The organism is Acidovorax sp. FG48 (genome assembly GCF_057809085.1).
On sequence record NZ_JBMDJH010000018.1, the window covers coordinates 1 to 104,391 of the forward strand.

The window sequence follows — 104,391 nt, forward strand, 5'->3', positions numbered from 1 at the left end:
AAAGTGACCCCACTTACACTGGGGACTGGCGCACTTCGTTGTTGAAACCGCCCACTATAAATTGGCTGCGGCAGCGGCCTTGCGCCCCCGGCCTCGGCCTGCGCCGGTTTTGGCCGCAGGTGCGCCCATAGCGCGCTGGGCCTGCAGGCGGCGCAGCAGCTCTGCGGCGGGCTCATCGTTCGGGTGTTGCGGCACCAGCTCGCCACGAAACGCCTTGGCCAACAGCGCGGGGGTCAGGCGCGTGGCGGCGGTCTGCGCCTGGGCCAGGCGGGCTTCGAGCCGGTCGGCAAAGGCGAAAAGGGTTTCTACGCGGCGGACGATTTCGGTTTGTTCTTCGGTGGGAGGAACAGGTACAGGGATCGTATTGAGATTTTTTTGATTCAGCTTGGGCTGGGCTGAGCCAGACACATAGGGAGTCAGATCGATTGAGTTGATGTAATAAGCAAGGTACTCGTCCGACGCACCGTCCTTGCATTTAAGGACATGGGCGTGGTTATTGACCCAGATTTTTCCGGTAGCTATGAAGGCGATGGGCTTGCTGCGTGTCACTAGGTTAGCGCCATCCTCGCCAATCAAAACAAACTTCCCCTCATGGGTAAAGCCATCAATGGTGTCGATAACGCCTGATGCACCGTAGTACGGATAAGCACCCCTGCGTTCGGTACGCAAAGTCTCGGAGATTGGCACGCGAGCACCATCGTGGTTTTCAACGTACTTTCCAAGCGGAATGACACGCCAAGTTTCATTAACGGCACGCCCACCTCTCCAATCCTCCGTCAACCGCCCCGAGGTGGCGGCGGCGAGGACAGATTGGCGGAAGCGTTTGAGCAGGGGGGTAACGCGGGCCAGGCGGGTGTTGACGGCGTCTACGCGGGTGAGGACGGTGTCGAGTTTGTCGGCGATGCGTTTTTGTTCGGCAGCTGGTGCGAGCGGAAACCGGAGTTCTTCCACATCCCCTTTTCGTAGTGATGGGACTGTTGTTGAACGAGCGCTTTCACCGAAATCGACCGTTCGCAGAAACTGATGAACGTATCGGTCGCTTACGCCCTCCATTGCCTTCACTGCCATGACGTTGTTATCGATCAAGCAGGGAGCTACCACAGTAGCACGCCTATTCAATCGAACCGCCTCACCAATCTTCGCAAAGACGGTGGAGCCGGGCACTAGAGGCTTACCTTTCAGCTTCTCGGCAATTTCATAAGTCACGTAGTGATTTGCAGTTTCTAGCTCACCTCGGTTGGCAAGCACGGCATGGGAAATATCTGAGACCTTGAAAAAGGGCAGATCGCCAGAAGTGTGCCCCTGGTACTCGTTTGGAAAACCGACACCAGAAGTGACTTGCGCGACCTCTGACAACTTGATGTCAACCCAGCTGGTTGGAAGAGCGCTCATTCAGCCACCTCCCCCAACTCCGCCAATATCGCTTCCAGCTCTGCCACGGCGGCATTCAACTCCTCCACCGCCTCCCGCGCCAGCACGGCGGGTTCGGGCAAATCTGCCGCGTCTTCGGCGCTGTCGTCTTTGAGCCAGGCAATGTCCAGGCTGTCGCCGCGCTCAGATGCAATCCACTCGCGGCTGAAGCGGCGAAAGCGGCCTTGTTCGCCCTGGTCTTGCCTGGCTGCCTTGCCATTGGGGTCGGTGCCGTAGGCGGCCACAAAGTCGGCAAAGTGGGCGTTGGTGAGGGGGGTGCGTTTGCCAAACTTGGGGGCGTTGGCGCGCATGTCGTACACCCACACTTCCTGTGTGCTGCCGGTGGCGGCCTGGCTCACTTTCTCAAAAAACAGCACGTTGGTTTTGACGCCCTGGGCGTAGAAGATGCCGGTGGGCAGCCGCAGGATGGTGTGCAGGCGGCATTTGTCCATGAGGTCGCGGCGCACGTCGGCACCTACGCCGGCTTCAAACAGCACGTTGTCGGGCAGCACCACGGCGGCGCGGCCGCCGTCTTTGAGGTGGCGCACGATGTGCTGCAAAAAGGCCAGTTGCTTGTTGCTGGTGGCAAAGGTCAGGTCGTCGCGCGTGGGGCCGCCGCCGCCTTTGGCGGTGCCAAAGGGCGGGTTGCTCAGCATCACGTCGCTGCGGGGCAGGCTGCTGCCTGCGCTGGCCAGGGTGTTGCCCAGGTGCACCACGCCCTGGTCGTCGCCTTCCATGCCGTGCAGCAGGCAGTTCATCAGCGCCAGGCGGCGGGTGCTGGTGACCAGCTCCATGCCAATGAAGGCGTGGTTGCGCTGGAACTGGCGCTCGCGCTCGGTCAGGTCGTACAGGTTGTCGGTGCGTTCTTTGATGGCGCGGTCGGCCGCTATCAAAAAGCCGCCGGTGCCTGCGGCGGGGTCTTGCACCGTTTCGCCCGCCTGGGGCTGGATGACCTGGATGATGGTGTCGATGAGCGGGCGCGGGGTGAAGTACTGGCCTGCGCCGCTTTTGGTTTCGCTGGCGTTCTTCTCCAGCAGGCCTTCGTACAAATCGCCCAGGCCGTCGCGCTCGGCGCTGAACCAGTCAATGCCGTCGAGGCTTTTGACGAGCTGCTCCAGGTGGCGCGGTTCCTTCAGGCTGGTTTGCGCGTCGGCATAGATGGCGGCAATGAGGGGGTCGGTGCTTTGGCTGAGCTTGAGCAGCGCTTCTTTGTAGTACAGCAGCAAGTCCATGCCACTGCGCCGCGTGAACTCGCCCCAGCGGGCGTAGTCGGGCAGCTTGTGCTTTTGCAGCACGCCGCTTTCGGTGCTTTCGTGCTCCATTTTGATGAAGAGCAGCAGCACCAGCTCGGTGACGTAGTCGCTGTAGTTGATGCCGTCGTCGCGCAGCACGTCGCACAGGTTCCAGAGTTTCTGGACGATGTCTTGGGTGGTCATGGTTTTTTAGAGTGCAGAGAGGGGAATGGCCCAGAGGCCGTTGCCAAATGGCAGGGCATGGGTGCCGTCGTACAGCACGATGCCGGTGATGAAGTCGCTGCCCGCCAGCGCTTGCAAGCGTTTGAGGCCTTTGAAGTCTTGTGGGTTGACCTGAGCGGCAGCCTTGACTTCGATGCCGATGACTTGGCGCAGCGAGTCTTCCAGCACAAAGTCCACCTCCACCTGGTCTTTGTCGCGGTAATGTGAGAGGAACCACATGTCGGCACTGAGGGCGATGGCTTTGCGCAACTCGGCATACACCCACGTTTCGAGGGTTGCGCCCCAGCGATCGCGCTGCGTGAGCAAAAGATCTGGGGAAAGGCGTTGCAGCGTTGCCTGGAGCCCGGCATCCAGAAAGTGCAGTTTGGGCGTTTTGATGAGGCGGTTGCCTTCGTGGCGGCTCCACGCGGGCAGACGCTGAATCAGAAACAGGCGTTCAAGGATGGTGATGTATTTGTCCAGCGTGCGCGTGTTGAGCCCGAGTTGCGCGCCAGTTTGTGTGGCATTCAGGAGTTGACCGCATTGGGTGGCCAGAACGCTCAGCAGGCGAGGCATTTGGCTCAGGTGCTCAATCTGTGCGATGTCGCGCACGTCGCGCTCCACCAAGGTGGTGATGTAGTCCCGCGCCCAGGACTGGCGCCTTGCGCTGGTGGCCCGGCGCCGCATTTCCGGGTAGCCGCCCGCGAGTGCATGCTCCACCATGTTGGCTTTGCCAGCAACGGGGGGGATGGCCCAGTCGGTATGGGTGATTGGCCAGTCTTGCTGTTGTGCGCGTTGCAAAAAGTCGTTGGGGCGCCGCTGCAGTTCTGCCTGCGACAGGGGCAGCAGGGTGTGGACTTCCATGCGCCCCGCCAAGCTGTCGGCCATTTGCGGCAAGGCCAGTACGTTGGCAGACCCTGTCAGCAGAAAGCGACCGGGGCGCTGGTCTTCATCGACGGCCATTTTTAAAGCCAGCATGAGCTGCGGTGCTCGCTGCACCTCATCGATGATGGCCCTATCCAGCTGGCGAATCAGCCCCACCGGGTCTTGCTGCGCAAGAGCGGCCATGTTGGGGTCGTCCAGCGTGATGTAGCGCATGTCGCCCCCGAGCTGGCGTACCAGTGTGGTCTTGCCACATTGGCGTGGGCCATTGACCAGCACCACCCGCGTGTCCAGCAAGGATTCCTGAACGTTGTGGGTGAGGTGGCGCGGTATCCAGTCAGCCGAAGGGGATAAAGGGCTGTTCATGGGGGCTGGTTGCTGGGTATTGGTGCTCGTCCAATTGCGCATTGGAGTAGCGTCCAATCTTGTATTTCATTTGCGTCCAATTATGCAGTATGTATGCATCCAACCTTGTACTTAGGCCGCCTGCGGCCACAAACACGGCGTGATTTCAGTCAGCACCGGGTCCAGCGGGCGTAGTTGGGCATGGGGTTTGCAGAAGTTCACGCGTCCAGCCGGTGGTGGTTCAGAGTCCAGGTGTCCAAGGCCAGGTCGAGCAAGGCTTGCTGGCGCTGTGCGATGGCAGAGCCGTCCCACTGGGCGGTGCGGAAGTTGACCGCAGGCAGAGCAGCTAAACGGTTGACGGCCGTGTTCACTCCGATGGCAAAGGTGTGATCCAGCAGCTGGGTACTGAGCAAGCCTGACTTGGCGTATTCGGCCTGCTTGTCGGTGAACCAGGTGCCGTGCAGGTCGTTGTGCTTGTTGACGGCCTGGTTGATCACGCTCTCTAGCAAGGTGACGTTGCCCAGCCGGTACACATGGCCTTCATAGTCTGCACGGCTGGCGGCCAAAGCCGATGGAATGGCGCCATCGCGCGGCGTCTGGGGCAGGATGTGCTCGATCTGCAAGCCATCGATGTAGCGCAGGCCTTTCTGCGGGGTGTTGCACAGGGCGAGCAACTGGTTCTCCATACGACCGAGCACGTAGCGCAGGCGGTACAGGGGGTGGTAGTCGTTGTCGCGCAGGGCCAGGAAGCGCTGGCGAAACTCGCCCAGCTTGTCTTTCAGGTACGGCACGAGCGTGGCTTCGATGACGGGGGCGATCTCCGCCTCGGATTTCAGGCCGCGCAACTTGGCAGCCCATTGCACAAACAACCGCTCGTTGTTCTTGGCCTGTATGCCCAGGGTGTTGCTGTAGAAGAAAAAGCTTTCAATCTGCTGGGCAAGGTAGTTGATGGCTTCTGCGGTGCTGGTGTGGTCCAGCGCCAGCAGCAAGATCAGGTGCTGGCGCGACTTGACCTTGTTCATGAACCCGATGCGGGTGACGGAGGGGTAATCGCCGCCATCGTTCATCAGTTCGGTGGCGCGCACCAGATCGGCATAGCGACGCGCGCCCTTTTCCAGCTCCACGGCCAATTCATAAGGCGCCTGCTCGTAGCGCAGGCGCTGCTTGCCTTCAGCCGAAATGATCCATTTGTAAATCTCGTCCTCGCGCAAGATGCCGTCGTAGTAGCGCGCCATGAGGAAGTAGCGCAGGAACCGCAGCGGGCTGTCGCCTTCGCGGGCACGCTCCAGGTGGCCCGTGAGTTCTTTCCACTTGCCTTTGATGCGGTCGAAATCGTTGCCTTTGGCCTCTTTGAAAAGCAGGTTCTTGACCAGATCCATCGCGTTGAGGCCCGCGCCCCGCTGGTTGATGGTTTCAAAGATTTTCAGGGCACTGCTCAGGTTTTCAGACTCGATGACAACGAGGTCAATCTTGGTGAGGAAGTAGTACGCGTACTCTGCCAACACCCCCAGGCCCGCATCCAGATACTTTTGCAGATGCTGCTTGATGCGCTCGTAAGCAGCATGCATGCGTTCGATGGAAAGGGTGCTGCTGGGCGGGAGCGGCTTGCCCAGGATCAATTGCAGCAGGAAGTCTTTGCTTTCCTCGTACTGCAATTCCAAGCGCACTTGTACTTGCTTGGATTGCATGTCAAAGCTGGACAACCAGGCCTGGATGGTCTTGAGGTAATGCTCCTGGACTGCATCCAGCGGCTGACCGGTCAGCAGGTCACGCAGCGCGCACATGGTGATGACGGTGGTAGTGAGCCGTTGCTGGCCATCAATCACGTCATGTTTACTGCCGTTTTTGACAATGATGATGGAGCCGATGAAGTAGCTGCTGGGCGCTTTGGCGTCTGGGTCGAATTCATTGGCAATGTCTGCCAGAAACTGCTCTACCTGATCCTCAACTTCCCATACGTATTCCCGTTGGTAGTCGGGCACTAGAAAGTGGTAGTCCTTGAGCTTTTCGATGGTGTGAACCTGTGCTTTTACTTCCATGAAGCTTTACTCGATTGAATGGGAAAGAGGGCCAGACCGAGGGAATGTGCCTGGCGAATAAAACGCGGAGGTGTTGTTTACCCAAGCCTAGCCGGGCATGGCTGCGGATGGGTGAATCTCTACCGTCAAGCCCATGCGAAAGGCAGCCACGATGGACGGTGGCGTCAACACTCGTACGCGGGTGTTTGCTGGCAACGCTGGCGCTGGACTGTACCCATGAAATGACCAACGCCACAGCCCACCTGTGCCCAACAACAACGTGCGATCACCTTCTTGCACCATCGTCCCCACGGGTAGCTCGCCTATACAAGCGTCATAGGTGCGCTTGGCTTTGTCAGGGCCCACGCGCTCTGTGTGCAAGGCTGCATCGATTTGGGCGATGGGCAGGCGAGCCTGCGCGGTTGCCACCACCTGCTCGGGGCGGTTGGCAGCAGTCCAGATGCGATTGAACGCATCGTGCTTTTCACGCTGGCACACACGGCACGGGCGGTGACCTGCGGCATAGGCAGTGGCCTCGTCCAAAAAGAACAGTTCGGAATAAGTGCCCTGAGTGAAAGGTGAGCGCTTTTGAAAGCTGGCGCCCAAACAGCAAGTCACCCAGCTTTTGTTGGCCCAGCGGCGCACGATCTGGTCGCGCTCGTCGTGCAGGATGCCCCGATTGCCCATGAGGGTGCCGCGCGCGCGCACTGCGTGCAAAGCCCCGGTGGGGTCTACCTTGTTCTGGAGGGGCGCCGAGCGGGTCGAAGAAGTTGTCATTTTGAATACTGAATAAGCGGACTCAACGGAGACCAGCAATCAACACGATCACTTGCTGCGATCCATCAAGCTGAAAAGAACGTGCAATAAACAAAGTGAAGCGTAGAAAAATGCCGTGCGAACTCACTGCGGGCACGCGTCCAATCTGGAATAAGCACTATTCAAACAGCCTCTCACGCCGCCCTCGGCCACAACGATTCGGCCAGCTGGTCCATCACCCCATCGAGCTGGCCGCCCAGCAGTTTGTCGAGCTGCTTGGCGCCGCCGTCGGTGGCGAAGGCGTCGTTGACGAAGGCGTGGTCTAGCACCAGCTCGTGGCGCAGTTGTTTGCCCAGGCGGTCTAGCCACCGCAGTTGCACGGGCGTCCAAGCGCGGGACTGGCGGATGGTTTGCATGGCGGCCTGCACGCGCTGGTCAAACGGCACCAGCGCCTCGCCCAGGGCGGCCTGGCGGATGTAGGCCATGATGCCAGCGGCAATATCTTGGTTGCTTTGGTTGCGCCAGGCGGCTTTGAGTTTGGCTTCGGTGTAGCCCGCTTCGTCCAGCAGCAGGCGCACTTCTTTGAGCTGTGCGCGGGTGAGGTCTTTGGGGCGGTTGACGACCACCGACAGCGCGGCCGACTGGTTGAGCTGCTGGCGCACAAAGGCGGTGAAGCTGTCCAGGTAATCCGCTGGCTTGATGTAGCTGCCCCAGCTTTGCTCGCGCACCACCAGTTCATCGGTGTGGCCTGACAGCACGGGCATGTAGGCGGTGCCCAGCAGTTGGCGCACTTCGGCCAGTTGCTGCACCAGGCGGGTGTTGCGGCGCAAAAAGTCTGCCGCTGCGGCGGTGCCTTGTTCTTTGCCCAGCTGGTGCAGGTGGCGGTGCAGTTGCGCGGGGGGCACGCCCCATTGCTCTTGCAGTTGGGCCAGGCGCTCGCGCAGGGCGGGTTTCTTGTCGGCCTTGTGTTCGGCGTCGCGCAGCACGCGCATCACTTTTTGGCCGAGCTGGTCGAGCACGTCGTCGGCATGGGTGCGGCCTGGGCCGCTGCCGGGGGTGGTGTAGGCGGTGGGGTGGTTCAGCTCGTCCAGCAGCTGCTCCACCGTGACCTTGGGGTCTTTGACCAGGGGCTGCATGGTGTTGACGGCCTGCAGCGTGGCATACAAGTCCACAGGGTCGTAAATTTTGAACACGGTTTTGCCGATGGCGTCGCAGCGGCGGGTGGCGCGGCCAATCATTTGCTCGTACAGGATGCGCGACTTGACGCGGCGCATGAACACGAGGTGGCTGATGGCGGGCACGTCGATGCCGGTGGTGAGCAGATCGACGGTGATGGCGATGCTGGGAAAGCGCTCGTTTTTGTAGCGACGGATGAGCTGGTCGACCTTGTCCGAAGCGCCGGTGATTTTTTCGACCGCCGCCTGGTTGTAGCTCTCGCCGTACAGGTCGGCAAAGGCCTGGCCCAGCAGGCGTTTGACCATGTCGGCGTGGGCGTCGGTGGCGCAAAAAATCAGGGTTTTTTCCTCGCCCATCGGGTCCAGCTCTTGCGCGAGCTGCTGGCAGATGACGCGGTTGAAGTCTTCGTTGATGACGCGGCGGTTGAAGGATTCGAGCTCGAAATGCAGCTCGTCTTCCAGCTCGGCGGATTCGATTTCGCCGGTGGAGAGGTTCAGCGCCTCAACCTGCTGGCCTTTGTCGAAATGGATGCCGTGGCGGCTGAGCAGGGTTTCGTAGCGAATGGGCGGCTCGTGGTCGATGAGCCAGTCGTCGGCTACGGCTTCGCGGTAGCTGTAGGTGTAGACGGGTTTGCCAAAGATGTCGGTAGTGTGCTTGGCGGGCGTGGCCGTGAGGCCGATTTTGGCGGCGTCGAAGTAGTCGAGCACGCGGCGGTAGCTGCTGAGGTATTGGGCCGGGTCGCGCAGGGCCTGCTCGCCTTCGGTCATGTCCTGGTCCAGCGTGTAGCCCCGGTGGGCTTCGTCCACGATGATGCAGTCGAACGCATCGAGCGGGGGCGGTGCATCGCTGGCAAAAATGCGGCGCACCATGGCCTGCACGGTGGCCACCTGCACGCGGGTTTCGGCCTCGGCGGCCATGTCGCCCAGCTCGGCCACGTTGTAGATTTTGGACAGGGGCATGCCGCCTTCGAGCGGGGCTTCGTTGAAGGCGTCTTGCGCCTGGTCGCCCAGCGCGGTGCGGTCTACCAAAAACAGGATGCGGCGAAAGCGCTCAGCCTTCAATAACCGGTACATCAAGCCAATGATGGTGCGCGTTTTGCCGGTGCCGGTGGCCATGGCCAGCAGGCATTGCGACTGGCCTGCGGCCAGGGCGTGCTCCACAGCGGCAATCGCGTGCTGCTGGTAGTCACGCAGGCGCAGGTAGGCATAGCCTTCTTGCTGCAACTTGGCCTCGGCCGTGGCACGGCTGCGCCTCAGTAGGTCGAGCAGGCCATCGGGCGTGTGAAAGCCTTGCAGCGGGCGCGCCAGTTGCGCGGGGTGGCGCAGGTCACGAAACCAGGTGCCGCTGGCCTCGGGGCTTTGCTTGACGAGCGGGCGGCCATTGCACGAGTAGGCAAACGGCAGAGCAAAGTGCTGGCCCGCGCCATCGGGCCAGGGCTCGGCGCGGCCTTCGGTGGCCCAGGGGGCGGCCCATTCAGCATCCATGGGCAGGCCGCGTGCGTAGCGTTCGGCCTGGGCCATCTTGCCCGCCACGTTCACGTTCAGGCGCTTGGCCTCTACCGCGGCCACGGGTGTGAGGCCCGCAAACAGCACGTAGTCGGCGCTTTGGCGGCCCTGGGTGGGCCACTCGGCAATGGCGAGGTGGCGGTGGCGCTCGGGGCGCGTGCCCTGGGCGTGGGTCAGGCGGGCGCTGTCGGCCTCCCAGCCGGCGTCGCGCAGCATTTGGTCGATGAGCAATCGGGTGGAGGCTTCGTCCATGGCCACCTGCTGCGCGGCCTGGGCCGAGCGCTCGGCCCACAGGCGCAGGGCGGCGGCGTCGCCCTTGGCAGGGTCGGCATCGGGCGGGGTGCGCGGGCGCTCGTCCAGCGCTTTTTGCAACTCGGCCAGGCGCTGGCTGGCGTCTTCGGCCAGTTGCTCGTAAATGGCGCGCTCTTCCTGCGCGCGCAGGGCCATGTCGCGCTCTTGGGCGGCCTGTGCTTCGAGCAGTTGGGTCAGTTCTGCCTGCGCAGCCTGGGCGGTTTGGGTTTGCTGCAACTGGCCTTGCAGCGCAGCGATTTGCTGCTGCAGGGTGACGAGCTTTTGGCTGGGGTCGTCGGGCAAAACAAACGGGCCGGGCTTGAACTGCGGCGCACTGCCGAAAGTGCGGTGGAACCACAGGGCCAGTTCGCGGGCCAGCTTGATGGATTCAAGCCCTTCGCGGTAGCCAATGCGGTGGTTGACCTGGTGCGCCGCCTCGTTGCCGCGCTGGCGCAGCGCGTGCAGTATTTGGCGCACCTGCGGGTCCAGGCCCAGGCGCTGATCCACAGCGCGCAGCAGCTCGGCCTGGGTGCTTTGGCCGACGCTGAGGCCAATGCGCTCTGCTACTTCTTGGGTGAGGCTTTCGGCCAGCAGGCGGAGTTTGAGGACGCAACTGGCGGGGTCGTAGGGGTAGAGGCGTTCGGCGGTGGCGCCCAGTTCGGCCAGCAATGGCGAATGAGAAACCAGAAAGCTGAAGTTGCTTGCACTCATGAAGGCTGGGGGGAGTCGCACGTTGAGACGAGTGGGCAGCATACCCGCCCCCTTCACACGCCGCCTCACACTTTTTGCGCAAAGCCCCCAAACCCTCGCTTATTCGACCACCGTCAGCTTGGCCACCGACAGCGCCAGCCACTTGGTGCCGTGGCGCGGAAAGTTGACCTGCGCACGCGCGTCGTCGCCGGTGCCTTCAATGGCCAGCACCTTGCCCTCGCCAAACTTGGTGTGAAACACGGCAATGCCCACGCGCAGGCCGTGCGATGGCGCAGCCTTCTGCGCAGGCACTGGGGGGCTGGCAAATGTCTCAGACTTGAAGCCAAAGTGGCCTCTAGCGCTAGATCTGTATGCGCTACCAGCTCCTGAATTAGTAGCAAAACTGGGCGCATACGAGCCAAAGCCCTGCTGCTTGGGCGTGATCCACTTGAGGGCCGCTTCGGGCAGCTCGTCAAAAAACCGGCTCTTGATGTTGTAGCGCGTCTGCCCGTGCAGCATGCGCGTCTGCGAGTGGCTCAGGTACAGGCGCTTGCGGGCGCGGGTGATGGCCACGTACATCAGGCGGCGCTCTTCCTCCAGGCCGTCGCGGTCGCTGGCCGAGTTCTCGTGGGGGAACAGGCCCTCTTCCATGCCGCCGATGAACACGCAATCGAACTCCAGGCCCTTGCTGGCGTGCACCGTCATGAGCTGCACCGCGTCTTGCCCGGCCTGGGCCTGGTTGTCGCCCGCCTCTAGCGCGGCGTGGGTCAGGAAGGCCGCCAGGGGCGAGAGGGTTTCGCCGGTGTCGGCGTCCACGATGCCGGGCACGGCGGGTTTCAGAGGTTCGTCCAGCACCGGAGCGTTGGGGTCCAGCCCTTGGCTCACGGCGCTTTGGGTGAGCGGCGTGCCGTGCTCGTCCAGCGGCAGCGCCACCGCGTCACGGCCAAAGCCCTCTTGCGTGACAAAGCTCTCGGCGGCGTTGACCAGTTCCTCCAAGTTCTCGATGCGGTCGGCGCCTTCCTTCTCGGTGCGAAAGTGCTCCACCAGCCCCGTGGATTCGAGCATCTGCTCGATGATGCCGCGCAGGTTCAGCCCTTGGGTCTGCTCGCGCAGCACATCGACCATGGCGACAAACGCGCCCAGGTTGGCGCCCGCCTTGCCGGGCACAGCGCTCACCGCGTCGTGCAGCGAGCAACCTGCGGCGCGGGCAGCGTCCTGTAGCACCTCGATGCTGCGCGCGCCAATGCCGCGCGGCGGGAAGTTGACGACGCGGGTAAAGCTGGTGTCGTCGTGCGGGTTCTCCAAGAGGCGCAGGTAGGCCAGCGCGTGCTTGATTTCGGCACGCTCAAAAAACCGCAGTCCGCCGTATACGCGGTAGGGCACGCTGGCATTGAACAGTGCCGATTCGATCACCCGGCTTTGCGCGTTGCTGCGGTAGAGCACGGCGATTTCCTTGCGCTCAAAGCCGTCGCTCCGCACCAGCTGCTTGATCTCGTCCACCATCCACTGCGCCTCGGCCAGGTCAGAGCTGGCCTCGTACACGCGCACCGGCTCGCCAGCGCCCTGCGTGGTGCGCAGGTTCTTGCCCAGGCGGCGGCTGTTGTGGCTGATGAGGTGGTTGGCCGAGTCGAGGATGTTGCTGTAGCTGCGGTAGTTCTGCTCCAGCTTGATCTGGCGCTGCACATCAAACTCGCGCACAAAGTCGGTCATGTTGCCCACGCGGGCGCCACGGAAGGCGTAGATGCTCTGGTCGTCGTCGCCCACGGCGATCACGCTGCCACGTGCTTCGTAGCGCCCGTCCACCTCGTTGCCCGCCAGTTGTTTGAGCCAGGCGTACTGCAGCTTGTTGGTGTCCTGGAACTCGTCCACCAGGATGTGCTGGAACCGGCGCTGGTAGTGCTCACGGATCGGGTCGTTGTCGCGCAGCAGCTCGTAAGACCGCAGCATCAGCTCGCCAAAGTCCACCACGCCTTCGCGCTGGCATTGTTCTTCGTACAACTGGTAGATCTCGACCTTCTTGCGGCTGTCGCTGTCGTGCGTAGGCACATCGCCAGGCCGCATGCCCTCTTCCTTGCAGCTGGCGATGAAGTACGACAGCTGCTTGGGCGGAAAGCGCTCCTCGTCCACGTTGTGCTGCTTGCACAGGCGCTTGATGGCAGAGAGCTGGTCTTGCGTGTCGAGAATCTGGAACGACTGCGGCAGCCCCGCAGCCTTGTGGTGCGCGCGCAGCAGCCGGTTGCACAGGCCGTGGAAGGTGCCGATCCACATGCCCCGCACGTTCACCGGCAGCATGGCCGACAGGCGAGCCACCATCTCCTTGGCGGCCTTGTTGGTAAAAGTGACGGCCAGAATACCGCCGGGCGTGGCATAGCCGTTTTGCAGCAGCCAGGCGATGCGGGTGGTCAGCACACGGGTCTTGCCCGACCCGGCCCCCGCCAGGATGAGCGCATGGCCCGCGGGCAAGGTCACCGCAGCCAGTTGCTCGTCGTTCAGGTGGGCGAGAAGGGGGGATGCGGCCGACGGCGCACCGGAGTGTGGGGGCACCAGGGCGTCTGGCGCACCCGAAAACGGGTCTTGTGGGAACATCCGGCCATTGTAGAAAGCACCCCGCCCCACGCTGCCCCGCACCATGAAAAACATTGCCCTCACCTTGGCCAGTCTGTCGTTGGCACTGGCGCATGCCCCGCAGGCGCTGGCCCAGACCCATTGCAGCAGCGACGGCACGCCCAAGCCCGTGGCGCTCTTCGAACGCTTCATCAGCGCCGACTGCGAGGCCTGCTGGGGCGATGCAGCCACCCCGGCACCGTCGGCCAAGGCAGGCGCCGTGGTGCTGGACTGGATCGTGCCAAGTGCGGCGGGCGACGATGCCCCCTTGTCGGCAGCCGGCACCACCGACGCCCTGCCCCGCCTGCAAGCCCTGGGGCGCAAGCCTCCCACCTCCACTGACGTACACATCAGTACCGTCGATGTGGACGCACGTGGGCGGCTGCGCGTGGCCCACGGGGTGGCGTTCAACGACTATGTGGGTGTGGGCATCAACTTCGCGCCTTCCGCTGCTAAGCCACAGCGCAAGGTGGCCGCAGCCCCCTTTGCCTTTCACCTGCTGCTGGTGGAAGCCATCGCCGCCGGCACGGACGGCACGGTGGTGCCCCGCCATGTCGTGCGCAACGCGTTCGAGGGCGAGTGGCTCCCCGCCCAGCGGCAAGCTCGCACCCCAGGTAAACCGTGGGCCTGGATGGAGACCCGGTCCATGCGCATTCCCGAAGGCGCGCGGGCCGAACGGCTGCACCTGGTCGGCTGGGTGCAAGATGCATCGGGCCAGATCGTGGCGGCTGCGCAATCCGTATGCAGGTAATACCGGGGCCGTTATGACGGCCATTTGTCAGGCGGGTAGAATCAATCACCGGGCCCAAGTTTCTTGACGCCCGGTTTTTTGTGCCTGCGCTCAGCAGGGTTCGGAGTGACTGTCACGTTCACTCCCGCAAAGCCGGTCTGACAGCCAAGCGCCCACCGCCGTCGAAATAGTTTGGCGGCGTCCCTTTATGGAGCTTGGAATCTCATGGAAATCTTCGACTACGACAACATCCTGCTGCTCCCCCGCAAGTGCCGCGTGGAAAGCCGCTCGGAATGCGACGCCAGCGTGGAGCTGGGCGGCCGCCGCTTCCGCCTGCCGGTGGTGCCGGCCAACATGAAGACCGTGGTGGACGAAACCATCTGCACCTGGATGGCACAGAACGGCTATTTCTACGTCATGCACCGCTTTGACCTGGACAACGTCCAGTTCGTCAAAGACATGCATGCCAAGGGCTGCTACGCGTCGATCTCGCTGGGCGTGAAGCAACCCGACTACGCCACCGTGGACCAGCTGGTGGCACAGGGCATCACGCCCGAGTACATCACCATCGACATTGCCCACGGCCATGCCGACAGCGTGAAGAACATGATCGGCTACCTGAAAAAGCACCTGCCGCAGTCGTTTGTGATTGCCGGCAACGTGGCCACCCCCGAAGCCATCATCGACCTGGAGAACTGGGGCGCCGACGCCACCAAGGTCGGCGTGGGCCCGGGCAAGGTGTGCATCACCAAGCTCAAGACAGGTTTTGGCACGGGCGGCTGGCAGCTGAGCGCGCTCAAGTGGTGTGCCCGCGTGGCCACCAAGCCCATCATTGCCGACGGCGGCATCCGCAGCCATGGCGACATTGCCAAGAGCATCCGCTTTGGCGCCAGCATGGTGATGATTGGCTCGCTGTTTGCAGGCCATGAGGAATCACCGGGCAAGACGGTGGAAGTGGACGGCGCGCTGTTTAAGGAGTACTACGGCTCGGCCAGCGATTTCAACAAGGGCGAATACAAGCACGTCGAAGGCAAGCGCATCCTGGAGCCCATCAAGGGCAAGCTGGCCGAAACACTCATCGAGATGGAACAGGACGTGCAAAGCTCCATCAGCTATGCGGGTGGCACCAGGCTGATGGATGTGCGCAAGGTCAACTACGTGATCCTGGGCGGCGACAACGCAGGCGAGCACCTGCTGATGTAACCCACCCACCGGGCACGAGCCGCCCCCCCGGTAGGAGAACCTGTTCTCAAGCCCGCAGCAGGTTCTGCGCCATGTGGTGCAGGTCATGCCCCGGCTTGGCCAGGGCATCGACGATGCTGAAGTGGTTCAACCCCGGCAAGGCCACGCTGCGGGGCACAAAATGGCTGCCCCAGGCGTCCTGCATGAGCTGGTTCTGGCGCAGGAATTCGGGGCTTTCATCGGCCCCCACGGCGCAATACAGCGTGCCCGTGGGCGGCTCCAGCAAACGGGCGGGGCTGCACTGCAGCACCTGCTGCTCAGTCAAGTGCAACACCGACTGGTACATGGGCGTGTGCATGATGGGCTCCAGGTCGTGCACCCCCGAGATCGACAGCGCATTGCGCACCAGGCCATCGGGCAAGCCCTTGCCGATCAGGGGCCACACGCTGGTGAGCAGCAGGGCCGCCAGCTGCCCGCCCGCCGAGTGCCCCGCCACGGTGATCCGCCGGGGGTCGCCACCATGGGCGGCGATCTGGTGCCACACCCAGCCCAGCGCCTTTTCCATCTGCCGCGCAATGTGGGGAATGTTCACCGGTGCATCGGGGGTGCCCGGACACAGCGCGTAGTTCACCACCACCACACAAAACCCGGCCTGGGTGAAGGGTGGCGCGATGAAAGAGTGGTCGGATTTGTCGAGCGACCGCCAGTAGCCTCCATGGATGAACACTAGCACCGGCACCGGTCCACCGGTGTTGCGGGCGGAGGGGAACACGTCCAGGGTCTCACCCACACCGGTTCCATAAGCGACATCGAGCGCACAGGGAATGTTGGCGCGCACCTGGGCGGAGTCCCGGGCCCAGCGCTCAAAGTAGTCCATGTGGTCGGGGACCAGGGCGCGGTTGTTGTACATGCGCTCCAGCCAGGCAGGGTCGTACAGGGGCAAGGTCATGGGCAAGGGTCTCCGGTTGGTGTGAGCGGCCTTCGGTGCCATACCGCGGCCCGGCCCACAGGCTCGGCAGACGCAGGAACGGCGCTGGCGCTGCAGAATCATCTGGCCAATCGCTGTGCGCTGCAAGCTCCGTGACAGACTGCAGCGCCAAAAAGGCACATGATGGCAACAGAGACGCTCTTGAACTCCTTTCCCAAGAAGAACAACGCCATGACTACCACTCCGCTTCGTATCGCCGTTCTTGGCATTGGCATGATGGGGCTGCCCATGGCCCGACGCCTCAGCGAAGCAGGCCACCAGGTACACGCATGGAACCGCACCCGCGCCAAGGCAGAACCGCTGACGCAATGGGGTGTCACCGTGCACAGCAGCCCTGCCGATGCCGTCAAGGATGCCGACGTGGCCATCAGCTTGCTCGAAAACGGCCCGGTCGTAGGCCAGGTCCTGTTTGAGCAAGGCACAGCCCAGGCCATGCGCCCGGGCGCTCTTTTCATCGACATGGCCTCCATACAGCCCAGCGAGGCGCGCGACCATGCGGCCCGCCTGGGCGAGCTGGGCGTGGCCCACCTGGACGCACCGGTATCCGGAGGCACCGTCGGGGCCGAGGCCGGTACCCTGGCCATCATGGCCGGGGGCCGCCCCGAGGACTTTGCGCGCGCCCAGCCCGTATTCGCCTGCCTGGGCCGCTCCACCCATGTCGGGCCGCACGGTGCGGGTCAGCTGGCCAAGCTGGCCAACCAGATGATTGTGGGCATCACCATCGGCGCCGTGGCCGAAGCCCTGCTGTTTGCCGCCAAGGGAGGCGCCGACATGGCCAAGGTCCGCGAGGCCATCAGCGGTGGTTTTGCCGACAGCCGCATCCTGCAGCTGCATGGCCAGCGCATGGTGGAACGCGACTTTGCCCCCAGGGGCCGCATGGCCGTTCAGTTGAAGGACATGCGCAATGCGTTGGCCACTGCCCGAGAGACCGGCTTCGATGCACCCATCACGACCCTGTTTGAGGCGCTGTATGCCGAGGGCGTGGACCACGGCCTGGGCGAACTGGACCACAGCGGCCTCTTTGTGGAACTGGCCAGCCGCAACGCAATGCAATAATTTTTGGGTGCGAGTTGCAAAGGTCGCAAAAACTAGTGCATAATTCGAGGCTCTGCAGCGATGCAGACAAAATTTAAAGATTTGGGTTCTTAGCTCAGTTGGTAGAGCAGCGGACTCTTAATCCGTAGGTCGAGTGTTCGAGTCACTCAGGACCCACCAAATCAAGCCGCAAGGCACAAAAAGCCTGCTACCCATAAGTAGCAGGCTTTTTTGTTTTCAGACCGATTGCTTCCCCGTCAGCGGCAGCCCGGCCCTCCAGGGTCAGGAGTCATCCGCCGGCAGCATCATCGTCTGGCCGCCTGGGGCCTACGGCCCCGGTGTCCGCCCTCCACGGGCGGCAACGGATGTGTCTTTGCAAGAACCACCGCGTGGGCTGCTTGCTGTTCGCTGGCCATAGACGTACAACACACCATGTCACGGGCCCCGAACAGTGCAACAGTCGCGCACCGTTTTTTCGAACCATGAATCCAGGCAACCACTCTTCGCGTATTTGCTGCTGTGAAGCAGCAACGCTATCGGCCCCGCAATTGCAAACAACTGTCTTGCGAAGCCGCCGCGCACTGCCTCCTCGATACACTTTGTCATACAAGTGACACCGCCCCGGCATGGGTCCAACGCGTCCCATCCACCAGGTACGAGCCAGCAAAAAGAACACTGTGAAATCCACTTCCGCTACCCGCGCACTCCCCCTTTTGATTGCGCTGATCACTGCCGGGCTGATCTCCGCCCCCACCCCTGAAGCCAAGGCCCAGACCAGCAAGGCCCGCAACGCCGCAGCCAAGGAGAAGACGACGGCCCGCCAGGAGCGCGAGGCAGACCGCGCAGCGCAGGCCGCTGACGGCACGAGCGGGGCAAGTCCGTCCGCCCCCAACGCGGCGTTGCCTGCGCGGCAATGGAAGGTCAGCCTCAAGGAGCTGGGCGTAGGGCGCCCCATTGCGCTGCGCGGCGTGGAGAGCGAAGCCAGCGTGGGGGTGGGTGTACGGCGCGACGAAATCGTCGAAGCTGCCAAGCTGCGCCTGACCTTCACGCTGTCACCCGCGCTGATTCCGTCGCTGTCGCATCTCAAGCTGATGCTCAACGACGAAACCTTGCAGACGGTGGTGCTGGACAAGGAGCGCCTGGGCACCCCACAAACGGTCGAGCTGAACATCGACCCCCGCTATTTCACGGACTACAACCGGTTCCGCTTCCAGTTCATCGGCCACTACACGATGGAATGTGAAACGCCCACCCATTCCAGCCTGTGGGCCACCATCAGCAACGATAGCCAGTTGGAGCTTTCTCTGCGGCAGATCCCTCTGCGCAACGACCTCGCGCTGCTGCCGGCACCGTTCTTCGACCCCCGGGACAACCGCCCCGTCAAGCTGCCGTTTGTGTTCGGTAGCCAGCCCAGCACCGGCACGCTCAAGGCGTCTGGCTCCATCGCCAGCTGGATCGGCATGCTCGCAGGCTACCGAGGCAACCAGTTCCCGGTGCTGGAAAACCAGCTCCCCCGCTCGCACGCCGTGGTGCTGGCCACCAACAGCCAACGTCCCGCCTTCCTGCAGGACATGGCACCCGTGACCGAACCCACGATCTCGGTGGTCAACCACCCCGAAGTACCAGGCGCCAAACTGCTGCTGGTGCTGGGCAAGGACGACGCCCAGCTGCAGATGGCGGCCGACGCCCTGGCCCTGGGGAAAGCGGTTTTGTCCGGGCAAACCATTGCCGTGAAATCGCTGGACTATCCCGCGTTGACCAAGCCCTATGACGCCCCCCGCTGGATCACCACCCAGCGGCCCGTGAAGCTGGCCGAGCTGGTGGGCAGTCCTTCGGATCTTCAACTGCGCGGCTCGGTGCTCAATGACACGGTGAACATCTACACCCGCATGGCCCCAGACCTGTTCACCTGGAACGCCAAGGGCGTGCCGCTGGACCTCGCCTACCGCTACACCCCCAGCAGCGTCTCGGACCATGGCAGCCTGAACATCTCCATCAACAACCAGTTCATCCAGTCCTATCCGCTGCAGTCGCGAGACGACCGCACCAGCGGCAAGAACACGGTGATGCTGCCCCTGTTCGACGATGGGAATGCCCAGAACCGTTCGGACCTCAAGATTCCGGCTTTCATGATCGGTGGCGACAACCAGCTGCAGTTCGCGTTCCAGATCCCGCCCAACGACCTGGGCCGTTGCAAGTCCGCGCCACCGACCGAACTGTTTGCGGCCATCGATCCACAGTCCACCATCGACCTCACAGGTTTTCGCCACTACCTGGCCATGCCCAATCTGGCGGCCTATGCCAACAGCGGTTTCCCGTTTACCCGGGTGCCGGACTTGGCCCAGACCTCCATCATCCTTCCCAACCAGCCCAGCACCGCAGACATCGAGGTCTTCCTGACCTCCGTGGGCCGCATGAGTGCATCGACCGGCTATCCCGGTACCCGCTTTCAGCTGCTGCGCGCCGCAGATGCCAACAAGGCTGGCGACACAGACATCCTGATCGTGTCGCAGGCTGACGCCGATGGTTTGCTGGAGCAATGGAAGAACCATCTGCCAGCGCTGCTGGCCGCCGGGGCACGGTCCGTCCAGCCCCTGGAGCGGGCCCTGGGATCATTCATTGAACTGTTCAACCTGGAGTCCGAACACCGCCTCTCCGCGTCCGGCGGGCAAGCCGTGTTGCAAGGCACAGGGCCGCTGGCCGCCGTCACCGGCTTTGAATCGCCTTTGCACAGCGGGCGCAGTGTGGTGGCCCTCACTGCCACGGACAAGGAAGCCATGGGACTGCTGAGCCAGAGCCTGAACGACGCGGGCAAGATCAAGAGCCTGCGCGGCGATCTGGGCCTGATGCGCGGCGACGCGATCGAAAGCTTCCGCATCAAGCCGGTGTACTACGTGGGCGACCTGCCGTGGTGGCAGCGCCTGTGGTTCCATCTGCACAGCCACCCCTTGCTGCTGGCGCTGGCGGGCATCGCCACCGGACTTCTGCTGACCTTCATCGTTTATGGCGCCTTGCGCACCATGGCGCGCCGCCGACTGGCATCCCAGCATGACTGATTCCCTCCGTCGGCGTACGGCCCTGCAGGCTGGCAGCGGTGCCGCGCTGCTGTCCTGGCTGCCAAGCCTTCGGGCGCAACCCCAATCCGCAGCAGAACGCCCCGGATGGCCCGCCTGGGAGGCCTTCAAGGCCCAGTTCATCAACGAAGGCGGCCGCGTCATCTCGGACGAGGCGGGGGGAGGGCAGACCTACTCCGAGGGCCAGGCTTATGCCTTGTTTTTTGCCCTGGTAGCCAACGACCGCGCCACATTCGACAAGCTGCTGCGCTGGACGGAAAACAACCTGTGCGACGGCGATATGACCGCCCGCCTCCCGGCCTGGCTGTGGGGCAAACGCCCCGATGGCTCCTGGGGGGTCATCGACAGCAACGCCGCTTCTGATGCCGACCTCTGGATCGCCTACGCACTGGGCGAGGCAGGCCGCCTGTGGAACGTGCGCAGCTACCGGGCACTCTCGGCCTTGCTGGCAGCCCGCATCCTGCGTGAAGAAACCGCGCAACTGCCCGGCCTGGGACTGACCCTTCTGCCAGCACCCCAAGGTTTTGCGCAGGGGGACGGGCGCTGGCGCCTGAACCCCAGCTACATGCCCATGCACCTGATGCACTGGCTGGCATCGGTGGACCCGCAGCCCGAATGGAAGCAACTGGTGGACAGTTCGCTCAAGGTCATCCAGGGCGCCTCGCCCAAGGGTTTCACGCCGGACTGGACCGTGTACGACGCCAAGCAGGGCTTTCTGGTGGACGAAAAGGGCAAGGAAAAAGGCCAGGGCAGCTACAACGCCATCCGCGTCTATCTGTGGGCGGGCACACTGCACGCCAACGCCCCTGGGCGCAAGGCCCTGCTGGAGACCCTGCAGCCCATGGCCCGCTTTGTGCGCGAGCGGGGATACCCGCCGGAGTCCATCGATATCCTGACAGCGCAGGCCTCGGGCCCCGCTCCATCCGGGTTCTCGGCGGCAGTCCTGCCGTTTTTGCGAGCGGTGGGGGATGATCGCGCCCTGCAATCGCAGCGCATGCGCCTGGAGGCCCGCCCCCTGCGCCCCACGGCCTACTACGAGCAGGTTCTCGGCCTGTTTGGGCTGGGCGCCATGGACGGGCACTATCGCTTCACGGCCAACGGCCAACTCACTGTGCGATGGAAACCGTGAAACGCCGTACACGCCGCTGGCTGCCCTCACTGACCCTGCTTGCCGCCGCCTGCCTGCCCGGGCAGCACGGCGTGCATGCCAGCACCCCACCCGCTATCGAAGCGGAGCTGCTCAGCGGCGCCCGCCTATGGGCCAGCAAGAACCGGCCGGACATGGCCCGCCAGCTGGTGGACAAACTGCTGGCCATGGACCCGAACTCTCCTGAGGGGCTGGCAACGCTGGGCGACCTGGCTCTGCGCGAAAAGAAAACCGATGAGGCCCAACGCGCTCTGGCCACCTTGCGTGCCCGCCACCCCAGACATGTGCTGACCCAGGAACTCGAAACTCTGGTGCGCGTGTATGGCCCCGACCGCGAAAAACTTGCCCAGATGCGCCTGATGGCACGCGCAGGCCGCAAGGCCGAGGCCGCCGACCTGGCGCGCGAGCTGTTCCCGCAAGGCCCGCCCACGCTCGGTGGACTGGCGCTGGAATACCACCAGATCATGGGCTCCACCGCCAAGCAGAGCACCGAATCCCAGCGCCAGCTGGCCAAGCTGTACCAGCAGACCGGGGAGTCCCGCTACCGGCTGGCACAGCTGGAGCTGCGGATGTACCAGGGTGGCAACCCAATGGCCGTGGTGCAGGAGATCGAGACCCTGGCAAAGCAGCCCGATACCAATGCCCAGCAACTGCAAGACCTCTGGCGCCGTGCCCTGGACCGGCTGGCCAACACACCCGCCAACCTGCCCCGCGTGCGCGCATTTCTGCAGCGCTACCCGGCTGACAGCGCCATGGTGGAGCGACTGGCCGCCATGCAACAGGCGGTCGAACGCGCAGAGCGCGCGGCCCGCGACCCGGCCAACATCGCCCGGCAGGCAGCGCGCACGGCACTGGACCAGGGCGATATGGAGCTGGCGGAGGAGCAGATCCAGGCGACGCTGGCTTTACGTCCCCAGGACGGAGAAAGCCTGGGGAACTTGGGGTTGATCCGCCTGCGCCAGGGCCAGCATGCCCAGGCGCAGGACCTCTTCAGCCAGGCCTATGCACTCACACGCCAGAGCCGCTGGAAAGACCTGCAGGCCACCGCCAGATTCTGGGGACTGCTGCGACAGGCCGACAGAGCTGTCGAACAGAACGAACTCATCACCGCTGCCAGCTTGGCCGAACGCGCACTGCAGATGCAGCCCCAAAGTGCTGACGCATTGACCACCCTGGCGAGCATTCGTGACCTGCAGGGTGACCATGCGCTGGCAGAGAATTTCTACCAACAGGCCCTCCAACAGGAGCCCAACAGCACCTCCGCCATCAAAGGCCTGGCAAGTCTCTATGCCCGCACCGGGCGGGTGACCAAAGCGCAGTCCCTGCTGGCAGAGGCCGCTGCACGTGACACCACACTCGCCGAAAAACTCGCCAGTGCCCAGGCGGACGTGCTGGTGGCCCAGGCAGAGGACGACTTGCAGGCCCAGCGCCTGGGCCCCGCACTGCGTGCGCTGGAGTCTGCCGTGGTACTGACCCCTGACGATGCGTGGTTACGGCACCGCCTCGCACGTGTTTACTTGCGCCTGGGCCGCCCCCAGGAAGCACTGCACGCCATGGATGAGGGCGTGGCACGTATTCCGTCCGGCACCGTCGGTGCCGAGATGTTGTATGCCCGCGCCCTGATACGTTCGGCCTTGGACGATGACAGCGCTGCCCTTGCAGACATGCAGCGGATACCCTCCACCGATCAGACGGACGCCATGCGCGCGCTGGTGCGGCGCTCCCAGGTCAAGTCGCTCGTCACGCAGGCCCTGAAACCCCTGCCGGCAGCTGAAGTCGAGGCACTGCTACAGCAAGCGGAACGGACAGCAGGCAATGAGGCAGACCTGCTCTACAGCGTTGCCAATGCCTGGTTTCGCCGTGCGCAGCCGGCGCGGGGCGTGGCAGTCTTTCATCGCCTGGCAGCGCGTGTTCCCACGCTGGCGCCAGACACGCAGCTGGACTACGCACAGCTGCTCAACCGGGCGGAGGACGATGCCGGCCTGGCCGAGCAATTGCCTCGTCTGCTGCAAGCCAAGGGCTGGAGCGCGGAGCAGGAAGACCGGCTGGTAGCGCTGTATGCAGCGCACCAGGAACGGCTCATCGAGAAGCAGCGGCAGGCCGGACGTGCCAACGAAGCCTCGCGCCTGGCACGCCAGGCGACGCCACTGCCGGACACACTCTCGACACCACGCCAACGCAGCCTGGCCCAGGCCCGGTTGCTCATGGCTGCGGCCGAATATGCCGATGCCGCCCAGTTGCTCAAGCCTTTGGCATCCGCACAACCGGATGATCTGTCTGTGCGCATGGCGCTGGCGGACACCCTGTCCCGACTGCAGGACACCGGAGACCGGCGGGCTGCGGCCAATGAGGCCGACTGGTTGAAAGACCGCATCCCTCCGAGCGATGTGGGGCAGCAACTGGCACTGCTACGCATCTGGCAACGCATTGGCCGCATGGACGAGGCACGGGCATTGGCGACCCGTTTGCTGGACCGCTTTCCGCAGGACAGTGACGTGCTGCTGCATGCAGCGCGCCTGGAGCGGGCCAACCGCAACTACGCACAGGCCATGGTGTTCTTCCGCAGTGCGCTCATGCTGGAGACGCGCGGAAAGGACACTCCCCCGACTGCAACGCTCCCAGACAGCCAGGCCCAGGCGCCGGTTGATTCCGACCGACCCCTGGCTCTCCAGCAGAGTTACACACTGTCCGTCCCCGCCGACCCGGCCTTGGTTGCCAAGATCCAGGGCGAGATCGACGCCATCGAGGCACGGCGCCAGCCGCGGATCGAAGCGGGACATCAGGCACTGAGCAAGCGCTCCACCGACGGCATCTCCAGCCTGCACGGCTGGGAGCGACCTGTGGTGGCGTGGATGCCGCGTGGCTACGACGGGCACTACTTCCTGCACGTGGATCGGGTGCAGCTGGATGCGGGCGATCTTCCCGCTGACGGTCCGGACCTGCTCACCTACGGGCAGGTGGCGGCGCTACCGCCCGGGTCGCCGTTTGCCACCGAGCGACGCCAACGCGGGCAGGGGTCCAACCTGGGGTTCGGCTACGTTGGCGACGACATCCAGTGGGACATCGGAACCACCGGGGTGGGTTTCCCGGTGACCAATGTCGTAGGGGGACTGTCCAAGACCGGCGATATCGGCCGCTACAGCTACAAGCTCGAAGCGTATCGGCGCCCCATCACCGGCAGCCTGCTGTCGTACGCAGGGGCACGCGACCCCATCACAGGCCAGGTATGGGGCGGCGTGGTGGCAACGGGCGCTGCAGGCCGCCTCTCCACCGACATGGGCCCCTACAGCACTTCGCTGAGCCTGAGCCTGGCCGCGCTCACCGGCAAGAACGTGGCGACCAACACCCGCATGCAACTGCGATGGGCCCTGGACCGCGACGTATGGCGTCACGCTGACGGGGTGGTCAACCTCGGGGTTGCCGTGTCGGCCTGGCGCTATGGCAAAGACCTGTCCGAGTACAGCTTCGGGCACGGGGGCTACTACAGCCCGCGCAACTACGTGTCCGTCGCCCTGCCACTGGAGTGGAGCGGACGCCGTGGCGCACTCACGTGGCTCGCGCGCGGGTCTGTGTCCGTCTCGCGCAGTAGCAGTGGCGACAGCGACTATTTTCCGCAGAGCGCACTCCTGCAGTCCCTGGCGCGTGCCCGGCTGGCGGCCGACGGTGGCGTTCCGGTGTATGCGGGCAGTTCGGGCTCGGGTTTCGGTCGCTCATTCAGGGGCGCACTGGAGTACCAGGTCACCCCCCACCTCGCACTGGGTGCACAGTTGGAGCTGGATCGTTCGGCCTACTACGCGCCCACCAATTTCATGGTGTACGGCCGCTACCGCTTTGAGCCCGGGAACGCTCCGCTGGACAACCGCCCCCGTCCGGTGCAGACCTATTCCAGCTTCTGACATGTCCTCTGCCGCTTCATCCCCACGCAAGAGCCCACCCGCCAGCGGTGTGCTGCGTTCGCTCGCCACACGCCTTTGGCCTTCCAAGGGTGTAGCCGGCAACGCGCTGCGACCGACCAACATCGGCATTGCAGGGCTGCCGGACGGTATCGGTCAACTGCCAGCCCACGTGCCCGTATCCCTCGTTGCCGCCGACAGCCGCAGCGCTGCGGCATGGTTCCCAGCACTCATTGAAGACGCCCTGGCAGCGGGTCCTCTGGGACTGGTCGCATCCAGCACACAGTGGCTGGACGAGTTGCTGGAGCGCCCTGCAGTACAAGCCGCCTACCAAGCGGGCCGGCTGAGGCTGTGGACACTCTCGCCGGGATTGCACGCGCAAGTCCAGCGCAACGGTCTCAATGCGTTGCTGCAGGAACTTGAACGCACCGGCCTGCCACCACAGCACGCGCTATATCTGTACGACGCACAGCACCTGCTGTCTGGGCTCAACGTGGCGCAACTCGCCCGGGTCAGTGACCAGCTCAGCACACTGTGCCGCCAACGGCCTCGCCCGGTGGTGCTCGGATTCACCCCGCCACTGGACACCAGCGCCCTTTTACCAACGCTACGCAACCTGTGCCAGATGTCCATGCACATTGCCACGTTGCATGCCGACGCAGACCGCTGGCGCCTGAGCCTGGACCGCTGGAGTTCGGACACCGGGGCGCTCTTTCAGACGGGCTTCGGCCTGGTGCAGGACGCCACCACCCATCGGCTGGCTGCCGATGGCACGCGCACCCAGGGTGCCACACCCGAACTGGTCACTGCGGCCGACCAATGGAGTGTGCTGGCCACCCGGGCATCGGTGGAGGGGCAGCGCGGGATCCCCGGCCACTGGCGCATCTTCGATGGGCTGGAGGACATCGAAGTGGCTGCCGCCACCTGCGTGGCCTCCACGGTACTGATCGATGCGGGCTCTGCGAGCGATTTCGAGTCCCGCGCACGCTTGGTGCATCACTTGCGCCTCTCGCGCCCCCCCACGCTCAAGATCGTGGTGCGCGAGAACCTGGGCAAGTTGCGCACCCACAGCGAACAGGCACTGCTCCAACTGGGCGCCAGCGTGGTGGTCTACAAAGAGGTGGGGTTCTCGCGCCTGCTGCAACTGCTGCAGGACATCAATGCCCAGAGCCACACCCGCAAAGTCCACCCTGACTACGCGCAGGCGCTCGACAGCTTCATGCCGCCCCATGAACGGGGTTACCAGGCCCCGGCACGGTTCTGTACGCTGGTACGGGGGATGCTGGACCGCACCCATGACATCGGTCTGTCGCACAGCATGGTGCGGCTAAGCATGCTGGACCAGATGCCGCACATCGATGCCTTGCGTGCCTGCCACACCTCTCGCGATGGAGACCTGTTCACGGCCGACCACGAAGCAATCTACGTGTTCCTTTTTGCCTGCCGGGAGCCCGATGTGGAGCTGGCCCTGCAGCGTGTGTTTGCGCTGCCACTGACCCAGTTGTTCACCTCACAGGCCACAGATTGCTCCGCACCCGGCATACGCGCCATGACCGACCAATTGCAGGAGACCCTGCGCAAAGGGGTGCCTGACTACAGCGCCCTGTTGGCCGACGCCAGCGCTCCACCGGCGGCCGTCCTTGTGAACAGTTCCGCTACACCCAAGGCGCAGGCGCCGAAGGCAACGCCGGCATTGCCCCAGCACAACCCTATGGAAGACCGGCAACCCAGCGCCCAGCCGCGAGTTGCGGCGAGCCCGCAAGTGCGACCTCGCCCCATCGGACGGCGCGCCGTGCCACGTGCACTCGGGAGGGCTTCCGCATGAGCAATGCGTGGATGCTCGTTTACGTGCTGCTGGGCGCCTTGCTGGCCTGGCCCTGTTCCAGGCTGCTGCGCCGCATGCTGCAGGCGCGCCAGCCGCTGCGCTGTGTGCAGCCCTACCGCCCTGTCCTTCTGCCCAAAGAACCCCCTGTTCCTCCGCAAGACGGGGTGAACAAGGCCCCATGAACAAAGAGTTTGCATGCGCGTGATTGCTGTTGTTTCGCCCCTCGGCGGGTCCGGGCGTACCACCCTGGTTGCACACCTGGCATCACTAGGTGCCCGGCAAGGTCAGTCCATCTTGGCCATAGAGCTCTGCGCCCAGAATCTGCTGGGCATGCACCTGGGGATGCCACACCCCGCCAGCCAGGGGTGGGCAGCACTTGTGGCCACGGGCTCATGGTGGGCGGATGGCAGCTTTGACAACACCGACGGCGTCGGCGTTCTCCCCTTTGGCCCGACGACGCCAGACACCATCACCACACTCCACCAACTGCTGGCGGCCAACCCGCAGTGGCTGCAAGACCAGTTGGCACTGCTCGATATCCCGGAGGATTGCACGGTGCTGCTGGATACACCGCAATGGCCTTCGCCACTGGCCCAGGCAGCGCTGCGCTGCGCGGATGCAGTGTTGGTGGCCATGGAAGCGTCTGCACGCGGATGTGCCAGCATGGACACCGTGCGCGCCATGCTGCAGGCATCGCCAGCAGCGCCCAACGCGCAGGGCATCGCAGTCACACGCTTCGACCCGCGCCGCGCCTCACACCGGGAAGCACTCACCACTCTGCGCCAGCAGTGGGGAACCCAGTTGCTGCCGTACACGGTGCACGAAGACGAGAACCTCTCGCGGGCGCTGGCGGCATCGCAGTCCGTGAACAGCGTGGCCCCCCATGCACAGTCGGCACACGATCTCCAGGGCATTTTCCATTGGCTGTCGGCAGTGTCTCCCGCGCAGGCGCAGCCTTCGCCTGCGACAGAAGTGGCGGCACCATGACGGATCAACCCCCTTGCAGCATCACGACGCCCACGCCGTCCCCTGAGCGAACGGGTGTACAAGCACCTGCCCACCAAGTGCTGGGATGGCTCCGAGTCTGGTTGGAGATTGAGCCTGGTGCTCCCTGGTGGATGTGGCTGTGGCGCTGCTTTGTGCTGCCGCCCTCGCCGCAGCGCGCTTTACGCCCTTGGTTGCTGCGTCCAGTGCGGGGTCTATGGGCAGGCCTCGGCTGGGCGATGCGCTGGCTCTGGAGGGGGGTGGCACTCGCACTGAATCTGCTTTTCTGGCCGATCCGGCTTTTCCTGCGGGCCATGGACCGCTTGGCCACCCACGTCAACGTGGGCAAGGGCATGCGGCTGGCAGACCAGTGGCTCACACCGGCCCTGGAGATTCCGGGTCTGCGCTGGGTGATTCTGGCAGTGGGGGCAGTCACCGGCCTGGTCGTCATGACCACCCCATTCAACTGGTTTGGGCAACTGTTGTTCATGCTGCTCTGCTGGGGGCTTTCCCTGGTGCTCCGGCGCCTGCCAGGCCGCTATCCATCGCTGGCGCTTGCTGCAATCAGCCTGCTGGCCATGGGGCGCTACGCATGGTGGCGCCTGACTTCGTCAATTGAATTCGACTCGGTCATCGAGTCCTTCCTGGGCTATGGCCTGCTGGCGGCAGAGGCCTACACCTGGCTGGTGGTGGTACTGGGCTTCATACAAACGGCCTGGCCCCTGCACCGCCGTCCGGCGGAGCTGCAAGGTGCGCCCGCGTCCTGGCCCACGGTGGATGTGTATATCCCCACCTACAACGAGCCGTTGAGCGTGGTGCGCACCACAGTGCTGGCGTCGATGGCACTGGACTGGCCCAAAGACAAGGTCAAGGTCTTCATCCTGGACGACGGACGGCGCGAGGAATTTCGTGCATTCGCCGAATCCATGGGCGTGGGCTATATCGTGCGGCCCGACAACAACCACGCCAAGGCTGGCAACCTGAACCACGCGCTCAAAAAGACCGATGGTGAGCTGGTTGCCATTTTCGACTGCGACCACATCCCCACACGCTCCTTCCTGACCACGGCCGTGGGCTGGTTCCAGCGCGACCCGAAGTGCGCGATGCTGCAGACGCCGCACCACTTCTTCTCGCCCGACCCGTTTGAGCGCAACCTGGGTACCTTCCGCCGTGTCCCCAACGAGGGTGCGCTGTTCTACGGTCTGATCCAGGATGGCAATGATTTCTGGAACGCCACGTTCTTCTGCGGCTCCTGCGCAGTGATACGGCGCGGCCCTTTGCTGGAAGTGGGCGGCATTGCCGTGGAAACCGTGACCGAGGATGCGCACACCGCCCTCAAGCTGCACCGGCGCGGTTACACCACAGCCTACATCAACGAGACGCAGGCCGCCGGTCTGGCCACGGAAAGCCTTTCGGCCCACGTGGGCCAACGCATCCGCTGGGCGCGCGGCATGGCGCAGATCTTTCGCGTGGACAACCCCTTTCTGGGCAAGGGGCTCACGCTGTGGCAGCGCATCTGCTACGCCAATGCCATGGTGCACTTTTTCTTCGGGCTGCCGCGGCTGGTGTTCCTTACCGCGCCCATGGCCTTCCTGTTTTTTGAATGGCACATCATCAATGCAGGCGCCATCATGATTGCGCTGTACGTGCTGCCGTACATCCTGCAATCCAACATTGCCAATGCGCACGTGCAAGGCGAGCACCGGCACACCTTCTGGGCGGAGGTCTACGAGACGGTGTTGGCCTGGTATGTGGCCCTGCCCACCACAGTGGCGTTGATCAACCCGCGCTTGGGCAAGTTCAACGTGACAGCCAAGGGCGGGCTGGTGGATGAGCCGTATTTCGACTGGGTGATCTCCCGCCCCTACACCATCCTGGTGCTGCTTAACTTTGCGGCCTTCGGCATGGGCCTGTTGCGCCTGTTCTTCTGGAACACCGAAGAAACCGCCACCGTGCTCCTCAACCTGTTGTGGACGGTCTACAGCATCCTCATGCTAGGTGCTGCATTGGGTGTGGCGTCCGAGGCCCGCCAGGTGCGGCGCATGCACCGCGTGGCCACGCGATTGCCTGCGACCTTGTACCTGGACGATGGGACAGTGCTACGGGCCGTTTGTATCGACTTTTCCATGACCGGTGTGGGCCTGCAGTTGCCTGAAGGCATACCGCTGGCCGTAGGAGACAAGGTGCAGGTAGGACTGTGGCGCAACGATTCGGAATGCGTCTTTCCAGCCACGGTGATGCTGCACAGGGGCCAGAGCGCCACCGGTTTTCAGTTTGATCCCATGACGCGCGAACAACAAATCGATCTGGTGCAGTGCACCTTTGCCCGCCCCGACACCTGGACGCAATGGAACGACAGCCACGATACCGACCGGCCTTTGCATGGCCTGCAGGAAATCGCGCAGCTGGGTGTTCTGGGCTACCGCAAGTTCTGGGCTTCGCTGGTCGAATCAGCACGCAGCCGATGGCCCCTTCGCAAGCAGCGCGGGCAAGAAAGGCTGTCGGCATGAGCTTCTGGCATCTGATTTTCCTTGTCAAGGTAGGTTTGTACTTTAGTGGCTACATCGGCTTGAACTGGTGGCTGAACCTGCTGTTGTGGGCGTCCATGCTGCCCCCTATTGCGCACAACGGGTGGCGACGTGCACGCACAGCCATCGCCATACCGGCAGCCATCGCACTACTGTATGCCGACTCATACCTCCCCAGCCCGGCGCGCGTGCTGTCACAGCTCAAAGCGCTGAGCGGTTTCAGCGCAGACTACTGGATGGAACTCGCCCAGCGGGTGTTCAACCCTGAAATGCTGCTGGTGGGATTGGCCGGTATCGTGCTTTATTCGGCACTGGCCCGGCGGGTGCGTGCAGGAACCTTTGCATTGCTGGCGTTGTTGAGCGTGCCGGTGGTCGCGGCCTTGCAGGAGCAGGCAGCTACATCTCCAACCACCATGGCTGCAGCCAATGGATCGAATTCGGCTGCTGCGCCCAACGACAGCCAGGACACGTCACCAGACGCCCTGCTGCAGCGCTTTTATGCCAGCGAAAGCCAGCGGCGCGTTCAGTTCACCGCGCCCAACGGACCACCCGCGTTCGACATCATCTTGCTGCATGTCTGTTCCCTCTCATGGGACGACATGGACTTTGTAGGACAGCGCGACAACCCGTTCCTCAAGCGCTTTGATGTGCTGTTCACGAACTTCAACAGTGCCGCCAGCTACAGCGGGCCGGCCTCGTTGCGGGTATTGCACGGCACCTGCGGACAAACACCGCACACCAAGCTGTACGAGGGCATCGATCCGCAGTGTTATGTATTTCCCAACCTGGAGAAAGTGGGCTACCAGACCGCTGCGCTGCTCAACCACGACGGGGTGTATGAAGAGTTTGCGCATGCGCTGGAGCAACGCGGAGGTCTTGCGGGCAAGCTGCAATCCAACCAGGGGGCACCCGTCCACATGCAGAATTTTGATGGCTCGCCCATCTACAACGACCATGCCCTGCTGGCGCAGTGGTGGAAGAAGCGCAGCACTGACCGCAGTACCGGACCGGTAGCGCTGTACTACAACACCATCTCGCTGCACGATGGCAATCGCGTACCGGGCATGGCTTCACGCAACAGCCTGGAGACGTTCAAGCCCCGCCTGGTACAACTGCTCGCCGACTTCGACAAGTTCATCTCTGAGCTGGAGGCATCAGGACGCCCCGTGGTCGTGATGTTGGTCCCCGAGCATGGGGCGTCGCTGCGCGGAGACAAGATCCAGATGTCTGGCATGCGAGAGATTCCAGGCCCCCGCATCACCCTCGTCCCGGCTGCGGTGAAGCTGGTGGGCATGAAGGCATCAGACGCATCCCCTCCTCCCGGTCCCCTGATCGTGAATCAGCCGATGAGCTACCTGGGCTTGTACACCTTGCTGGGCGATCTGATTCGCGACAATCCTTACGCCAACTCCGCACGCCCTCTGGCAGAGCGGCTCGCGACACCGGTCACGACCCCGTTTGTTTCAGAGAACGCCGATGTGATCGTGATGCGCAACATGGAAGGCAAGTACCTGATGCGCTCGGGGAATGGCGAATGGGTTCCCTACAACTACTGAAGGCGTTGGCTTGAAGCCGAAGGGGGCGTGATCAGGGGGTTGCGCGACGGTGCCCCTCTTTCACAGACGCCCAAGTGCGTCCAGCATAATCCATCCGCCCTCCGCGCCATCCCACAATGGCACGGCGGTGTGATGTCCTTCCGCGCGTCTGCAACTCCATCGGTCTCCATCCATGAATCCTCAAGCCCATCTGCTCTGGAAAGCACCCCGCTGGGCGCTCGCGATCCTGCTGGCTGTGCTGGGCATGCTCGGGCCTTTCTCCATCGACACCTACATCCCCGCGTTCTCAGGCATCGCCGCGGCGCTAGGAGCCACGCCGGTGGAGATGCAGCAGACGCTGTCGGCCTACCTTTTCGGCTTTGCATTCATGAGCCTGTTCCATGGCGCGCTGGCGGACAGCTTCGGGCGCAGGCCCGTGATCTTGTGGGGCATTGCCGTGTTCACGCTCGCCTCCGCCGGATGCGCCCTGTCACAAACAATTGGGCAGTTGGTCTTTTTCCGCGCGCTGCAAGGTTTGTCCACGGGGGCAGGCATCGTGGTCTCGCGTGCGGTGATCCGCGACATGTTTCCCCCGGCACAGGCCCAGAAGGTCATGAGCCAGGTGACCATCTACTTTGGTGTGGCTCCGGCGATTGCACCCATTATTGGTGGCTGGCTGTTTGTCCACGCGGGTTGGCACAGCATTTTCTGGTTCCTGACCCTGGTAGGCGTTGCCCTCTGGACCGCCAACTTCCGGCTGCTGCCCGAGACCCTTCATGTGGAGCAGCGCCAGCCCTTTCATGTGCGCCACCTGATGCGGGGCTACATACAGCTGGGCACCAGTGCACGCTTTGTGCTGCTGGCACTGGCCAGCGGCGTGCCTTTCAATGGCATGTTCCTGTACGTGCTGTCGGCCCCCGCGTTTCTGGGGGAGCACCTGTCGCTGGCACCGACACAGTTTTTCTGGTTTTTTGTGCTCACCATTTCAGGGATCATGGGCGGTGCATGGCTCAGCGGAAGGTTGGCGGGACGCATTCCGCCCAAGCGCCAGATCCGCCACGGGTTCGTCATAATGTTTTCGGTGGCCGTGTTGAACCTGGGCGCCAACCTCCTGTTCACCGCCCACGCCTGGTGGGCCCTTGCGCCCATTGCGATCTTTTCTTTTGGCTGGGCGCTGATGGTGCCCGTGGTGACGCTGCTGGTGCTGGACCTCTACCCCGAGCGGCGAGGCATGGCCTCGTCCATGCAGGCTTTTGTCGGTTCGACGGCCAATGGGCTGGTGGCGGGCCTCATTGCGCCGCTGGTGATGCATTCCACGGTTTTGCTGGCACTGTCATCGCTGCTGATGTTGTGCATTGGCATGCTGTCGTGGATCTTTTTGCACCATCGCTGGCCCGAGATCGGCCGCACCCCGGTCCACCTATGATCCAGCTGCGGATCAAGGACTGCTGGACTGCCGCCGGTCCACGTTCTTTTGCTGGTAGTAGCGGTTCTTTTCCGCGTACATCGCCTGGTCCGCACGATGGATTGCAGCCTCCACCGCATCGCCCGACTGGCAACAGGCGATTCCCATGGCCAGGCTGAGGTGCTGGCCAGGGTAGAACTGGTTGTTGAGTTCGAGCATCGACAAGATGCGTTCCTGCAGGGCCATGGCTCCGCGTTCATCCGTACCGGGCAACAACACCGTGAACTCATCGCCGCCAATGCGTGCTGCGCAGGCCGGTGCATCCACAGCCTTGGCCAAGACCTCGCCAACGCGGCGCAGCATGGAGTCTCCCGCCGCATGGCCCTGCTCGTCGTTCACCACCTTGAGCCCATTGAGGTCGATGGCGATGATGGACAAAGGCCAAGGGCCCTTGCGGGTCAGGCGGTTGAGTTCCTCGGCGTAAAAGGCGCGGTTGCGCAACTGCGTGAGTACATCGTGCTTGCCCAGATACTCCAGATAGGCTTCAGCCTTCTTGCGCGCCGTGATGTCCACCAGCGACAGGAGCACCAGCCCCCAGTCGCCCATGTGATCGGCCAGCACCGAGAATTGCATGTGGATATGCACCGCATCGCCAGACAGTGCGTAATTGACCACTTCGCGCTGCTGGAAGGTCTTGCCCTCCCACAGGTCCAGCAACTGCTCCGCAAAGGACTCGTGCATCTCCCCGCGAAATACCCGGCCAATGTTGTTCAGCAACATTTCCTTGCTCTCTGCGCCGAACATACGCAGGGTCTGCTGGTTCACGTCAATCACCCGGATTTCGTGCATGCAGCGTGTCACAAACTCGGGATGCACCCGAATGAATGTCTTGAAATCGTCGATGCCCTGCGCACGCACACCATCGAGCAGGCTCTTGACCGCACTGAAGTCCTCCACCCACAAGGACACGGGCGAATGTTCGAACAGGTCGCGAGCGTAGCGCTCGCTACGGCGTAGCTCCGCCCCTGCGCGCACGGTGGCCGTCACATCCTCCAGCGACACCAACACACGGCTCCAGTTGTCCTCATAGCCGGGCAGGATGCGCGCACGGATCTGCACATCCAGCCGTCGACCGTCGAGCGCGTAGTTCACGGTCTGGTTGGAAAACTCCAGCTGCCCGTCCCACAACTGCGACAGCTCATGCGCCACCGCGTCGTGCATATCGTCGCGGAACACCTTGTCGAGGTTGGCTTCCAGGATCTGCTGGCTCTCGGCGGCAAACAGGTCCAGCGTGCGCTGATTCACCTTGAGCACTTTGAGGGCGGCACTGCAAGCCCTCAGGCGGGCCGGGTCCTGGGCCAGGAACTGGCGGATGTCGGTCACGCCTTCGGCACGCCACTGATCAAAAAGCTGCTTGAGCGCGCTGTAGTCCTCCAGCCAGAGTGACACCGGCGCCAGCCCGAACATGTGCTCAAAGTCCGCACCCGAAGATAAAGAAGACGACACAGCAGATTCCTCCGGAGCCCATTATTGACGAGCCGCCCGCCGCCTCTGCGACACACCGGGTCGCCACCATGAAAAAAGGCCGGCACCTTGCGGTACCAGCCTTTGCAACAGGAGCGGCACTAGCTAGCTAACCAGCGCCATTAACCCTCAACGCTCAGCGAGCCGGGCGAGCAGGACGCTTGCGGGCGTCGTGGGCCACGAAAGGCTTGCCGCCACCACCAGCAGGCTTGGCAAACGCGGGCTTGCGGGGTGCGAAATCACCGCGCGGTGCACCCGCGTCGCCACGGGGAGCAAAGCCACCACGGCCTGTGTCGCCAAAACCAGGCTTGCGGCCATAACCCTCGCTGTCACGGCGTGGGGCAAAACCACGATCACCTCCGCGATCGTCGCGGCCTGCAAAACCGCTGCCTTCACCACGGGCAGGTGCGCCGCGATTGTCACGGCCGGCAAAACCGCCGCCAAAGCCACCACCGAAACCACCACGGTCGTTGCCACCGCGTGCGGGACCACCGAAACGGCCACGCGATGGGTTTTCGCGGTTGTCATACGAGCGGCCACGGCCACCACCAAAGTCCCCACCGCGAGGCGCCTGCGGGGCACGCTGCGAAGGCTCCATGCCCGGAATCACTTCGGCCTTGAACTGCTGGCGGCTGTACGACTCAATGTCGTAGATCTTGCGGCGATCGCGGAACTCGGCAAACGTGACGGCCAGGCCATCGCGGCCCGCACGGCCAGTACGGCCGATGCGGTGGGTGTAATCCTCAGCCTTCATGGGCAGGCCGAAGTTGAACACGTGGGTAATGGTGGGCACGTCGATGCCACGGGCTGCCACATCGGTCGCCACCAGGATCTGCACCTGGCCAGCGCGCAGCGCCATCAGGCGGCGGTTGCGCAGGCCCTGGCTCAGGGCGCCGTGCAGCGCCACGGCGGAGAAACCGTCTTGCTGCAGGTCGTTGGCCAGACCATCGCACTCCACTTGGGTGCTGGCAAAGACGATGGCCTGGTTGATCGTGGTGTCACGCAACCAGTGGTCGAGCATCTTGCGCTTGTGCTGGGCGTTATCAGCCCAGTACAGCACCTGCTTGATGTTGGCGTGCTTCTCTTGCGGAGAATCGATGGTCACCTTTTGCACCGACGAACCACCGTCGTGCATCACGCGCATGGCCAGTTGCTGAATGCGCGGGGCAAAGGTCGCGCTGAACATCATGGTCTGCTTGCGCTGGCTGGTCAGCTGGTTCAGTTCTGCCAAGTCGTCCGAGAAGCCCAGATCGAGCATACGGTCGGCTTCGTCCACCACCAGGAACTGCACCTTGTCGAGCTTGATCTGCATCGAGCGCTGCAGGTCCAGCAGGCGGCCAGGGGTTGCCACCACGAGGTTGGCGTTCTGCAACTTGGCAATCTGCAGTTGGTAAGGCATGCCACCCACGACGTTGGCCACGCGCAGGCCGCGGCAATGCTTGACCAGGTCGATCGCGTCGTGCGCAACTTGCTGCGCCAGTTCACGCGTGGGGCACAGAATCAGCGCGCCAGGGGTCGCAGCCTTGAAGTTGCGCGAGCTGGTGGGGTCCTTGCGCTTGGCGCGCTTGGGGGCAGGTTCGCCACGGGCGGCAGCCTCTGCAACAGCGCGCTCAAAAGCAGCGCGTTCTTCGGCTTCGGCGGCGGCCTGCTGCTTGATCAGGGTGTGCAGCACGGGCAACAGGAAGGCAGCTGTCTTGCCCGAGCCGGTCTGGCTGGAAACCATCAGGTCGATGAACTTGGTGGAGTCGTTGCCGCTTCCCATGGCCAGGGGAATGGCCTTGAGCTGAACACCCGTGGGCTGGGTGTAGCCTAGGTCGGCCACCGCCTGAACGAGTTCAGGCGCCAGGCCCAGCTCCACAAAACCGTTGGGTTCGGCGGTCACAGCGGCATCGGCCTCAATGGCAGATGCCATCACGGCGTCCAGAGGGGAAGACTGCACGGAAACGTCGGCAGCAAAGGAAGTATCGGCAGGCGCGAATTCGCCCTGCACCAAAGAGGTGTCGGTCATGATTTTTCTCTCACGAAGACGATCGCAGGCAGCGCCTGCGAGGGGCTTCGTCAATGGTTAAAAAACATCAACCATCAAACGAAACCTGCGTTGGCTCTCTGTGGAGGCCGGTGCGGGTGGGCGTTGTTCGCTAGTCCTGCACTGTCTAAGACAGTCGGCTGGCAAGCCCGGTGTGTGAGGGGAGATGCACAAACTGCGAGGATTTCCTGCGCAGCCTTAGATTATCGCACGGTTAAGGGTTTCCCCGCAACCCCCGTCCCTGTGCCTCGCTAGAGGAGGCTTCCGAATACGAAGAATTCGATCCTCGCCCCAAGCGAAGCAAGCCCGTTGAGATCGGTGCCTCGGGAGTTTTTTACCCCTCCTCGCACCGGAGGAGGGTTGGCAACTCAAGGCGCTTTCACCTCCACCGCCAACAGGTGCTGGCGGTAATGTGCAAGTTCGTCGATGGACTCATGCACATCCGCCAGCGCCGTGTGTTTTTGCGCCTTCTTGAAGCTCGTGTAGGCCTCGGGTTTCCAGCGCTTGGCCAGTTCCTTGAGCGTGCTCACATCCACGTTGCGGTAGTGAAAGAATTTTTCGAGCTTGGGCATGTAGCGCACCAGGAAACGTCGGTCCTGGCCAATGCTGTTGCCGCACATGGGCGCAGTGCCCTTGGGCACGTACTGGGCCAGGAAAGCAAGGATCTTCTGCTCCGCTTCCTCCTCCGTCACCGTGGACGCCTTCACCTTGTCGATCAGGCCACTGCGGCCGTGCGTTCCCTTGTTCCAGGCATCCATCTTGTTCAGCAATTCATCCGACTGGTGAATGGCAAACACGGGGCCTTCAACGCGGGGTTCGAGGCTCGGGCCGGTCACGACCACAGCGATCTCCAGCAGGCGGTCGGTGTCGGGCTCCAGGCCGGTCATTTCACAGTCCAGCCAGACCAGGTTCTGGTCGGATTTGGCAAGCGTGGCAGGGGTGGGGTTGTTAGCTTCTGACATGGCGCGCATTGTCGCCGATGGCCTAAACTCGCCGCACATGCCCACCTCTGACGACATTTCCCCCTCTTTGCTGCTCACCCTGGCCTTTGCCTCCGCGCTGCTGCTGGGCTTGGCCCTCAAGTTCTGGCTGGCGACACGCCAGGTCCGGCATGTCACCAGCCACCGCACTGCAGTCCCCGCCCCGTTTGCCGAACGCATCGCGCTGGCCGCACACCAGAAGGCGGCTGATTACACCATCACCAAAGCCCGCCTGGGCATGCTGGAGATGGCGCTGGGCGCGGCAGTGCTGCTGGGCTGGACCTTGCTCGGCGGCCTGGATGCACTGAACCAAGCGCTGCTTGGCGCACTGGGTGGCGGCATGTGGCAACAGATGGCATTGCTGGTGGCCTTTGCTGCCATCAGCGGACTGATCGACCTGCCCCTGTCGCTGTACCAGACCTTCGTGGTGGAAGAACGGTTTGGCTTCAACAAGATGACCTGGCGCCTATGGCTGGCGGATGCCCTCAAGGGCCTGCTGGTGGGCGCCATCATCGGGCTGCCGATTGCCGCACTGATCCTCTGGTTGATGGGCGCTGCAGGCCCGCTGTGGTGGCTGTGGGGCTGGTGCTTCTGGATGGGTTTCAACCTGCTGCTGATGGTGATCTACCCCACCTTCATCGCACCGCTGTTCAACAAATTCCAGCCGCTGGAAGATGAATCGCTCAAAGCCCGCGTGACGGCACTCATGCAGCGCTGCGGCTTCTCGGCCAAGGGCCTGTTTGTGATGGACGGCAGCCGCCGCAGCGCCCACGCCAACGCCTACTTCACGGGCTTTGGTGCCGCCAAGCGCGTGGTGTTCTACGACACCCTGCTGCGCCAGCTGGCCCCCAGCGAGGTAGAGGCCGTGCTGGCCCATGAGCTGGGCCACTTCAAGCACCGCCACATCGTCCAGCGTGTCGTGATGATGTTTGCGCTGAGCCTGGCCGGCTTTGCGCTGCTGGGCTGGCTCTCCACGCAGGTCTGGTTCTACACCGGACTGGGTGTGCGGCCCAATATCTCGCTGGACCCGGCCATGGCAGCTGCTCCCAATGACGCGCTGGCATTGCTGCTGTTCATGCTGGTCGTGCCGGTGTTTACCTTCTTCATCTCGCCGCTGTTTTCACAGCAATCGCGCCGCCATGAGTTCCAGGCGGATGCGTACGCGGTGGCCCAAGCCAGCGGCGCCGATCTGTCGTCGGCCCTGCTCAAGCTGTACGAAGACAACGCCTCCACGCTCACACCCGATCCGGTGTACGTGAAGTTTTACTACTCGCATCCACCTGCCACAGAACGGCTGGCGCGCATGCAAACCCCTGCCCACCCATGACTACCATGTTGAAGAAAAAAGACTGGTCCACGCTGCCCCGTCGTGCGCTGACAGCTACAGAAGTCGTAGCAAATCTGGCCAAGCTGGAAGGCTGGAGCCTCAGCGGCGACGGCGCCAACGTCGCCATCGAAAAGACCTACCACTTTGCCAATTACTACGAGACCATCTCGTTCGTGAACGCACTGGCGTTCATCGCCAACGCGCAAGACCACCACCCCGATCTGTCGGTGCACTACAACCGTTGCGTGGTACGGCTGAACACGCACGACGTGCACGGCATCTCCAGCACCGACTTCGAGTGCGCCACACAGTTCGACGCGCTGGTCGCGCCATGACACAGGCCCACCATGGCTGAGCGCAGCGCCCTCATGGAAGGTACCGTGGTGGCCAGCCATGGGCGCCACTGCATGGTCGAGACCCCGGATGGGGAGCGCCGCATCTGCCACCCCCGTGGCAAAAAAAGCCAAGCCGTCGTTGGCGACCACGTGCTGTGGCAGGCACCGCCACCCGGCCAAGGCGAAGAAGGCACCATCGAAAAGGTCAAAGAGCGGCGCAATCTGTTTTACCGCCAGGACGAGATCCGCACCAAATCCTTCGCCGCCAATCTGGATCAGGTGCTCATCCTGATTGCGGCAGAGCCGGTGTTCTCGGAAAGCCAGCTGTCCCGCGCACTGATTGCGGCAGAAGCTGAGGGCATCAAGCCCATCATCGCCCTCAACAAGAGTGATCTGGTCGAGCCCTTCGCCCGCGCATGGGAGCGCCTACTGCCCTACCGACACATGGGCGCAGGCAAACACTACGGTGTACTGCCGCTGTCGCTGGCGCTGTCCAGCGATGTGGACCGCGCCCTGCTGATGGAACACCTGCAAGGCAAGACCACTCTGGTGCTGGGCCCGTCGGGCTCAGGCAAAAGCACCCTGATCAACCTGCTGGTGCCCGGTGCTTCTGTGCTGACTGGCGAAATATCGCAAGCGCTGAACTCGGGCAAACACACCACCACCAGCACCCACTGGTACTGGATGGATGCGGCGCGCACCACGGCGCTGATCGACTCGCCAGGGTTCCAGGAATTCGGGCTCCACCATATCGCCCCCATGCAGCTGGCCGCCTGCATGCCTGATATCGCCGAACACGCGACGGCCTGCAAGTTCTACAACTGCACCCACCTGCACGAGCCGGGCTGTGGCGTGCTGGATGCAGTAAAAAGTGGCCCAAGCGCTGGTGGAATAAGCCCTTCCCGCTACAAGATATATAGCGATTTATTTGAAGAGCTGAGCCACACCCGGTATTGATGGCCTCACCCCGAAGCGCTGCTCAACACAGCGTCCGCAGGCCGTGACCCGCTAGCCCAGCAAGCGCGCCAGCGTGAGCAACGCCAGCAGCAGCATCCAGACCACCACCGAGCGCCACACCAGGCCGACCACGCTGCGCAGGTGGCCCACTTCCGGCTCGCGGCCGGGGGTGGAGTCGCTGTCGCCCATGTCGGCGTCGATCTCCAAGCCCTGCGGTGCATGCAGCTCGGTGCGTGCCTTCAGCGCCTCACCGCCCAGGCGCACATTGATGGCCCCGGCTGTCGCGGCGAGCACCACACCATCGTTGTCGTTGGGAAACCGCTGCGCGTGAAAACGCCAGCCTTCAATCGCTTCTTCAAAGCTGCCCACCACCGCAAAACTCAGTGCCGTGAGCCGCGCCGGCAGCCAGTCGATGGCGGTCCAGGCCTGCGCCGAGGCCTGCTGCAGGGATTCGCTGGCCGGCAGCGCACCGGTACGCTGCTTGTAGTGCCAGTAGCGAGAGACAAATTCAGCCAGGCGATACAGCACCGCTCCCGTTGGCCCCAGCCCCAGCGCGGCCAGCACCGAGAACCAGGCCAGCACGCCAAACACGTGCCGGTGGGCGGCCAGCACCGAATACTCAATCACATGGCGCACGATCTCGCTGCGCGGCAGCGCGCCCACATCCACCTGCTGCCAGTGCGCGAGGCGCTCGCGCGCCGCATCTTCGTCCCCCTCTTCCAGTGCATCACGGATGCCAGTGAAGTGGTGGCTGAACTGCCGAAAGCCCAGCGTGACATACAGCACCGCCACACTCCAGAGCACTGCAAACGGCCAGCCCAGCCCCCACAAAAGCAGCCAGTGGATGACCAGCGTGACCAGTGCGGGAACGAGTACCGCGAGGCCCCACGCCACCCAGCCGTGGTGCGATTTTCCCGCGTCGAAATTGCGGCTCACGGACAGAGCCCACGCACGCAGCCCCGCATGGATGGGATTACTGCGGGCCAGGGGACGTGCCTGCTCGATCAGCAGAGCGAACAGGATGGCGAAGAAACTCATGGAGGGCAATGATACTGGCGCTTCGCCCTGGTGCACCCCATTGCGCGCACGGCAGCTTCAGGCCTGCATGAAGCGGTAGAAATTACGCAGCATGCCCGCCGTGGCACCCCAGATGAAATGGGTTTTGCCACCCTGCTCGTAGGGCATGGAGAACCACTCGCGGTGCACGCCATCGCGATCAAACACGTGGCGACGGTGATGGGCCGGGTCCAGCAAGAAGGCCAGGGGCACCTCGAACAGGTCGGCCACTTCATACGGGTTGGGCTGCAGCACGCAATCCGGCTGCACCAGAGCGACCACAGGGGTGATGATGAACGATGAGCCGGTCACATAGGTGGGCAAGGTTCCCAGCACCTCGACAAACGCACGGTCGAGCCCCACCTCTTCCTGTGCTTCGCGCAAGGCGGTGTCGGCCGGGCTGGCGTCTTCCGGATCGGCGCGCCCCCCCGGAAAGGCAACCTGCCCGGAATGGGTGGACAGATGTGCAGTGCGCTCCGTCAGCAGCACCATGGGTTGCTCGCGCAACACGATGGCCAGCAACACGGACGCATGGGCTGGCTCGCGGTTCATGAACTTCTTCTCCAGCACCACCTCCGGCACCCACTGGGGCGGCTGCGCAAAACGCGCGCGCAGTGCATCGGGCGTCTGCGCGGCCGGCGGCACGGCAGGCAGGTGCGCATCCACCCCGACCACCGGCACCACGCGGGGGTCAAAGTCGGGCAGGCTCGACAGAGGCGCGATGACCGATGAGACGGAGGGAGGAGAAGGAGGGTTCACAAGAAGCGAAGCAGGTTTTTGACGAACCAAAAAACAAAAAGCCGCTACAGGCTGATGCTGTAGCGGCTTGTCAGGACAGGCCCTCGCCTTGCTTGGATTAAGCGGCGGTGGCAGCAGCCTTGACGCGCGAAGGCAGCTTTTCCTTGATACGTGCCGACTTGCCGCTGCGGTCACGCAGGTAGTACAGCTTGGCACGGCGCACGTCACCACGGCGCTTGACTTCGATACTGGCGATCAGCGGGCTGTAAGTCTGAAACGTACGTTCCACGCCTTCGCCGCTGGAAATCTTGCGCACGGTGAAGCCGCTGTTCAGGCCGCGATTGCGCTTGGCAATCACCACACCTTCGTAAGCCTGCACGCGCTTGCGGTTACCTTCCACCACGTTCACGCTCACGATGACGGTGTCACCAGGGGCGAATTCGGGGATGGACTTGTTCAAGCGGGCGATTTCTTCCGCTTCCAGGGTCTGGATCAGATTCATGTGAGTTTCCTAGTGATCTTGTCCGCGCCAAAAATGGCTGCGTCGGGATTGACGTCTCAGTGTTTTGCGGGAGAACTCCCGGGCAAAACGGCCGGCCAGAGGATCGAAAAGCCTTTGATTATAGCAATTCAGCCGAGCTTGGCCAATACTGCTTCATCGGCGGGGGCCAAACGCCCTGCCTGGCGTGCGGCGTCGATGAGATCGGGCCGATGGCGGGCCGTGGTGGCCAGGCGCTGATCGCGCCGCCAGCGCTCAATCTGCGCATGGTGACCCGACAGGAGGGCTGCAGGCACCTGCTGCCCCGCCCACTCTTCCGGCCGGGTGTAGTGCGGGCAGTCCAGCAGGCCGTCCAGCGCGGGATTGAAACTGTCGAGCTGGTGGCTGCCCTCGTCATTGAGCACGCCGGGCTGCAGGCGCGCCACCGCATCCAGCAAGGCCATGGCAGGAATCTCGCCCCCCGAGAGCACGAAGTCGCCCAGGCTCATCTGCACAGTCACATGCGCATCGATGAACCGCTGGTCGATGCCTTCGTAGCGGCCACACAGCAACACCGCTCCCTCGCTGGCAGACCAGCGCTCCACCGCAGCGTGGTTCAGCGACTCGCCGATGGGAGAGAAAAGCACCACCGGCGCCTGGGTCTCCTCGGGCTCACCCCGCTCTGCCCGGATGTCCGCAAGGCAGCGCGCCAGGGGCTCGGCCATCATCACCATGCCCGGGCCGCCGCCAAACGGACGGTCATCCACCCGGCGGTAGTTGCCGTCGGCGTAGTCCCGAGGGTTCCACAGGCGCACATCGACCTGGCCGCTGGCGTAGGCGCGCCGGGTCACGCCGCTTGCCAGAAAGGGGGCAAACAGCTCGGGAAAGAGAGTAATGATGTCAAAGCGCATGGTGCGCGACGCGGCTCGGGGAGCGCCAGTCAGTAGTCGGGCTGCCAGTCGACGGTGATGCGCTTCTCGGCCAGATCCACCTTGTCCACAAAAGCCGAGACAAACGGAATCATGCGCTCTTGCGCCTTGCCGTCCTGCTCATAGGCCAGCACCAGCACGGTCTGGGGGCCGGTTGACATCAACTCGCGCACCTCGCCCAGCGCCACACCTTCACGGTTGACGACCGACAGACCGATCAGATCGACCCAGTAGTACTCGTCTTCGGAGGTGGATGGAAAGCTGGATCGCGGCACGAAAATCCGCGCACCGCGCAGCGCCTCTGCGCCATTGCGGTCGTCAATGCCCTGCGCCCAAGCCACCACGGAGTCCGAATGGTCCTTGGCCTGGCGAATGGGCAGCAGCACGGTACCGTTGAAGGTCTTGGCCCCGCGCTCGGAGGGCTGCAGGTACCAGCGTTTGGACGAAAAAAGTGCCTCGGGATTGCTGCTGTGCGGCAGCACCTTGAACCAGCCCTTGACGCCCCAGGCATCTGCAATGCGCCCTACTTCAACGGCGTCAGCAGGCAGTTCTGCGGGTTCGAGGGTCAGCGGTGTGGTGGCCATGGCAGTGAATCCAGAATGAGAAAAGGGCGGGTTCCGCCAGACCAGCCGACGGAACCCGCCCTTTTCGGGGAGCTTTAAGCAGCCTTCTTGGCGGCTTGCTTGATCAGGCGGTCCACCGTGGGGGAGGACTGGGCGCCCACGCCCACCCAGTAAGCCAGACGGTCTTGCACGATGCGCAGGCCTTCTTCGGATTCCTTGGCGGTGGGGTTGTAGAAGCCGATGCGCTCGATGAAGCGGCCATCACGGCGCACGCGCTTGTCAGCAACGACGATGTTGAAGAAAGGACGGCCCTTGGAGCCGCCGCGGGAGAGTCGAATGACGACCATGATTTATCCTTCGGGTGGTGAACTCCGGCAACATTTGCCGTAAGCCACAGTGTTCGCAACCATATTCGCAACGCTTGAGACACGCGACATGGCCACCCGGCCAGCGACACGCTGCAAAGCCCGCGATTATATCTATTTGTTCCAATGTCCACCATCCGCCCCAGCACCGACAGCGATATCCCCGCCATTACCGCCATTTACCAACACCATGTGCTCCACGGCACGGGCACGTTCGAGATCGACCCACCTTCCGAAGCCGACATGGCAGGCCGCCGCGCTGACGTGCTGGCGCGCGGCCTGCCCTGGCTGGTGGCCGAGCAGGACGGACAGGTGCTGGGCTTTGCCTATGCCAACTGGTTCAAGCCCCGTCCGGCCTACCGTTTCTCGGCCGAGGACTCGATCTACGTGGCCGACAGCGCCCGGGGCATGGGCCTGGGCCGCAAGCTGCTGGCCGAGCTGGCGGTGCAGGCCGAGGCCGTGGGCGTGCGCAAGCTGCTGGCGGTGATTGGCGACTCGGCCAACGCAGGCTCCATCGGCGTGCACCGGGCGTTGGGCTTTACCGATGTGGGCATCATGCGCTCGGTGGGCTGGAAGTTTGGCGCCTGGCGCGACATCGTGCTCATGGAAAAGACCCTGGGCGCGGGCGACACCACCTCCCCCGAATAACGCGACGCCCCCATGAAAAACAAAACCGTGGCGGCCTGGCTCGCCTTTGTGGGCGGGCCGCTGGGCCTGCACCGCTTCTATCTGCACGGCCTGTACGACATGCTCGGCTGGCTGCTGCCCATTCCCACGGCGCTGGGCATCTATGGCATCCAGCGGGTGCAGCAACTCGGCCAGGATGACCACTACAGCTGGGTGCTGATACCGCTGCTGGGCTTCACGATTGCCGCTTGTGCACTGCGTGCCATCCTGTATGCGCTGATGACGCCCGAGGCCTGGAATGCGCGCTACAACCCCAGCGCTACGCCCGATGCCGCACCGGGCAGGACGCAGTGGATCACCGTGGGTGCCATCGTGGTGTCGTTGCTGATTGGCACCACGGTGCTGATGGCCAGTCTGGCGTTCAGTTTTCAGCGGTACTTTGAATACCAGATCGAGGAAGCGCGCAAGATATCTCAGTGATCTGCCGACAGGCACCCAAACAAAAGCCCCATTGAATTCGCATTCAATGGGGCTTTTGGGCCAGTGCTGCCTGCCCTGAAAGCTATCTATTTAATAGCAATCAGAAGCACCTGGACATATCGCCCATCAGAACAGCTGCAGGCTGATCCAGTAGGCGACGGCGGCCACAAACGCACTGGCGGGGATGGTCAGAATCCACGCCCAGATGATGTTGCCCGCCACGCCCCAACGCACGGCGCTGGCGCGCTGGGTGGAGCCCACACCGACGATGGCGCCTGTGATGGTGTGCGTGGTGGATACCGGAATGCCCAGCGTGGTGGCCAGGAACAAGGTCAGCGCCCCGCCTGTTTCGGCACAGAAGCCGCCCACAGGCTTGAGCTTGGTGATCTTCTGGCCCATGGTCTTCACAATGCGCCAGCCGCCAAACATGGTCCCGAGGCCAATGGCCACGTAGCAGCTGATGATGGCCCAGGTGGGGGGCGAGGCATCAGACGCCGACGAGTACCCCGTGGCAATCAGCAGCAGCCAGATGATGCCGATGGTCTTTTGCGCATCATTGCCGCCGTGCCCCAAGCTGTAGGCGCCGGCGGACACCAGCTGCAGCCGGCGGAACCATTTGTCCACCTTGCTGGGGCGCGTGCGCCGGAAGATCCAGGCCACCGCCACCATCATGAGCGAACCCAGCGCAAAACCCAGCAGTGGCGAAACAAAGATGAACGCCACGGTCTTGAGGATGCCTGCCGAGATCAGCGCCCCCGCACCGGCCTTGGCAATCACCGCACCCACGATGCCACCGATGAGGGCGTGCGAGGAGCTGCTGGGAATACCGTAGTACCAGGTGATCACGTTCCAGGTGATCGCACCCACCAGGGCGCCAAACACCACGTGCGTGTCCACAATGCCGGGCTGCACGATGCCCTTGCCCACCGTCGCCGCCACGCTGAGGTGGAAGACGAAGATCGCCACAAAGTTGAAGAAGGCGGCAAACAGCACCGCCTGCGCCGGCTTGAGCACGCCGGTGGAGACCACCGTAGCGATCGAATTGGCCGCGTCGTGGAACCCGTTCATGAAGTCGAACAGGATCGCCAGGGCCACAAGCAGAACCACAACCCAGAGGGCCGTCTGTACGGTTTCCATACTGGTCAGCCTGCGGGGTTCAGGAGTTTTCGAGGACGATGCCCTCGATGCAGTTGGCCACGTCCTCGCACTTGTCAGTGATGGTCTCCAGAAGCTCGTAGATGGCCTTGAGCTTGATCACCTCGCGCACATCAGGCTCCTCGCGGAACAGCTTGCTCATGGCGCTGCGCATCACGCGGTCCGCGTCGGATTCGAGCTTGTCGATCTCCTCGCAGGTCTTGAGCGCAGCCTCGGCCACGGCCGGGTCGGCGATCTTCTCCAACAGCTTGACGGCATCGCGCAGGCGCTCGCAGCACTTGAGGCTCAGGTCCGTGAGGCGGGTGATTTCTTCCGTCATGTGGCGCACGTCGTACAGCGCCATGGTCTCGGCCGAGTCCTGGATCAGGTCGGCCACGTCGTCCATGGTGTTGATCAGCGTGTGGATCTGTTCACGGTCAATGGGGGTGATGAAGGTCTTGTGGATGGCCTTGTTCACCTCGTGCGTCACGCGGTCGGCAGCACGCTCGGCGTTGTCCACATCCTGGTTGTACTTGTCGCGCAGGTGCGGGTCGCTGTAGTTGGCCACCAGTTGCGAGAAGGCCCGGGCCGCCTCGACGATGCGGTCCGCATGCTGGTTGAACATTTCGAAAAAATTGCCTTCGCGTGGCAACAGCTTGGCAAACAGCATGGAGACTCCTGGATCGGGAACGAATGGTGAGAAAAGGCTGCGCCATGACAAAACCATGACGCTTTCGTGACCCGGCGAGTTTAACCGTGCGCCCTGCAGGGGGTTGATGCCGCTGCCTCATGCAGTCATGCCGCCCTGCGCACAGGGCCGCGGGCGGCGGGGCGACGCCCGCCCCGGCCTTCCGCCGTCAGGCGCCCCGGAAGATGAAATACACCGCGCCCACCAGACACAGCCCCGCCCAGAGGTAGTCCCATTTCAGGGGTTGGCCCATGTAGAACACAGCGAATGGCACAAACACGCCCAGCGTGATGACCTCCTGCATGATCTTGAGTTGCCCCACGTTGAACTGGGTGAAGCCGATGCGGTTGGCTGGCACCTGCAACAGGTACTCAAACAGCGCGATGCCCCAGCTGACGAGGGCTGCAACGTACCACGGCGAGGAGGCCAGGTTCTTGAGGTGCCCATACCAGGCAAAGGTCATGAAGATGTTGCTGGCGGTGAGCAGCAGCACAGTTTGCAGCGAGATGGGCAGGGACTGGAGCGCGTTCATGGTGAGGCGTCAGGGCTGAGAGAGTGAACGAATCGATCGATTATGAACAAAATCAGCCGATTGCGCCGGTGTTACATGCCTTGACAGCTATTCATTTAATAGCAACATTCGCTCGACTGCACCCGGCAGCAGGCGCAAAAAAGGCACTCCACTGGAGTGCCTTTCGGAGACAGCGGCACCGACAGGGCGGTGCGCGTGCTGCAGCGGCTTATTCGCCCAAGTAGGCGGCGCGCACCTTGGGGTCGTTCAGCAGTTGCTGGCCGGGGCCGGTCATGGTGATCAGGCCCGACTCCATCACGTAACCACGGTCGGCAATCGCCAGCGCGCGGCTGGCGTTCTGCTCCACCAGCACGATGGTCACGCCCAGAGCGTACACGTCACGCACCACCTCGAAGATCTTGTCCACCATGATGGGCGACAGGCCCATGGAGGGCTCGTCCAGCAACAGCACCTTGGGCTGGCTCATCAGCGCGCGGCCCATGGCCAGCATCTGCTGTTCGCCGCCGGACATGGTGCCGGCCAGCTGGTCCTTGCGCTCGCGCAGGCGCGGGAAGATGGTGAACATCTTCTCGATGTCGGCCAGGATGCCCGCTTTGTCTGAGCGTGTGTACGCGCCCATCTGCAGGTTTTCGGTGATGGTCATGCGCGCGAACACGCCGCGGCCTTCCGGCACCATGACCAGGCCCTTTTTCACCAGGTCCCAGGCGCCCTTGCCCTTGATGCTTTCGCCCAGGTACTCGATGTCGCCATCGTTCATCGCCAGCGTGCCGGTGATGGCCTTCATGGTGGTGGTCTTGCCGGCGCCGTTGGAGCCGATCAGCGAGACCAGCTCGCCTTCGCGCACTTCAAAGTCCACGCCCTTCACGGCCTGGATACCGCCGTAGGCGACCTTCAGGCCCTTGACCTGCAGCAGTACCTTGTTGGATTTTTCGGCCATTCTCAATGTCCTCCGGTGCCCAGATAGGCCTCAATCACTTTTTCGTTCTTCTGCACTTCGGCAGGGTTGCCCTCGGCAATCTGCTTGCCGTAGTCCAGCACCGTCACACGGTCGCACAGGCCCATCACCAGCTTCACGTCGTGCTCGATGAGCAGGATGGTGCGGTTGTCATTGCGGATGCGGTCGATCAGCTCGCGCAGCTGCACCTTCTCGGTGGCGTTCATGCCAGCGGCGGGTTCGTCCAGCGCGATGAGCTGCGGATCGGTGGCCAGCGCGCGGGCTATTTCCAGGCGGCGCTGGTCGCCGTAGCTCAGGGTACGCGCCTTGTAGTCGGCAAACTTGCCGATGCCCACGTAATCCAGCAGTTCCTGGGCACGCTTGGCAATCGCGGCTTCTTCTTCCTTGAAGCCCTTGGTCCGCAGCACCGCGCCCAGCAGGCCGGACTTGGTACGAATGTGGCGGCCCACCATCACGTTCTCGAGCGCCGTCATTTCGGCAAACAGGCGAATGTTCTGGAAGGTGCGGGCGATACCGGCCTTGGCCACTTCGTGCACGGCCGTGGGCTCGTAGGGCTTGCCGGCCAGCTCGAACGTCCCGGCGTCGGGGGTGTACAGGCCGGTGATCACGTTGAAGAACGTGGTCTTGCCCGCGCCGTTGGGGCCGATCAGGCCATACACCTGGCCACGCTGGATGGTGATGCCCACGTCGGACAGGGCCTGCAGGCCGCCGAAGCGCTTGGAGATACCGGCGACCTTCAGCACCACTTCATTGGATTTCTCTGTCATTGCTAACTTTCGGTGGTGTTCTTCTTCAGGTCTTCTGCGTCAGGCTCTTGCCGTGCTCAGGCGACGGCCACAGGCCGCGGGGGCGCATCAGCATGATGATGATCATCGCCAGGGCAATCAGCAGCTGGCGCAGGATGGCGGAGTCCAGGCGTCCGTCCGTCATGGCCTGCAGCGGGCCGGCCACATAGCGCAGCACTTCAGGCAGCGCAGACAGCAGCACGGCACCCAGGATCACGCCGGGGATGTGGCCGATACCGCCCAGCACCACCATGGCGACGATCATGACCGACTCCATCAGGCTGAAGGACTCGGGCGACACGAAGCCCTGGAACGCACCGAACATCGCACCCGACACGCCGCCGAACGAAGCGCCCATGCCGAAGGCCAGCAGCTTCATGTTGCGGGTGTTGATGCCCATGGCCTTGGCGGCGATTTCGTCTTCACGGATGGCCATCCAGGCGCGGCCGATGCGCGAGTCCTGCAGGCGGTAGCAGATGACGATGGAAACCACCACCAGCACCAGGAACAGGTAGTAGTACAGCGTGACGGAATTGATGTCGAAGCCGAACAGCTCCAGGCGCTTGCCCAGGTCCAGACCGAAGATCTTGACCGAGTCGATCTGACCCAGACCCTTGGGGCCGTTGGTCAGGTTGACGGGGTGGTCCAGGTTGTTCAGGAAGATGCGGATGATTTCGCCGAAGCCCAGCGTCACGATGGCCAGGTAGTCACCGCGCAGCTTGAGCGTGGGCGCCCCCAGCATGGCCCCAAAGAACGCCGCTAACAACGCCGCTACCGGTATCACGATCCACAGCGAGGTGTGCAACCCGTTGGGGAACATGGCAGCAAACGCCGCAAAGTTGTCCGCAAGGTGCGGCGACGCCATCAAGGCAAACAGGTAGGCACCCACGGCGTAGAACGCCACATAGCCCAGGTCCAGCAGGCCGGCGTAGCCCACCACGATGTTCAGGCCCAGGGCCAGCAACACGTACAGCAGGGCCAGGTCGGCAATGCGCACCCAGGCGTTGCCGAAGGATTGCAGGATCAGCGGCAGCACCAGCAGCGCCACGGCGCCGATGATCCAGTTGGTTTTGGTGTTCTTCATGGTGTGAGGCTCCTCAGGCGCGATCGGCCACACGCTCACCCAGCAGGCCCGAGGGACGCAGCGTCAGGATGATGATGAGCACGATGAACGCAAAGATGTCGGTGTAGTGGCTGCCCAGCAAACCGCCCGTGAGCGTGCCGATGTAACCCGAGCCGATGGCTTCGATGAGGCCCAGCAAAATGCCGCCCACCACCGCACCGGCCAGGTTGCCGATACCGCCAAACACCGCCGCCGTGAAGGCCTTGAGACCGGGCAGGAAGCCCATGGTGTGTTGTGCCGTGCCGTAGTTGGACGCGTACATCATGCCGGCGATGGCCGCCAGAACGGCGCCGATGATGAAGGTGGCCGAGATCACCATGTCGGGCTTCACGCCCATCAGGGATGCCACGCGGGGGTTCTCCGCCGTGGCGCGCATGGCGCGACCCAGGTTGGTGTGGTTGACCAGATAGACCAGCGAAGCCAGGGCCACCGCCGTCACACCCAGGATCAGGATCTGCGTGGGGGTGATGAAGGCGCCGCCCACCTGGAACGGCGTGCTGGGCAGCAGCGTGGGGTACGGCTTGTAGTTGGGCTTCCAGATGATCATCGCCAGCGTCTGCAGCAGGATCGACATGCCGATGGCAGTGATCAGGGGCGCGAGGCGCGGGCTGTTGCGCAGCGGCTTGTACGCAATCTTCTCGATGGTGTAGTTGAGGGTAGCAGCTACCACGCACGCGATGATGGTGGCCAGCAGCAGGATGGTCCAGCCCGGCGCGCCCGGCATGGCGGCCTGCATCATTCCAATACAGCTCCAGCTGGTGAGGGCGCCGATCATGAGCACCTCGCCGTGGGCGAAATTGATGAGTTGAATAATGCCGTACACCATCGTGTAGCCCAAGGCTATCAAGGCGTACATGCTGCCGAGTACCAGACCGTTGATGATCTGTTGCAGCAAAATGTCCATAAGAGAAGTCCTTCGTTTGTGACGTACCCACCGCTTTGGCACCGGAATCGGTACAGCCTTGTGGGCCCGACTGCCATCTAGCAAAAAACCCGCCAGGAATGCAGCTGTGCGGGTTTGTGGACGGGATTGTAGCGAGTAGTCACAACCGCCCCAATCCAAGCCGGGCGGGGTTTTCCCTCGGGTTTTGGTCACATCAGCGCGCCACGCACTGCATAAGCATTTTTGATGCACGCAAGATAATTGATGTGCAAACTTATTACCTCGATCATGCCGAATCGGCATAACGCGGTTTTTAAGGACGCAGCTTCGGCTGAAAAGGCGCCGCCCCGCTCCCTGGCGGTCCAGAGGCCGGCCCCGCGATCAGACGCCGGTGTCTGGCGCCTGCACGTCCGGGTGGGCGGCGGCGACATTGCGCTCGCGCAAATCCCGCATCTTCTGGGCGATCTTGATCTCCAGCCCCCGCTCCACGGGCTGGTAGAAGCCGGGCGCAGCCATGCCCTCGGGCAGGTAGTTTTCGCCCGCCGCAAAGCCGCCCTCTTCGTCGTGCGCGTAGCGGTAGCCCTTGCCGTAGTCGAGCTCTTTCATCAATTGGGTGGGCGCATTGCGCAGGTGCATGGGCACCGGGCGTGTGCCGTCCTGCTTGACCCAGGCACGGGCCGCGTTGTAGGCCTTGTAAACGGCGTTGGACTTGGGGGCGACGGCCAGATAGACCACGCATTCGGCCAGCGCCAGCTCGCCCTCAGGGCTGCCCAGGCGTTCATACACCTCGCTCGCGTCCAGCGCCAGGCGCAGCGCGCGCGGGTCGGCCAGGCCAATGTCTTCGGCCGCCATGCGCACCAGGCGGCGCGCCATGTAGCGCGGGTCGGCGCCGCCGTCCAGCATGCGCACCAGCCAGTACAGCGCAGCATCGGGGTCGGAGCCGCGCACCGACTTGTGCAGCGCGCTGATGGTGTCGTAGAACTGCTCGCCGCCCTTGTCGTAGCGGCGCATGCGCTCGCCCAGCACCTTGACCAGCCACGCGTCGGTGATCTCGGTGAGCTTCTCCTGCGCGGCCGCCATGGCCAGCGTCTCCAGCGTGTTGAGCAAGCGGCGCGCGTCGCCATCGGCGTAGGCCACCAGGCGGTCGATTGCTACGCTTTCAATAGCTGGCAGCGCTTGTTCTGCCTGCGCCAGGGCCACAATTCGCTTCAAATCCTCTTCGGACAAGGGCTGCAGCACATAGACTGCCGCGCGCGACAGCAACGCGGAGTTGACCTCAAACGACGGGTTCTCGGTGGTGGCGCCGATGAAGGTGAATAGACCGCTTTCTACATGCGGCAGGAAGGCGTCCTGCTGGCTTTTGTTGAAGCGGTGCACTTCATCGACAAACACGATGGTGCGCTGCTGCATCAGCCCGTCGCGCGCGGCCTGGGCCTGCTCCACTGCTTCGCGGATGTCCTTGACTCCGCCCAGCACGGCGCTGATGCTGATGAACTGCGCATCAAACGCGTCGGCCATGAGCCGCGCAATGGTGGTCTTGCCCACGCCCGGCGGGCCCCACAGGATGCAACTGTGCGGACGGCCCGACTCAAACGCGAGCCGCAGCGGCATGCCCGGGCCCAGCACATGCTGCTGGCCGATCACCTCGCCCAGCGCGCGGGGCCGCAGGCGCTCGGCCAGGGGCTGGTGGCTGGATGGGTGCGCCGAAGAAGGGGCGGAGGCACTGCGTGCTGCCATGGTCGTGTCCTGTCTACAGTAGGCTGATTTTCAAGCCAGATAGGCCTCTAGCGCCTACAAATCATGCGCTGACAGCTACATTTTTAGGAGCAATCTATTGCTTCACCACATCAGCCCCAGCCGGAGGCTTGAACTGGAAGGTGCTGGCGGGCAAGGCTGCATTGGCCTGCATGCCGTTGAAGCGGATCAGCGAGCGCTGACCAAAGCTGTCCAGGATGTCGAGCGCCGCCAGTTGCTCGCCCGCAAAGCCCACGCGCACGCTCTTGAGCTGGCCGTCCTTGGTCTTGGGGCTGGCCAGCACCCACTGCAAACCATCGGCGTCGGGGGCGGCCTCCAGCGTGAAATCGGCCTTCAGCGCCGACAAATCCGGCGCGGACGCCAGCAGTGCAGCGGGCGTGCTGCCCAGCGCCTGCGACTGCGAGCGCTGCGTGACCTGGTTCAGGTCCACGTCATACAGCCACAGCGTCTGGCCGTCGGCCACGATGGTCTGCTCGAAAGGCTTCTTGTAGACGAACTTGAAACGCCCGGGGCGCTGAAACTCAAAGCTGCCACTCGACGTCTTGGTGCGCGCGGCCTGGCCGTCCTTAGGCGGCGATGTCACGGTCTGCGTGAAGTCGGCCTTGCCCGTCTGCGTGCCCTTCATGAAGGATTCCAGGCTTTTCAGCCCGTCAGCGCTAGCCACGCTTGCCGCAGCAGCTATCAAAATTGCAGTAGCGATCTTTTTCAACACGAACTCCTGTGGGGTGGTGACCGGCCTCGCGGTCCGGCTGCTCATTCGCTGCGGTTGGGCACCAGCACTTCACGCTGGCCGCTGGCCGTGAGGGCACTGACCAGACCGGCTTTTTCCATGTCTTCCAGCAGCCGCGCCGAGCGGTTGTAGCCAATGCGCAGCTTGCGCTGCACGTACGAGATGCTCGCCTTGCGGTCCTTAAGCACCACTTCGACGGCCTGATCGTACATGGGGTCCTTTTCGCCGCCTTCACCACCGCCGCCTTCCCCTGACAGATCGCCCTCGCCATCCACAGTTCCGCCTTCGAGCACGCCTTCTATGTAGTCCGGCTCCCCTTGTTCCTTGAGGTAACTGACGACACGGTGTACTTCTTCGTCTGACACAAAAGCGCCATGCACGCGGATCGGCAGGCCCGTGCCACTGGCCATGTAGAGCATGTCGCCCATGCCCAGCAGCGCCTCGGCGCCCATCTGGTCGAGGATGGTGCGGCTGTCGATCTTGGAGCCCACCGAGAACGCAATGCGGGTGGGAATGTTGGCCTTGATCAGGCCGGTGATCACGTCCACGCTGGGGCGCTGGGTGGCCAGGATCAGGTGGATGCCCGCGGCACGCGCCTTCTGCGCCAAGCGGGCGATGAGTTCTTCGATCTTCTTGCCCACCACCATCATCAGGTCGGCCAGCTCGTCGATGATGACCACAATGTGTGGCAGGCGCTGCAGCGGCTCGGGCTCTTCGGGCGTGAGGCTGAAAGGGTTGTAGATGAACTCCTCGCGCGCCTTGGCCTCGTCAATCTTGGTGTTGTAGCCCGCCAGATTGCGCACACCCAGCTTGGACATGAGCTTGTAGCGGCGCTCCATCTCGGCCACACACCAGTTCAGGCCGTGCGCCGCCTGCTTCATGTCAGTGACCACGGGCGCCAGCAGATGCGGAATGCCTTCGTAGACCGACATTTCCAGCATCTTGGGGTCGATCATCAACAGGCGCACGTCGCGCGCCTCGGCCTTGTATAGCAGCGAGAGGATCATGGCGTTGATCCCCACCGATTTGCCCGAGCCCGTGGTACCGGCCACCAGCACGTGCGGCATCTTGGCCAGATCAGCCACCACCGGGTTGCCCACGATGTCCTTGCCCAGGCCCATGGTGAGCATGCTCTTGGCCTCGTGGTAGACCTGCGAACCCAGGATCTCCGACAGGCGGATAGACTGGCGCTTGGCGTTGGGCAGCTCCAGCGCCATGTAGTTCTTGCCCGGAATGGTCTCGATCACGCGGATGGACACCAGGCTGAGCGAGCGGGCCAGGTCCTTGGCCAGGCCCACGATCTGCGAGCCCTTGACGCCCGTGGCGGGCTCGATCTCGTAGCGGGTGATCACCGGGCCGGGCATGGCGGCCACCACGCGGACCTCCACGCCAAAGTCCTTGAGCTTTTTCTCGATGAGGCGGCTGGTCATCTCCAGCGTCTCGGGCGCCACGGTCTCCTGGCGCTGCTGTGGGCTGTCGAGCAAATCCACCAACGGGAGCTTGCTGTCGGGCATGTCGGTGAACAGGGGCTTCTGGCGCTCCTTCACCACGCGGGTGCTTTGCGGCACATCGACCAGCACGGGCTCGATGATCTGCACAGGTTCGGGGTGGTGCACTTCGCTTTCGGTGCGCTCTTCCAGCACCACCACCTCGCGCTCGCGGGCCGCCTTGCGGCCCACGGCGACATCCTTGGCCACCTCGCGTTTTGCGAGGCGAGACTGCACCAGCGCATCAATGCGCCCGCCCAGAAACTCCGCCACATGGCCCCACGAGAAGCGGAACACCAGCGCTGCGCCCGCCACCGCCAGCACAATGGCCAGCAACCCAGAGCCTGTGAAACCCAGCCACTTCACACTGGCTGGCCCCACCACATAACCCAGCACGCCCCCAGCGTGACCAGGCAGGAAGGTTTCAAACCGGTACAGCCGCGACCACTCCAGCGCCGTGCTGGAGCACATCAGCACCACCAGCCCCCCCCAGAACGTGGCCCGGCGCACCAAAGGGCTGGCGGCGCCTGCCACCACTTCGCCCCCGCGCATCCAGCGCGCCAGTGACGACAGCCAGGCGCGCACACCGGCCGCCACGCACCACCACACCGAAAAGCCCAGCGCAAAGTAGCTGCCATCGGCCAGCCAGGCGCCAAAACGCCCCGCCCAGTTGGCGACAGAGCGCACATCGCGGGCGCCGGAGGTGGACCAGGCCGCGTCCTGCGCCGAATAGCTGACCAGCGCCAGCAGCCAGAAAACCAGGGCCAGCAAGCCCACCACCAGGGCGATTTCGTGGCCAAAACGGGCAGCGCCCGTGCGGGGCGGCGACTTGGCCGCCGCCGATGCATTCAGGGTATTGAGGGAATAGGTCATAAACGTGCGGGGTGAGCTTACCGCATGCATTGCGCCGGGCGCGGCACCCGGCGCAGGGTCTGCCACCCCACTTTCAGCCCAAGGCGTTCAGCCGGTCCTTGAGCAAGGTGGCCCCATTGGGCAACGCTTCGATGAAGCCACGCTCCTCCAGGTCTTTCATCACCCGGCTCACCATCTCGCGGGACGCGCCCACCATCTTGGCCAGGTCCTGGCGCGAGATTTTTTCCTTGATGAGCAGCTGCCCTTGTGCATCGGCGACCGCAAAGTCCAGCAAGGCGTGGGCGACCCGGCCGTACACATCCAGTAACGCGAGTGACTCAATCTTGCGATCGGCATGGCGCAAGCGCTTGACCAGCCCGCGCATCACCACCAGCGACATGGAGGCGTTTTCCGTCAGGCAGCGCGCAAACTCTGCACGCCCCAGCATCAGCACGTCGGTCTGCACTTCGGCACGCACGGTGGCCGAATGGGGTTCGTTGTCGATGATGCTCATCTCGCCCAGGTAGTCGCCCTGGGCCAGCGTGGCCAGAATCACCTCGCGCCCCCGGCTGTCCGAGGTCATGACCCGGGCGCGGCCGGTGAGCAGGATGAACAAGGCATTGGACTTTTGCCCCTGCTCCACCAGCGCTTCGCCCCGCTTGAAGCGGCGCTTGATCACCGCGCCGCTGATCACCTCCGCCTGCGCCACCGTCAGCAGCGAAAACAAGGGCACCCGGCGCAGCAGGTCGAGGTTGGACAACATCGTGGACATGCAAACATCTCCTTTCAGGGGTGCGACCCAACCGGAGCCGCAACGGGTTATCAATGGGTTCTTACAATCGCGGTGATTGAAAACGGGGCCACTCGTGCGAGCGGACGCCGGTTGATACTCGGCGGCTCGACCCCCAGCTTTCCCAACAGCGCCCCATGTAGCGGGCGCAAAACACAGGCTTTTACCATGTCCACCACCCAACACGCGAAAGTTCTGATCCTGGGCTCTGGCCCTGCGGGCTACACCGCAGCGGTTTATGCAGCGCGCGCCAACCTGAACCCGGTGCTGATCACCGGCATGGCCCAAGGCGGCCAGCTGATGACCACGACCGAGGTGGACAACTGGCCCGCCGATGTGCACGGCGTGCAGGGCCCGGACCTGATGCAGCGCTTTCTGGAGCACGCAGAGCGCTTCAAGACCCAGATCATCTTCGACCACATCAACAAGGTCGATTTCAGCAAGCGCCCCTTCACCCTGACCGGCGACAGCGGCACCTACACCTGTGACGCACTGATCCTGGCCACCGGCGCATCGGCCAAATACCTGGGCCTGCCGTCGGAAGAGGCCTTCATGGGTAAGGGCGTGTCCGGCTGCGCCACCTGCGACGGTTTCTTCTACCGCGACCAGGACGTTTGCGTGGTGGGTGGCGGCAATACCGCCGTGGAGGAAGCGCTGTACCTGTCCAACATTGCCCGCAAGGTCACCCTGGTGCACCGCCGCGACAAGTTCAAGGCCGAGCCCATCCTGGTGGACAAGCTCCACGAGAAGGTCGCCGCGGGCAAGATCGAGCTCAAGCTGTTTCACACCCTGGACGAGGTGCTGGGCGACAACACGGGCGTGACGGGCATCCGCATCAAGAGCACCCAGGACGGCAGCACGCAAGACATCAAGCTGCAGGGCTGCTTCATCGCCATCGGCCATGCGCCCAACACCGAAATCTTCCAGGGCCAGCTGGAGATGGAAAACGGCTACATCATCACCCAGGGCGGACTCAAGGGTTTTGCCACGCAGACCAGCGTGCCCGGCGTGTTCGCCGCGGGCGACGTGCAGGACCACGTTTACCGCCAGGCCATCACCAGCGCCGGGACCGGCTGCATGGCCGCGCTGGACGCGCAGCGCTTCCTTGAACAAGAAGCTTGATCACGAGCAAGACCCCCACGCTCCGCCGCTGCGCGGGTCGCTGCCCCCCAAGGGGGCTTTTTTGTCTTGGGGCGGCCCGTCGACAAAAATCGGGCTGCAGGCTATAATTTGCGGCTTTGCTGAATTCGGCCCGTTTTTTGCGGTCATCCGAAACCGGCGAATCGGGTTACCGCCACCCTTTCTGGCGAGGTGAGGCCGCAAGCCAACCTGGGCAAATCAAACGCCCAGGGCTCAGCGAACGGCCGTTAATACAGTATCGGAGTGTCCTCATGGCACGCGTCTGCGACGTAACGGGCAAGAAGCCCATGACTGGGAACAACGTTTCCCACGCCAACAACAAAACCAAGCGCCGGTTCCTGCCGAACCTGCAATACCGCCGTTTCTGGGTTGAGAGCGAAAACCGTTGGGTGCGCCTGCGTGTTTCGAGCGCTGCCCTGCGTTTGATCGACAAGAACGGTATCGACTCGGTGCTCGCAGACCTGCGTGCCCGTGGCCAGGCTTAAGGAGTAGCACCATGGCAAGCAAAGGCGGACGCGACAAGATCAAGCTGGAATCCACTGCGGGTACCGGCCACTTCTACACCACCACCAAGAACAAGAAGACCATGCCCGAGAAGATGGCGATCATGAAGTTTGATCCCAAGGCTCGCAAGCACGTGGAATACAAGGAAATGAAGCTGAAGTAATTCAGCCTCTTTCTGGTCTTCCCAAAAGCCGCCCGGCGTCCAGCCCGGCGGCTTTTTTCATGGGCATGCAGGTGTTTGAGTACGGCCAGGCGTGCATCCCCGCCGCGCTCCTTCCTTCTCCGCTGAAGCCAACAAAAAACCGCTGCAGGCACAAGGCCTTACAGCGGTTTGATGGGAGGTGCGTCTGAGGTGCCCGGACCTGTAGCCAGCCCCTCAACGTCCTGAGAACATCTGGTCAGGCGCGCGCAGCGCGCAGGCGGATGGAGAACTCGCGCAGGGCCGCCACACCACTTTCTTCCGCTCGGCGGCACCAGGCTTGCAGGTCAGCAGTCAGCTGCTCGCGGGAGTGGGAGGTGTTCAACCACAGCTGACGCAGCTCTTCGCGCATGGTCACCATCTTGTCGAGCGTCGGAGATGCCGCACGGGCCTGCGCCAGCTGCGGCAAGGCGCCCGCTGGCACCTTCTCGGCATCGCGGTGCAGCCAGCGCTTGGCCGCCTTGAGCACCGACACATCGGCCTGACGCGCCTGCAGCGCGGCAATCTCGTCCCTGCAAGCCTGCCGCACGCCGCGCGCATAGCCAGCCATCACTTCGTAGCGGTTGGCGATCAAGGCTTCCAAAGTCTTTTCGTCGGCCACGGGCTTCACATCGCCCAGTTGCAGCTTGGGCGGCACCTTCTTCACCGTAGCCCAGCCGATTTTCTTCATGAGGCTGATGTACACCCAGCCAATGTCGAACTCATAGGTCTTGACCGAGAACTTGGCCGACGTGGGGTACGTGTGGTGATTGTTGTGCAGCTCTTCGCCGCCGATGATGATGCCCCAGGGGGACAAATTGGTGCTGGCGTCCTGCGCCTCAAAGTTGCGGTAGCCCCAGTAGTGACCCACGCCATTGACCACACCGGCGGCCCAGAACGGAATCCAGAGCATCTGCACCGCCCACACTGCCGCGCCCAGGGCGCCGAACAGGGCCAGGTCCAGAATGAGCATCAGGCCCACGCCTTGCCAGCCGTAGCGGGTGTAAACATTGCGCTCCATCCAGTCATCGGGCGTGCCATGACCGAACTTCTTGATCGTTTCCATGTTCTTGGACTCGGCGCGGTACAGCTCGGCGCCGCGCCACATCACGGTGTCCAGCCCACGGGTCTGGGGGCTGTGCGGGTCGTCCACGGTTTCGCATTTGGCGTGATGCTTGCGGTGGATGGCCACCCATTCCTTGGTGACCATGCCGGTCCCAATCCACAGCCAGAAGCGGAAGAAATGCGAAGGAATGGCATGCAGGTCCAGCGCGCGGTGGGCCTGGGCGCGGTGCAGAAAGATCGTGACCGCTGCGATGGTGATGTGGGTCGTGGCGAGGGTGTACAACACGATCTGCCACCAGGCCAGGTTCCACAACCCATTTCCAAGCCAGTCAATGGCGGCGTTCAGTACAGCCCAGTCGGGTAACAGCATATTCACAAAAACCTTACTACAGAGAACCTGCTCACCAACGAAGCAGCTATTTCATTTTAGAGGGCCTGCCTCTGAAAGGATCAGGGAAATCCAGCGTGTTTACGCTGGTTTAGAGCCCTACCCCCAGCATTTCAGTCCTTCTTGGCCCAGATGGCGGCAAAGAATCCGTCAGTCTGGTGCAGATGGGGCCACAAGCGCAAATAACTACTGCCCGATGCGCCGCCGCTGCACAAACCCTTGGCGCCTTCGACCTTGAGCTGCTCCAGCAGTTCGCTGGCGTCCAACAACTGGAAGTCCGGGTGGGCGGCACTGAACGCCTCGGCAATGGCCTCGTTTTCTTGCGGCAGGATGCTGCAAGTGGCATACACCAAGCGGCCGCCCGGCTTGAGCAGGCGGGCTGCGCTGTCCAGGATGGACGTTTGTTTGGCCACGAGCTCTTCGACAGCCTTGGGCGACTGGCGCCATTTGAGGTCCGGATTGCGCCGCAAGGTGCCCAGACCCGAACAGGGCGCGTCCACCAGCACGCGGTCGATCTTGCCGGCCAGACGCTTGACGCGGTCATCGCGCTCATGGGCGATGGCGGCGGGGTGCACGTTCGACAGGCCGCTGCGGGCGAGGCGGGGTTTCAGTGCATCCAGCCGGTGGCCCGACACATCAAAAGCGTACAAACGCCCGGTATTGCGCATGCTGGCGCCAATGGCCAGGGTTTTGCCCCCGGCCCCGGCACAAAAATCCACCACCATCTCGCCGCGCTTGGCATCCAGCAGCAGTGCCAGCAGTTGGGAACCCTCGTCCTGCACCTCGATAGCGCCGCGTGTGAAGGCGTCCAGCTTGGTCAGCGCAGGCTTGTCGTCAATGCGCAGGCCCCAGGGTGAATACGGCGTGGGATGCGCCTTGATGCCCGCTTTGGCCAGCTCCTTTTGCACGTCGGCGCGCTTGTCCTTGAGTGCGTTGACACGCAGATCCAGCGGTGCGCTCTGCGCCAGGCTTTCCACCAGCGGCCAGAAGCCGTCGGCCAATTGGTCCTTGAGGGGTTTGACCAGCCATTCGGGCAGGTTGTGGCGATGGCGCTCCATCAGGTCGTCCACCGTGACCGCATCGCACTGGTCGAGCCATTTTTTTTCCTGCTCGGTCAGAGCGCTCTTGAGAAAATCGCGCGGACCATGAAACCCCAGGATGGCCAGACGGCGTTCCTTGGGCCCTGAGCCCGAGGGGGCCATGTGGTCAAACAGCAGCTTTTTGCGCAGAACGGTGTAGACCGTTTCCGCCAGCGTGGCGCGCTCGCGCGGCCCCAGGCCCCGGTTGTCGCGGAAGAATCGTGACACCACCGCATCGGCGGGGTGTTCAAACGTGAGGGTGAGCCTGACCAGTTCGGCGCAGGCGTCGAGAAGAACTTTGGGATGCATCCTGCGATTGTCCCATTCCCCGCCGCGCTACCGATATGCCCCTACCCTCCCACTGCGACAGCCGCAAGTTCACGAGCAAGCCACTCCATGCACGGCCAAGTCGTCAGCGGCTGTAGATCGGCTCGAACGCCGAGCGCTCGATCTGCTGCAGGGTCGGCGACTCACCCGCCCACAGCACCAGCGCGGGGCCCGGCAGGCTCAGGTTGCGCTCCAGCGCGCGGCACAGGTGGTAGCGGCTTTCATCGTCCATGCCCGGCAGCTCGACAAACACCAGGTAGGCCCTGCGCTGGGGGTATTCGCGCAGGTTCTTGCGCACCAGCCAGCAGCGCGCCAGCGGTGCGCAGCGGGCCAGCTCGGACTGCAGCTCCGCCAGCTCGAACGAGCTGAGGTCATGCCGCACGATCTGGCTGAAGAACGAGGTGCCCGACAGCTCTTCCCAGGCCCGCTCTTCGGATTCTTGCGCGCGCTCCAGCCGCTTGCGCCATTGCTTGAAAGCGGCCGCATCGTGGTCCAGCCCCAGGCGTGGGGTCTCCAGTTCGGCCAATGCCGTGCGTGCAGCCCAGTAGCGGTCGCTGCTGCCGGTTTCCCACAGGCGGTGCAGCAGCTGCAGCTTGCCCTCCCGATCCTCCTCCGCCAGGCAGGGCACCAGCCCGCGCAACGCGGCAGGGTATTCGGGGCTGCGCTGCAGCGCCAGCTCATACAGGGCACGGACATCGGCATGCGGGTCCAGATGGCGCTTCAGGCGGGCCAGTTCCACCAGGTCGGCAGCGCTGCTCTGTGCTGTCGATGCACCCAGGGCTTCGGCGCGTGCGGGCACGCGTCCCAGCCAGGCGTGGTGCTGCTTCCATTCGCTGGCGTTGTCGCGGCACCATTGCTTGTCGAAATGCGCCACCCAGCGTTTGGCATCCGGACCCAGCAGGGCCAGCGCGTTGCCGCGCGACCATTCCGGCAGGGTGGGCGTGGCGTCCAGTGCTTCGATGCGGTCGCGCAGGCTGGGGTGGGTGTCGTCCAGATTGCTCAGACGCTTGAGCGCCTGGCGCAGGGCGTCATTGGCAAAGGCGGCATCAGGGGCTTTGGCCAAGGCGCGGCGCATGCTGCGGTAGGGACCCACCGGCAACGGGTTGCCCGCCGCTGCACACCAGTGGTTGCCCCAGAACTCCGCCTGCAGCCACGCGCCCCGGATCTCGATCTCGGCCAAGGCCGCAGCAGTCACGTCGCGGCCCAGCAGCTTGCCGGCGATGCGATCGGCCTCGTATTCGTCCTGGCGGGCCAGTGCAAAGGTCTTGGCCGAAAACCGCGGAAAGTACCAGCGCATGAACAGCTGCGTGGCAGCAGCCACCGGCCCCTCATCGTCGGCCAGGCTGTGGTTCAGGCGCATCCACGACAGGCGGGTGCGGTAGATCCATGCAGCAAAGCGGCCGTGGTCACCCCGCAGATGGCCGTACTCGTGCGCCAGCACCGCCAGAAAACGTGGCCGGTCCAGCGCCATGAGCAGGGGCAAGCCAATGCTCAGGTGGTTGACCGCCCCACCCAGCAGGCCGTAACGCGGCAACTGCTGGATGCTGGCATTGAATTCGTCGGTCAACGTGACCTTGTGAATGGGCGGGCCCTTGATCTTGCGGCGGATGCGCGCCAGCGCTTCAAACAGGTCGGGCGCGTCCAGCGCGGTAATTTCAACGCCCTCAGGCGCATCAAACCGCACCCACAGCGCACGCAGGCTGACCCACAACAGACCTCCGGCCCCCAGCAAGGCCCAAACCATCGCCAACCGAAAGCGCCCATGCAGCAACTGGGGCACCACCCACAGCAAAATACCCACAGCGAGCGCCAGACACCCCAGCACCCAGGCATAACCCAACGCCGCAAACGCAGCCACACTGCGGCGGTACGCGCGGCTGTTGTCGGCGCTGGCATGCTCGCTCATGCGCACCATGTGCACAAAATCTGCCTGGTCCACGGACTTCCCTCACTCTGGTTGATTTTTTTCAGCCGCCATCCTAACCACTCACGCTACCGCAGCACCATGACCGACGACGACCTGCCCGAACTCATCCGCACGCCACCCGGCCTGTACCGTCACTACAAGGGCATGCTCTATGAAGTGATCGACACCGTGCGCCACAGCGAAACGCTGGAACCCATGACGCTGTACCGCGCGCTGTACGGCCAGCGGGGCTTGTGGGTGCGGCCCGCCGCCATGTTTGAGGAGCAGGTACTGGTCGACGGGGTGCTGCAGCCCCGCTTCCAGAAATGCGCAGAGGGGACGGCGCCCGTATAGTTGACACCCAAAAGCGGCTTCAGCGCCCGTCCGAAAAGCGCCTTAAGCTATATTTTCAATAGCAATCAGATCGCTGCAGCCGGGTGTTAGCTACAGCGTTTGAACCAGCGCCCGTACGGCGCGCGGGTAGATCACATGCTCCTGGGTCAGCACCCGGGCAGCCAGCGTCTCGGCGGTGTCGCCCGGTAGCACCGGCACCACGGCCTGGTCCAGGATGCGGCCCACATCCAGCTCGGCCGTCACCTGGTGCACCGTCACGCCCGCAAACTTGCAGCCCGCATCGATGGCGCGCTGGTGCGTGTGCAGCCCGGTAAAGGCGGGTAGCAGCGAAGGGTGGATATTGATGAGCCGCCCGGCGTAGTGCGCCACAAACTCTGGCGTCAGGATGCGCATGAACCCTGCCAGCACCACCAGGGCGGGCTGGTGTCGGTCGATGGTGGCGGCCAGCTCGGCATCAAAAGCCTCGCGGCTGGCAAAGGCCTTGTGGTCCAGCACCTCCGTTGCGATGCCCTGCTCCCGCGCAAAAGCAAGCCCTGCAGCATCCGGTTTGTTGCTGATGACGGCCGCCACGCGGGCGCCGTAGCGCTGCTCCCAGTGCTCCTGCTGGGCTGTGCGGACGATGGCAGCCATGTTGGAGCCGCCGCCAGAGATCAGAATGACGATGTTCTTCATAAATTGCCATGGATTATCCCAGTGCCCTTCGACCCCACCACACGCCCCCTAACCCCCAACGAAGCCCGCGTGCTTGCCACCCTGATGGAAAAAGCGCGCACTGTCCCCGACAGCTATCCCATGTCGCTCAACGGTCTGGTCACCGGCTGCAACCAGAAAACCAGCCGTGACCCGGTGATGAACCTGAGCGACGCCGAGGCGCAGGAGGCACTGGATTCGCTCAAACTGCTGACCTTGGCGTTTGAGAGCAGCGGCAACCGCACCACGCGCTGGGAGCACAACTTTCAGCGCGGCGTGGGTGTGCCCGAGCAATCGGCCGTGCTGCTGGGCCTGCTGATGTTGCGCGGGCCGCAGACGGCGGGCGAGTTGCGCATCAACGCCGAGCGCTGGTACCGGTTTGCGGACATCTCCTCGGTCGAGGCGTTTCTGGACGAGCTGCAGGAGCGCAGCGCCGAAAAGGGTGGCCCGCTGGTCGTGCAGCTTCCCCGCGCGCCCGGCGCCCGCGAACAACGCTGGGCGCACCTGCTCTGTGGGCCAGTGGATACCTCCGCCAGCCATGCACCCGCAGGCGGGTCGGGCGCCAGCCCATCGCCAGCCCTGCAGGCCCGTGTAGACGCCCTGGAGGCTGAGGTGGCGAGCCTGCGTAACACCGTGCAGCGACTGTGCGCAGAGCTGGGCATTTCCCCTGAGTTCAGTCCAATGTCGCCACCCGGACAGGAATAAAACGAACGACCGTGCTACAAATGCGGATCACTTGGAGACAAACCGATGGATCTCGCATTTACCCCCGAAGAACAGGCGTTTCGCGAAGAGATTCGCGCCTGGGTTCACGCCAACCTGCCCAAGGAAATTTCGCACAAGGTGCACAACGCCCTGCGCCTGACCCGCGAAGACATGCAGGGCTGGGCCAAGATCCTGGGAAAAAAGGGCTGGCTGGGCTTTGGCTGGCCCAAGGAGTTCGGCGGCCCCGGCTGGACAGCCGTGCAAAAGCACCTGTTTGAAGAGGAATGCGCCCTGGCGGGCGCGCCACGCATCGTGCCGTTCGGCCCGGTGATGGTGGCCCCGGTGATCATGGCGTTTGGCAATGCGGAGCAGCAAAAGCGCTTCTTGCCCGGCATCGCCAGCGGCGAAGTCTGGTGGAGTCAGGGTTACAGCGAACCCGGTTCGGGCTCGGACCTGGCCAGCGTCAAGACCCGCGCCGAGCGCGTGGGCGACAAGTACATCGTCAACGGCCAGAAGACCTGGACCACCCTCGGCCAGCACGGCGACTGGATGTTCAACCTGGTGCGCACCAGCACAGAGGGCAAGCCCCAGACCGGCATCTCCTTCCTGCTGGTGGACATGAAGTCCAAGGGCGTGACCGTGCGCCCCATCAAGCTGCTCGATGGCGAGTGCGAAGTGAACGAAGTGTTCTTCGACAACGTCGAAGTGCCCGCCGAGAACCTGATCGGTGAAGAGAACAAGGGCTGGACCTACGCCAAGCACCTGCTGAGCCACGAGCGCACCAACATCGCCGACGTGAACCGCAGCAAGCGCGAGCTGGAGCGCCTCAAGCGCATCGCCAAGACCGAAGGCGTGTGGGACGACCTGCGCTTCCGCGACCAGATCGCCCTGCTCGAAGTCGACATCGTGGCGCTGGAAATGCTGGTGCTGCGCGTACTGTCTGCCGAGAAGTCCGGCAAGAACTCGCTCGACATTGCGGGCCTGCTCAAGATCAAGGGCAGCGAGATCCAGCAGCGCTACGCCGAGCTAATGATGCTGGCCGCAGGCCCCTTTGCCATGCCCTTCATCGAAGAGGCCATGGAGGCCGGCTGGCAAGGCAACTTCCCCGGCGGCGTCACCGCCAACGCTCCGCTGGCATCTACCTACTTCAACCTGCGCAAGACCACCATCTACGGTGGCTCCAACGAAGTGCAGCGCAACATCGTGGCTCAGACCGTCCTCGGCTGATCCCAAGTTCCAGGAGACAAGAACATGGATTTCGATTTTTCTGACGACCAGGAACAACTGCGCGACGCCGTTCGCAAGTGGGTGGATAAGGGCTACACGTTCGAGCGCCGCCGCGCTGCCGTGGCCGTCGGCGGTTTTGACCGCACCGCCTGGAACGAACTGGCCGAGCTGGGCCTGACCGCCCTCACCGTGCCCGAAGCGCACGACGGCATGGGCCAGGGAGCCATCGACGCGATGGTAGTGGCCGAAGAACTGGGCCGTGGCATTGTGCTGGAGCCCATCGCCCAGGCCTTCATCGCCAGCAGCGTGCTGTCGCACTACGCACCCGCCGAAGTGCAAGGTGCCTGGCTGCCCCGCGTGGCCAGCGGCGAAGCCCTGGTGGTGCTGGCCCAGCAGGAGCGCAAGGCGCGCTACCGCCTGGATGTTTGCGAAGCAAAAGCAGCTAAAGCGCAATCAGGATATGCGGTAACAGCTATCAAAAGCGTAGTACCCGCTGGTGACCAGGCGGACGCCTTCATCGTGCCTGCGCAGTTGGACGGAAAGATCGCCCTCTTCCTGGTCGAACGCACTGCGAGCGGCGTGACCACGCAGGGTTACGTCACGCAAGACGGCAGCCGCGCCGCCGAGGTGCACCTGGCCAACGCCCCCGCCACGCTCATCACCACCGACGGCCTAGCTGCGCTGGAACTGGCCGTGGACACCGGCATCGCCGCCGCCTGCGCCGAAGCCGTGGGTGTGATGGACAAGACCGTGGCCATCACCGTCGAATACATGAACCAGCGCAAGCAGTTCGGCGTGTTCATTTCCAGCTTCCAGGCGCTGCGGCACCGCGTGGCCGACATGAAGATGCAGCTGGAGCTGGCCCGCTCGATGAGCTACTACGCCAGCCTCAAGCTCGGCGCCCCTGCCGAAGAACGCCGCGCCGCCATGGCCCGCGCCAAGGTACAGCTGGGCCAGTCGATGCGTTTTGTGGGTCAGCAGGCCGTGCAACTGCACGGTGGCATCGGCGTGACGGACGAGTACATCGTGAGCCACTACTTCAAGAAGCTCACGCAGCTGGAAGTGACCTTTGGCGACACGCTGCACCACCTGGGTGAAGTGTCCGCCCGCATGCAAGACACCGCAGGCGTGTTTGCCTGACGGTCACTGACGCAGGCGCGTCACACCCATCAACGATGCTCGTGGATTCACTGGTCCACGGGCATTTTTTCTTTCTGGAGACAGCTTCATGAACAACATATTCTGGCTGCAACGCCGATCTCTGCTGCTGGCAACCGCTGCGGTGGCCAGCCTCGCCCTGGCTGGCTGCGCCACCCAAAGCCCCAGCCTGGCCGAGGCACCGCCCATCGTCTTTGTGCACGGCAACGGCGACACCGCTGCGCTGTGGCAAACCACCGTGTGGCGGTTCGAATCGAACGGCTGGCCCCGCGAGCGCCTGCACGCCATCGACGTGCCCTACCCGCTGTCGCGCGATGAGGATGCAAAACCCCAGGCAGGCCGCACATCGGCCGCAGAGCACATGGCCTACCTGAAGGCCGAAGTGGACAAGGTGCTCAAGACCACGGGCGCCCGCCAGGTGGTGCTGGTGGGCAATTCACGCGGCGGCAACGCCATCCGCAACTACATCTACAACGGCGGCGGCGACAAGACCGTGAGCCACGCCGTACTGGGCGGCACCCCCAACCACGGCGTGTGGGCGATCCCTGGGTTCCGCGAAGGCAACGAATTTTCCGGCACCGGCCCCTTCCTCAAAGCACTGAACGCCCCTAAGAACGCAGCGGGCGACGAAGTGAGCGGCCCGGTGAAATGGATGACCATCCGCTCGGACAACAACGACAAGTTCGCCCAGCCCGACGGCCTGTGGATCGGCCAGAAAGGCACGGCCACCAACGTGACCGCCGCAGGCCCCGAACTCAAGGGCGCCACCAATGTGGTGATTCCGCGCATCGATCACCGCGAGACGTCGTACTCCCCCGCAGCGTTTGAAGCCACCTACCGCTTCATCACCGGCAAGGCGCCAACACGCACCGAGATCGCTGCAGAAAAATCTGTGGTGCTGAACGGCAAGGTCACGGGCCTGGGCGTGGATTCCGCCGACCCCAAAACCGGCAACTTCAGCAACAACCTGCCGCTGGAGGGCGCACAGCTGGAGGTGTACGCCACCGACCCTGCCACCGGCGCCCGCAAAGGCAACCCGCTGCTGCGCAAAACGGTGGGCACGGGTGGCCAATGGGGTCCGCTGACGGTTTCGCCTGGCGCACCCGTCGAGTTTGTGATCACTGCGCCGGGCTACGCCACCACCCACATCTACCGCAGCGGTTTCCCGCGCAGCAGCGACCTCATCCACCTGCGCGCAGAACGCATGGCCGATGCTGACAAGGGTGCCGACAGCGTCGTGACCCTGACCCGCCCGCGCGGCTACCTGGACCCGGCGCGCGACAAGATGCTGCTGGACGGCGCAGTGCCTGCTGGGGTGCCCGCAGGGGCCGGCGTGGCCTCGGCCAAGGTCAAGCCAGCCGGTGGCGTGCGCGCTATTGCGGCAGAGTTCAATGGCGAGCGCTTGGTGGGGCAGACTTGGCCTGCGGCCAGCGGCCACCTGGTGTTTTTGGAATTGACGTATTGAAGAACAGGGCGCCGGGCAGTATCCACATTCTTCTCAGCACCCCCCAAGAGGGGTCAAGACGGCCCTTATGGCTAGCCGCTCCGTCGCAGACAGTACGCCTAGTACGGCAAGACGGAGCAACGACGCCAGAAGGGTCGTATTGGCCACTACCCCAACTAAGCCAACAGCCGTGAAGACTTGGGGACATGGGCCATGAGGAATTCCATCTGATCGGCCAGGATGCGCCGATTGCGCAGGATGAAGTCCTCCCACAGGCTCGGCACATAGGGCGCGTACAGCAGCGGCATGTGCGCCTGCTCCGGTGTGCGCGGCCCCTTGCGGTGGTTGCAGGGGCGGCACGCCGTGACCACGTTCATCCAGTGGTCCTGGCCGTTGCGCGCGAAGGGCACGATGTGTTCGCGCGTCAGGTCCTCTTCGTGGAAACGCCCACCGCAGTAGGCGCACACATTGCGGTCGCGGGCAAAGAGCTTGCTGTTGGTCAGGCTGGGCTTGAGCTCGAACGGGTTGATGCTGGGCACCCCCTTGGTGCCGATGATGCTGTTGATGGCGATCACCGATTGCTCACCCGATATGGCGTTGTACCCGCCCCGGAACCGGGCAATCTGGCCGCCGGACTCCCAGCGCACTTCCCCGGCGGCGTAATGAATCACCGCCTGTTCGAGTGAAATCCACGATTGGGGCAGCCCTTGGGCTGAGAGCTTCAAGACCTTCAAAACACGCCTCCTGGAACACAAAGTACACAAGGACATGACTTCCGCAAAACAGGACTCTGGCAAGTGGCTCGCCCCAAGGAAAAGGCGGTTGTTGCATCCCGATTTGCGCAAGTCCGAAAGGATTCTGAACGCAGATGTCTCGCGGGCAGCCCTGCGCTGGGCCAGCCGTGGGTCACAATATACTCTTTTTGTGACAAATTGGCGTCCTGCGCTTGATGGACCTGCGCATGGCGCTATCAAAAAGATAACAAACCGATGAAGATCTTTCGCGGATTCCACCACCCGGGCATTGCCGATGCCTGCGCGCTGACCATCGGCAACTTCGATGGTGTGCACCGGGGGCATCAGGCCATGCTGGCCCTGCTGAACAGCGAGGCGGCACACCGGGGCGTGGAAAGCTGCGTGCTCACCTTCGAGCCCCACCCGCGCGACTACTTTGCCGGGTCCCATAACAAGCCGGAACTGGCCCCAGCCCGCATCGGCACCTTGCGCGACAAGCTCACCGAATTGGCCCGCTGCGGTGTGCAACAGACCGTGGTGCTGCCGTTTGACGCGCGGCTGGCCGCCAAGTCGCCCGACGCTTTCATCGATGAAGTGCTGGTGCGCGGGCTGGGCGCACGCTATGTGTTGGTGGGTGACGATTTCCGCTTCGGCCGCCAGCGCGCGGGCGACTACGCCATGCTGGACGCGGCCGGCCAAGCCAAGGGCTTCGACGTAGCGCGCATGAACAGCTACGAGGTGCATGGGCTGCGCGTGTCCAGTTCCGCCGTGCGCCAGGCGCTGGCCGCAGGTGATATGGAGGCCGCCGCGCGCCTGCTGGGGCGGCCTTACACCATCAGCGGCCATGTGGTGCATGGCCGCAAACTGGGGCGCGAGCTGGGCTCCACGGCAGAGGGCGCGGGTGACGGGTTTCGCACGCTCAACCTGCGGTTTGCGCACTGGAAGCCTGCCGCCAGCGGCATCTTTGCGGTGCTGGTGCATGGCCTGGCCGATGGCCCGCTGCCGGGGGTGGCTAACCTGGGCGTTCGCCCCTCGCTGGACCCGAACGACGTCAACGGCGGTCGCGTGCTGCTCGAAACCCATTGCCTGCACTGGCCCGCCGAACTGGGTGCCGAAGGGGCGTACGGTAAAATCGTGCGCGTGGAACTGCTGCACAAACTGCACGACGAGCTGAAGTACGACGGTCTGGACGCCCTGACAGCGGGCATTGCCAAAGACTGTGCGGATGCGCGCGCCTACTTTGCATCGGCCCACGCCCCCAATCACACCGAGACCCGGCGTCAGACCACGCGCGACCGAATTTAGGGGGCTGCCTGCGCAGCGCCTGCCCTGCAGGCCCGACACCTCTCGCGTTTCGCTCCCTGTTTCCCCGCATTGCTCCGGGCCCGCCCGGAATGCCCCGTTTTAAGGCTCCCTCATGTCCGACAACGCCAGCACGCCCACCTCCACTGCCCCGGATTACCGCAGCACCCTGAACCTGCCCGACACCCCCTTCCCCATGCGCGGCGACCTGCCCAAGCGCGAGCCGGGCTGGGTGAAGGAATGGGAAGACAAAGGCATCTACAAGCGCCTGCGCGACGCTCGCCGGGGCGCGCCCAAGTTCATCCTGCACGACGGCCCGCCCTACGCCAACGGCCAGATCCACATGGGCCATGCGGTCAACAAGATCCTCAAGGACATGATCACCAAGGCGCGCCAGCTCGAAGGCTTTGACGCGCTGTACGTGCCCGGTTGGGACTGCCACGGCCTGCCGATCGAAAACGCCATCGAGAAGAAACACGGCCGCAACCTGAGCCGCGACGACATGCAGGCCAAGAGCCGCGCGTTCGCCACCGAGCAGATCGCGCAGCAGATGGTGGACTTCAAGCGCCTGGGCGTGCTGGGCGAATGGGACAACCCCTACAAGACCATGAACCCCGCCAACGAGGCGGGCGAAATCCGCGCGTTCAAGCGCGTGATGGAGCGCGGCTTTGTGTACCGGGGCCTCAAGCCCGTGTACTGGTGCTTTGACTGCGGCTCGTCGCTGGCCGAGTTCGAGATCGAATACCAGGACAAGAAGAGCACCACGCTGGACGTGGCCTTCAAGTCGCACGACCCGGCCAAGCTGGCCGCCGCGTTTGGTCTGCCCGCATTGACCAAGGACGCCTTCGTCGTCATCTGGACCACCACCGCCTGGACCATCCCCGCCAACCAGGCGCTGAACCTGAACCCCGAGATCACCTACGCGCTGGTGGACGCGGGCGAGCGCATCCTGCTCGTCGCCGAGCCGCTGGTGGCCTCGTGCCTGGAGCGCTACGGCCTCACCGGAAGCGTGCTGGCCACCACCCTGGGCAAGAACCTGGGCGGCCTGGAGTTTGAACACCCGCTGTACGACGTAGCCAGCGAAGACGGAAGCTTCGGGTACCGCCGCCTGTCGCCCGTGTACCTGGCCGACTACGCCACGGCCGACGACGGCACGGGTATCGTGCACTCCTCGCCCGCCTACGGCCTGGAAGACTTCAACTCCTGCCGCGCGCATGGCATGGCGCTGGACGAGATCCTGAACCCCGTGCAGGGCAACGGCACCTATGCGGCCGACTTCCCGCTGTTCGGCGGCCAGCACATCTGGAAGGCTGTGCCCGTCATCATCGAAGCCCTGCGCAACGCAGGCCGTTTGATGACCACCAAGGACATCACGCACAGCTACCCCCACTGCTGGCGCCACAAGACGCCCGTGATCTACCGCGCGGCGGCCCAGTGGTTCATCCGCATGGACGAAGGCGAAGGCGTGTTCACCCAGCCGGGCATGAAGCCCGCCAAGACGCTGCGCCAGATCGCGCTCGACGCCATCGAGCACACCAGCTTCTACCCCGAAAATGGCAAGGCCCGCCTGCACGACATGATCGCCGGGCGGCCCGACTGGTGCATCTCGCGCCAGCGCAGTTGGGGCGTTCCCATCCCGTTCTTCTTGCACAAGGATTCGGGCGAACTGCACCCGCGTACCATGGAAATCATGGACCAGGCTGCCGACATCGCCGAAAAGGGTGGCATCGAGGCCTGGAGCCGTGTGACGACCGAAGAAATCCTGGGCGCCGAAGACGCGCCGCACTACACCAAGAGCACCGACATCCTGGAAGTGTGGTTCGACTCCGGCTCCACCTTCAGCCACGTGCTGCGCGGCACGCACCCCGAGGTGCACCACGACACGGGCCCCGAGGCCGATCTGTACCTGGAAGGCCATGACCAGCATCGCGGCTGGTTCCACAGCTCGCTGCTGCTGGCCTCCGCGCTGGAAGGCCGTGCGCCGTACCGCGGCCTGCTGACCCACGGATTTACCGTGGACAGCCAGGGCCGCAAGATGAGCAAGTCGCTGGGCAACGGCATTGACCCGCAAGAGATCAACAAGAAGCTGGGCGCAGAAATCATCCGCCTGTGGGTGGCCGCGAGCGACTACTCCGGCGACATCGCGGGGGACGAGAAGATCCTGGCGCGTGTGGTGGATGCCTACCGCCGCATTCGCAACACGCTGCGCTTCCTGCTGGCCAACGTGAGCGACTTTGACCCGGCCAAGGACGCCGTGCCGTTCGAGCAGATGCTGGAGATCGACCGCTACGCACTCACCCGCGCGTCCGAGTTCCAGGCCGAGGTGCTTGCGCACTACAAGGTGTACGAGTTCCACCCCGTGGTGGCCAAGCTGCAGCTGTACTGCTCGGAAGACCTGGGCGGCTTCTACCTGGACGTGCTCAAGGACCGCCTGTACACCACGGCGCCCAAGAGCCTGGCCCGCCGCAGTGCGCAGACCGCGCTCTACAACATCACGCACGCCATGCTGCGCTGGATGGCGCCGTTCCTGTCGTTCACGGCCGAAGAGGCGTGGAAGGTGTTCGGCAACTCCGACTCCATCTTCCTGGAGACCTATGGCAATGTCGCCGGCGTGGGCGCCGGTGCCGACGAAGGCCTGCTGGCCAAGTGGTCGCGCATCCGCGAGATCCGCGATGCGGTGAACAAGGAGATCGAGGCCCTGCGCGCCGCGGGCCAGGTGGGCTCCTCGCTGCAGGCGACGGTCACGCTGACGGCTGCGCCGGAGGACCACGCACTGCTGGCCAGCCTGGGCGATGACCTGAAATTCGTGTTCATCACATCCGCTATCGACTTGGTAGCTGGTAGCGCTTTACAGATCAGCGTCAAGCCCAGTTCTGACACCAAGTGCGAACGCTGCTGGCACTACCGCAGCGATGTGGGCAGCGACGCCGCCCACCCCACCATCTGCGGCCGCTGCACCAGCAACCTGTATGGCAACGGCGAAAGCCGGGCGCACGCGTGATGGCGCGCACTATGCAAACCGGGCGCACCGGCTCAGGTATGTGGCCCTGGCTGGCATGGGCGGTGTTTCTGATGGGCGCCGACCAGATCACCAAGACGCTGATCCTCAACCACTACCAGTTGGGCGACTCCACGTTCATCACCAGCTTCTTCAACATCGTGCGCGCGCACAACACCGGCGCAGCGTTCTCGTTCCTGTCGGACGCGGGCGGCTGGCAGCGCTGGTTGTTTACTGGCATTGGCGTGGCGGCCACGATCTTCATCGTGTGGCAGCTGCGCGCGCACCCGGGCCAGAAGCTGTTCAGCTTTGCGCTGTCCAGCATTCTGGGTGGCGCAGTGGGCAACGTGGTGGACCGGCTCATGCACGGCTATGTGGTGGACTTCTTGCAGTTCCACTATGCGGGCTGGTACTTCCCGTCGTTCAATCTGGCCGACTCGGCTATTACCGTGGGTGCGGCCTGCCTGATCCTGGACGAGCTGCTGCGGGTACGGCGCGAGCGCTGAGGCCCCACTGGCTTTACCCCCTGAACGGCCCGCTGCATGCGGGCCGTGCTGTTTGTGCGCAGCAACGCACCCAGCGCCGACATGGGCATCTGCTCCGGCGCTATGGAATCAGGAGTATGCTTATGTGTCAGTTTTATGACAGCCCGGTGCGCGCGCTTCTTGCATTGGCCTCTGGGTCTGGTCATTGCAGGGTTTGCGCCCATCACAAGAAGAAGAAACAACGGTTTTCATGAAGCATCTCCTCAATCTCCTGGCAGCCGTGGCGCTGCTGATCTGGGGCACCCACCTGGTGCGCACCGGCATCCTGCGCGTGTTCGGCGCCAACCTGCGCCAGCTGATTGCGCACAGCGTCAGCAGCCGGTTTACTGCCGTGCTGTCCGGCATTGGCGTGACGGCCGTGGTGCAGTCCAGCACAGCCACCGCACTCATCGTGTCGTCCTTTGTGGGCCAGGGCCTGGTGGGCTTGCCTGCGGCGCTGGCCGTGATGCTGGGCGCCGACGTGGGCACCAGCGTGATGGCCGTGGTGTTCTCCATGGACCTTTCTTGGCTGTCGCCCCTGTTCATCTTTGTGGGCGTGGTGCTGTTCATCTCGCGCAAGGACACCGCCGTGGGCCGCGTGGGCCGCGTGTTGATCGGCCTGGGGCTGATGCTGCTGGCGCTGCGCCTCATCACCGAATCGACCACGGTGCTCACCCAGTCGCCCACCGTGCGCACGCTGCTGGGAGCGCTCACCAGCGATTTGCTGCTGGAGATCTTTACCGGTGCCATTCTGGCCATCGTGGCGTATTCCAGCCTTGCCACCGTGCTGCTCACTGCGGCGCTGGCAGGCTCTGGCGGTATTCCGGCCGATGTGGCGCTGGGACTGGTGCTGGGCGCCAATCTGGGCAGCGGCGTGCTCGCCGTGTTGACCACCATGAAGTCCAACGTGCAGACACGCCAGGTGCCCCTGGGCAACCTGTTCTTCAAGATCATTGGCGTGCTCATCATGACGCCACTTACCGGCCTGTGGCTGCAGCATGTGCGGCCCTACGTGCCTGAAACCGCCGCCCTGGTGGTGCTGTTCCACCTGGCCTTCAACATCGTGGTGGGCATCGTCTGCATTGGCCTGACAGGTACGGTGGCCCGCACCGTGCAGCGCCTGCTGCCAGTGGAAAAGGCGCAGGCTGCCGCAGGCACCCGCCCCCAGCATCTGGACCCCTCCGCCCTGGCCACGCCATCCCTCGCCATCTCGTGCGCGGCGCGCGAAGCCCTGCACCAGGCCGACGTGGTCGAATCGATGCTGCTGGGACTGCACAAAGTGATCCGCACGGACGACCTGCAGTTGGCAGAAGACCTGCGCAAGCTCGATGACGAGGTGGACGGCCTGTACTCGGCCATCAAGTACTACATGACCAAGATCTCGCGCGAAGCCCTGGACGAGCGCGAGGGCCGCCGCTGGGCCGACATCATCAGCTTCACCATCAACATGGAGCAGATCGGCGACATCATCGAACGGGTGCTGATCGACATCGAGGACAAGAAGATCAAGAAGGGCCGCCAGTTCTCCGATGCGGGCATGGAAGAGATCAACGAGCTGCACGCCCGCCTGATCGACAACCTGCGGCTGGCGATGAGCGTGTTCTTGAATGGCAGCGTGCGCGACGCACAAAAGCTGCTGGAAGAAAAGGCGCGCTTTCGCGACCTGGAACACGCCTATTCGGCCACCCACCTGGCACGCCTGTCAGACAACACGGTGCAGAGCATCGAGACCAGCTCACTGCACATCGACCTGATCAGCGAACTCAAGCGCATCAACTCGCTGCTGTGCTCGGTGGCCTACCCCATCCTGGAATCGGCCGGTGCCCTGGCGCCCAGCCGCCTGCGCACGCTCAACGAGCAGAGTTGAAGCCTTTGGGGCCGCAGGCGCATGTTCTTCATGCGCCTGCAGCTATACAAAATATAGCATCCCAGTTACCTATGCACTGCGCCGCGCATAGCGCTGCGCCAGCACCGCACACACCATCAGCTGCATCTGGTGGAACACCATGATGGGCAACACGATGGCGCCCACCGCATGCGATGCAAACAGCACCTTGGCCATGGGCACGCCGCTGGCCAGGCTCTTCTTGGAGCCGCAGAACACCAGCGTGATTTCGTCCTCCTTGGAGAACCCCATGCGCCGCGCGACCCAGGTAGTGGTCACCAGCGCCAGTGTCAGCAGCACGGCGCACGCCACCACCAGGCCCAGCAACGCAGACGCAGGCAACTGCCGCCACAGCCCCTCGACCACCGCTGCGCTGAAGGCGGTGAACACCACCAGCAGGATGGAGCCCTGGTCCACCAGCTTGAGCGCTGCCGCCCGGCGCTGCACAAAACCGCCAATCCACGGACGCAGCAGGTGGCCCGCCACAAAGGGCACCAGCAACTGCAAGGTGATGCGGCCGATGTTGGCCAGCGTGTCGTGCTGGGCGGCGCCCGCCTGCTGCTGTGCCTCGGGCAGCAGCAGCCCCACCAGCAGCGGCGTGATCACGATGCCCAGCAGGGTCGATGCCGACGCGCTGCAGATGGCCGCCGGCATGTTGCCGCGCGCCATGGCCGTGAACGCGATGGCCGACTGCACCGTGGCGGGCAGCACGCACAGGTACAGGATGCCAGTGTAAAGCCCAGGCGTGACCAGCGGCAGCAGCACGGGCCGCAGCGCCCAGCCCAGCAGCGGGAACAGCACAAACGTGGTGCCCACCACCACCAGGTGCAGCCGCCAGTGCGAGAGCCCCGCCACGATGGCATCGCGCGAGAGCTTGGCCCCGTGCAAGAAGAACAGCAGCGCCACGGCCGCCACGGTGATGCCCTCCAGCGCCTGGGCCGCTACGCCCGACGCGGGCAACACGCTGGCAAGGGTGACGGTGCCCAGCAAGGCCAGGGTGAAGTTGTCAGGGAGAAAACGGGAACGGGCCATGGGTGACAGCGCAGCGGCAGCGCAAAAAATGCAGAAACGTGGGGCACACAAACCCCGAAGACACGCATTGGACCGCAGCCCGATTCCAAAGAGAAATGGATTTCTCTGATGGATTTATGATTCGAGCGCATGAATATCACCCTGCGCCAGCTGCATGTGTTTCAGTCGGTAGCCGCCACCCGCAACTTCAGCCGCACAGGCGATGCGGTGGGCCTGACCCAACCGGCCGTGAGCCGCTGCATCACCGAGCTGGAAGCCCAGCTGGGCCTGAAGCTGCTCAATCGCACCACGCGCGAGGTGACGCTGACGGACGCGGGCCAGCGCCTGTCGGCCCGCCTGCCCCGGGTGCTGGAAGAGCTGGAGAACACGCTGCTGGACGTGCGGGAAATGGCCACCGAGCGGCGCGGACGCGTGCGCGTGGCGAGCAGCCCCACTTTGTCGGCCAACCTCATGCCCGACTGCATCGCCGAATGCCAGCGCACCCTGCCCGGGCTGGAGCTGGTGCTGCTGGACCGCATCCAAAGCGCGGTGCTAGCCAGCGTGCTGTCGGGCGAGGTGGACTTTGGCGTGGTCATCGACCCCAGCGAGCGCGAGGCGCTGCAATGCGAGACCATCCTGACCGAACCCTTCTGCCTGGCCTGCCCACCCAGCCACCGGCTGGCGGACAAACGCCAGGTGCGCTGGACCGACCTGCAGGGCGAAGCACTGGTGCTGCTGGACCACGACTCCGGTAGCCGCCGCCTGATCGACCGCGCCCTGGCCGAGCATGGTGTGGCCTGCACGGTGGCCCAGGAGGTTGGCCACCCCACCACCATCTTTCGCATGCTGGACGCAGGCCTGGGCATCTCGGTGATCCCCACCCTGGCCCTGCCGCCCGAAGGCCTGGCACGGCTGGCGGTACGCCCCCTGGTGCCGCGCGTGGACCGGGAGATCATGCTGGTGCACCGGAAGCACCGCGCGCTCTCGCCTGTGGCGCAAGCGGCGTGGGATCTGGTGAGGGCGGTGGCGGTGCAGCGCAATGGCGTGCAGGCTCTTGGCAGCAAAGGCCGGTGAAAGAAGCCTCCAACGTACCTCCATGGGCATCTTCAGCTGCCCAATAGATCGCAGACTTCCACACCCATCCGATTCAGCGGACTAGCCGGCCGAGTCATCGCTGCCCAGTCCCTCGGCAAGGTACCGCTCCAGCCCCACCACCAGCGCATCGAACGTGTGCTTGCAGCGCGGGCTGGTGCGCAGGTCCTCGTGCATCACCACCCAGGTCTCCAGCCCGTATTGGAGCTGCTGCGGCAGTACCCGCACCAGCGCGGGGGCACTGCGGCGGGCCAGTGCGTCCTGGCAGATGCCTATGCCGGCGCCAGCGCGGATGAAGGCGAGTTGCGCCACGTCGCTGTCGCTGCGCACGGCAAACCGGTCTCGCCGCCACGCTGGCAGGGCCTTTTGTGCCGCACGCAAAAAAGGGGTTTCGGCATCGAAGCCAATCAGGCGGTGGTGCGCCAGCTCCGCCAGGGTGGCGGGCGTGCCATGGGCGGCGATGTAGCTCGGATGGGCGTAAAGCCCCAGCGGGATGGTGCCCACGCGGCGGGCGATGAGCGCGTCCTGCCGGGGTTCGGTCATGCGGATGGCAATGTCGGCCTCGCGCTGCAGCAGGTCGTGCACGCGGTTGCTCAGCACCAGCTCCACCGTCAACGCAGGGTGCTCGGCCTGCAACTGTGCAAGAAGGGGCGGCAGCACCTCGACCCCCATCACCTCGCTGGCGCTCACGCGCACCGTGCCGCGCACGCCGTCGCCCTGGCTGTCCGCCGCGCGCACCAGGGCCGCCGCAGAGTGGCCCATGGCTTCGGCGTAGCTGCGCAGGGCCAGCGCGGCCTCGGTGGGCAACAGGCCCTGCTGCGACCGGGTGAAAAGCACCAGCCCCAGGGCCTGCTCCAGCGCAGCAATGTGGCGGCCCACGGTGGGCTGTGTCACGCCCAGCGCCCGCGCGGCGCCCGACAGGGAGCCCTCCCGCAGCACGCCGAGGTACGAGCGGTACAGCTCCCAGCCAATGTCATGGCGATTCGGTTGATCCATACATAAATGTATAGCCACCCACTCATTTTCAGCAATTCCATTGAATCGCTGGAGCGCAGACACTGCCTCCATCCATAGTTTTTGAAGGAGCATCGCGATGAACAACAACCCCCACAACCCCATCGGCAGCCGCCCCAAGGTACTGGTTCTGGGCGCCACCGGCGGCATTGGCGGCGAGGTGGCGCGCCAGCTGCGTGACCGAGGATGGAAGGTGGTGGCAATGCACCGCAACGCAGCGCAGGCCAGAGAGCAGCGCGACGGGTTCACCTGGGTTCGGGGCGACGCGATGAGCCGCGCCGATGTGATGGCCGCCGCCACGGGCTGCCAGGTGATCGTGCACGCGGTCAACCCGCCCGGCTACCGGCGCTGGAGCGAACTGGTGCTGCCGATGATCGACAACACGATTGCAGCGGCCCGAGCGCACGGCGCCACGGTGGTGTTGCCAGGCACCGTCTACAACTACGGGCCGGACGCCTTCCCGGTGCTGCACGAAGACGCCCCCCAGCACCCCCGCACGCGCAAAGGCGCCCTGCGGGTGGAACTGGAGCGCCGCCTGCAGCAAGCCACCGTGCCGCACCCGCTGGAGGAGACATGCCGCGTGATCATCGTGCGCGCGGGCGATTTCTTCGGACCGCAGGCGGGCAACAGCTGGTTTGCGCAGGGCCTGGTCCGGCCGGGCCGACCCGTGACCACGGTGAAGCAGCCAGGCGCACCGGGCATCGGGCACCAGTGGTCGTACTTGCCGGACGTGGCGCGCGCCATGGTGCTGCTGCTGGAGCGGCGCGCCGAGCTACCCGCGTTGGCCCGCTTTCACCTGGTCGGGCATTGGGATGCTGACGGCACGCAGATGGCGGCCGCCATTGGCCGTGCAGTGGTGGCGCAGGGCGGCCAAGCGCCGCGCGTGCAAGCGTTTCCCTGGTGGCTGGTCACGCTGGCCTCGCCGTTCGTGACCACCTTGCGGGAGCTGCGCGAGATGCGCTACCTGTGGCAGCAGCCCGTGCGCATGGCCAACGACCGGCTGCGGGCGGTGCTGGGCGAGGAGCCCCACACCCCGCTGGACGAGGCAGTGCAGGCCACCTTACAGGGCCTGGGCTGCCTGCCCTCCAGCGTCGGCCTCAGCGGCAGCCCTCACGCTGCACGGGTGACTACACCCCCAGAAACCCTGCAATCACCAGCCCGGCTTCCAGCGTGAACGCCCCTTGGGCGACCCGCTCGCGCACCACCTCCAGAGGCAGCAGGTCAAAACGCTCGACCTCACCGTCCTGGTTGTCGGGCTCCATGCCCTGGGGCACCTGCGCGCGGAACCAATCGATGCGTTCGACCATGAAGCCCGCGCCCCCGCCCTCGCGGCTGGGGCGGCTGAACAGCACCTGGCCACCGTGCGCCACGTCGGCCAATGCCTCGACCTGCAAACCGGCTTCTTCCCAGGTTTCGCGGGCCAGGGCCTGCGGCAGTGAGTCGGCCGCCGAGACCATGCCACCCATCAGCGTGTCCCACAGCCCGGGGTTGTTGGGTTTGGTCAGGGAGCGCTTTTGCACCCACATGCGTCCGTCGGGCGCCAGGCCCACCAGATGCACGGCACGGGTGGCCACGCCCAGCACGCGCACCACCCCGCGCTCCACGGTGCCGATGACCTCGCCGGCCGGGTTGGTCACCGCCAGCTGCTCGTCGCGCCACGGGCCACACAGGCCCGCATCGCGCAGCGCGGCGGCCAGGGTGTTGAGGGCATCGGTGGCGTCGGTGGGCGATGCCTGCAGATGCCAAGCAAGGCGTTGAGAATGCTCTGCTTCTGATAGCTGGTAGCGCTTATCCATCAAACGCTGGAGGCTAATTTGGTTAAAAAACCCCGGCGCTACCGAGCCGACAACCTGCCCCGCCACCACCAGTGGCTGGCGCGGCTGAGCCGGGGGCTGCTGCGCCGCCTGGCGTGCCCCTGCCAGCCACTGGTCGAACGTAGGCGCCTGTGCAGCCGCGCTCACAGCGTGAGGATGGTGCTGCCGGTGGTCTTGCGCGCTTCCAGGTCCCGGTGGGCCTGCTGCACGTCGGCCAGCGGGTAGCGCTGGTCGATGTGGATCTTGACCTGCCCGCTGGCAACCACGGCAAACAGGTCGTCCGCCATGGCTTGCGTGGCCTCGCGCGTGGCGATGTGGGTGAACAGCGTCTGGCGCGTGACGTACAGCGAACCCTTGGCGCCCAGGCTGCCCGGCGCAAACGGTGCCACCGGGCCGGACGCGTTGCCGAAGCTGGCCATCAAGCCGAAGGGGCGCAGGCATTCGAGCGACTTGTCCCAGGTGTCCTTGCCCACCGAGTCGTACACCACCTTCACGCCCTTGCCGCCGGTGATCTCCTTCACACGGGCTGCGAAATCCTCGGTGCTGTAGTTGATGGCGTGCGCTGCGCCGTTGGCCAGCGCCAGCTGGCACTTGGCATCAGACCCCGCCGTGCCGATGAGCTGCAGGCCGAGCGCCTTGGCCCACTGGCAGGCGATCAGGCCCACACCACCCGCTGCGGCATGGAACAGCACATGGTCACCGGGCTGCAGGCCTTCCACGGGCCGGGTTTTCTTGAGCAGGTATTGCGCCGTCAGGCCCTTGAGCATCATGGCCGCGCCAGTCTCAAAACTGATCGCATCGGGCAGCTTGCACACGCATTTGGCGGGCATCACGCGCACTTCGCAGTAGGCGCCGGGAGGATTGCTGGCATAGGCGGCGCGGTCGCCCACCTTCAGGTGCGTGACGCCCTCGCCCACGGCCTCGATCACACCGGCACCTTCCATGCCGATGGTGGCGGGCATGTTCAACGGGTACAGGCCCGTGCGGTGGTACACGTCGATGAAGTTCAGGCCGATGGCGTGGTGGCGGATGCGGACTTCGCCGGGGCCGGGCTCGCCCACGGGGACGTCAACGATGTGGAGTTCTTCGGGACCACCGTGCTGGCGGATCTGGACGGCAAGGCTCATGGCAATCAATCTCCTCAAAAGGGGTGGGGTGCTGACAACGGCGGCCATCCTGCCATGAATCTCACGACCGTGCCGGGGGCATGGCCCGCACCGATTTGCCTTGGGGACATGAGGCCCCGCCGCAGCAGGGCCCTGCCTGCACCGTTACAGTGCAGCCCCATGACTCAAAAAATCACACCCGGCACGGCCGTGCTGCTGGTGATCCCGCCCCTGCTGTGGGCCGGCAACGCGGTGGTAGGGCGGCTGGTCCATGAACTGATTCCCCCCATCACCCTGAACTTCATCCGCTGGGTGCTGGCCTTTGCCATCCTGCTGCCCCTGGCCCATGGCGTGCTGCGCGCCGACAGCCCACTGTGGCCGCACTGGCGCCGCTATGCGCTGCTGGGCCTGCTGGGCATCGGGGCCTACAACGCGCTGCAGTACATGGCGCTGCAGACCTCCACCCCTATCAATGTGACGCTGGTGGGGTCGAGCATGCCGGTCTGGATGCTGGCCGTGGGCACGTTGTTCTTCGGCGCGGCCGTCACGCGGCGCCAGGTGTTGGGCGCACTGCTATCGGTGTGTGGCGTGCTGCTGGTGCTGAGCCGGGGCGAGTGGTCGCAGCTGCTGGCCTTCCGCCTGGTGCCGGGCGATTTGTTCATGCTGCTAGCGACCATCTCCTGGGCGTTCTACAGCTGGCTGCTGTCGCGCACCAGCGAGCCCAAGAGCATCCGGGGCGATTGGGCCGCGTTCTTGATGGCACAGATGGTGTTTGGGCTGGCCTGGTCGGGCAGCTTTGCGGGAGCCGAATGGGCCAGCGGGCGCACGCACATCGAATGGGGCTGGCCGCTGATTGCCGCCCTGGCCTTCATTGCTGTGGGGCCTGCGGTGCTAGCCTACCGCTGCTGGGGGGTGGGCGTGCAACGCGCTGGGCCTGCAGCCGCCGGGTTTTTCATCAACCTCACGCCCCTGTTTGCCGGGGTGCTGTCGGCGGCGTTTCTGGGCGACACGCCCAAGGCCTTTCACGGCGTGGCGTTTGCGCTGATTGTGGGCGGCATCGTGGTGTCGTCACGGCGCTGAAGGACGCAATTTTTGATCCAAATTGCCGGTAGCGCAGGTATTGATTGCCTAAAGCGCTACACAAAAAGTAGCAAAAAGCGCTAATTCCCTGAGACTGAGCCGATCAACCCGGGGCAGTGACCGTGGCGGCGGACTCCATCAACGCCTCCAGGTCGGCCACCGGGGTGGGCCGCCCCAGCAGATAGCCCTGGAAGTACACACACCCGTGCCGGGCCAGAAAGTCCTTCTGTGCATCGGTTTCCACCCCTTCGGCAATCACATCCAGCTCCAGGTTGCGCGCCATGCCCAGAATGGTCTGGACGATCACATCGTCGGTGTGCCGTACCCCCAGGTTGCGGACAAAAGACTGGTCGATCTTGAGCTGGTCCAGCGGCAGCCGCGTGAGGTACGCCAGCGATGAATAGCCGGTGCCAAAGTCGTCCACCGAAAAGCGCACGCCCTTGGTCTTGAGCATGCCGATCTTGGCGATGGTGTCGTCCACGTTGTCCAGCACCAGCGATTCGGTGAGTTCGAGTTTGAGCAGGTGCGGCCGGGCACCCGTCTCGCGCAGCACCTCCACCACGCGGGCCACAAAGTCGCGCTGCCGGAACTGCCGCGCGCTCACGTTGACCGACACCTGCAGGTGACGATACCGCTCGTCCCCCTGCCAGGCCGCCAACTGCTCGCAGGCCGTGCGCAGCACCCAGTGCCCCATGGGCACGATGAGTTCGCTCTCCTCGGCCACACCAATGAATTCGCCCGGGGCTACCAGCCCACGCTCCGGGTGCTGCCAGCGGATCAGGGCCTCGGCACCCACCATGCGACCATCCAGGTGGAATTGCGGCTGGTAGTGCAGCACAAACTGCCGCGCCGTGAGGGCCATCTGCAGGTCGGCTTCCAGCTGCGCGCGCATGCTGATGACGATCTGCATCTGCGGGTCAAAAAAGCACAGCGCGTTGCGCCCTTGCGATTTGACTTGGTACATGGCGATGTCGGCCTCCTTGAGCAGGTCCACCGACGATTGCAGGGTACCGCCCATCAGCGTGGCGCCAATGCTGGGCGTGCTGTGGTGCGCGTTGCCGCCCAGGGTGTAGGGCACGTTGAGTTTGCGCAGGATCTTCTCGCCCACCCGGCGCGCCTGGGCGGCGGCCTCGTCGCGGTGGACCGACAGGTCGCTGAGCATGACCACAAATTCGTCGCCCCCAAGCCGTGCCACGGTGTCCTCGCGCCGCACGCAGGTCTTCAGGCGCTGGGCCACCTGGCGCAGCAGCATGTCGCCGACCTCGTGGCCGCGCGTGTCGTTCAGGGTCTTAAAATGGTCCAGGTCCAGGAACAGCAGGGCGCCGTACTGGCCGCTGCGCACGCTGGCAGCAATGGCCTGCTGCATGCGGTCCATCAGCAGCCGGCGGTTGGGCAGGTTGGTCAGCGGGTCGTAGAAGGCCAGGCTCTCGATCTCGGTGCTGGCCTTGCGCAGCGCGGTCACGTCGTGGTAGCTGATGACGAGGCCCCCATCGGGCGTGGCGCGTTCGGTGATCTGAATGGTGCTGCCGTTGGCGTACGACTGCTCGCGTGGCTCGGGCTGGTGCTTTTGCCGCTCCAGGCGCTGGCTCACCCACCGCTTGCGCTCCTCGTCAGACAGGCGGGGCACATGGTGCTCCACCGTGGCCTCCAGCACCGCTCGGAACGGCATCAGGGGCGCGATCACGCCTTGCAGCCACGGAAGGATGGTTTCGAGCTGGCGATTCCACTGCACCACGCGCTGCTGGCTGTCCAGCAGCAAAAATCCGCTGACCATGGATTCCAGCGCCTGGTCCAGCGTGGCCTTGGACTGCGCGATGGCCAGGCGGGCCTGGGACATGCGGTCCACATACCGCAACGCCAGCACCCCGGCCGCAAAGATCATGGCAATGAACAGCGCGGTGGTCAGCGCAATCGCATCGCGCTGTTCGCGCCAGCCGGCAAGCGCCGCGTCCAGCGGAATGCTGGCCGCAATGCGCAGGTCCTGGTACAGGATGGGCCGGAACACCACCAGCGAGGGCTCGCCCGTCAGTCGCGCCGGGGCTTGCCAGGCCAGGCCCTGGTCGGCCAGATTGCCAATGGGGGGCGCGAGCGTAGGCGCGGTCACGTCTTCGCGGTTGGGCACGCTCAGCAGCAGTTGCCCGGTGGCCCGCTCCAGCGTGACCTGCAGGCCGCTGATGTCCACGCCCTGCACCAGCACTGAGCTCAGGGCCGACACCGGTAGCTCGGCCACAGCCACCACCCGCGAGCTGTCGGCCATGCGCAGATGGCGCGCGAAGTACAGCACCTTTTCGGAACTGGCAAAGCTCACCACCGGCGCGCTGACCATCAGGGTGGATACCGGTTGCTCCAGCACGCTCTCCAGAAAACCAGCCGGCAGTTGCACCGACAGGCTGGCGCCCGCAGGGTCGGACGATGCCAGCGCCTTGCCGCTGCCGTCGAGCACCGCCACGTACCGCACCATGAGGTTCTGCCGCGCCGATCCGCGCAGCCGCTGGCTGGCCGTGTCGGGGTCCAGCCACTTGGGCATGGCTTTGGACAGGCCCAGCAATTCGTCCATGCTGGCCAGCAGCACGTCCACGGCGAGCAGGGAGCGGTTGAGTGCGGCCTCTGCGCCGGCCACAAAACGCGTGGCCTGGGCCTCGCTGTCGGCCAGCGCGGCCTGGCGGGCGTTCCACGCCAGGGTGCCAGCCACCGCCACCACGGCCGCAACAAACACTGCGGCGCCCGCCCAGACGTAGGCCCTGATGCGGGAGGGGGCTGCGGATTCTGTCATTTCGCAGGCGCTGCCTGCAGGCCACGCGCCGGCCCGATGGTCTGGTTCCAGACCTGCGCACAGCGGGCACCGCAACGCTGCACCCAGCGCGGCAAAACGGTGGATTCGAGGATCTCCTGGCGGCTGCGCTCATCCTGGGGCGACACCGGCACCACCACCATGCTGCCCTTGGTGCCAGCGCTGCAGGTGGGTGCCCCCCGGTTGCAGGCCAGGCCATCGGCAGTTTCGCGCTCGGACTCGGCCCAGATGGCGGCCTCCAGGCGGGGCAGCTCCCGTTGGAGCAACGTGCGCAAATCGGCCGGCAAGGCCGCCCAGGCGGCCTGGTTGGCCCCAAACACCGCCAGCCCCCAGGTGACAGGCAGGGTGTGCACATGGGTGGTGATGGAGGGCAGGCCCAGGATGTTGCCGGACATGGTGCCGGTGATGGCGCATTCGGTATTGCCGGCCGTCAGGCTGGGCACGATCTGCGAAAAGCTGGTCAGCACCGGCACCCCGCCCAAGGCCCCCACAAAATCAGCCTGGCTGGCCGACGACACACGCACACGGCGGCCGGTCAGCTCCGACAAGGTACGCAGCGGCTTTTTACAGAACACCACCTGCGCCGGATACACGTAGATGGCGAGCGCCTCGACACCATGCTGTTCGCGCAGCGCCTTTTCGAGGTAAGGACGGAAGGCCGCCAGCGTGGTCTTGAGTGTGGCAATGTCGGGGTTCAGCCCCGCCAGGTCGGGCGCGGTGTATTCGGGGTATTGCGCCGTGAAGGAGCTCATCAGGGTGGTGCCGAATGGGACCACCCCCAGCTGCAACAGCCGCAGCATCTCGGCCCCGGGCACACCGGCACGGTCAAAGGGCACGATCTCGGCCTGGAAGCGTCCGGCGCTCAGGCGTGACAGCTCTTTGGTCCAGAAAGGTTCTTCCTGCCGGATGTACTGGCTGATACCCGCCAGCCCGCCCACGATGCGCAACCGGTAAGGTGCCGTCGCGGTGCTGTTTGCACCGGGCGTGCTGGCGGCGCCAGCAGCCTGCACAGCCCCCGCCACACCCAGCGCCAGGCACAGCACGGTGCAGTGGCGTTTCAGGCGCGGCAGGATGGATGTGTGGGTAGGATGCATGGCGTCGGGCAATAGCGGGCGCTGGCCCGCAGTATTCCACCAATTATTCAGCGCTCCGGTAAAGCTGTCGGCAAAACACCACGACTGCCTCCCGTTCTGCAGAATCAATGCGGCGGGTCAGCCCACAGGCCCCGCCGGGCCCGAGCTGCCTCAGAACGTGCCGGGATAGGCCCCGCCGTCGGCCAGCACGTTCTGCCCCGTTATGTAGCCCGCTTGCACACTGCACAGGAAGGCGCAAATGGCGCCGAACTCTTCCGCCGTGCCGTAACGCCCGGCCGGAATCTGTGCCTGCTGGGCAGAGCGCACGTCCTGAACGCTCTTGCCCGCCTTGCTGGCAGCCGCGTTGACGGTGGCGGCCAGACGGTCGGTATCGAACTTGCCGGGCAGCAGATTGTTGATGGTCACCCCGCGCGCTGCGACCTTGCTGCGCGACACGCCCGCCACAAACCCCGTGAGACCGCTGCGCGCGCCGTTGGACAGGCCCAGGATGTCGATGGGTGCCTTCACGGCGCTGGAGGTGATGTTGACGATGCGGCCAAACCCACGCGCAGCCATGCCATCCACGGTGGCCTGAATCAGTTCGATGGGGGTGAGCATGTTGGCGTCCACGGCCTTGATCCAGGCATCGCGGTTCCAGTCGCGGAAATCGCCGGTGGGAGGCCCCCCAGCGTTGGTGATCACGATGTCGAAGTCACGACCCGGTCCTCCGGCCACCGAGAACACTGCCGCACGCCCCTCAGGGGTAGTGATGTCGGCCGCAACGGCCAGCACCTGCGGGCTTGCGCCCTTCTGGCCTATGGCGCTCGTTGCAGCTGCGCCTTCAGCTATCAAACGGGTAGCAGCCTGGTTAAGCCCCTCTGCGTTGCGGGCGTTGATGACCACATTGACACCCTCTCGCACCAGAGCCTGCGCGCAGCCATAACCCAGCCCTTTGCTCGCGCCACACACCAGCGCCCATTTGCCTGCAATACCCAAATCCATAACAATCTCCGGTTTGACGCTGCGAGCCGCAGCCACAACAAATCATAAGTGGAGAGATACAAAATGATTCGGCTGCACTGCAGAGCCCTGGCCTCTTGGCTGGCATCGGCCGCGATGGCCGTGCTGCCCTTGTTGGCTGCCCCAGCACATGCCCAGGAGGCAGCCGTCGTCAAACGCGCGACCCAGCTGAGGGACAGTCCCGCAGAAAGTGGTGCCAGCGTGGCACCCCTGGAAGCCAATGCGGTGGTCACGCGAACCAGCGAGCGCAAGGGCCCCTGGACCAAGGTCAGTACCCCCCAAGGCGCCACAGGCTGGGTTCACATGTTTGACCTGGGCCCCCAGTCCGGAACAGCGCCCACCAGTGGAAATGCCGCCACCAGCGGAATTCGCGGTTTGGGTAGCCTTTTTGGCAACAACAGCGGCAGTACCACCACGGCCACCTCCACGGTAGGTATCCGGGGTCTGGGCGCTGAAGACATCGCGAAGGCACAACCCAACCCTGCGGCGGTGACCCAGGCCGAAGGTCTGCGCGTCAATGCCGACCAGGCCCGCCAGTTCGCCAGCAATGCGTCGCTGCAGCCGCGCAACGTAGCGCCATTGGCCGAACCGCCCCGGCCCTCCTCCAGCGGCGGATCGGGAGCGACAGGCTCGTCCAACAATCCGTCCGACCCCAATTTCAGCCCCAACTGAGCGAGAGCTGCCATGCGCCTGCCCCATTCCCGTCCCCGCATCCGGCTGATCGCAACGGCCTGCACCGCTCTCGCCCTGACCCTGCTTCCTAGCCAGGGGCAGAGCCAGGGGGTCATGAACCTGCTCAACGCCCTGGGCGGCGGCAGCACCACCAGCAACACGGGCGGTGGCCTTCTGGGCGCCATCACCGGCGGGGGCGCGCCCGCGGGCCAGGGGGATGACCTCATCAGCATGCTCACCCGTTCGGTCGAGAGCATTGACGAGCCCCGCGAGATCGAGATCGGCCGGCAGCTGTCGGCCGTGCTGCTGGGCAGCAAGCCCTTGCATCCCGACATGGCGCTGCAACGTTACGTGAACCAGTTGGGACGCTGGATCAGCCTGCAATCCCCCCGCCCCAACCTGCCCTGGACTTTTGTCGTGCTGGACGACCCCGGCTACAACGCCTTTGCAGCCCCGGGGGGTTATGTGTTTGTGACCAAGGGGCTGATTGACCGTTGTGCCGACGAGGCCGAACTCGCGGGCATCCTGGCCCACGAAATCACCCATGTCACCGCCAAGCACCACCTGCTGGCGATCCGCAAGACGGCCCAGTCCGGCATGCTGACGCAGTTGGTGGCCTCCCAGATCAAGACCAACGCCGTGGGCAGCGTGGTGGCCTCGCAGTTCCTGGCCCTGGGACGCAATCTGTATGCGCGCGGCTTGGACCAGACCGACGAGTACGATGCAGACCGCACCGGCGTGGCCCTGGCCACCCGTGCAGGTTTCGACCCCTACGGACTGGTGTCGGTGCTGCAGCAGCTGCGCACCGCAACGCCAGACAACCCGGCCTTCACGCTGGCACTGGCCACGCACCCACCAGCACAGGCGCGCCTGGAGCAGCTGGAGCTGGCCATGGGCAAGAATCTCGATGGTTTCACCGGCTCGGCCCCCGTGACGGTGGCCCAGCGCATGAGCCCCAAGGCTGCACCCGCCGCCGCAGCGGTGCCATCACCCGCAGCACCTGCCGAGGCACCCGCCCGCAAGGCAGCCCCCAAGAAGAAGACGTCGTAAAGACAAGCAAGGCCGCCCCTGTACTAGGGCCCGAGAGGGCTGCCAGATGGGGTCTGTCAGGGCCTGCGCGCCATGCGGGTGAAAATGAAAATACCCGTCATCACGAGCACCGTCCCCGCTGCCACCCACGCTGTGAAGGGTTCCCCCAGAATCCACACGCCCATGAGGATGGTGGACAACGGGCCCACCATGCCCGTCTGCGCGGCCATGCCCGCGCCAATGCGCTCTATGGCCATCATCACCATCAGCACGGGCGCGGCCGTGCACAGGGTTGCGTTGAGCACCGACAACCAGATCACCTCCGGGGCTACCACCGCAGCACTCAACGGGCGCAGCACCACAAACTGCAGCAGACAGCACAGGCACGCCACCGTGGTCGCCAGCCCCACCAGTCGCAGCGAACCGAGGCGCTGCACCATCTCGCCGCTGTAGACCAGGTAGATGGCGTAACTGACTGCGCTCAGGAACACCAGCAACGTGCCCCAGGCAGCATTGGCGCCCTGCAGGTTGGCCTCGTGCCCGAAGACCAGCACCACGCCGCTGTAGCTCACCAGCATGCCGGCGGCCTGGGCCCAGCGGATGCCGCGCCCATACAGCGCCCAGCCCAGTAGCACGACCAGGGTGGGGTTGAGGTACAGGATCAGCCGCTCCAGGCTGGCACTGATGTAGGCCAGCCCGGCAAAGTCAAGAAAACTTGCCAGGTAGTAGCCCGTGACCCCGAGGCCCAGCACGCCCAGCCAGTCCTTGCGGGTAAGCGGTGGCTTGCCCCGACTCGCCCACCACGCCATCACGGCAAAGATGGGCAGTGCAAACAGCATGCGGTACATGATGAGCGTGACCGCATCCACCCCATGGCGGTAGGCCAGCTTGACGATGATGGCCTTGCCGCTGAACGCGATGGAACCCAGGAATGCCAGCACCAGGCCGGTCGCAATGCTCTTCTTTTCAGTGGTCACGGATATGCAGGGGTGCGAATCGCCCGTTGGATGGTCTGCCGACCAAAAGGCGTCAGAAAGTGGCGCCCAGTGTGACACGATGCGGCGGCAGCAGGCCATCGAACCTCTGTGCGGGCGCCCCCTTGATCAGCGATGGCGCACGGGTTCAACGAGTTCCCGCGCAGTCCGGCCGATCACCACCTGCGCCCTCAGCGGTGTTTGTCGAACACCCGCTGGTGCAGGCGCCGCAGTGACCACCACACCCCGGCCGCCACCACCGGAATCGCCAGGGCTGCCGTGGTCTCCGGCGACAACGGCCACCCCAGCTTTTGCGCGCCCTTCGCCAGATAGCTGACGAGCCCGACGATGTAATAGGTAATGGCCGCCACAGACAGCCCCTCCACCGTGGACTGCATCTGCAACTGCAAATCCTGCCGGTGGTTCATGGTGGTCAGCAGCGCCTGGCTGCTTTGCTGCTGCTCGATCTCTACCCGGGTGCGCAGCAGGTTGCTCATGCGCGATACCCGCTGCGACAGCGCATCCTGCCGCCGGGTCGCCCACTCGCAGGTGCTGCGCGCAGGGGTCAGACGCCGGTCCATGAACTCCCGGATTGTCTGCATGCCCGCGAGGCGCGACTCGGCAATATCCTGGATGCGGCGGTCCAGCAATTCAAAGTAGGCGCTGCTGGCCGAGAAACGCGAATGTGTGGCTGCGTATTGGCTCTCCACCTGCCCGGCCAGGCGCGTCAGCCGGTCCAGCAAAGCTGGCTCGTCGTCGCGGTTGGCTGTGCGGATGGCTTCAGCCAGCGCCGCCAGTTCACGCTCGGCAAAGGCCAGCACGCTGGCTGCCTCGCGGGCGGCCGGCAGGCCCAGCAAAGCGGCCATGCGGTAGGTCTCTATCTCCAGCAGGCGCTGCACCAAGCGCCCCAGGCGCCTGGGTGTCATACCACCCGCTAGCAACACCATGCGCGAGAAACCGTCGGCATGGATCGCGAAGTCGGTGTACACCTCGCCATGGCCATCGGCCACGGTGGACGCCACCAGCGTGTCCTCATGCAGCACATGCTTGACCAGCGAGCCCGAGCCAAACGTATGGGTGGGCAGCACCCAGAGGTTCAGACTGCACAGGCACTGGCCCGGCAACGCGGCCAGCCAGTCGCGGGGCACGGAGTTCACCGCACTGACCGGCTCCCGCTCTCCAAAAGCCTCGACCGGCGCCGGGACCATGAAGGTCCAGGTGACAAACTCGGTGTGCAGCTCCCACCGCAGGCGAAAAGCGCCCAGATCCATGCGCAGGTGGGTGGTCTGTGCATCAGGCAGCGCCATGTGATGGTCCCGCAGCAGCGCGGCCACATGGGCACGACTGGCCTCGCGCCCGGCAGCATCGGCCAGCATGACGATGTGTGCGATGGCCAGCGGCGCATTCATCGCCTCGGGCGGGCGGGCGTGGATTTCGTTGTGCAGCATCGCCCGATGGGGATGCTGCGTGGGATGAAAGGGTGTGGACATGCGGACCTCTGCCCGCAATTGTGTACCGCCGACAGCAGTGCCATGTGGACGCCACTGCCCAAAAAACAACGGCACCCGAAGGTGCCGTTGGTCAGGGTGAGAAAGTCAGCAGAGAAGGATCAATCTTCCACGAAGGCTTCTTCGCGCTTGTTCTTCACGGCGGGCAGCAGCACGATGACGAGCAGCAGGGCTGCAGCTGCCAGCAGGCCGGCAGACAGCGGACGCGTCACAAACACGCTCCAGTCGCCACGCGACAGCAACAGCGCACGGCGCAGGTTTTCTTCCATCATCGGGCCCAGAATGAAACCGAGCAACAGTGGTGCAGGCTCCGTACCCAGCTTGTGGAAGATGTAGCCGATCAGACCAAACGCACCTACCATCCAGATGTCAAAGGTGTTGTTGTTGGTGGAATACACACCCACCGCGCAGAACAGCACGATGGACGGGTACAGCCAGCGGTAAGGCACGGTGAGCAGCTTAATCCAGATACCGATCAGCGGCAGGTTCAGGATCACCAGCATCGCATTGCCGATCCACATCGAGGCGATCAGGCCCCAGAACAGTTCGGGGTTGCTCGTCATCACCTGGGGACCAGGCTGGATGTTGTGGATGGTCATGGCACCCACCATCAGCGCCATCACGGCGTTGGGAGGGATACCCAGCGTCAGCAGCGGGATGAACGAAGTCTGCGAACCGGCATTGTTGGCCGACTCAGGCGACGCCACGCCACGGATGTTGCCCTGGCCGAAAGGCACTTCACCAGGTTGCAGCTTGGTCTTCTTCTCGACCGTGTAGGCGGCAAACGCTGCCAGCAGTGCACCGCCACCGGGCAGGATACCCAGTGCAGAACCCAGGGCCGTACCCCGCAGCACTGCGGGGAACATGCGCTTGAAGTCTTCCTTGGTGGGGAACAGGCCCTCGACCTTGGCAGTGAACACTTCGCGTTCGTCATCGGGACGCGACAGGTTGGCGATGATTTCACCGTAGCCGAACACGCCCATGGCGATGGTCACGAAGCCGATGCCGTCGGTCAGCTCAGGGATGTCGAAGCTGAAGCGGGCCACGCCCGAGTTCACGTCGGTACCCACCAAGCCCATCAGCAGGCCCAGCACGATCATGGCCACCGCCTTGAGCAGCGAACCCGAGGCCAGCACCACGGCACCAATCAGACCCAGCACCATCAGCGAGAAGTATTCGGCAGGGCCGAACTTGAACGCGACTTCGGTCAGCGGGGGTGCAAAGGCCGCCAGGATCAGCGTACCCACGCAACCTGCGAAGAACGATCCCAGGCCTGCAGCCGCCAGCGCGGGCCCCGCCCGACCCTTGCGGGCCATCTGGTAGCCGTCGATCACGGTCACCACCGACGAAGACTCACCTGGCAGGTTCACCAGAATGGCCGTGGTCGAACCACCGTACTGGGCGCCGTAGTAGATACCGGCCAGCATGATCAGCGCAGCCACGGGGGGCAGCGCATAGGTGGCGGGCAGCAGCATGGCGATGGTCGCCACGGGGCCGATGCCTGGCAGCACGCCGATCAGCGTACCGAGCAAACAGCCGACAAAACAGTAAATCAGGTTCTGGAAGGTGAACGCAACACCAAAACCCAACGACAAGTTGTTAATCAAATCCATGGTCGGTGCTCCTGCTTAACCTGCGATGAAACTCGGCCACACAGGAAATTGCAGCTTGAGCGCCCACACAAAAGCCACATAGCTGCCGATGGCAAGCACGGTGGCCAGAACAAACACACCCTTGGCATTGAACTCATTGCCAGCCAGGCTGGAGATGAAGGTCAGTGCATAGATGCCCACGATGAGCCCCATGGCCGGGATGCCCAGGCTGGGCAAGCCGCCCAGCAGAATGCCGAAGGCAAAGTTGGCAGCCAGGATGAAGAACAGCGGCTTCCAGGCCCATTTGCCGATCTTGTCGCCATCGGCGGTTTCCACAGTCATCGCCTTGAAAGTGATCACCAGACCAATGATGGCCAGCAAAATGCCCAGCAGCAACGGGAAGTAGCCAGGGCCCATGCGTGCACCGGTCCCTACGTTGTAGGTGGTCGCACCCCATGCAAATGCGGTACCGACGCCCATGAACATGAGCCCGGACGCAAAGTCTTTGTTACTCTTGATTTTCACGAATTGTCTCCTTGACGGAATTCTCGACTGCGCGATTGTGCTGGCAAGGAGGGGGCGGCGCGATGTGGATTCCACCTACATCCGGTAACGCCTTGCAGGCCTGCACCGCAGGGCTTGTCGCCCTGGAGACTGTCTCAAAAACCACTCTGGAAGACGGCTGGCCAACCGCAGAGGAATGCCCGCCCCTCCCCTTCGCTCACTCCAAGGGCGGTGTGGCGGCAATCACCTCTTCCATCGTGGTCAGCCCCTCGGCCACGCGCAGCGCGCCCGCCAGGCGCAAGGGGCGCATGCCGTCCTGCACGGCCTGCCGGCGCAGCACGTCAATGGAAGGCGCCTGGGTGATCTTGTCCTTGAGCGCCTCACTGACGGTGAGCAACTCATAAAGCCCCATGCGGCCTCGGAAACCACCCATGCGGCAATCCACGCAGCCCACCGGCTTGTACGGGTGGTAGCTGCCGCTGATCTTCCAGGGCTTGACCACCTCGGTCAGCGCTTCGCGGCTAGCGGACTCGTCCTTTTGTTTGCACTGTTTGCACAGCGTGCGCACCAGCCGCTGTGCCAGCACGCCCAGCAAGGTGGCATTGAGGAGGTACGACGGCACCCCCAACTCCATCATGCGGGTGATGGCGCTGGGGGCATCGTTGGTGTGCAAGGTGGAGAACACCAAGTGGCCGGTCAGCGCGGCCTGGATGGCCATCTCGGCGGTCTCCAGGTCACGGATTTCGCCCACCATGATGATGTCGGGATCCTGCCGCATGAGGGCACGCAGGCCTTCGGCAAAATTGAAGTCGAGCTGCGGCTGCACCTGGGTCTGGTTGAAGCTGGGCTCGATCATTTCGATCGGGTCTTCCACTGTGCTCACGTTGACCTCTTCGGTCGCCACGCGCTTGAGGGTGGAGTACAGCGTGGTAGTCTTGCCCGAGCCAGTGGGTCCCGTCACCAGGATGATGCCGTGCGGGCGCTTGACCAGCGCTTCCCAGCGCTGCGCATCGTGCTGTGCGAAGCCCAGGGCATCCAGGTCCTTGACCGCGTTGTCGGGGTCAAAAATGCGCATGACCATCTTTTCGCCAAACGCCGTGGGCAGGGTGGACAGGCGCATTTCCACCTCTTCGCCCCGCTGGTTGCGCGTCTTGATGCGACCGTCCTGGGGGCGGCGCTTTTCCACCACATCGATGCGGCCCAGCAGCTTGATGCGCGCCACCATGGCGTTGTGCACACCCATGGGCATCTGGTAGACCGGGTGCAGCACGCCGTCGATGCGGAAACGGATCACGCCCTGGTCGCGGCGCGGCTCCAGGTGGATATCGCTGGCCCGCTGGTCAAACGCGTACTGCCAGAGCCAGTCCACCACCTTGACCACGCCCTGGTCATTGGCGTCGAGCTGCTTGTTACTCTTGCCCAGCTCCACCAGCTGTTCAAAGCTGTTGCCACCCGAGCTGCCGCCGGCCTTCTGCGCCGCGCGCACCGACTTGGCAAGCGCAAAAAATTCGGCCGTGAAGCGGTGAATGTCCTGCGGGTTGGCCACCACCCTGCGCACCGAGCGGCGGGACTGGCGCTCCACTTCGGCCACCCAGTCGTCGATGAAAGGCTCGGCGGTGGCCACCACCACTTCTTTGCTGGTCACCTGCACGGGCAGCACCTTGTGGCGCTCCGCATAGGTAGCGCTCATGGTGTCGGCCACACGCCCCACATCCACCTTGAGCGGGTCGATTCGCATATAGGCCAAACCCGCCCGCCGGGCCAAGTACTCAGTCAGCGCCTCAATGTCGAGCGGCTTGCCATCGCTCGCCCGCTCCATGGCCACGTTGGCCAGGCGCACCAGGGCATGCTGAGAGCTCTCGGCCTGCGAACAGCGGGCCACGGTGCGCTGCGCTTCCTCGTGCGAGATCACCTTGTCATCACTGAGCCACTGCACCACGCGGCGCCAGTCCACAGGTCCGATGTGCGAAGCCGATTTCAGCCGTTCCGGCGTCACGACGGGTGCATTCATTGCAAGAGTCCTTTCAGGGCTTCACGGGCTTGAACACCCGCAGCCATTTGGAAGTGGGCAGGTCCCAGCGCGCCTGGATGGCCTCGGCCTTTTCGGCCAGCTCCGCGCGCTTGGGCCGCGTGGGGGTGCGCTGGGCCAGCACCACCGTGTTGCCTTCGCGTGTGGGCTTGAACGCCCAGAGCGCGTCTTCGCCAAACGCCTGCGCCATGCTCTGCAGGCTGCGGTCAAAGCTCGATGCGCGGCCGAACAGGTTCACGGTCATGCAGCCTGTTTCCGTGAGCAGCGCGCGGCAGTCGGCATAAAAGTCGGGGCTGTCGAGCACGGGCGCCGCAGCCTCGTGGTCGTACAGGTCAACGGCCAGCGCATCCACCGTTCCCAACCACATGGGGTCCTGGATCTCCCTGGCCGCGTCGGCCAGCACCACGCGCAGCTTGGGGCCGTCGGGCGGCAGCTTGAACCACTGGCGGCACACGGCCAGCACCTGCGGATTGAGTTCGATGGCGGTGGTGCAGATGCGCAGCTTCTTGTGGCAGAACTTGGTGATGGCACCCGCCCCCAGGCCCAGCTGCATGGCATGGCCCTTGGACACCTGAGCAAGGTCGGCAAACAGCAGCCAGGCCATCATGCGCTGCACGTACTCCAGCTCCAGGGCAAAGGGCTCATCGATGCGCATGGAGCCCTGGATCCAGGGTGTGCCCAGGTGCAGGTGGCGCACTTCGCCATCGTCAGACACGCTGACTTCCGGCAGCTCTTGCAAGGTTTCTTTTTTACGGGCCATTCACAGCAATCCGTGCCGGGCCATCACATCGGCCCAGGCGGTCAATTTACGTTCAAAACTCCAGGAGGCGTTGGCCGGGCTGGTCGATGGCAGCCGCACAGCCTCGATGGGTCGTGCGCCTGACCTCCCCCCATCATGCAGCAAGCGCGTCGGCTGCCCGGCAGCCCCCAGCGCGGCGAGCGCCGCCGGGGCGTGCCGGAAACTCTCCGCACCGTTGTGCGCCAGCGCGGCCAACTGGGGGCACACACCGCGCAACGCGGCAAAGTCGTTGAGCCGGGCATTGCGGATGCTGGTGTCCAGGCTGCCCTCGCGCTCGCAGCTCTGGTACACGTCCCACAGGCCCAAGCCGCGGTCCAGCAGCCAGACGCAGCGGTCCGCATAGCCATCCGGCCCCGCCGGGGGCAAGGGATGCTGGGGCCACAAGGCCTGCAGGATCTTCCAGAAGTGGTTCTGGGGGTGCGCGTAGTACTGGCGGGCTTGCAATGACGCAGCCCCCGGAAAGCTGCCCAGCACCAGCACCACGGTGCGCACACCTGCCACCGGCGGCAGACCCAGCCAGCGCGCGGACGGGCCAGCGGCGTCAGGAGTGGGGGCCAAAGACGGACCGGCTGCAACAGGGGCTGAGGACATGGGTCAATTTTGGCCCCAAAGGGCCGTCAGCCCCGTGTGGCGGCACAAAAAAGATAGCTGCCGGCCCTTTGCCACAGGGCGTCGAACTCCCAAATTTCTCCCCATTCATCTTTCTCGCCGATTCCTCATCCACCCTGCGATGGCTGCCCGTCTGCCAGCAGCCTCTGCAGCCGGGGCAGCGCCGCGAAGGCATTGGCCCAGGTGCTGCCAGCCAGCGCCTGCACAGACTGGCCGCGCAGCTGGGCCACCACAGCCGCAATGCCGGGTAGCTCCCCCGGACTGTTGCGGCCCTGGGGCTGCCCTGCAGCGCGCTCAGCCGCCGTGGTGTAGAGCCAGTGGGGCGGAATGTCGGGCGCATCGGTTTCCAGCACCAGGGCATCGCCGGGCAGCTCGGTGGCCAGACGGCGCAGCTGCAGGGCACGGTCATAGGTCGCCGCACCGCCAAATCCCAGCTTGAAGCCCAGGCCGATGAACGCCTGCGCCTGCTGCAGGCTGCCGTTGAAGGCATGCGCAATGCCGCCGCGCACCGGAAAATCCCGCAGGCCCTTGAGCAGCTTGTCGGCAGAACGGCGCACATGCAGGATCACCGGCAGGTCAAACCGCCGGGCCAGCTGCAGCTGTGCGCGGTAAAACCGCTCCTGGCGCGCCGGGTCGAGGCCCGGTACAAAATAATCGAGGCCGATCTCGCCTATCGCCACCAGGCGCGGGTCTGCGTGGTGCTGCTCCAGGTATCCGGCCAGATGCTGCAGGTCCTCCTCCTCGGCGCGCCCTGTGTAGAGGGGATGAATGCCCAGCGCATAGCTGTCCCCATGCTGGTGCGCCAGCGCCCGCACGGTGTCCCAGTTGCTGCGCTCTACCGCCGGGATCACGCAATGGCAAACACCTTGCGCCGCCGCCTGGGCGCGGACCGTGCTGCGGTCGGCATCGAACTCGGGGGCGTCGAGGTGGCAGTGGGTATCGATCCAGGCGGTCATGCGCCGATGATGCCCGATGCCGTCTGCAAAGGCTGCGGTCGTTGGGGGCTGTACGCCTGTGTAGCCCTGCATGTGCATTTGCCTGCAAACCGTGCTACTGTCGTTTGCGTGCGCCAGGCCCTGGCGTGTACGAGCAAAGGTGACAGGATGCCCCGGCCCGCCCTCTACAGAAGCTCCCGCTCCGCCCGCAGTCGCACGCCTGCGGCGGTGGATGCCACCGAAGCCGTGGCCTCCGCAGCACCGCCCGCAGAGGGTTCAGCGGCGACAAGCGCCGCCACCGCAGCAGCCACGCCCCCTAATTCCCGGGCCTTCAAACGCCAGCTGGTCGCCCTGTGGGCCATCGTGGTGCTGTTGGCGGGCTTATTGATAGCCAGCGCCTGGCATAACACCCGCAGCCCCGCCCGCAAGATCACCCAGGACGACATCGACGCCGCGGTGCTGCGCACGCTGGAGACCACCACCCCGCCCTCTGCCGCCGCGCGTGCCGTGGAGAGCATCGGCCCCTCGGTGGTGCGTGTGGTGGGCTACGGGCGCAGCAAGAACGGCAAGGAAGAGATCGAGCGCGGCATCGGCACGGGCGTGGTCATCGTGGACAAGGGCGTCATCCTGACTAATCTGCATGTGGTGGCGGGCTCAGAACGCATCGGCATCACCTTCCACGACGGGCTGGAGACCACGGCCAGCATCACCGGCGTGCAACCTGAAAACGACCTGGCCGTGCTGCAGGCCCACAAGGTGCCCGACGACCTGGAGGCCGCCACCCTGCGGTCCACCCAGAACCTGCGCCCGGGCGACCATGTGGTAGCCGTGGGCTTTCCTTTTGGCATCGGCCCCTCGGCCTCGGCGGGGGTGGTGTCCGGCCTGCAGCGCGAGTTCACGTCGCCCGAGGGCAAGCGCCAGCTCAGCAACCTCATCCAGTTTGACGCGGCCGCCAACCCGGGCAACTCGGGCGGCCCGCTGGTAACGCTGGATGGCGAGGTGGTGGGCATCGTCACCGCCATCCTCAACCCCACCCAGGCGCGCACCTTCATCGGCATCGGCTTTGCAGTGCCCATTGAAAACGCGGCGTCTGCCGTCGGCATGCCGCCGTTCTGACCGCACACCGCCCCACCATCACCACCGTCCCACCCATCATCGCAAGGAGCACCATGTCGTCCAGCACATCGCCCAATGCATCGAACGCTGCCACCGCCACGCTGATGGAACAGGTGCTCTACGAGGTCAAACGCGTGGTGGTCGGGCAAGACCGCTTTCTGGAGCGCGTCATGGTCGCCATGCTGGCCCAGGGCCACCTGCTGGTCGAGGGAGTGCCGGGCCTGGCCAAGACGCTGACGGTGAAGACGCTGGCGAGCACCATCCAGGGCAGCTTCAAGCGCATCCAGTTCACGCCCGACCTGGTGCCCGCCGACCTGGTGGGCACCCGCATGTACAACCAGAAAACTGGCGAGTTCAGCACCACGCTGGGCCCCGTCTTTACCCACCTGCTGCTGGCCGACGAAATCAACCGCGCGCCCGCCAAGGTGCAAAGCGCGCTGCTGGAGGTGATGCAGGAGCGCCAGGTGACCATTGCGGGCGAGACGCACAAGGTGCCCGAGCCCTTCCTGGTGATGGCCACGCAGAACCCCATCGAGACCGAAGGCACCTACGCGCTGCCCGAAGCACAGGTGGACCGCTTCATGATGAAGGTGCTGCTGGGATACCCCACCGAGGAAGAAGAGTTCGTGATCGCCCAGCGCGCGCTCGATGTGCCCGTGCAGGTGCTGCCCGTCGCCACCACGGCCCAGCTGGCGGCGCTGCAGGCCGAATGCCGCACCGTGTATGTGGACCCGTCGATGCTGCAGTACGCCGTGAAGCTGGTGGCCGCCACCCGCGAGCCCGCGCGGCATGGACTGAAAGACCTGGCCGCTTACATCAGCTGCGGCGCCAGCCCGCGCGCCACCATCGCCCTGGCCGAGGGAGCGCAGGCCCTGGCCATGCTGCGCGGACGCAACTACGTACTGCCCGAAGACATGACCGACCTGGCCGCCGACGTGCTGCGCCACCGGGTGGCGCTGTCGTACGAAGCGCTGTCCGAGGGGCTGGATGCCGACGCGCTCATCCAGCGCATCATGGCCAAAATCCCGGCACCGGCGCGCCCCTTGCACCACGAACAAAAGGCCGCGTGAGTCCACCCGCCATGACCCGCAAGCCACACGAAGCCTCCGCCACGGTGCACCCCCTGCCCACGCTGCCCGGGCAGGCCGACCGGCTGCTGCGCGAGCTGGAGTGGAAGGTGATCCGCCGCCTGGACGGCCTGCTGCAGGGCGACTACCGCACGCTGATGCGCGGCAGTGGCTTGGACCTGACCGACCTGCGCGAATACCAGCCCCACGACGACGTGCGCCACATCGACTGGAACGTGACCGCGCGGCTGAACACGCCCCATGTGCGCGTGTTCACCGAAGACCGCGAAATGTCCGCCTGGTTTCTGCTGGACCTGAGCCCGTCGATCAGCTTTGGCCCCACCGGCCATGCCAAGCGCGACATCCTGACCGGCTTCGTGGCTGTGCTTTCGCGCCTGCTGACTCGCCACGGCAACCGCGTGGGCGCCGTACTCTATGGCGGCGCCAGCCCGCAGGCTGCGCGCGCGGTCGACGCCGTGCTGCCCCCGCGCAGCAGCCGTGCCCATGTGCTGCACCTGGTGCACAAACTGCTGCCCTCCAAAACCCCTGTGCCGCTGCACAAGACAGGTGGCGGCGCCACCGAGCTGCACCGGCTGCTGCAGACCGGTCTGGCCACGCTCAAGCGCCGGTCCACCGTGTTTGTGGTGTCCGACTTCATCAGCGCGCCTGGCTGGGAAAAGCCCCTGGCCCAACTGGCCCAGCGGCATGACGTGGTGGCCGTGCGCCTGCTCGACCCGCTGGAGCTGGAGCTTCCCGATGTGGGCCTGGTGACGCTGCGCGATGCCGAAAGCGGCGAGCAGCTACAGGTGGACACACACGACGCGGGCTTTCGCCGCCGCTTTGCCCAACTGGCCGCCGACCGCGAGGCCGTGCTGCGCGAAGGCCTGACCCGCGCGGGCGCCGACACGCTGGAGCTGTGCACCGACGACGATCTGGTCGATGCCCTGCTGCGCTTCATGGACCTGCGCCAGCGCCGGGTGCGGGCGCACAGCAATCCTCTCGGCCCCGCATCGGCATCCGCAGGCCCTGCCGCAACGGCTGCCGCCGCCTGACCGATCAATGGATTGATTGGTAAATCACCCGCCGCACACGCTGTACTCGCCACCAAGGACACACACCATGGTTTTTCTCTGGCCCACCCTGCTCTGGCTGCTGCTGGCGGTGCCCCTCTTGGTACTGCTGTACTGGTGGCTGCTGCACCGGCGCAAGAAAACAGCGCTGACCTACTCCAGCCTGTCCCTGGTGCGCGAGGCCATGGGCCCCGGCCAGCACCTGCGCCGCCACATCCCACCCGCGCTGTTCCTGCTGGCCCTGGTGGCACTGCTGCTGGCCGCCGCGCGCCCGCTGGCCGTCATCACCCTGCCTTCGCAGGACCAGACCATCATGCTGGCCATGGACGTGTCGGGCAGCATGCGCGCCGCCGACGTGGAGCCCGACCGCATCACCGCCGCCCAGAACGCCGCCAAGGCCTTCATTGCCGACCTGCCGCGCCATGTGCGCGTGGGCATCGTGGCCTTTGCGGGCAGTGCCCAGCTGGCCCAGCTGCCCACCCAGAGCCGTGAAGACCTGGTCAAAGCCATCGACAGCTTCCAGCTGCAGCGCGGCACGGCCACGGGCAACGGCATCATGCTGTCGCTGGCCACGATCTTCCCTGACGCGGGCATCGACATCGCAGCCCTGGGCGGCCGCCAGGCCATGCGCCCGAAGCCCATCGAAGAGCTGGGCAAGCAGCAGGACCCCGCCAAGACCTTCACGCCCGTGGCCCCGGGCTCCTACAACTCGGCCGCCATCATCATGCTGACCGACGGCCAGCGCACGACGGGCGTGGACCCGCTGGAAGCCGCCAAGTGGGCAGCCGACCGGGGGGTGCGGGTGTACACGGTGGGGGTGGGCACGGTGCAGGGCGAGACCATTGGTTTTGAGGGCTGGTCGATGCGGGTGCGGCTGGACGAGGAAACGCTGAAGGCGGTGGCTGCGCGGACCAATGCCGAGTACTTTCATGCGGCGACGGCGGCGGACCTGAAGAAGGTGTACGAGACGCTGAGCTCGCGGCTGACGGTGGAGAAGAAGGAGACGGAGATTTCTTCTTTGCTGGCGTTGTTGGGGGCGGTGCTGGCGTTGGTGGCGGCGGGGTTGTCGGTGTGGTGGTATGGGCGGGTGATGTGATTTTTTGGTGATTTTGGCCGGATGCGATAGTGGGATATGCGCTGGTAGCTATGCTTTTTGAAGCGCTCTCCCTCCGTGCCAAGGGCTGTGTGCCTGGTTGACGGCATGCCTAGGTTGAGGGCGGAGGCCGGGAGTCGCCCGGCGTGCGAGTAACTTTCTTTCGCGTCGCCAAAAGAAAGTCACCAAAGAAAGGGCGACCCTACTGCGCGCGTCCCTTCGCTGCGCT

At 64.4% G+C, this 104,391-nt stretch carries 86 protein-coding genes and 1 tRNA gene; 39 read left to right on the forward strand and 48 right to left on the reverse strand.

Annotated features, from left to right (window positions below; translation table 11 throughout):
• Nucleotides 1–54 precede the first annotated feature (54 nt).
• The 7 genes from ACODSU_RS20020 to ACODSU_RS20050 form a co-directional block, all read right to left on the reverse strand.
• Entirely contained in the window at nucleotides 55–1,392 is a 1,338-nt protein-coding gene (locus tag ACODSU_RS20020; protein WP_488844236.1) for a restriction endonuclease subunit S, read from the reverse strand.
• Nucleotides 1,389–2,846: a class I SAM-dependent DNA methyltransferase gene (locus ACODSU_RS20025; protein WP_488844238.1), complete on the reverse strand. Its 1,458-nt coding sequence runs from the start codon at nucleotides 2,844–2,846 to the stop codon at nucleotides 1,389–1,391. Before ACODSU_RS20025 ends, ACODSU_RS20020 begins: the two co-directional genes overlap by 4 nt.
• A gap of 6 nt (nucleotides 2,847–2,852) precedes the next feature.
• Complete coding sequence (locus tag ACODSU_RS20030; RefSeq protein ID WP_488844240.1) at nucleotides 2,853–4,112, reverse strand: ATP-binding protein; 1,260 nt, start codon at nucleotides 4,110–4,112, stop codon at nucleotides 2,853–2,855.
• Nucleotides 4,113–4,309: 197 nt separating this feature from the next.
• Complete coding sequence (locus ACODSU_RS20035; protein ID WP_488844242.1) at nucleotides 4,310–6,130, reverse strand: DUF262 domain-containing protein; 1,821 nt, start codon at nucleotides 6,128–6,130, stop codon at nucleotides 4,310–4,312.
• An 87-nt stretch (nucleotides 6,131–6,217) separates the two neighbouring features.
• The gene (locus ACODSU_RS20040) at nucleotides 6,218–6,886 is read right to left on the reverse strand and encodes a hypothetical protein (RefSeq protein ID WP_488844244.1); all 669 of its coding nucleotides are present in this window, start codon (nucleotides 6,884–6,886) and stop codon (nucleotides 6,218–6,220) included.
• A gap of 173 nt (nucleotides 6,887–7,059) precedes the next feature.
• A complete protein-coding gene (hsdR, locus tag ACODSU_RS20045; RefSeq protein ID WP_488844245.1) occupies nucleotides 7,060–10,548 on the reverse strand; it encodes a type I restriction-modification system endonuclease in 3,489 nt (1,162 codons plus the stop codon).
• Between the two features lie 99 nt (nucleotides 10,549–10,647).
• Nucleotides 10,648–13,113 (reverse strand): UvrD-helicase domain-containing protein, encoded by a 2,466-nt coding sequence (locus ACODSU_RS20050; protein WP_488844247.1) that lies wholly within the window; start codon nucleotides 13,111–13,113, stop codon nucleotides 10,648–10,650.
• A gap of 43 nt (nucleotides 13,114–13,156) precedes the next feature.
• Here ACODSU_RS20050 and ACODSU_RS20055 point away from each other — a divergent pair, with 43 nt between their 5' ends.
• A complete protein-coding gene (locus ACODSU_RS20055; protein ID WP_488804263.1) occupies nucleotides 13,157–13,882 on the forward strand; it encodes a hypothetical protein in 726 nt (241 codons plus the stop codon).
• A gap of 204 nt (nucleotides 13,883–14,086) precedes the next feature.
• Nucleotides 14,087–15,064, forward strand: coding sequence for a GMP reductase (locus tag ACODSU_RS20060; RefSeq protein WP_488844249.1), 978 nt, complete (start codon nucleotides 14,087–14,089; stop codon nucleotides 15,062–15,064).
• A gap of 46 nt (nucleotides 15,065–15,110) precedes the next feature.
• On the opposite strand, the gene ACODSU_RS20065 is transcribed toward ACODSU_RS20060, so the two are convergent.
• Entirely contained in the window at nucleotides 15,111–15,992 is an 882-nt protein-coding gene (locus ACODSU_RS20065; RefSeq protein ID WP_488844251.1) for an alpha/beta hydrolase, read from the reverse strand.
• A gap of 210 nt (nucleotides 15,993–16,202) precedes the next feature.
• On the opposite strand from ACODSU_RS20065, the gene ACODSU_RS20070 reads away from it, so the two are divergent.
• The 11 genes from ACODSU_RS20070 (at nucleotide 16,203) to ACODSU_RS20120 (ending at nucleotide 33,478) form a co-directional block, all read left to right on the forward strand.
• Nucleotides 16,203–17,087 (forward strand): NAD(P)-dependent oxidoreductase, encoded by an 885-nt coding sequence (locus ACODSU_RS20070; protein WP_488844253.1) that lies wholly within the window; start codon nucleotides 16,203–16,205, stop codon nucleotides 17,085–17,087.
• An 83-nt stretch (nucleotides 17,088–17,170) separates the two neighbouring features.
• Nucleotides 17,171–17,246: transfer RNA gene (locus ACODSU_RS20075), tRNA-Lys, on the forward strand.
• A gap of 497 nt (nucleotides 17,247–17,743) precedes the next feature.
• Nucleotides 17,744–20,122: a cellulose biosynthesis cyclic di-GMP-binding regulatory protein BcsB gene (gene bcsB, locus ACODSU_RS20080; RefSeq protein ID WP_488844255.1), complete on the forward strand. Its 2,379-nt coding sequence runs from the start codon at nucleotides 17,744–17,746 to the stop codon at nucleotides 20,120–20,122.
• Nucleotides 20,115–21,269 (forward strand): cellulose synthase complex periplasmic endoglucanase BcsZ, encoded by a 1,155-nt coding sequence (gene bcsZ, locus ACODSU_RS20085; RefSeq protein ID WP_488844257.1) that lies wholly within the window; start codon nucleotides 20,115–20,117, stop codon nucleotides 21,267–21,269. Before bcsB ends, bcsZ begins: the two co-directional genes overlap by 8 nt.
• The gene (locus ACODSU_RS20090; RefSeq protein WP_488844259.1) at nucleotides 21,266–25,183 is read left to right on the forward strand and encodes a cellulose synthase subunit BcsC-related outer membrane protein; all 3,918 of its coding nucleotides are present in this window, start codon (nucleotides 21,266–21,268) and stop codon (nucleotides 25,181–25,183) included. The genes bcsZ and ACODSU_RS20090 overlap by 4 nt, the downstream gene beginning before the upstream one ends.
• A gap of 1 nt (nucleotide 25,184) precedes the next feature.
• A complete protein-coding gene (locus ACODSU_RS20095) occupies nucleotides 25,185–27,005 on the forward strand; it encodes a BcsE family c-di-GMP-binding protein (RefSeq protein WP_488844261.1) in 1,821 nt (606 codons plus the stop codon).
• The gene (locus ACODSU_RS20100; protein WP_343735213.1) at nucleotides 27,002–27,187 is read left to right on the forward strand and encodes a hypothetical protein; all 186 of its coding nucleotides are present in this window, start codon (nucleotides 27,002–27,004) and stop codon (nucleotides 27,185–27,187) included. The genes ACODSU_RS20095 and ACODSU_RS20100 overlap by 4 nt, the downstream gene beginning before the upstream one ends.
• Nucleotides 27,188–27,200: 13 nt before the next feature.
• Nucleotides 27,201–27,992 carry a cellulose biosynthesis protein BcsQ gene (bcsQ, locus tag ACODSU_RS20105; protein WP_488844263.1) on the forward strand — a complete coding sequence of 264 codons (792 nt, stop codon included), beginning with the start codon at nucleotides 27,201–27,203 and terminating at the stop codon, nucleotides 27,990–27,992.
• Nucleotides 27,993–28,303: 311 nt separating this feature from the next.
• On the forward strand, nucleotides 28,304–30,499 hold the full coding sequence (gene bcsA / locus ACODSU_RS20110; RefSeq protein ID WP_488844265.1) for a UDP-forming cellulose synthase catalytic subunit: 2,196 nt from the start codon (nucleotides 28,304–28,306) through the stop codon (nucleotides 30,497–30,499).
• Nucleotides 30,496–32,073 (forward strand): cellulose biosynthesis protein BcsG, encoded by a 1,578-nt coding sequence (bcsG, locus tag ACODSU_RS20115; RefSeq protein ID WP_488844267.1) that lies wholly within the window; start codon nucleotides 30,496–30,498, stop codon nucleotides 32,071–32,073. The genes bcsA and bcsG overlap by 4 nt, the downstream gene beginning before the upstream one ends.
• Before the next feature lie 172 nt (nucleotides 32,074–32,245).
• Entirely contained in the window at nucleotides 32,246–33,478 is a 1,233-nt protein-coding gene (locus ACODSU_RS20120) for a multidrug effflux MFS transporter (protein ID WP_488844269.1), read from the forward strand.
• Between the two features lie 12 nt (nucleotides 33,479–33,490).
• Here ACODSU_RS20120 and ACODSU_RS20125 read toward each other — a convergent pair whose 3' ends face one another.
• The 3 genes from ACODSU_RS20125 to orn form a co-directional block, all read right to left on the reverse strand.
• Nucleotides 33,491–34,963: a sensor domain-containing diguanylate cyclase gene (locus tag ACODSU_RS20125; RefSeq protein WP_488844271.1), complete on the reverse strand. Its 1,473-nt coding sequence runs from the start codon at nucleotides 34,961–34,963 to the stop codon at nucleotides 33,491–33,493.
• Nucleotides 34,964–35,117: 154 nt separating this feature from the next.
• The gene (locus ACODSU_RS20130) at nucleotides 35,118–36,989 is read right to left on the reverse strand and encodes a DEAD/DEAH box helicase (protein ID WP_488844273.1); all 1,872 of its coding nucleotides are present in this window, start codon (nucleotides 36,987–36,989) and stop codon (nucleotides 35,118–35,120) included.
• A gap of 386 nt (nucleotides 36,990–37,375) precedes the next feature.
• Nucleotides 37,376–37,969 (reverse strand): oligoribonuclease, encoded by a 594-nt coding sequence (gene orn / locus ACODSU_RS20135; RefSeq protein ID WP_043566178.1) that lies wholly within the window; start codon nucleotides 37,967–37,969, stop codon nucleotides 37,376–37,378.
• 37 nt (nucleotides 37,970–38,006) lie between these two features.
• On the opposite strand from orn, the gene ACODSU_RS20140 reads away from it, so the two are divergent.
• The 3 genes from ACODSU_RS20140 to rsgA are packed head-to-tail and all read left to right on the forward strand — an operon-like array spanning nucleotide 38,007 to nucleotide 40,606.
• Nucleotides 38,007–39,314: a M48 family metallopeptidase gene (locus ACODSU_RS20140; protein WP_488844275.1), complete on the forward strand. Its 1,308-nt coding sequence runs from the start codon at nucleotides 38,007–38,009 to the stop codon at nucleotides 39,312–39,314.
• The gene (locus tag ACODSU_RS20145; protein WP_488804248.1) at nucleotides 39,311–39,649 is read left to right on the forward strand and encodes a 4a-hydroxytetrahydrobiopterin dehydratase; all 339 of its coding nucleotides are present in this window, start codon (nucleotides 39,311–39,313) and stop codon (nucleotides 39,647–39,649) included. The genes ACODSU_RS20140 and ACODSU_RS20145 overlap by 4 nt, the downstream gene beginning before the upstream one ends.
• 12 nt (nucleotides 39,650–39,661) lie before the next feature.
• Complete coding sequence (gene rsgA, locus ACODSU_RS20150) at nucleotides 39,662–40,606, forward strand: ribosome small subunit-dependent GTPase A (protein ID WP_422849014.1); 945 nt, start codon at nucleotides 39,662–39,664, stop codon at nucleotides 40,604–40,606.
• Nucleotides 40,607–40,657: 51 nt separating this feature from the next.
• Here rsgA and ACODSU_RS20155 read toward each other — a convergent pair whose 3' ends face one another.
• From ACODSU_RS20155 to rpsP, 6 genes are all read right to left on the reverse strand, one after another.
• Nucleotides 40,658–41,644 carry a CobD/CbiB family protein gene (locus tag ACODSU_RS20155; protein WP_488844277.1) on the reverse strand — a complete coding sequence of 329 codons (987 nt, stop codon included), beginning with the start codon at nucleotides 41,642–41,644 and terminating at the stop codon, nucleotides 40,658–40,660.
• A 57-nt stretch (nucleotides 41,645–41,701) separates the two neighbouring features.
• Nucleotides 41,702–42,421 carry a CoA pyrophosphatase gene (locus tag ACODSU_RS20160; RefSeq protein WP_488844278.1) on the reverse strand — a complete coding sequence of 240 codons (720 nt, stop codon included), beginning with the start codon at nucleotides 42,419–42,421 and terminating at the stop codon, nucleotides 41,702–41,704.
• Between the two features lie 97 nt (nucleotides 42,422–42,518).
• The gene (gene rplS / locus ACODSU_RS20165) at nucleotides 42,519–42,902 is read right to left on the reverse strand and encodes a 50S ribosomal protein L19 (RefSeq protein WP_060986900.1); all 384 of its coding nucleotides are present in this window, start codon (nucleotides 42,900–42,902) and stop codon (nucleotides 42,519–42,521) included.
• A 128-nt stretch (nucleotides 42,903–43,030) separates the two neighbouring features.
• The gene (trmD, locus tag ACODSU_RS20170) at nucleotides 43,031–43,789 is read right to left on the reverse strand and encodes a tRNA (guanosine(37)-N1)-methyltransferase TrmD (protein ID WP_488844280.1); all 759 of its coding nucleotides are present in this window, start codon (nucleotides 43,787–43,789) and stop codon (nucleotides 43,031–43,033) included.
• A gap of 29 nt (nucleotides 43,790–43,818) precedes the next feature.
• Nucleotides 43,819–44,391, reverse strand: coding sequence for a ribosome maturation factor RimM (gene rimM, locus ACODSU_RS20175; RefSeq protein ID WP_488844282.1), 573 nt, complete (start codon nucleotides 44,389–44,391; stop codon nucleotides 43,819–43,821).
• Nucleotides 44,392–44,465: 74 nt separating this feature from the next.
• A complete protein-coding gene (rpsP, locus tag ACODSU_RS20180; RefSeq protein WP_015013104.1) occupies nucleotides 44,466–44,717 on the reverse strand; it encodes a 30S ribosomal protein S16 in 252 nt (83 codons plus the stop codon).
• A 144-nt stretch (nucleotides 44,718–44,861) separates the two neighbouring features.
• Here rpsP and ACODSU_RS20185 point away from each other — a divergent pair, with 144 nt between their 5' ends.
• Together ACODSU_RS20185 and ACODSU_RS20190 are read left to right on the forward strand one after the other, a co-directional pair.
• Nucleotides 44,862–45,383 carry a GNAT family N-acetyltransferase gene (locus ACODSU_RS20185; RefSeq protein WP_015013103.1) on the forward strand — a complete coding sequence of 174 codons (522 nt, stop codon included), beginning with the start codon at nucleotides 44,862–44,864 and terminating at the stop codon, nucleotides 45,381–45,383.
• Between the two features lie 12 nt (nucleotides 45,384–45,395).
• Complete coding sequence (locus ACODSU_RS20190; RefSeq protein WP_488844284.1) at nucleotides 45,396–45,842, forward strand: TM2 domain-containing protein; 447 nt, start codon at nucleotides 45,396–45,398, stop codon at nucleotides 45,840–45,842.
• Nucleotides 45,843–45,968: 126 nt separating this feature from the next.
• Here the strand turns inward: ACODSU_RS20190 and ACODSU_RS20195 are convergent, their stop codons facing one another.
• The 11 genes from ACODSU_RS20195 to ACODSU_RS20245 form a co-directional block, all read right to left on the reverse strand.
• Complete coding sequence (locus ACODSU_RS20195) at nucleotides 45,969–46,979, reverse strand: inorganic phosphate transporter (RefSeq protein ID WP_056747483.1); 1,011 nt, start codon at nucleotides 46,977–46,979, stop codon at nucleotides 45,969–45,971.
• 19 nt (nucleotides 46,980–46,998) lie between these two features.
• Complete coding sequence (locus ACODSU_RS20200; RefSeq protein ID WP_015013100.1) at nucleotides 46,999–47,646, reverse strand: DUF47 domain-containing protein; 648 nt, start codon at nucleotides 47,644–47,646, stop codon at nucleotides 46,999–47,001.
• Nucleotides 47,647–47,833: 187 nt separating this feature from the next.
• Nucleotides 47,834–48,196 carry a DMT family protein gene (locus tag ACODSU_RS20205; protein WP_015013099.1) on the reverse strand — a complete coding sequence of 121 codons (363 nt, stop codon included), beginning with the start codon at nucleotides 48,194–48,196 and terminating at the stop codon, nucleotides 47,834–47,836.
• A gap of 208 nt (nucleotides 48,197–48,404) precedes the next feature.
• Nucleotides 48,405–49,133, reverse strand: a complete 729-nt coding sequence (locus ACODSU_RS20210; protein ID WP_015013098.1) for an ABC transporter ATP-binding protein — start codon at nucleotides 49,131–49,133, stop codon at nucleotides 48,405–48,407.
• A gap of 2 nt (nucleotides 49,134–49,135) precedes the next feature.
• Nucleotides 49,136–49,918: an ABC transporter ATP-binding protein gene (locus ACODSU_RS20215; protein ID WP_015013097.1), complete on the reverse strand. Its 783-nt coding sequence runs from the start codon at nucleotides 49,916–49,918 to the stop codon at nucleotides 49,136–49,138.
• Between the two features lie 25 nt (nucleotides 49,919–49,943).
• Nucleotides 49,944–51,020 carry an ABC transporter permease subunit gene (locus ACODSU_RS20220; RefSeq protein WP_015013096.1) on the reverse strand — a complete coding sequence of 359 codons (1,077 nt, stop codon included), beginning with the start codon at nucleotides 51,018–51,020 and terminating at the stop codon, nucleotides 49,944–49,946.
• Between the two features lie 13 nt (nucleotides 51,021–51,033).
• The gene (locus ACODSU_RS20225; protein ID WP_015013095.1) at nucleotides 51,034–51,963 is read right to left on the reverse strand and encodes a branched-chain amino acid ABC transporter permease; all 930 of its coding nucleotides are present in this window, start codon (nucleotides 51,961–51,963) and stop codon (nucleotides 51,034–51,036) included.
• A gap of 360 nt (nucleotides 51,964–52,323) precedes the next feature.
• Nucleotides 52,324–53,679: a replication-associated recombination protein A gene (locus ACODSU_RS20230; RefSeq protein ID WP_488844287.1), complete on the reverse strand. Its 1,356-nt coding sequence runs from the start codon at nucleotides 53,677–53,679 to the stop codon at nucleotides 52,324–52,326.
• Nucleotides 53,680–53,773: 94 nt separating this feature from the next.
• Nucleotides 53,774–54,406 carry an outer membrane lipoprotein periplasmic chaperone LolA gene (gene lolA, locus ACODSU_RS20235; protein ID WP_060986904.1) on the reverse strand — a complete coding sequence of 211 codons (633 nt, stop codon included), beginning with the start codon at nucleotides 54,404–54,406 and terminating at the stop codon, nucleotides 53,774–53,776.
• A gap of 44 nt (nucleotides 54,407–54,450) precedes the next feature.
• Complete coding sequence (locus ACODSU_RS20240) at nucleotides 54,451–56,787, reverse strand: DNA translocase FtsK (protein WP_060986905.1); 2,337 nt, start codon at nucleotides 56,785–56,787, stop codon at nucleotides 54,451–54,453.
• A 73-nt stretch (nucleotides 56,788–56,860) separates the two neighbouring features.
• Nucleotides 56,861–57,538 carry a Crp/Fnr family transcriptional regulator gene (locus tag ACODSU_RS20245; protein ID WP_015013088.1) on the reverse strand — a complete coding sequence of 226 codons (678 nt, stop codon included), beginning with the start codon at nucleotides 57,536–57,538 and terminating at the stop codon, nucleotides 56,861–56,863.
• A gap of 186 nt (nucleotides 57,539–57,724) precedes the next feature.
• Here ACODSU_RS20245 and trxB point away from each other — a divergent pair, with 186 nt between their 5' ends.
• The 3 genes from trxB (at nucleotide 57,725) to rpmG (ending at nucleotide 59,363) form a co-directional block, all read left to right on the forward strand.
• Nucleotides 57,725–58,678, forward strand: a complete 954-nt coding sequence (trxB, locus tag ACODSU_RS20250; RefSeq protein WP_015013087.1) for a thioredoxin-disulfide reductase — start codon at nucleotides 57,725–57,727, stop codon at nucleotides 58,676–58,678.
• Nucleotides 58,679–58,947: 269 nt separating this feature from the next.
• Nucleotides 58,948–59,181, forward strand: a complete 234-nt coding sequence (gene rpmB / locus ACODSU_RS20255; RefSeq protein ID WP_015013086.1) for a 50S ribosomal protein L28 — start codon at nucleotides 58,948–58,950, stop codon at nucleotides 59,179–59,181.
• A gap of 11 nt (nucleotides 59,182–59,192) precedes the next feature.
• Complete coding sequence (gene rpmG / locus ACODSU_RS20260; protein ID WP_005797189.1) at nucleotides 59,193–59,363, forward strand: 50S ribosomal protein L33; 171 nt, start codon at nucleotides 59,193–59,195, stop codon at nucleotides 59,361–59,363.
• Between the two features lie 235 nt (nucleotides 59,364–59,598).
• Here the strand turns inward: rpmG and ACODSU_RS20265 are convergent, their stop codons facing one another.
• The 3 genes from ACODSU_RS20265 to ACODSU_RS20275 all read right to left on the reverse strand — a co-directional run bounded on the left by ACODSU_RS20265 (nucleotide 59,599) and on the right by ACODSU_RS20275 (nucleotide 64,176).
• Nucleotides 59,599–60,813 (reverse strand): DesA family fatty acid desaturase, encoded by a 1,215-nt coding sequence (locus tag ACODSU_RS20265; protein ID WP_488844290.1) that lies wholly within the window; start codon nucleotides 60,811–60,813, stop codon nucleotides 59,599–59,601.
• Between the two features lie 131 nt (nucleotides 60,814–60,944).
• Nucleotides 60,945–62,219, reverse strand: a complete 1,275-nt coding sequence (locus ACODSU_RS20270) for an RsmB/NOP family class I SAM-dependent RNA methyltransferase (protein WP_488844292.1) — start codon at nucleotides 62,217–62,219, stop codon at nucleotides 60,945–60,947.
• 103 nt (nucleotides 62,220–62,322) lie between these two features.
• Entirely contained in the window at nucleotides 62,323–64,176 is a 1,854-nt protein-coding gene (locus ACODSU_RS20275) for a M48 family metalloprotease (protein ID WP_488844294.1), read from the reverse strand.
• A gap of 66 nt (nucleotides 64,177–64,242) precedes the next feature.
• On the opposite strand from ACODSU_RS20275, the gene ACODSU_RS20280 reads away from it, so the two are divergent.
• Nucleotides 64,243–64,497 carry a DUF1653 domain-containing protein gene (locus tag ACODSU_RS20280; protein ID WP_343735200.1) on the forward strand — a complete coding sequence of 85 codons (255 nt, stop codon included), beginning with the start codon at nucleotides 64,243–64,245 and terminating at the stop codon, nucleotides 64,495–64,497.
• A gap of 90 nt (nucleotides 64,498–64,587) precedes the next feature.
• On the opposite strand, the gene purN is transcribed toward ACODSU_RS20280, so the two are convergent.
• On the reverse strand, nucleotides 64,588–65,169 hold the full coding sequence (gene purN, locus ACODSU_RS20285) for a phosphoribosylglycinamide formyltransferase (protein ID WP_488844296.1): 582 nt from the start codon (nucleotides 65,167–65,169) through the stop codon (nucleotides 64,588–64,590).
• Between the two features lie 21 nt (nucleotides 65,170–65,190).
• On the opposite strand from purN, the gene ACODSU_RS20290 reads away from it, so the two are divergent.
• The 4 genes from ACODSU_RS20290 (at nucleotide 65,191) to ACODSU_RS20305 (ending at nucleotide 69,742) form a co-directional block, all read left to right on the forward strand.
• Nucleotides 65,191–65,892, forward strand: a complete 702-nt coding sequence (locus ACODSU_RS20290) for a YceH family protein (protein ID WP_060984763.1) — start codon at nucleotides 65,191–65,193, stop codon at nucleotides 65,890–65,892.
• 45 nt (nucleotides 65,893–65,937) lie between these two features.
• On the forward strand, nucleotides 65,938–67,119 hold the full coding sequence (locus ACODSU_RS20295) for an acyl-CoA dehydrogenase family protein (protein ID WP_015013079.1): 1,182 nt from the start codon (nucleotides 65,938–65,940) through the stop codon (nucleotides 67,117–67,119).
• 24 nt (nucleotides 67,120–67,143) lie between these two features.
• Nucleotides 67,144–68,259, forward strand: coding sequence for an acyl-CoA dehydrogenase family protein (locus ACODSU_RS20300; RefSeq protein ID WP_488844299.1), 1,116 nt, complete (start codon nucleotides 67,144–67,146; stop codon nucleotides 68,257–68,259).
• Nucleotides 68,260–68,347: 88 nt separating this feature from the next.
• On the forward strand, nucleotides 68,348–69,742 hold the full coding sequence (locus tag ACODSU_RS20305) for an alpha/beta fold hydrolase (RefSeq protein WP_488844301.1): 1,395 nt from the start codon (nucleotides 68,348–68,350) through the stop codon (nucleotides 69,740–69,742).
• 155 nt (nucleotides 69,743–69,897) lie between these two features.
• Here the strand turns inward: ACODSU_RS20305 and ACODSU_RS20310 are convergent, their stop codons facing one another.
• Complete coding sequence (locus ACODSU_RS20310) at nucleotides 69,898–70,455, reverse strand: HNH endonuclease (RefSeq protein WP_015013076.1); 558 nt, start codon at nucleotides 70,453–70,455, stop codon at nucleotides 69,898–69,900.
• A gap of 255 nt (nucleotides 70,456–70,710) precedes the next feature.
• Between ACODSU_RS20310 and ACODSU_RS20315 the strand changes: the two genes are divergently transcribed.
• The 4 genes from ACODSU_RS20315 (at nucleotide 70,711) to ACODSU_RS20330 (ending at nucleotide 77,146) form a co-directional block, all read left to right on the forward strand.
• Complete coding sequence (locus ACODSU_RS20315) at nucleotides 70,711–71,760, forward strand: bifunctional riboflavin kinase/FAD synthetase (protein ID WP_476017109.1); 1,050 nt, start codon at nucleotides 70,711–70,713, stop codon at nucleotides 71,758–71,760.
• A 112-nt stretch (nucleotides 71,761–71,872) separates the two neighbouring features.
• Nucleotides 71,873–74,758, forward strand: a complete 2,886-nt coding sequence (ileS, locus tag ACODSU_RS20320; protein ID WP_488844304.1) for an isoleucine--tRNA ligase — start codon at nucleotides 71,873–71,875, stop codon at nucleotides 74,756–74,758.
• Complete coding sequence (gene lspA, locus ACODSU_RS20325) at nucleotides 74,758–75,261, forward strand: signal peptidase II (RefSeq protein WP_488844306.1); 504 nt, start codon at nucleotides 74,758–74,760, stop codon at nucleotides 75,259–75,261. Before ileS ends, lspA begins: the two co-directional genes overlap by 1 nt.
• A 229-nt stretch (nucleotides 75,262–75,490) precedes the next feature.
• Entirely contained in the window at nucleotides 75,491–77,146 is a 1,656-nt protein-coding gene (locus ACODSU_RS20330; protein ID WP_488844308.1) for a Na/Pi cotransporter family protein, read from the forward strand.
• A gap of 69 nt (nucleotides 77,147–77,215) precedes the next feature.
• On the opposite strand, the gene ACODSU_RS20335 is transcribed toward ACODSU_RS20330, so the two are convergent.
• Nucleotides 77,216–78,196, reverse strand: coding sequence for a bile acid:sodium symporter family protein (locus ACODSU_RS20335; protein WP_110959471.1), 981 nt, complete (start codon nucleotides 78,194–78,196; stop codon nucleotides 77,216–77,218).
• Nucleotides 78,197–78,325: 129 nt separating this feature from the next.
• Between ACODSU_RS20335 and ACODSU_RS20340 the strand changes: the two genes are divergently transcribed.
• Nucleotides 78,326–79,249, forward strand: coding sequence for a LysR family transcriptional regulator (locus ACODSU_RS20340; RefSeq protein WP_488844310.1), 924 nt, complete (start codon nucleotides 78,326–78,328; stop codon nucleotides 79,247–79,249).
• Between the two features lie 81 nt (nucleotides 79,250–79,330).
• On the opposite strand, the gene ACODSU_RS20345 is transcribed toward ACODSU_RS20340, so the two are convergent.
• Complete coding sequence (locus ACODSU_RS20345) at nucleotides 79,331–80,263, reverse strand: LysR family transcriptional regulator (RefSeq protein ID WP_488844312.1); 933 nt, start codon at nucleotides 80,261–80,263, stop codon at nucleotides 79,331–79,333.
• Nucleotides 80,264–80,360: 97 nt separating this feature from the next.
• Here ACODSU_RS20345 and ACODSU_RS20350 point away from each other — a divergent pair, with 97 nt between their 5' ends.
• A complete protein-coding gene (locus ACODSU_RS20350; RefSeq protein ID WP_488844314.1) occupies nucleotides 80,361–81,455 on the forward strand; it encodes an SDR family oxidoreductase in 1,095 nt (364 codons plus the stop codon).
• Here the strand turns inward: ACODSU_RS20350 and ACODSU_RS20355 are convergent.
• Nucleotides 81,409–82,242, reverse strand: a complete 834-nt coding sequence (locus ACODSU_RS20355) for an NUDIX hydrolase (RefSeq protein ID WP_488844316.1) — start codon at nucleotides 82,240–82,242, stop codon at nucleotides 81,409–81,411. The two genes, ACODSU_RS20350 and ACODSU_RS20355, sit on opposite strands and share 47 nt — an antisense overlap.
• Entirely contained in the window at nucleotides 82,239–83,222 is a 984-nt protein-coding gene (locus tag ACODSU_RS20360) for a quinone oxidoreductase family protein (RefSeq protein ID WP_488844318.1), read from the reverse strand. The genes ACODSU_RS20355 and ACODSU_RS20360 overlap by 4 nt, the downstream gene beginning before the upstream one ends.
• Before the next feature lie 159 nt (nucleotides 83,223–83,381).
• On the opposite strand from ACODSU_RS20360, the gene ACODSU_RS20365 reads away from it, so the two are divergent.
• Entirely contained in the window at nucleotides 83,382–84,281 is a 900-nt protein-coding gene (locus ACODSU_RS20365) for a DMT family transporter (protein ID WP_488844320.1), read from the forward strand.
• A 103-nt stretch (nucleotides 84,282–84,384) separates the two neighbouring features.
• Here ACODSU_RS20365 and ACODSU_RS20370 read toward each other — a convergent pair whose 3' ends face one another.
• The 3 genes from ACODSU_RS20370 to ACODSU_RS20380 form a co-directional block, all read right to left on the reverse strand.
• Nucleotides 84,385–87,054, reverse strand: a complete 2,670-nt coding sequence (locus tag ACODSU_RS20370) for a bifunctional diguanylate cyclase/phosphodiesterase (RefSeq protein WP_488844322.1) — start codon at nucleotides 87,052–87,054, stop codon at nucleotides 84,385–84,387.
• The gene (locus ACODSU_RS20375; RefSeq protein WP_488844324.1) at nucleotides 87,051–88,166 is read right to left on the reverse strand and encodes a TRAP transporter substrate-binding protein; all 1,116 of its coding nucleotides are present in this window, start codon (nucleotides 88,164–88,166) and stop codon (nucleotides 87,051–87,053) included. Before ACODSU_RS20375 ends, ACODSU_RS20370 begins: the two co-directional genes overlap by 4 nt.
• A gap of 150 nt (nucleotides 88,167–88,316) precedes the next feature.
• Nucleotides 88,317–89,147 (reverse strand): SDR family oxidoreductase, encoded by an 831-nt coding sequence (locus ACODSU_RS20380; RefSeq protein WP_488844326.1) that lies wholly within the window; start codon nucleotides 89,145–89,147, stop codon nucleotides 88,317–88,319.
• A 63-nt stretch (nucleotides 89,148–89,210) separates the two neighbouring features.
• Between ACODSU_RS20380 and ACODSU_RS20385 the strand changes: the two genes are divergently transcribed.
• Nucleotides 89,211–89,837: an SH3 domain-containing protein gene (locus ACODSU_RS20385; protein WP_110959481.1), complete on the forward strand. Its 627-nt coding sequence runs from the start codon at nucleotides 89,211–89,213 to the stop codon at nucleotides 89,835–89,837.
• A 12-nt stretch (nucleotides 89,838–89,849) separates the two neighbouring features.
• Entirely contained in the window at nucleotides 89,850–90,887 is a 1,038-nt protein-coding gene (locus tag ACODSU_RS20390) for a M48 family metalloprotease (protein WP_488844328.1), read from the forward strand.
• A gap of 56 nt (nucleotides 90,888–90,943) precedes the next feature.
• Here ACODSU_RS20390 and ACODSU_RS20395 read toward each other — a convergent pair whose 3' ends face one another.
• The 8 genes from ACODSU_RS20395 to ACODSU_RS20430 form a co-directional block, all read right to left on the reverse strand.
• Nucleotides 90,944–91,843: a DMT family transporter gene (locus ACODSU_RS20395; RefSeq protein WP_110959483.1), complete on the reverse strand. Its 900-nt coding sequence runs from the start codon at nucleotides 91,841–91,843 to the stop codon at nucleotides 90,944–90,946.
• A gap of 188 nt (nucleotides 91,844–92,031) precedes the next feature.
• Nucleotides 92,032–93,330, reverse strand: coding sequence for a DUF3422 family protein (locus ACODSU_RS20400; RefSeq protein WP_110959484.1), 1,299 nt, complete (start codon nucleotides 93,328–93,330; stop codon nucleotides 92,032–92,034).
• Between the two features lie 119 nt (nucleotides 93,331–93,449).
• Nucleotides 93,450–94,961 (reverse strand): tripartite tricarboxylate transporter permease, encoded by a 1,512-nt coding sequence (locus tag ACODSU_RS20405; protein WP_060984541.1) that lies wholly within the window; start codon nucleotides 94,959–94,961, stop codon nucleotides 93,450–93,452.
• 15 nt (nucleotides 94,962–94,976) lie between these two features.
• Entirely contained in the window at nucleotides 94,977–95,465 is a 489-nt protein-coding gene (locus tag ACODSU_RS20410; RefSeq protein ID WP_015013056.1) for a tripartite tricarboxylate transporter TctB family protein, read from the reverse strand.
• A gap of 196 nt (nucleotides 95,466–95,661) precedes the next feature.
• The gene (tfpB, locus tag ACODSU_RS20415) at nucleotides 95,662–97,455 is read right to left on the reverse strand and encodes a type IV pilus assembly ATPase TfpB (RefSeq protein WP_488844330.1); all 1,794 of its coding nucleotides are present in this window, start codon (nucleotides 97,453–97,455) and stop codon (nucleotides 95,662–95,664) included.
• Nucleotides 97,456–97,468: 13 nt separating this feature from the next.
• Nucleotides 97,469–98,233: a class I SAM-dependent methyltransferase gene (locus ACODSU_RS20420; RefSeq protein ID WP_488844331.1), complete on the reverse strand. Its 765-nt coding sequence runs from the start codon at nucleotides 98,231–98,233 to the stop codon at nucleotides 97,469–97,471.
• The gene (locus ACODSU_RS20425; protein WP_488844333.1) at nucleotides 98,234–98,863 is read right to left on the reverse strand and encodes a DNA-deoxyinosine glycosylase; all 630 of its coding nucleotides are present in this window, start codon (nucleotides 98,861–98,863) and stop codon (nucleotides 98,234–98,236) included. It abuts the gene before it with no gap.
• A gap of 125 nt (nucleotides 98,864–98,988) precedes the next feature.
• Complete coding sequence (locus tag ACODSU_RS20430) at nucleotides 98,989–99,837, reverse strand: TatD family hydrolase (protein ID WP_488844335.1); 849 nt, start codon at nucleotides 99,835–99,837, stop codon at nucleotides 98,989–98,991.
• Nucleotides 99,838–99,984: 147 nt separating this feature from the next.
• Here ACODSU_RS20430 and ACODSU_RS20435 point away from each other — a divergent pair, with 147 nt between their 5' ends.
• From ACODSU_RS20435 to ACODSU_RS20450, 4 genes are all read left to right on the forward strand, one after another.
• On the forward strand, nucleotides 99,985–100,932 hold the full coding sequence (locus tag ACODSU_RS20435) for a S1C family serine protease (RefSeq protein ID WP_488844337.1): 948 nt from the start codon (nucleotides 99,985–99,987) through the stop codon (nucleotides 100,930–100,932).
• 53 nt (nucleotides 100,933–100,985) lie between these two features.
• Nucleotides 100,986–102,002 carry an AAA family ATPase gene (locus tag ACODSU_RS20440; protein ID WP_488844339.1) on the forward strand — a complete coding sequence of 339 codons (1,017 nt, stop codon included), beginning with the start codon at nucleotides 100,986–100,988 and terminating at the stop codon, nucleotides 102,000–102,002.
• Between the two features lie 11 nt (nucleotides 102,003–102,013).
• A complete protein-coding gene (locus tag ACODSU_RS20445; RefSeq protein WP_488844341.1) occupies nucleotides 102,014–103,051 on the forward strand; it encodes a DUF58 domain-containing protein in 1,038 nt (345 codons plus the stop codon).
• 67 nt (nucleotides 103,052–103,118) lie between these two features.
• Entirely contained in the window at nucleotides 103,119–104,165 is a 1,047-nt protein-coding gene (locus tag ACODSU_RS20450; RefSeq protein ID WP_056060921.1) for a VWA domain-containing protein, read from the forward strand.
• Nucleotides 104,166–104,391 lie beyond the last annotated feature (226 nt).

Coding starts and splice junctions, on each gene's coding strand:
- ACODSU_RS20020 (WP_488844236.1), bottom strand. CDS start 1,392: ATGAGCGCTCTTCCAACCAGCTGGGTTGACATCAAGTTGTCAGAGGTC.
- ACODSU_RS20025 (WP_488844238.1), bottom strand. CDS start 2,846: ATGACCACCCAAGACATCGTCCAGAAACTCTGGAACCTGTGCGACGTG.
- ACODSU_RS20030 (WP_488844240.1), bottom strand. CDS start 4,112: ATGAACAGCCCTTTATCCCCTTCGGCTGACTGGATACCGCGCCACCTC.
- ACODSU_RS20035 (WP_488844242.1), bottom strand. CDS start 6,130: ATGGAAGTAAAAGCACAGGTTCACACCATCGAAAAGCTCAAGGACTAC.
- ACODSU_RS20040 (WP_488844244.1), bottom strand. CDS start 6,886: ATGACAACTTCTTCGACCCGCTCGGCGCCCCTCCAGAACAAGGTAGAC.
- hsdR (WP_488844245.1), bottom strand. CDS start 10,548: ATGAGTGCAAGCAACTTCAGCTTTCTGGTTTCTCATTCGCCATTGCTG.
- ACODSU_RS20050 (WP_488844247.1), bottom strand. CDS start 13,113: ATGTTCCCACAAGACCCGTTTTCGGGTGCGCCAGACGCCCTGGTGCCC.
- ACODSU_RS20055 (WP_488804263.1), top strand. CDS start 13,157: ATGAAAAACATTGCCCTCACCTTGGCCAGTCTGTCGTTGGCACTGGCG.
- ACODSU_RS20060 (WP_488844249.1), top strand. CDS start 14,087: ATGGAAATCTTCGACTACGACAACATCCTGCTGCTCCCCCGCAAGTGC.
- ACODSU_RS20065 (WP_488844251.1), bottom strand. CDS start 15,992: ATGACCTTGCCCCTGTACGACCCTGCCTGGCTGGAGCGCATGTACAAC.
- ACODSU_RS20070 (WP_488844253.1), top strand. CDS start 16,203: ATGACTACCACTCCGCTTCGTATCGCCGTTCTTGGCATTGGCATGATG.
- bcsZ (WP_488844257.1), top strand. CDS start 20,115: ATGACTGATTCCCTCCGTCGGCGTACGGCCCTGCAGGCTGGCAGCGGT.
- ACODSU_RS20095 (WP_488844261.1), top strand. CDS start 25,185: ATGTCCTCTGCCGCTTCATCCCCACGCAAGAGCCCACCCGCCAGCGGT.
- ACODSU_RS20100 (WP_343735213.1), top strand. CDS start 27,002: ATGAGCAATGCGTGGATGCTCGTTTACGTGCTGCTGGGCGCCTTGCTG.
- bcsQ (WP_488844263.1), top strand. CDS start 27,201: ATGCGCGTGATTGCTGTTGTTTCGCCCCTCGGCGGGTCCGGGCGTACC.
- bcsA (WP_488844265.1), top strand. CDS start 28,304: ATGGACCGCTTGGCCACCCACGTCAACGTGGGCAAGGGCATGCGGCTG.
- bcsG (WP_488844267.1), top strand. CDS start 30,496: ATGAGCTTCTGGCATCTGATTTTCCTTGTCAAGGTAGGTTTGTACTTT.
- ACODSU_RS20120 (WP_488844269.1), top strand. CDS start 32,246: ATGAATCCTCAAGCCCATCTGCTCTGGAAAGCACCCCGCTGGGCGCTC.
- ACODSU_RS20130 (WP_488844273.1), bottom strand. CDS start 36,989: ATGACCGACACCTCTTTGGTGCAGGGCGAATTCGCGCCTGCCGATACT.
- orn (WP_043566178.1), bottom strand. CDS start 37,969: ATGTCAGAAGCTAACAACCCCACCCCTGCCACGCTTGCCAAATCCGAC.
- ACODSU_RS20140 (WP_488844275.1), top strand. CDS start 38,007: ATGCCCACCTCTGACGACATTTCCCCCTCTTTGCTGCTCACCCTGGCC.
- ACODSU_RS20145 (WP_488804248.1), top strand. CDS start 39,311: ATGACTACCATGTTGAAGAAAAAAGACTGGTCCACGCTGCCCCGTCGT.
- rsgA (WP_422849014.1), top strand. CDS start 39,662: ATGGCTGAGCGCAGCGCCCTCATGGAAGGTACCGTGGTGGCCAGCCAT.
- ACODSU_RS20155 (WP_488844277.1), bottom strand. CDS start 41,644: ATGAGTTTCTTCGCCATCCTGTTCGCTCTGCTGATCGAGCAGGCACGT.
- rplS (WP_060986900.1), bottom strand. CDS start 42,902: ATGAATCTGATCCAGACCCTGGAAGCGGAAGAAATCGCCCGCTTGAAC.
- trmD (WP_488844280.1), bottom strand. CDS start 43,789: ATGCGCTTTGACATCATTACTCTCTTTCCCGAGCTGTTTGCCCCCTTT.
- rimM (WP_488844282.1), bottom strand. CDS start 44,391: ATGGCCACCACACCGCTGACCCTCGAACCCGCAGAACTGCCTGCTGAC.
- rpsP (WP_015013104.1), bottom strand. CDS start 44,717: ATGGTCGTCATTCGACTCTCCCGCGGCGGCTCCAAGGGCCGTCCTTTC.
- ACODSU_RS20185 (WP_015013103.1), top strand. CDS start 44,862: ATGTCCACCATCCGCCCCAGCACCGACAGCGATATCCCCGCCATTACC.
- ACODSU_RS20190 (WP_488844284.1), top strand. CDS start 45,396: ATGAAAAACAAAACCGTGGCGGCCTGGCTCGCCTTTGTGGGCGGGCCG.
- ACODSU_RS20195 (WP_056747483.1), bottom strand. CDS start 46,979: ATGGAAACCGTACAGACGGCCCTCTGGGTTGTGGTTCTGCTTGTGGCC.
- ACODSU_RS20200 (WP_015013100.1), bottom strand. CDS start 47,646: ATGCTGTTTGCCAAGCTGTTGCCACGCGAAGGCAATTTTTTCGAAATG.
- ACODSU_RS20205 (WP_015013099.1), bottom strand. CDS start 48,196: ATGAACGCGCTCCAGTCCCTGCCCATCTCGCTGCAAACTGTGCTGCTG.
- ACODSU_RS20210 (WP_015013098.1), bottom strand. CDS start 49,133: ATGGCCGAAAAATCCAACAAGGTACTGCTGCAGGTCAAGGGCCTGAAG.
- ACODSU_RS20215 (WP_015013097.1), bottom strand. CDS start 49,918: ATGACAGAGAAATCCAATGAAGTGGTGCTGAAGGTCGCCGGTATCTCC.
- ACODSU_RS20220 (WP_015013096.1), bottom strand. CDS start 51,020: ATGAAGAACACCAAAACCAACTGGATCATCGGCGCCGTGGCGCTGCTG.
- ACODSU_RS20225 (WP_015013095.1), bottom strand. CDS start 51,963: ATGGACATTTTGCTGCAACAGATCATCAACGGTCTGGTACTCGGCAGC.
- ACODSU_RS20230 (WP_488844287.1), bottom strand. CDS start 53,679: ATGGCAGCACGCAGTGCCTCCGCCCCTTCTTCGGCGCACCCATCCAGC.
- ACODSU_RS20240 (WP_060986905.1), bottom strand. CDS start 56,787: ATGACCTATTCCCTCAATACCCTGAATGCATCGGCGGCGGCCAAGTCG.
- ACODSU_RS20245 (WP_015013088.1), bottom strand. CDS start 57,538: ATGTCCACGATGTTGTCCAACCTCGACCTGCTGCGCCGGGTGCCCTTG.
- trxB (WP_015013087.1), top strand. CDS start 57,725: ATGTCCACCACCCAACACGCGAAAGTTCTGATCCTGGGCTCTGGCCCT.
- rpmB (WP_015013086.1), top strand. CDS start 58,948: ATGGCACGCGTCTGCGACGTAACGGGCAAGAAGCCCATGACTGGGAAC.
- rpmG (WP_005797189.1), top strand. CDS start 59,193: ATGGCAAGCAAAGGCGGACGCGACAAGATCAAGCTGGAATCCACTGCG.
- ACODSU_RS20265 (WP_488844290.1), bottom strand. CDS start 60,813: ATGCTGTTACCCGACTGGGCTGTACTGAACGCCGCCATTGACTGGCTT.
- ACODSU_RS20270 (WP_488844292.1), bottom strand. CDS start 62,219: ATGCATCCCAAAGTTCTTCTCGACGCCTGCGCCGAACTGGTCAGGCTC.
- ACODSU_RS20280 (WP_343735200.1), top strand. CDS start 64,243: ATGACCGACGACGACCTGCCCGAACTCATCCGCACGCCACCCGGCCTG.
- purN (WP_488844296.1), bottom strand. CDS start 65,169: ATGAAGAACATCGTCATTCTGATCTCTGGCGGCGGCTCCAACATGGCT.
- ACODSU_RS20295 (WP_015013079.1), top strand. CDS start 65,938: ATGGATCTCGCATTTACCCCCGAAGAACAGGCGTTTCGCGAAGAGATT.
- ACODSU_RS20300 (WP_488844299.1), top strand. CDS start 67,144: ATGGATTTCGATTTTTCTGACGACCAGGAACAACTGCGCGACGCCGTT.
- ACODSU_RS20305 (WP_488844301.1), top strand. CDS start 68,348: ATGAACAACATATTCTGGCTGCAACGCCGATCTCTGCTGCTGGCAACC.
- ACODSU_RS20315 (WP_476017109.1), top strand. CDS start 70,711: ATGAAGATCTTTCGCGGATTCCACCACCCGGGCATTGCCGATGCCTGC.
- ileS (WP_488844304.1), top strand. CDS start 71,873: ATGTCCGACAACGCCAGCACGCCCACCTCCACTGCCCCGGATTACCGC.
- lspA (WP_488844306.1), top strand. CDS start 74,758: ATGGCGCGCACTATGCAAACCGGGCGCACCGGCTCAGGTATGTGGCCC.
- ACODSU_RS20330 (WP_488844308.1), top strand. CDS start 75,491: ATGAAGCATCTCCTCAATCTCCTGGCAGCCGTGGCGCTGCTGATCTGG.
- ACODSU_RS20335 (WP_110959471.1), bottom strand. CDS start 78,196: ATGGCCCGTTCCCGTTTTCTCCCTGACAACTTCACCCTGGCCTTGCTG.
- ACODSU_RS20340 (WP_488844310.1), top strand. CDS start 78,326: ATGAATATCACCCTGCGCCAGCTGCATGTGTTTCAGTCGGTAGCCGCC.
- ACODSU_RS20345 (WP_488844312.1), bottom strand. CDS start 80,263: ATGGATCAACCGAATCGCCATGACATTGGCTGGGAGCTGTACCGCTCG.
- ACODSU_RS20350 (WP_488844314.1), top strand. CDS start 80,361: ATGAACAACAACCCCCACAACCCCATCGGCAGCCGCCCCAAGGTACTG.
- ACODSU_RS20360 (WP_488844318.1), bottom strand. CDS start 83,222: ATGAGCCTTGCCGTCCAGATCCGCCAGCACGGTGGTCCCGAAGAACTC.
- ACODSU_RS20365 (WP_488844320.1), top strand. CDS start 83,382: ATGACTCAAAAAATCACACCCGGCACGGCCGTGCTGCTGGTGATCCCG.
- ACODSU_RS20370 (WP_488844322.1), bottom strand. CDS start 87,054: ATGACAGAATCCGCAGCCCCCTCCCGCATCAGGGCCTACGTCTGGGCG.
- ACODSU_RS20375 (WP_488844324.1), bottom strand. CDS start 88,166: ATGCATCCTACCCACACATCCATCCTGCCGCGCCTGAAACGCCACTGC.
- ACODSU_RS20380 (WP_488844326.1), bottom strand. CDS start 89,147: ATGGATTTGGGTATTGCAGGCAAATGGGCGCTGGTGTGTGGCGCGAGC.
- ACODSU_RS20385 (WP_110959481.1), top strand. CDS start 89,211: ATGATTCGGCTGCACTGCAGAGCCCTGGCCTCTTGGCTGGCATCGGCC.
- ACODSU_RS20390 (WP_488844328.1), top strand. CDS start 89,850: ATGCGCCTGCCCCATTCCCGTCCCCGCATCCGGCTGATCGCAACGGCC.
- ACODSU_RS20400 (WP_110959484.1), bottom strand. CDS start 93,330: ATGTCCACACCCTTTCATCCCACGCAGCATCCCCATCGGGCGATGCTG.
- ACODSU_RS20405 (WP_060984541.1), bottom strand. CDS start 94,961: ATGGATTTGATTAACAACTTGTCGTTGGGTTTTGGTGTTGCGTTCACC.
- tfpB (WP_488844330.1), bottom strand. CDS start 97,455: ATGAATGCACCCGTCGTGACGCCGGAACGGCTGAAATCGGCTTCGCAC.
- ACODSU_RS20420 (WP_488844331.1), bottom strand. CDS start 98,233: ATGGCCCGTAAAAAAGAAACCTTGCAAGAGCTGCCGGAAGTCAGCGTG.
- ACODSU_RS20425 (WP_488844333.1), bottom strand. CDS start 98,863: ATGTCCTCAGCCCCTGTTGCAGCCGGTCCGTCTTTGGCCCCCACTCCT.
- ACODSU_RS20430 (WP_488844335.1), bottom strand. CDS start 99,837: ATGACCGCCTGGATCGATACCCACTGCCACCTCGACGCCCCCGAGTTC.
- ACODSU_RS20435 (WP_488844337.1), top strand. CDS start 99,985: ATGCCCCGGCCCGCCCTCTACAGAAGCTCCCGCTCCGCCCGCAGTCGC.
- ACODSU_RS20440 (WP_488844339.1), top strand. CDS start 100,986: ATGTCGTCCAGCACATCGCCCAATGCATCGAACGCTGCCACCGCCACG.
- ACODSU_RS20445 (WP_488844341.1), top strand. CDS start 102,014: ATGACCCGCAAGCCACACGAAGCCTCCGCCACGGTGCACCCCCTGCCC.
- ACODSU_RS20450 (WP_056060921.1), top strand. CDS start 103,119: ATGGTTTTTCTCTGGCCCACCCTGCTCTGGCTGCTGCTGGCGGTGCCC.